The 111,299-nt window shown below is 66.2% G+C and carries 106 protein-coding genes and 2 tRNA genes (1 of these 108 only partly in view); 73 read left to right on the top strand and 35 right to left on the bottom strand.

Annotation, left to right across the window (positions count from 1 at the left end):
- Positions 1-19 precede the first annotated feature (19 nt).
- A complete protein-coding gene (locus QLQ85_RS13300; RefSeq protein WP_282721733.1) occupies positions 20-247 on the top strand; it encodes a LapA family protein in 228 nt (75 codons plus the stop codon).
- Between the two features lie 15 nt (positions 248-262).
- On the opposite strand, the gene QLQ85_RS13295 is transcribed toward QLQ85_RS13300, so the two are convergent.
- Positions 263-1,198, bottom strand: a complete 936-nt coding sequence (locus tag QLQ85_RS13295; RefSeq protein ID WP_282739429.1) for a YihY/virulence factor BrkB family protein — start codon at positions 1,196-1,198, stop codon at positions 263-265.
- Between the two features lie 201 nt (positions 1,199-1,399).
- Between QLQ85_RS13295 and QLQ85_RS13290 the strand changes: the two genes are divergently transcribed.
- The 6 genes from QLQ85_RS13290 to dcd all read left to right on the top strand — a co-directional run bounded on the left by QLQ85_RS13290 (position 1,400) and on the right by dcd (position 6,394).
- On the top strand, positions 1,400-2,074 hold the full coding sequence (locus QLQ85_RS13290) for a spermidine synthase (RefSeq protein WP_282739428.1): 675 nt from the start codon (positions 1,400-1,402) through the stop codon (positions 2,072-2,074).
- 1 nt (position 2,075) lies between these two features.
- A complete protein-coding gene (locus tag QLQ85_RS13285; protein ID WP_282739427.1) occupies positions 2,076-2,678 on the top strand; it encodes a hypothetical protein in 603 nt (200 codons plus the stop codon).
- A gap of 54 nt (positions 2,679-2,732) precedes the next feature.
- On the top strand, positions 2,733-3,494 hold the full coding sequence (locus QLQ85_RS13280; protein ID WP_282739426.1) for an RNA pseudouridine synthase: 762 nt from the start codon (positions 2,733-2,735) through the stop codon (positions 3,492-3,494).
- Between the two features lie 122 nt (positions 3,495-3,616).
- Entirely contained in the window at positions 3,617-4,609 is a 993-nt protein-coding gene (locus tag QLQ85_RS13275) for a coiled-coil domain-containing protein (RefSeq protein ID WP_282739425.1), read from the top strand.
- 149 nt (positions 4,610-4,758) lie between these two features.
- Positions 4,759-5,562, top strand: coding sequence for an iron-sulfur cluster carrier protein ApbC (gene apbC, locus QLQ85_RS13270; protein ID WP_282739505.1), 804 nt, complete (start codon positions 4,759-4,761; stop codon positions 5,560-5,562).
- A gap of 265 nt (positions 5,563-5,827) precedes the next feature.
- Positions 5,828-6,394 (top strand): dCTP deaminase, encoded by a 567-nt coding sequence (gene dcd / locus QLQ85_RS13265; RefSeq protein WP_102628904.1) that lies wholly within the window; start codon positions 5,828-5,830, stop codon positions 6,392-6,394.
- A 233-nt stretch (positions 6,395-6,627) separates the two neighbouring features.
- Here dcd and purN read toward each other — a convergent pair whose 3' ends face one another.
- Together purN and purM are read right to left on the bottom strand one after the other, a co-directional pair.
- Complete coding sequence (purN, locus tag QLQ85_RS13260; RefSeq protein WP_282739424.1) at positions 6,628-7,371, bottom strand: phosphoribosylglycinamide formyltransferase; 744 nt, start codon at positions 7,369-7,371, stop codon at positions 6,628-6,630.
- Complete coding sequence (purM, locus tag QLQ85_RS13255; RefSeq protein ID WP_282739423.1) at positions 7,368-8,432, bottom strand: phosphoribosylformylglycinamidine cyclo-ligase; 1,065 nt, start codon at positions 8,430-8,432, stop codon at positions 7,368-7,370. Before purM ends, purN begins: the two co-directional genes overlap by 4 nt.
- A gap of 181 nt (positions 8,433-8,613) precedes the next feature.
- Here purM and QLQ85_RS13250 point away from each other — a divergent pair, with 181 nt between their 5' ends.
- Positions 8,614-9,693, top strand: a complete 1,080-nt coding sequence (locus tag QLQ85_RS13250; protein WP_282739422.1) for an AI-2E family transporter — start codon at positions 8,614-8,616, stop codon at positions 9,691-9,693.
- The gene (gene hda / locus QLQ85_RS13245) at positions 9,690-10,391 is read left to right on the top strand and encodes a DnaA regulatory inactivator Hda (protein WP_282739421.1); all 702 of its coding nucleotides are present in this window, start codon (positions 9,690-9,692) and stop codon (positions 10,389-10,391) included. Before QLQ85_RS13250 ends, hda begins: the two co-directional genes overlap by 4 nt.
- Positions 10,392-10,395: 4 nt before the next feature.
- Here the strand turns inward: hda and ehuB are convergent, their stop codons facing one another.
- The 4 genes from ehuB to QLQ85_RS13225 form a co-directional block, all read right to left on the bottom strand.
- Positions 10,396-11,265: an ectoine/hydroxyectoine ABC transporter substrate-binding protein EhuB gene (ehuB, locus tag QLQ85_RS13240; protein ID WP_282739420.1), complete on the bottom strand. Its 870-nt coding sequence runs from the start codon at positions 11,263-11,265 to the stop codon at positions 10,396-10,398.
- Between the two features lie 104 nt (positions 11,266-11,369).
- The gene (locus QLQ85_RS13235; RefSeq protein WP_282739419.1) at positions 11,370-11,900 is read right to left on the bottom strand and encodes a carboxypeptidase-like regulatory domain-containing protein; all 531 of its coding nucleotides are present in this window, start codon (positions 11,898-11,900) and stop codon (positions 11,370-11,372) included.
- 143 nt (positions 11,901-12,043) lie between these two features.
- On the bottom strand, positions 12,044-12,412 hold the full coding sequence (locus tag QLQ85_RS13230; RefSeq protein ID WP_282721748.1) for a phasin family protein: 369 nt from the start codon (positions 12,410-12,412) through the stop codon (positions 12,044-12,046).
- A 141-nt stretch (positions 12,413-12,553) separates the two neighbouring features.
- A complete protein-coding gene (locus QLQ85_RS13225) occupies positions 12,554-13,585 on the bottom strand; it encodes an alpha/beta hydrolase (protein WP_282739418.1) in 1,032 nt (343 codons plus the stop codon).
- A gap of 142 nt (positions 13,586-13,727) precedes the next feature.
- On the opposite strand from QLQ85_RS13225, the gene QLQ85_RS13220 reads away from it, so the two are divergent.
- Together QLQ85_RS13220 and QLQ85_RS13215 are read left to right on the top strand one after the other, a co-directional pair.
- The gene (locus tag QLQ85_RS13220; protein ID WP_282739417.1) at positions 13,728-15,107 is read left to right on the top strand and encodes a class II fumarate hydratase; all 1,380 of its coding nucleotides are present in this window, start codon (positions 13,728-13,730) and stop codon (positions 15,105-15,107) included.
- Positions 15,108-15,261: 154 nt separating this feature from the next.
- Positions 15,262-16,017: a helix-turn-helix domain-containing protein gene (locus QLQ85_RS13215; RefSeq protein WP_282739416.1), complete on the top strand. Its 756-nt coding sequence runs from the start codon at positions 15,262-15,264 to the stop codon at positions 16,015-16,017.
- A 1-nt stretch (position 16,018) separates the two neighbouring features.
- On the opposite strand, the gene QLQ85_RS13210 is transcribed toward QLQ85_RS13215, so the two are convergent.
- Complete coding sequence (locus QLQ85_RS13210) at positions 16,019-16,492, bottom strand: hypothetical protein (RefSeq protein WP_282739415.1); 474 nt, start codon at positions 16,490-16,492, stop codon at positions 16,019-16,021.
- A 308-nt stretch (positions 16,493-16,800) separates the two neighbouring features.
- On the opposite strand from QLQ85_RS13210, the gene QLQ85_RS13205 reads away from it, so the two are divergent.
- Positions 16,801-17,484 carry a helix-turn-helix domain-containing protein gene (locus tag QLQ85_RS13205; protein WP_282739414.1) on the top strand — a complete coding sequence of 228 codons (684 nt, stop codon included), beginning with the start codon at positions 16,801-16,803 and terminating at the stop codon, positions 17,482-17,484.
- 45 nt (positions 17,485-17,529) lie between these two features.
- On the opposite strand, the gene QLQ85_RS13200 is transcribed toward QLQ85_RS13205, so the two are convergent.
- The 3 genes from QLQ85_RS13200 to QLQ85_RS13190 form a co-directional block, all read right to left on the bottom strand.
- The gene (locus QLQ85_RS13200; RefSeq protein ID WP_282739413.1) at positions 17,530-18,594 is read right to left on the bottom strand and encodes an endonuclease/exonuclease/phosphatase family protein; all 1,065 of its coding nucleotides are present in this window, start codon (positions 18,592-18,594) and stop codon (positions 17,530-17,532) included.
- Between the two features lie 61 nt (positions 18,595-18,655).
- Positions 18,656-20,158 carry a glycerol-3-phosphate dehydrogenase gene (gene glpD / locus QLQ85_RS13195; RefSeq protein WP_282739412.1) on the bottom strand — a complete coding sequence of 501 codons (1,503 nt, stop codon included), beginning with the start codon at positions 20,156-20,158 and terminating at the stop codon, positions 18,656-18,658.
- 151 nt (positions 20,159-20,309) lie between these two features.
- Positions 20,310-21,068 carry a DeoR/GlpR family transcriptional regulator gene (locus QLQ85_RS13190; RefSeq protein WP_282739411.1) on the bottom strand — a complete coding sequence of 253 codons (759 nt, stop codon included), beginning with the start codon at positions 21,066-21,068 and terminating at the stop codon, positions 20,310-20,312.
- A 152-nt stretch (positions 21,069-21,220) separates the two neighbouring features.
- Between QLQ85_RS13190 and glpK the strand changes: the two genes are divergently transcribed.
- The 3 genes from glpK (at position 21,221) to QLQ85_RS13175 (ending at position 22,986) form a co-directional block, all read left to right on the top strand.
- Positions 21,221-22,708 carry a glycerol kinase GlpK gene (gene glpK, locus QLQ85_RS13185; RefSeq protein ID WP_282739410.1) on the top strand — a complete coding sequence of 496 codons (1,488 nt, stop codon included), beginning with the start codon at positions 21,221-21,223 and terminating at the stop codon, positions 22,706-22,708.
- Between the two features lie 89 nt (positions 22,709-22,797).
- Positions 22,798-22,874: transfer RNA gene (locus tag QLQ85_RS13180), tRNA-Val, on the top strand.
- 35 nt (positions 22,875-22,909) lie between these two features.
- A tRNA-Val gene (locus QLQ85_RS13175) sits at positions 22,910-22,986 on the top strand.
- Positions 22,987-23,027: 41 nt separating this feature from the next.
- Here QLQ85_RS13175 and QLQ85_RS13170 read toward each other — a convergent pair.
- The 4 genes from QLQ85_RS13170 to QLQ85_RS13155 form a co-directional block, all read right to left on the bottom strand.
- The gene (locus QLQ85_RS13170) at positions 23,028-23,486 is read right to left on the bottom strand and encodes a GAF domain-containing protein (RefSeq protein WP_282739409.1); all 459 of its coding nucleotides are present in this window, start codon (positions 23,484-23,486) and stop codon (positions 23,028-23,030) included.
- A 205-nt stretch (positions 23,487-23,691) separates the two neighbouring features.
- Positions 23,692-24,504, bottom strand: coding sequence for a MetQ/NlpA family ABC transporter substrate-binding protein (locus tag QLQ85_RS13165; protein WP_282739408.1), 813 nt, complete (start codon positions 24,502-24,504; stop codon positions 23,692-23,694).
- Positions 24,505-24,696: 192 nt separating this feature from the next.
- Positions 24,697-25,350: a methionine ABC transporter permease gene (locus QLQ85_RS13160; RefSeq protein WP_282739407.1), complete on the bottom strand. Its 654-nt coding sequence runs from the start codon at positions 25,348-25,350 to the stop codon at positions 24,697-24,699.
- On the bottom strand, positions 25,331-26,446 hold the full coding sequence (locus tag QLQ85_RS13155; protein ID WP_282739406.1) for a methionine ABC transporter ATP-binding protein: 1,116 nt from the start codon (positions 26,444-26,446) through the stop codon (positions 25,331-25,333). The genes QLQ85_RS13160 and QLQ85_RS13155 overlap by 20 nt, the downstream gene beginning before the upstream one ends.
- A gap of 421 nt (positions 26,447-26,867) precedes the next feature.
- On the opposite strand from QLQ85_RS13155, the gene QLQ85_RS13150 reads away from it, so the two are divergent.
- From QLQ85_RS13150 to QLQ85_RS13120, 7 genes are all read left to right on the top strand, one after another.
- Positions 26,868-27,497, top strand: coding sequence for a riboflavin synthase subunit alpha (locus QLQ85_RS13150; RefSeq protein ID WP_282739405.1), 630 nt, complete (start codon positions 26,868-26,870; stop codon positions 27,495-27,497).
- 200 nt (positions 27,498-27,697) lie between these two features.
- Positions 27,698-29,002: an NCS2 family permease gene (locus QLQ85_RS13145; protein WP_282739404.1), complete on the top strand. Its 1,305-nt coding sequence runs from the start codon at positions 27,698-27,700 to the stop codon at positions 29,000-29,002.
- A 22-nt stretch (positions 29,003-29,024) separates the two neighbouring features.
- Entirely contained in the window at positions 29,025-29,570 is a 546-nt protein-coding gene (locus QLQ85_RS13140; RefSeq protein WP_282721763.1) for an adenine phosphoribosyltransferase, read from the top strand.
- Positions 29,571-29,580: 10 nt separating this feature from the next.
- Complete coding sequence (gene gpt / locus QLQ85_RS13135; RefSeq protein ID WP_282739403.1) at positions 29,581-30,060, top strand: xanthine phosphoribosyltransferase; 480 nt, start codon at positions 29,581-29,583, stop codon at positions 30,058-30,060.
- A 3-nt stretch (positions 30,061-30,063) separates the two neighbouring features.
- Complete coding sequence (gene ung, locus QLQ85_RS13130) at positions 30,064-30,771, top strand: uracil-DNA glycosylase (RefSeq protein ID WP_282739402.1); 708 nt, start codon at positions 30,064-30,066, stop codon at positions 30,769-30,771.
- A gap of 242 nt (positions 30,772-31,013) precedes the next feature.
- Positions 31,014-31,643, top strand: a complete 630-nt coding sequence (gene upp, locus QLQ85_RS13125; RefSeq protein ID WP_282721766.1) for a uracil phosphoribosyltransferase — start codon at positions 31,014-31,016, stop codon at positions 31,641-31,643.
- 120 nt (positions 31,644-31,763) lie between these two features.
- Positions 31,764-33,008 (top strand): uracil-xanthine permease family protein, encoded by a 1,245-nt coding sequence (locus QLQ85_RS13120; protein ID WP_282739401.1) that lies wholly within the window; start codon positions 31,764-31,766, stop codon positions 33,006-33,008.
- 3 nt (positions 33,009-33,011) lie between these two features.
- Here the strand turns inward: QLQ85_RS13120 and QLQ85_RS13115 are convergent, their stop codons facing one another.
- Positions 33,012-33,593 carry a cupin domain-containing protein gene (locus QLQ85_RS13115; protein WP_282721767.1) on the bottom strand — a complete coding sequence of 194 codons (582 nt, stop codon included), beginning with the start codon at positions 33,591-33,593 and terminating at the stop codon, positions 33,012-33,014.
- Between the two features lie 196 nt (positions 33,594-33,789).
- Between QLQ85_RS13115 and mobA the strand changes: the two genes are divergently transcribed.
- From mobA to QLQ85_RS13080, 7 genes are all read left to right on the top strand, one after another.
- Positions 33,790-34,407, top strand: a complete 618-nt coding sequence (gene mobA / locus QLQ85_RS13110; RefSeq protein ID WP_282739400.1) for a molybdenum cofactor guanylyltransferase MobA — start codon at positions 33,790-33,792, stop codon at positions 34,405-34,407.
- Positions 34,404-34,997 (top strand): molybdopterin-guanine dinucleotide biosynthesis protein B, encoded by a 594-nt coding sequence (gene mobB / locus QLQ85_RS13105; protein ID WP_282739399.1) that lies wholly within the window; start codon positions 34,404-34,406, stop codon positions 34,995-34,997. The genes mobA and mobB overlap by 4 nt, the downstream gene beginning before the upstream one ends.
- Entirely contained in the window at positions 34,994-36,250 is a 1,257-nt protein-coding gene (moeA, locus tag QLQ85_RS13100) for a molybdopterin molybdotransferase MoeA (RefSeq protein ID WP_282739398.1), read from the top strand. Before mobB ends, moeA begins: the two co-directional genes overlap by 4 nt.
- Positions 36,251-36,260: 10 nt before the next feature.
- The gene (gene moaC / locus QLQ85_RS13095) at positions 36,261-37,076 is read left to right on the top strand and encodes a cyclic pyranopterin monophosphate synthase MoaC (protein ID WP_282739397.1); all 816 of its coding nucleotides are present in this window, start codon (positions 36,261-36,263) and stop codon (positions 37,074-37,076) included.
- 2 nt (positions 37,077-37,078) lie between these two features.
- Positions 37,079-37,528, top strand: a complete 450-nt coding sequence (gene moaE / locus QLQ85_RS13090) for a molybdopterin synthase catalytic subunit MoaE (RefSeq protein ID WP_282739396.1) — start codon at positions 37,079-37,081, stop codon at positions 37,526-37,528.
- A 2-nt stretch (positions 37,529-37,530) separates the two neighbouring features.
- Positions 37,531-38,529 (top strand): GTP 3',8-cyclase MoaA, encoded by a 999-nt coding sequence (moaA, locus tag QLQ85_RS13085; RefSeq protein ID WP_282721773.1) that lies wholly within the window; start codon positions 37,531-37,533, stop codon positions 38,527-38,529.
- A 208-nt stretch (positions 38,530-38,737) separates the two neighbouring features.
- Positions 38,738-39,046: an H-NS family histone-like protein gene (locus tag QLQ85_RS13080; protein WP_282721774.1), complete on the top strand. Its 309-nt coding sequence runs from the start codon at positions 38,738-38,740 to the stop codon at positions 39,044-39,046.
- 152 nt (positions 39,047-39,198) lie between these two features.
- On the opposite strand, the gene QLQ85_RS13075 is transcribed toward QLQ85_RS13080, so the two are convergent.
- The gene (locus QLQ85_RS13075) at positions 39,199-40,794 is read right to left on the bottom strand and encodes a ribonuclease J (RefSeq protein ID WP_282739504.1); all 1,596 of its coding nucleotides are present in this window, start codon (positions 40,792-40,794) and stop codon (positions 39,199-39,201) included.
- A gap of 230 nt (positions 40,795-41,024) precedes the next feature.
- On the opposite strand from QLQ85_RS13075, the gene purU reads away from it, so the two are divergent.
- Together purU and QLQ85_RS13065 are read left to right on the top strand one after the other, a co-directional pair.
- Positions 41,025-41,879 (top strand): formyltetrahydrofolate deformylase, encoded by an 855-nt coding sequence (gene purU / locus QLQ85_RS13070; protein WP_282739395.1) that lies wholly within the window; start codon positions 41,025-41,027, stop codon positions 41,877-41,879.
- 12 nt (positions 41,880-41,891) lie between these two features.
- Positions 41,892-42,563, top strand: a complete 672-nt coding sequence (locus QLQ85_RS13065) for an energy-coupling factor ABC transporter permease (RefSeq protein ID WP_282739394.1) — start codon at positions 41,892-41,894, stop codon at positions 42,561-42,563.
- Positions 42,564-42,592: 29 nt separating this feature from the next.
- On the opposite strand, the gene dinB is transcribed toward QLQ85_RS13065, so the two are convergent.
- Together dinB and lexA are read right to left on the bottom strand one after the other, a co-directional pair.
- The gene (gene dinB, locus QLQ85_RS13060; RefSeq protein WP_282739393.1) at positions 42,593-43,660 is read right to left on the bottom strand and encodes a DNA polymerase IV; all 1,068 of its coding nucleotides are present in this window, start codon (positions 43,658-43,660) and stop codon (positions 42,593-42,595) included.
- A complete protein-coding gene (lexA, locus tag QLQ85_RS13055) occupies positions 43,641-44,291 on the bottom strand; it encodes a transcriptional repressor LexA (RefSeq protein ID WP_282739392.1) in 651 nt (216 codons plus the stop codon). The genes dinB and lexA overlap by 20 nt, the downstream gene beginning before the upstream one ends.
- A 214-nt stretch (positions 44,292-44,505) precedes the next feature.
- Here lexA and QLQ85_RS13050 point away from each other — a divergent pair, with 214 nt between their 5' ends.
- From QLQ85_RS13050 to QLQ85_RS13035, 4 genes are all read left to right on the top strand, one after another.
- Positions 44,506-45,171: a TetR/AcrR family transcriptional regulator gene (locus tag QLQ85_RS13050; protein WP_102627980.1), complete on the top strand. Its 666-nt coding sequence runs from the start codon at positions 44,506-44,508 to the stop codon at positions 45,169-45,171.
- Positions 45,171-45,689, top strand: a complete 519-nt coding sequence (locus QLQ85_RS13045) for a L,D-transpeptidase (RefSeq protein ID WP_282739391.1) — start codon at positions 45,171-45,173, stop codon at positions 45,687-45,689. The genes QLQ85_RS13050 and QLQ85_RS13045 overlap by 1 nt, the downstream gene beginning before the upstream one ends.
- A 164-nt stretch (positions 45,690-45,853) precedes the next feature.
- A complete protein-coding gene (nagZ, locus tag QLQ85_RS13040) occupies positions 45,854-46,867 on the top strand; it encodes a beta-N-acetylhexosaminidase (protein WP_282739390.1) in 1,014 nt (337 codons plus the stop codon).
- Positions 46,868-46,932: 65 nt separating this feature from the next.
- Positions 46,933-47,511, top strand: a complete 579-nt coding sequence (locus QLQ85_RS13035) for a hypoxanthine-guanine phosphoribosyltransferase (protein ID WP_282739389.1) — start codon at positions 46,933-46,935, stop codon at positions 47,509-47,511.
- Between the two features lie 258 nt (positions 47,512-47,769).
- Here the strand turns inward: QLQ85_RS13035 and QLQ85_RS13030 are convergent, their stop codons facing one another.
- Together QLQ85_RS13030 and QLQ85_RS13025 are read right to left on the bottom strand one after the other, a co-directional pair.
- Positions 47,770-49,488 (bottom strand): AMP-binding protein, encoded by a 1,719-nt coding sequence (locus tag QLQ85_RS13030; RefSeq protein ID WP_282739388.1) that lies wholly within the window; start codon positions 49,486-49,488, stop codon positions 47,770-47,772.
- A gap of 41 nt (positions 49,489-49,529) precedes the next feature.
- Positions 49,530-49,982 carry a MerR family transcriptional regulator gene (locus QLQ85_RS13025; RefSeq protein ID WP_205738659.1) on the bottom strand — a complete coding sequence of 151 codons (453 nt, stop codon included), beginning with the start codon at positions 49,980-49,982 and terminating at the stop codon, positions 49,530-49,532.
- A 206-nt stretch (positions 49,983-50,188) separates the two neighbouring features.
- Here QLQ85_RS13025 and QLQ85_RS13020 point away from each other — a divergent pair, with 206 nt between their 5' ends.
- The 5 genes from QLQ85_RS13020 to QLQ85_RS13000 all read left to right on the top strand — a co-directional run bounded on the left by QLQ85_RS13020 (position 50,189) and on the right by QLQ85_RS13000 (position 56,154).
- The gene (locus tag QLQ85_RS13020; RefSeq protein WP_282739387.1) at positions 50,189-51,355 is read left to right on the top strand and encodes an acyl-CoA dehydrogenase family protein; all 1,167 of its coding nucleotides are present in this window, start codon (positions 50,189-50,191) and stop codon (positions 51,353-51,355) included.
- 20 nt (positions 51,356-51,375) lie between these two features.
- Positions 51,376-52,530, top strand: a complete 1,155-nt coding sequence (locus tag QLQ85_RS13015) for an enoyl-CoA hydratase/isomerase family protein (protein WP_282739386.1) — start codon at positions 51,376-51,378, stop codon at positions 52,528-52,530.
- A gap of 61 nt (positions 52,531-52,591) precedes the next feature.
- The gene (mmsB, locus tag QLQ85_RS13010) at positions 52,592-53,497 is read left to right on the top strand and encodes a 3-hydroxyisobutyrate dehydrogenase (protein WP_282739385.1); all 906 of its coding nucleotides are present in this window, start codon (positions 52,592-52,594) and stop codon (positions 53,495-53,497) included.
- A 226-nt stretch (positions 53,498-53,723) separates the two neighbouring features.
- Positions 53,724-54,905 carry an acyl-CoA dehydrogenase gene (locus tag QLQ85_RS13005; RefSeq protein WP_282739384.1) on the top strand — a complete coding sequence of 394 codons (1,182 nt, stop codon included), beginning with the start codon at positions 53,724-53,726 and terminating at the stop codon, positions 54,903-54,905.
- A gap of 31 nt (positions 54,906-54,936) precedes the next feature.
- Complete coding sequence (locus QLQ85_RS13000; protein WP_282739383.1) at positions 54,937-56,154, top strand: CaiB/BaiF CoA transferase family protein; 1,218 nt, start codon at positions 54,937-54,939, stop codon at positions 56,152-56,154.
- A gap of 57 nt (positions 56,155-56,211) precedes the next feature.
- On the opposite strand, the gene ppsR is transcribed toward QLQ85_RS13000, so the two are convergent.
- Complete coding sequence (gene ppsR, locus QLQ85_RS12995; RefSeq protein ID WP_282739382.1) at positions 56,212-57,045, bottom strand: posphoenolpyruvate synthetase regulatory kinase/phosphorylase PpsR; 834 nt, start codon at positions 57,043-57,045, stop codon at positions 56,212-56,214.
- Positions 57,046-57,318: 273 nt separating this feature from the next.
- Here ppsR and ppsA point away from each other — a divergent pair, with 273 nt between their 5' ends.
- A complete protein-coding gene (ppsA, locus tag QLQ85_RS12990; RefSeq protein WP_282739381.1) occupies positions 57,319-59,691 on the top strand; it encodes a phosphoenolpyruvate synthase in 2,373 nt (790 codons plus the stop codon).
- A gap of 224 nt (positions 59,692-59,915) precedes the next feature.
- Positions 59,916-61,688: a gamma-glutamyltransferase gene (gene ggt, locus QLQ85_RS12985; RefSeq protein WP_282739503.1), complete on the top strand. Its 1,773-nt coding sequence runs from the start codon at positions 59,916-59,918 to the stop codon at positions 61,686-61,688.
- A gap of 59 nt (positions 61,689-61,747) precedes the next feature.
- Here the strand turns inward: ggt and QLQ85_RS12980 are convergent, their stop codons facing one another.
- Together QLQ85_RS12980 and rraA are read right to left on the bottom strand one after the other, a co-directional pair.
- On the bottom strand, positions 61,748-63,631 hold the full coding sequence (locus QLQ85_RS12980) for a glycerophosphodiester phosphodiesterase family protein (protein ID WP_282739380.1): 1,884 nt from the start codon (positions 63,629-63,631) through the stop codon (positions 61,748-61,750).
- 121 nt (positions 63,632-63,752) lie between these two features.
- Positions 63,753-64,241 (bottom strand): ribonuclease E activity regulator RraA, encoded by a 489-nt coding sequence (gene rraA / locus QLQ85_RS12975; protein ID WP_282739379.1) that lies wholly within the window; start codon positions 64,239-64,241, stop codon positions 63,753-63,755.
- Between the two features lie 232 nt (positions 64,242-64,473).
- On the opposite strand from rraA, the gene QLQ85_RS12970 reads away from it, so the two are divergent.
- Positions 64,474-65,451 (top strand): TAXI family TRAP transporter solute-binding subunit, encoded by a 978-nt coding sequence (locus QLQ85_RS12970; RefSeq protein WP_282739378.1) that lies wholly within the window; start codon positions 64,474-64,476, stop codon positions 65,449-65,451.
- Between the two features lie 88 nt (positions 65,452-65,539).
- Positions 65,540-67,309, top strand: a complete 1,770-nt coding sequence (locus QLQ85_RS12965; protein ID WP_282739377.1) for a TRAP transporter permease — start codon at positions 65,540-65,542, stop codon at positions 67,307-67,309.
- A gap of 6 nt (positions 67,310-67,315) precedes the next feature.
- Here the strand turns inward: QLQ85_RS12965 and QLQ85_RS12960 are convergent, their stop codons facing one another.
- Entirely contained in the window at positions 67,316-67,885 is a 570-nt protein-coding gene (locus QLQ85_RS12960) for a hypothetical protein (RefSeq protein WP_282739376.1), read from the bottom strand.
- Between the two features lie 342 nt (positions 67,886-68,227).
- Here QLQ85_RS12960 and QLQ85_RS12955 point away from each other — a divergent pair, with 342 nt between their 5' ends.
- The 3 genes from QLQ85_RS12955 to QLQ85_RS12945 all read left to right on the top strand — a co-directional run bounded on the left by QLQ85_RS12955 (position 68,228) and on the right by QLQ85_RS12945 (position 71,216).
- A complete protein-coding gene (locus QLQ85_RS12955; protein ID WP_282739375.1) occupies positions 68,228-69,916 on the top strand; it encodes a T6SS phospholipase effector Tle1-like catalytic domain-containing protein in 1,689 nt (562 codons plus the stop codon).
- The gene (locus QLQ85_RS12950; protein ID WP_282739374.1) at positions 69,909-70,505 is read left to right on the top strand and encodes a DUF2931 family protein; all 597 of its coding nucleotides are present in this window, start codon (positions 69,909-69,911) and stop codon (positions 70,503-70,505) included. The genes QLQ85_RS12955 and QLQ85_RS12950 overlap by 8 nt, the downstream gene beginning before the upstream one ends.
- A 105-nt stretch (positions 70,506-70,610) precedes the next feature.
- Positions 70,611-71,216, top strand: a complete 606-nt coding sequence (locus QLQ85_RS12945; protein ID WP_282739373.1) for a DUF2931 family protein — start codon at positions 70,611-70,613, stop codon at positions 71,214-71,216.
- A gap of 77 nt (positions 71,217-71,293) precedes the next feature.
- Here QLQ85_RS12945 and QLQ85_RS12940 read toward each other — a convergent pair whose 3' ends face one another.
- The 6 genes from QLQ85_RS12940 to QLQ85_RS12915 form a co-directional block, all read right to left on the bottom strand.
- Positions 71,294-71,950, bottom strand: a complete 657-nt coding sequence (locus tag QLQ85_RS12940) for a transposase (RefSeq protein ID WP_282739372.1) — start codon at positions 71,948-71,950, stop codon at positions 71,294-71,296.
- A gap of 114 nt (positions 71,951-72,064) precedes the next feature.
- The gene (locus tag QLQ85_RS12935) at positions 72,065-72,838 is read right to left on the bottom strand and encodes a M15 family metallopeptidase (protein ID WP_282739371.1); all 774 of its coding nucleotides are present in this window, start codon (positions 72,836-72,838) and stop codon (positions 72,065-72,067) included.
- 4 nt (positions 72,839-72,842) lie between these two features.
- Complete coding sequence (locus QLQ85_RS12930) at positions 72,843-74,120, bottom strand: TRAP transporter large permease (RefSeq protein ID WP_282739370.1); 1,278 nt, start codon at positions 74,118-74,120, stop codon at positions 72,843-72,845.
- Positions 74,117-74,608 carry a TRAP transporter small permease gene (locus QLQ85_RS12925; protein ID WP_282739369.1) on the bottom strand — a complete coding sequence of 164 codons (492 nt, stop codon included), beginning with the start codon at positions 74,606-74,608 and terminating at the stop codon, positions 74,117-74,119. Before QLQ85_RS12925 ends, QLQ85_RS12930 begins: the two co-directional genes overlap by 4 nt.
- Positions 74,609-74,685: 77 nt before the next feature.
- Positions 74,686-75,723: a TRAP transporter substrate-binding protein gene (locus QLQ85_RS12920; protein ID WP_282739368.1), complete on the bottom strand. Its 1,038-nt coding sequence runs from the start codon at positions 75,721-75,723 to the stop codon at positions 74,686-74,688.
- Positions 75,724-75,874: 151 nt separating this feature from the next.
- Entirely contained in the window at positions 75,875-76,810 is a 936-nt protein-coding gene (locus QLQ85_RS12915) for a LysR family transcriptional regulator (protein ID WP_282739367.1), read from the bottom strand.
- 477 nt (positions 76,811-77,287) lie between these two features.
- On the opposite strand from QLQ85_RS12915, the gene elyC reads away from it, so the two are divergent.
- Complete coding sequence (elyC, locus tag QLQ85_RS12910; protein WP_282739366.1) at positions 77,288-78,058, top strand: envelope biogenesis factor ElyC; 771 nt, start codon at positions 77,288-77,290, stop codon at positions 78,056-78,058.
- 112 nt (positions 78,059-78,170) lie between these two features.
- Here elyC and QLQ85_RS12905 read toward each other — a convergent pair whose 3' ends face one another.
- Together QLQ85_RS12905 and QLQ85_RS12900 are read right to left on the bottom strand one after the other, a co-directional pair.
- Positions 78,171-78,503, bottom strand: a complete 333-nt coding sequence (locus tag QLQ85_RS12905) for a hypothetical protein (protein ID WP_282739365.1) — start codon at positions 78,501-78,503, stop codon at positions 78,171-78,173.
- A gap of 104 nt (positions 78,504-78,607) precedes the next feature.
- Entirely contained in the window at positions 78,608-78,832 is a 225-nt protein-coding gene (locus QLQ85_RS12900) for a hypothetical protein (protein ID WP_282739364.1), read from the bottom strand.
- Between the two features lie 368 nt (positions 78,833-79,200).
- Between QLQ85_RS12900 and QLQ85_RS12895 the strand changes: the two genes are divergently transcribed.
- On the top strand, positions 79,201-80,160 hold the full coding sequence (locus QLQ85_RS12895; protein ID WP_282739363.1) for a polysaccharide biosynthesis protein: 960 nt from the start codon (positions 79,201-79,203) through the stop codon (positions 80,158-80,160).
- Here QLQ85_RS12895 and QLQ85_RS12890 read toward each other — a convergent pair.
- Both QLQ85_RS12890 and QLQ85_RS12885 read right to left on the bottom strand, forming a co-directional pair.
- Positions 80,149-80,736 carry a hypothetical protein gene (locus QLQ85_RS12890; protein ID WP_282739362.1) on the bottom strand — a complete coding sequence of 196 codons (588 nt, stop codon included), beginning with the start codon at positions 80,734-80,736 and terminating at the stop codon, positions 80,149-80,151. The genes QLQ85_RS12895 and QLQ85_RS12890 overlap by 12 nt on opposite strands.
- 245 nt (positions 80,737-80,981) lie before the next feature.
- Positions 80,982-81,884, bottom strand: coding sequence for a LysR substrate-binding domain-containing protein (locus QLQ85_RS12885; protein WP_282739361.1), 903 nt, complete (start codon positions 81,882-81,884; stop codon positions 80,982-80,984).
- 110 nt (positions 81,885-81,994) lie between these two features.
- Between QLQ85_RS12885 and QLQ85_RS12880 the strand changes: the two genes are divergently transcribed.
- The 24 genes from QLQ85_RS12880 to QLQ85_RS12765 form a co-directional block, all read left to right on the top strand.
- Complete coding sequence (locus QLQ85_RS12880) at positions 81,995-82,753, top strand: 5-oxoprolinase subunit PxpA (RefSeq protein WP_282739360.1); 759 nt, start codon at positions 81,995-81,997, stop codon at positions 82,751-82,753.
- Between the two features lie 72 nt (positions 82,754-82,825).
- Positions 82,826-83,071 (top strand): acetyl-CoA carboxylase, encoded by a 246-nt coding sequence (locus tag QLQ85_RS12875; RefSeq protein ID WP_282739359.1) that lies wholly within the window; start codon positions 82,826-82,828, stop codon positions 83,069-83,071.
- Positions 83,071-84,453, top strand: coding sequence for an acetyl-CoA carboxylase biotin carboxylase subunit (locus tag QLQ85_RS12870; protein WP_282739358.1), 1,383 nt, complete (start codon positions 83,071-83,073; stop codon positions 84,451-84,453). Before QLQ85_RS12875 ends, QLQ85_RS12870 begins: the two co-directional genes overlap by 1 nt.
- Positions 84,450-85,346 (top strand): 5-oxoprolinase subunit B family protein, encoded by an 897-nt coding sequence (locus tag QLQ85_RS12865; protein ID WP_282739357.1) that lies wholly within the window; start codon positions 84,450-84,452, stop codon positions 85,344-85,346. The genes QLQ85_RS12870 and QLQ85_RS12865 overlap by 4 nt, the downstream gene beginning before the upstream one ends.
- Positions 85,336-86,307 (top strand): 5-oxoprolinase subunit C family protein, encoded by a 972-nt coding sequence (locus QLQ85_RS12860; RefSeq protein ID WP_282739356.1) that lies wholly within the window; start codon positions 85,336-85,338, stop codon positions 86,305-86,307. The genes QLQ85_RS12865 and QLQ85_RS12860 overlap by 11 nt, the downstream gene beginning before the upstream one ends.
- A gap of 109 nt (positions 86,308-86,416) precedes the next feature.
- Positions 86,417-87,775 (top strand): purine-cytosine permease family protein, encoded by a 1,359-nt coding sequence (locus QLQ85_RS12855; protein WP_282739355.1) that lies wholly within the window; start codon positions 86,417-86,419, stop codon positions 87,773-87,775.
- 260 nt (positions 87,776-88,035) lie between these two features.
- The gene (gene capB, locus QLQ85_RS12850) at positions 88,036-89,781 is read left to right on the top strand and encodes a caprolactamase subunit beta (protein ID WP_282739354.1); all 1,746 of its coding nucleotides are present in this window, start codon (positions 88,036-88,038) and stop codon (positions 89,779-89,781) included.
- A 17-nt stretch (positions 89,782-89,798) separates the two neighbouring features.
- Positions 89,799-91,880, top strand: coding sequence for a caprolactamase subunit alpha (gene capA / locus QLQ85_RS12845; RefSeq protein ID WP_282739353.1), 2,082 nt, complete (start codon positions 89,799-89,801; stop codon positions 91,878-91,880).
- A 98-nt stretch (positions 91,881-91,978) separates the two neighbouring features.
- A complete protein-coding gene (locus QLQ85_RS12840) occupies positions 91,979-92,983 on the top strand; it encodes a helix-turn-helix domain-containing protein (RefSeq protein WP_282739352.1) in 1,005 nt (334 codons plus the stop codon).
- 698 nt (positions 92,984-93,681) lie between these two features.
- Complete coding sequence (locus tag QLQ85_RS12835) at positions 93,682-95,418, top strand: SLC13 family permease (RefSeq protein ID WP_282739502.1); 1,737 nt, start codon at positions 93,682-93,684, stop codon at positions 95,416-95,418.
- Between the two features lie 25 nt (positions 95,419-95,443).
- Positions 95,444-96,292, top strand: coding sequence for a 3'(2'),5'-bisphosphate nucleotidase CysQ (gene cysQ / locus QLQ85_RS12830; protein ID WP_282739351.1), 849 nt, complete (start codon positions 95,444-95,446; stop codon positions 96,290-96,292).
- 834 nt (positions 96,293-97,126) lie between these two features.
- On the top strand, positions 97,127-97,351 hold the full coding sequence (locus QLQ85_RS12825) for a DUF433 domain-containing protein (RefSeq protein ID WP_282739350.1): 225 nt from the start codon (positions 97,127-97,129) through the stop codon (positions 97,349-97,351).
- Positions 97,348-97,698, top strand: a complete 351-nt coding sequence (locus tag QLQ85_RS12820; protein WP_282739349.1) for a DUF5615 family PIN-like protein — start codon at positions 97,348-97,350, stop codon at positions 97,696-97,698. Before QLQ85_RS12825 ends, QLQ85_RS12820 begins: the two co-directional genes overlap by 4 nt.
- Positions 97,699-97,714: 16 nt before the next feature.
- On the top strand, positions 97,715-99,175 hold the full coding sequence (locus tag QLQ85_RS12815) for an MBL fold metallo-hydrolase RNA specificity domain-containing protein (RefSeq protein ID WP_282739348.1): 1,461 nt from the start codon (positions 97,715-97,717) through the stop codon (positions 99,173-99,175).
- A gap of 189 nt (positions 99,176-99,364) precedes the next feature.
- Positions 99,365-99,988, top strand: a complete 624-nt coding sequence (cysC, locus tag QLQ85_RS12810) for an adenylyl-sulfate kinase (protein WP_282739347.1) — start codon at positions 99,365-99,367, stop codon at positions 99,986-99,988.
- Positions 99,988-100,152, top strand: a complete 165-nt coding sequence (locus tag QLQ85_RS12805) for a hypothetical protein (RefSeq protein WP_282739512.1) — start codon at positions 99,988-99,990, stop codon at positions 100,150-100,152. The genes cysC and QLQ85_RS12805 overlap by 1 nt, the downstream gene beginning before the upstream one ends.
- Before the next feature lie 853 nt (positions 100,153-101,005).
- Positions 101,006-102,451, top strand: a complete 1,446-nt coding sequence (locus QLQ85_RS12800) for a mannose-1-phosphate guanylyltransferase/mannose-6-phosphate isomerase (RefSeq protein WP_282739346.1) — start codon at positions 101,006-101,008, stop codon at positions 102,449-102,451.
- A gap of 16 nt (positions 102,452-102,467) precedes the next feature.
- The gene (locus QLQ85_RS12795; RefSeq protein ID WP_282739345.1) at positions 102,468-103,844 is read left to right on the top strand and encodes a phosphohexomutase domain-containing protein; all 1,377 of its coding nucleotides are present in this window, start codon (positions 102,468-102,470) and stop codon (positions 103,842-103,844) included.
- Complete coding sequence (locus tag QLQ85_RS12790; protein ID WP_282739344.1) at positions 103,829-104,623, top strand: ABC transporter permease; 795 nt, start codon at positions 103,829-103,831, stop codon at positions 104,621-104,623. Before QLQ85_RS12795 ends, QLQ85_RS12790 begins: the two co-directional genes overlap by 16 nt.
- Positions 104,620-105,840, top strand: coding sequence for an ABC transporter ATP-binding protein (locus QLQ85_RS12785; RefSeq protein ID WP_282739343.1), 1,221 nt, complete (start codon positions 104,620-104,622; stop codon positions 105,838-105,840). The genes QLQ85_RS12790 and QLQ85_RS12785 overlap by 4 nt, the downstream gene beginning before the upstream one ends.
- Entirely contained in the window at positions 105,837-106,997 is a 1,161-nt protein-coding gene (locus tag QLQ85_RS12780; protein WP_282739342.1) for an FkbM family methyltransferase, read from the top strand. The genes QLQ85_RS12785 and QLQ85_RS12780 overlap by 4 nt, the downstream gene beginning before the upstream one ends.
- Positions 106,997-109,546 carry a glycosyltransferase family 4 protein gene (locus tag QLQ85_RS12775; protein WP_282739341.1) on the top strand — a complete coding sequence of 850 codons (2,550 nt, stop codon included), beginning with the start codon at positions 106,997-106,999 and terminating at the stop codon, positions 109,544-109,546. The genes QLQ85_RS12780 and QLQ85_RS12775 overlap by 1 nt, the downstream gene beginning before the upstream one ends.
- Before the next feature lie 18 nt (positions 109,547-109,564).
- Positions 109,565-110,494 carry a glycosyltransferase family 2 protein gene (locus QLQ85_RS12770; RefSeq protein ID WP_282739340.1) on the top strand — a complete coding sequence of 310 codons (930 nt, stop codon included), beginning with the start codon at positions 109,565-109,567 and terminating at the stop codon, positions 110,492-110,494.
- 24 nt (positions 110,495-110,518) lie between these two features.
- Positions 110,519-111,299, top strand: the 5' portion of a protein-coding gene (locus QLQ85_RS12765) for a Coenzyme F420 hydrogenase/dehydrogenase, beta subunit C-terminal domain (RefSeq protein ID WP_282739339.1). The gene runs 329 nt beyond the window's last position; 781 of the gene's 1,110 nt are visible here — the first part of the coding sequence; it begins with the start codon at positions 110,519-110,521; the stop codon falls past the right edge of the window.

Below are 111,299 nucleotides of genomic sequence, written 5' to 3'. Positions count from 1 at the left end.
TTCGACAGGGAGAGACGGCATGGACAAGCTGCTGCTGGCGGTGAAGGTGGCGATCACGGTGCTGGTGCTCATCCTCTTCGTGCAGAACATCGCCGTGGTGGAGGTGCGCTTCCTGACCTGGAGCCTCACCCTGCCCCTGGCGCTGGTGCTAGTGGTGATCTATCTGCTCGGCATGGTGAGCGGCCGGAGCCTGATGGGATTGATGCGCCGCCTGGGTGCCGATCGCGGCCGGGGGCCGCGGCGCTGACTCGCCGTGCCTGGCTCAGTCCACGTGGGTCACCGCCTGGTGCCTGGAGTCGATATGCCACGCCAGGCCGAGCCGGGCGTTGCGCTCCAGCTCGGCGATCACCTGGGCCCCCAGCAGCAGGATGATGGCGCCCACCTCCAGGCTCAGCAACACCACGATCAGGGTGGCCAGCGAGCCGTAGACCGCGTTGACGAGTGACAGGTTGGCGAAGTAGAACACCAGCAGCAGGCGCACTCCCTCCCACAGCAGCGCGGCGACGAAGCCGCCCACCACCGCCCGCTTCAGCGCGATCGTCACCACCGGCAGCACCTTGTAGATGGCGCTGAACAGCAGGAAGACCCCGAGGAAGCTGGTCAGGTTGAGCATCGGCTCCGAGAGCCCCGCCAGCGGGAGCTCGCGGTCGAACAGCGCGAGCCACAGGGAATTGAGGGAACTGGCCAGGGTCACCAGCAGGGTCAGGGCCAGCAGCCCCGCGCCGAGTACCAGCATGAAGGCATAGGGCATCAGCACCGAGACCCAGACGCTGCGGCCGGCATGGTGGGTGTCGGGGGCATGGAAGATGATCGCCAGGGCGTCTTCCAGCATGCGAAAGGCGAAGGAACTGAACAGCAACAGCACCGGAAAACCGAGAAAGCCGATGACGTCGCGGGAGTCGAGCAGGGCGCGCACGGCCTCGATCAGCACCTCGGCATGGGCCGGCGCCAGGTGGCGTGCCTGAACCGACAGCACGCCGAGCAGGTGCTGCTCGTCCACCACCCGGGCCAGCAGCACCACCAGCAGGGCGAACAGCGGCACGATGGAGAGCAGGATGTTGTAGCCCACGCCGCCGGCGAGCAGGATGCCGCGGTTGCGCAGGAAGGCCTTGAGCACCCGCCACAGGAAGTGGGCCACCCGTGGCAGCAGGGTGAAGGCGAGGTGATGCGAGCGGAGAGGGGGCGGGGAGTCCGTCATGTGCCATGTCGTCCATGCGGCTGTCAGGGCATCATACGCCGGTAGCGACGATCACCGTCAATCATGCCCGCGCCGACCCGTGCATGGCATGTCGCCGGCCGGGACAGCATAATGAGCGCCACCGGCCGTCGTCCGGCACGTCGCCGGTGCGTGGCTCGACCGGTCAGCCGGACATCATCTTCCTTCCGTCAACGAGGCATCATGGCCAAATTCGAAGTGATCGGCACGGCGAGCATCCCCGGCCAGGGCGGCGAGCTGCGCTTGCTGCAGCGCAATGACGAATTCTCCATCCGCATCGCCGGCAAGAGCGGCGAGCTGATGAACACCCGCCTGCATGGTTCCGAGGATGCCCTGGCCGAGCTGGCCTGTGAGCGCATCGCCGAACGCCCCGCGGTGCGGGTGCTGATCGGCGGGCTGGGCATGGGCTTCACCCTGGCCGCGGCGCTGGCGACCCTCGGCGAGGATGCCGAGGTGGTGGTCGCCGAGCTGGTGCCCGGGGTGGTCGAGTGGAATCGTGGTCCGCTCGGCGCCGCCGCCGGGCATCCCCTCGACGACCCCCGGGCCCGCGTCAGCCTCGGTGATGTGGGCGAGCTGCTGCGTCGCGAACCCGGCGGTTTCGATGCCATCATGCTCGACGTCGACAACGGCCCCGAGGGCCTGACGCGCGAGGAGAACGACTGGCTCTATTCGCCCAGGGGGCTGGCCGCCGCCCAGGAAGCGCTGCGCCCGGGCGGCGTGCTGGCGATCTGGTCGGCGGGCCAGGACCCGGCCTTCACCGAGCGCCTGCGGCGAGTCGGCCTGCTGGTCGAGGAGGTCACGGTACGTGCCCATCGCCCCGGCAAGGGGGCGAAGCACCGCATCTGGCTGGCCTACTGAGATGCGATCGGGTGCCGTCGGTTTCCATTTGCCGTGGCTGCTCACCGCACTGCTGCTGGGCGGTTGCGCGGGGCGTATCGTGCCGCCCTCGGCCCCCGTCGACCCGGTCGACGTCTACCTGCTCGACCATGGCCGGCATGCCAGCCTGGTGCTTCCCCGGCGGCAGGGTGGGCTGGTGCGATACAGCTACGGAGAGTGGGGCTGGTATGTCGAGGGCAGGCGGCACCTGCTCGCCGGGGTCTCGGCGATGCTGTGGCCGACGACCGGCGGGCTGGGGCGTGGCGTGCACGAGGAGATCGATTCGCCCCACGACCTCCATCGGCTGGCGCCGGAGGGCCTGGTGGGCGTCTATCCCCTCAGGGCGGAGGCGGCGCGGGTAGCGGCACTCCGGCGCCGGCTCGATGCCCACTTCCAGAAGGGGGGCGTCACACCGACCTACAGTGCCGAGTTCGACCTCGAGTTCGTGCCCTATCCGCGCGCCTACTGGCTGACCCACCAGTCCAATCTCGTCGTCGCCCAGTGGCTGCGGCGGCTGGGCGTCGAGGTCAAGGGGCTGCCCTGGCTCTCCAACTGGCGCATCGAGGCGCCGCCCGAGGCCCCCTGACGGTACCCGAAAGGGGGTACAATCCACCTCCCTGCAGCCCACCCGAGACCCGCCATGACCATGTCCGATACCCCATCCGCCGCCGGTGACGCCCCCGGCGCCGAGGAGCGCCTCTCCAAGCGCCTGGCGCGGCTGCTGCCCTGCTCGCGTCGCGAGGCGGAGCAGTACATCGCCGGTGCCTGGGTGCTGGTCGATGGCCGAATCGTCGAGGAGCCGCAGTTCAAGGTCGGCGACCAGCGCATCGAGCTGGCCCCGGGGGCCCGGGCCGAGGAGATCCCCCCGGCCACGCTGCTGCTCAACTGCCCGTCCGACCATGATGCGACCGATGGCGCCGCCCTGGCCAGGGCGCGGATCACCGCGATCTCGCACTGGGAGCAGGACCCCAGCGGTCGGCGCCCGCTCAAGGCGCACTTCCGTGGCCTGGCCGCGATGTTGCCGCTGATGCCGGGGCAGGGGGGGCTGCTGGTCTTCACCCAGGACCGCGGGGTGGCCAGGCGGCTCGACGAGCAGGTCGCCCGGCTGGAACAGGAGTGGCTGGTCGAGGTGCGTGGCACCCTGGACGAGAAGCAGATGGAGGCGTTGCGGCGTGGCTCGGCGGTCCCGGGGCGGCGGCTGGCCCCCGGCAAGGTGAGCTGGCAGAGCGAGACCCGGTTGCGTATCGCCCTGAAGGGCATGGTCCCGGGCCAGCTCGAGGCGATGTGCACCGGGGTGGGGTTGACCGTGTCGTCGGTCAAGCGGTTGCGCATCGGCGGGGTCTCCCTGGGTCGCGTGCCGACGGGAGAGTGGCGCTACCTGCAGCCCGGCGAGCGCTTCTGAGGCACGGCGCCTCTCGCTTTCCCCGCCTGCACTCGCTATGTATGCTGATCGTGTCGCACCCATGCCGCGCGGCCCAGCCGGTCGGCATCGATTTGTAGCCTGAATCCGAGAGGAGACGTCGCATGTCGGAAACCGCGCAGACTTCATTCTTCAAGGACAATCGTGCCAGGGGGCTGGCCGCCGTGGCGGTGGTGGCCGTCTTCTGGGCACTGTTCGCCCAGTCCAGCGCCAACTCCCACAAGGAGGAACGCGAAGCCCTCGAATCCCGGCTCTCCGCCGTGCAGGGCGAGAACGAGACACTGAGAGGCCGGCTCACCGAACGCGAGGAGACCGAGGCGGACATCGAGAGCCTCGAGGCGCGGCTGGCGGAGCTTCGTGAGGAGCAGGAGGGCGCCGAGAACGAGCTCGAGCGGACGCAGGTCGAGGTCGCCGCCGCCAGGGCCGAGCTCGAGGAGGTGCAGGCCTCGCAAGAGGCGGTGACGGCAGACGCCACGGGGGTGGAGGAGCGTCTGAACGAGGGCCAGGAGGCGCTGGCGGCACTGCAGCAGGAGTACGACGAGACCGACCAGGCACGCCAGGAGGCCGACCAGGCACGCCAGGAGGCGGAAGCCGCACGCCAGGCAGCCGAAGAGGCGCGCCAGGAGGCGGAGGCCGACCGGCAGGCGGCCGAGGAGGCCCGCCGGGAAGCCGAGCAGGCCCACGAGCAGGCCGCCGCCGACCTCGAGGCGCGTCAGGGCGAGATCGAGGAGGCCGAGGGGCGTCTCGCCTCGCTGGCTGACGAGATCGGTGAGCGGGAGTCGCAGCGCGATGCCCTGGCCGACGAGATCGGCGAGCTCGAGCAGCAGCGCGAGACCCTCGAAGGGCAGCTCGAGACCATCCGGCAGGAGCAGGGCGAGGCCGAGGAAGCCCTGCAGCAGCGCCGCAGCGAGCGTGACGACCTGTTGGTGGCCATCGAAATCGGCCGCGAAGAGGTCGAGACCATCGAGGCCGAGATCGAGCGCCGCGAGTCGCAGCTGGAGCGCCTGGAATCACAGCTCGCCGCCTGGCGCACCGAGCTGGCCGAGCTGGAGGCCAACCTGGAGGCCGGCCAGGCCCTGGAGGCCGAGCAGGAGTGACGCGAGCGTTGGGCCGAGGAGTGCGAACGGCGAGCCTGGCTCGCCGTTCGTGGTTTCTACCCATTGCATGGCCCGGGAGCCAGGCGGGTATACTGGTCGGGTGGCCGCCATCGGCGGCCCAGCCCAACAGCATTGAGGAGTGAGTCGTGATCGAAGGGGTCAAGCGTATCGTCGCCGTGGCGTCCGGCAAGGGCGGCGTGGGCAAATCCACCGTCACCGTCAACCTGGCGCTGGCCATGGCCGCCGAGGGTTATCGGGTCGGTATCCTCGATGCCGATATCTACGGGCCGAGCCAGGCCCAGATGCTGGGGGTGGGCGAGGGCGTGCGCCCCCAGGCCGCCGGCGAGAATCGCTTCAGGCCGCTTCAGGCCCACGGCATCCAGGCCATGTCCATGGCCTTCATGGTCGACATCCGCGAGCCCATGGTATGGCGCGGTCCGATGGTGGCCGGTGCCTTCCAGCAGCTGCTTACCCAGACCGCCTGGGACGACCTGGACTATCTGTTCATCGACATGCCCCCGGGGACCGGGGACGTTCAGCTGACCCTGGCCCAGAAGGTGCCCGTGGACGGCGCGGTGATCGTCACCACGCCTCAGGACATCGCCCTGCTCGACGCCCGCAAGGGCATCGAGATGTTCCGCAAGGTGAACGTGCCGGTGCTTGGGGTGGTGGAGAACATGAGCCTGCATGTCTGCTCGAACTGCGGTCACGGCGAGCCGATCTTCGGCGAGGGCGGCGGCGAGCGCATCGCCGCCGAGTACGAGACACGGGTGCTGGGGCAACTGCCGCTGACCCTGGCGATCCGCGAGCAGGTGGACGGCGGGCGACCCACGGTGGTGGCCGAGCCCGACGGCGAGGTGACGGCCACCTTCCGCGACATGGCGCGACAGATCGCGGAACGGTTACAGGATGAATCGTCCGAGGGGCCGGCCATCTCCTTCAGCGACGATTGAGCAGGCCAAAGGCTATCGCCGTTCATTCCCCAGCGTCCCAGAGTCGGGGCTGATCCGGGGGCAGGCCTGCGAGGAGGCGCTGTGAACCCCTCCCTGGGCGCTACTTTTGCCTTCCCTGGCAAAAGACCTCCTCTTCGACCTGCCCCCGGCGCCCCTCTATGCATCCAGCTGCAACTGCCCTGTTGAGCAGGCAGTGACGCTCGCTCCCCGGGCCGCTATCATGGCGGCCCCGGTTCTTTCGTTCCCAACCCAGCAGGATGTCCCGATGAGCATCAAATCCGACAAGTGGATCCGCCGCATGGCCGAGCGGGAAGGCATGATCGAGCCCTTCGAGGCCGACCAGGTGCGCTATGTGAACGATCGTCGGGTGATCTCCTACGGGACCTCCAGCTACGGCTACGACGTGCGCTGTGCCGACGAATTCAAGGTGTTCACCAACATCCACTCGGCGGTGGTGGACCCCAAGGCCTTCGACGACAAGAGCTTCGTCGACATCAAGGGCGACGTCTGCGTCATCCCGCCCAACTCCTTCGCCCTGGCGCGCACTGTGGAGTACTTCCGCATCCCGCGCAGCGTGCTGACCATCTGCCTGGGCAAGTCGACCTATGCCCGCTGCGGGATCATCGTCAACGTCACGCCGCTCGAGCCGGAGTGGGAAGGGCACGTGACCCTGGAATTCTCCAACACCACCAACCTGCCGGCCAAGATCTACGCCAACGAGGGTGTGGCGCAGATGCTGTTCCTCGAGTCCGACGAGGTCTGCGACGTCTCCTACAAGGACCGTGGCGGCAAGTATATGGGGCAGCGGGGGGTGACCCTACCGCGCACCTGAGAAAGCGCCGATTTATTGCTGCGCTCGACATCCTGATCGCCGGCGGTGCTCGGAATCCTCATGTAGCAGGCTACACTCCGGTTGACTCGAAACCTCCGGTTTCTCGCCCCTCCGGGGCCATCCTGCGGATGTTTGTCGCTGCGCTCGGTTCTGTGCTCCGGCGGCGACCAGCCTGTCATCGCTCGCGACATAAATCGTCAGCTTTCTGAACAAGATCATTCCCACGGTACCTATCAGGTGCCGTTGAGATCCTCGTCGAGCTCCTCGGCGGCGTCGGCGTGGGACATGCGCATTCCCTGGGGCGGCAGCGGCAGGCCATCGAAGGTGACGCCCTCGGCGCCGAGCTGCAAACGCCCCTCCAGGAACCACTTCACGGCGATGGGGTAGATCAGGTGTTCGCGGGCGTGAACCTTCTCTTTGAGGCTCGCTTCCGTCTCGTCGTCGGCGAGGGCCACGGCGGCCTGCAGCGCCACCGGGCCGCCGTCGAGCTCCTCGGTGACGAAGTGCACGCTGCAGCCGTGCTCGGTCACGCCGTCGGCCAGCGCCCGGGCATGGGTGTTCAGGCCCTGGTAGGCGGGCAGCAGCGAGGGGTGGATGTTGAGCATGCGCCCCAGGAAGCGCTGCACGAAGCGCGGGGTGAGGATGCGCATGAAGCCCGCCAGCACGATCAGGTCGGGCTCGTGGCGCTCGACCACCTTGATCAGGGCGCCGTCGTAGGCATCCCGGCTCTCGTACTCGCGGTGCGGCAGCACCACGGCGTCGATGCCGGCGTCCCGGGCGCGCTGGAGGCCGTAGGCGTCGGGCTCGTTGGAGATCACCGCGACGATCTCGCCGCCCAGCCTGTCGTGAGCCTGCTCGTCGATCAGCGCCTGGAGGTTGCTGCCGTTGCCGGAGATCAGCACCACCACCCGGCGGGTGTCGGCGGGTTCCGGGGTGAACTCCCTCAGGGTATCGCTCTGGTAGCCGGTGTCGCTCATGCCTCGACGTTCTCCAGCCGCACCGGCTCCTCGTCGCCCCGGCGAGCGGTGATCTCGCCGATGCGGTAGACGGTCTCGCCCTGGGCCTGCAGGTGAGCGCGGGCCTGGTCGGCCTTGTCGGCGGGAACCACGATCACCATGCCGATGCCGCAGTTGAGCACGCGATGCATCTCGTGCTCGTCGACGTTGCCCTGCCGCTGCAGCCAGTCGAACACCGCCGGACGGGGCCAGCTCGAGACGTCGATGCGCGCGGCGAGGCCGTCCGGCAGCACCCGGGGGATGTTCTCGAGCAGCCCGCCGCCGGTGATGTGGGAGAGGGCGTGCACGGCCACGCCGCTCTCCTTGATCAGCGACAGCAGCGGCTTGACGTAGATGCGAGTAGGGGCCAGCAGGGCGTCGCCGAGTGGTTGGCCGTCGATGGCGGTGTCCAGGTCGGCACCGCTGACCTCGAGAATCTTGCGGATCAGCGAGTAGCCGTTGGAGTGCGGACCCGAGGAGGCGACGCCGAGGAGGACGTCGCCCTCGGCGACCTTGCTGCCGTCGAGGATCTCGGATTTCTCCACCACGCCGACACAGAAGCCGGCCAGGTCGTAGTCGCTGCCCTCGTACATGCCGGGCATCTCGGCGGTCTCGCCGCCCACCAGCGCACACCCGGCCCGGGCACAGCCCTCGCCGATACCGGTGACCACGTCGGCGGCGATGTCCACATCGAGCTTGCCCGTGGCATAGTAGTCGAGGAAGAACAGCGGTTCCGCGCCCGCCACCACCAGATCGTTGACGCACATCGCCACCAGGTCGATGCCGATGGTGTCGTGGCGGCCCAGATCCATGGCCAGGCGCAACTTGGTGCCGACCCCGTCGGTGCCTGAGACCAGTACCGGCTCGCGGTAGCCGGCAGGGAGCTGGCACAGGGCACCGAAGCCGCCCAGCCCGCCCATCACCTCGGGGCGGGTGGTGCGCTTGGCCACGCCCTTGATGCGATCGACCAGGGCATTGCCGGCGTCGATGTCGACACCGGCATCCTTGTAGCTGAGTGAGGGGCGGGAAGTGGAATCGGTCATGACCTGTCCTGTGTAAGAATGGCTGTCGGTGCGTCGTCGGCGTCGCGCGTCGGGGGCAGTCATCGGCCGACGCGCAGTGGGCAAGATCGGGGCGTGAATTGTAGCATCATGATGCAGGGCTGGCAGCCGTCGGCTGGCCAGCACAGGGCCAGGGTCAGGCATTCGTCACAGGGAGACAGCGATGCGCAGAGAATGGTGGGTGGTGGCCGGCGTGGCCGCGGTGGGGCTCTGGTTCTTGATCAGCATCGAGCCGGTACTGATGCCGTTCTTCGTCAGCATGGTCCTGGCCTATCTGGGCGACCCCCTGGCCGATCGCCTGGAGGAGGTCGGACTCTCGCGACGCCTGGCCGTCTCCGTGGTCTTCCTGTTGCTGACCCTGATCGTCGTGCTGACCCTGTTGCTGGTGGTCCCGGTGCTGGGCCGCCAGCTCGGTCAGTTGATCGAGTCGGTGCCGGCGATACTCAATTGGATGCAGGGCACCGTGGTGCCGCGTGTCCAGTCGCTGACCGGCATGGATCTGAGTACCGATATCGACCAGATGCGAGAGGCGGTCGTCGACAACTGGAAGGAGACCGGCACCTTCGCGGCCACCCTGCTGACACAGGTTTCGCGGTCGGGACTGGCGCTGGTGGCCTGGATCGGCAACCTGGCCCTGATTCCGGTGGTCACCTTCTATCTGCTGCTCGACTGGGACGTCATCGTCGGGAAGCTGCGCGGCGCCCTGCCGCGCAGTTGGGAGCCTGCCGCGGTGCGTCTTGCCGGCCAGTGCGACGAGGTGCTGTCGGCCTTCCTGCGCGGCCAGCTGATCGTGATGCTCTGCCTGGGGGTGATCTATGCCATCGGCCTGACCCTGCTGGGCGTGCGTTTCGGGATGCTGATCGGCATGCTGGCCGGCCTGGCCAGTATCGTGCCCTATCTCGGTGTGATCGTCGGCATCTCCGTGGCCGGCATCGTGGCCTTCTTCCAGTTCGGCGACTGGCTGAGCCTACTCGGGGTCGCCGCCGTCTTCGGGTTCGGCCAGGCCGTCGAGAGCGTGGTGCTGCAGCCCAAGCTGCTCGGCGACAAGATCGGGCTGCACCCGGTGGCGGTGATCTTCGCCGTGCTGGCCGGGGGCAACCTGTTCGGCTTCACCGGGGTACTGCTGGCGCTGCCGGCGGCGGCGGTGATCATGGTACTCTTGCGGGAACTCAACGATCGCTACAAGAACAGTACCTTGTACGATACCAGACAACCCCGCACCGACGACGAGGAGTCGACATGAGCCGAGCACCCGCGCAACTGCCGCTGGGCGTGGGGCTGCGTGACGATGCCACCTTCGCCAACTTCCTTTCCGGCGCCAACGCCTCCCTGGTCGACCACCTCGTCCATCAGCTCGACAACGACGGCGAACCTTTCCTCTACCTCTGGGGCAAGCCCGGCGTGGGGCGCAGTCACCTGCTGCAGGCGGCCTGTCACGCGGCATCCGACCGGGATCGTCGGGCCCTCTATCTGCCGCTGGAGGAGCTGGGGCATTTCCCGCCACTGATGCTCGAGGAGGTCGAACGCCTGGACCTGGTGGCCATCGACGACCTGGAGCGGGTCATCGGTCGCAAGCGCTGGGAGGAGGCGCTGTTTCATGCCTTCAACCGGCTGCGGGATGCCGGCAAGCGGCTGGTGATCGCCGCCGAGGCCGCCCCCCGGCAGTTGCCGGTGCGTCTCCCCGACCTGGCCTCGCGGCTGACCTGGGGCATGACCTTCCAGGTCCAGGGGCTGGATGATGAGCAGCGGCTGGCGGCGCTGACGCTGCGCGCCCGGGTCCGCGGCATGCAGTTGCCCGACGAGGTCGCCCGCTACATCCTGCATCGCGGGCCCCGGCGGCTGGGCGAACTGTTCGAGGCGCTGGAGGCCCTGGACCGCGCCTCTCTGTCGGCCCAGCGCAAGTTGACCATTCCCTTCGTCAAGCAGGCGCTGGGCTGGTAGGTGGCTAGCCGCTGCAGAGCTGCTCGGTGCGGAAACGGAACGAGTTCAGCACGTCGTCCTGGGTGAAGCCATGGTCGGTGAGGATCTGCTCCCAGGCATTGGTGCGCTTGAAGGCCGTCAGCGCCTCGTTGACCGCGTCGCGGAGTTCCTCGGCATCGGGCCCGAAGGCGAAGCCCCCCCAACTGCGCACCGCCTCGCCTTCGACCACCGGGTCGACGAAGTCGAGGACCACTTCCACGTCGTTGTCGATCTGCTCGAGGGCAGTGACCGTCAGCCCGGTGGCCGCGTAGGCGTCGACCTCGCCGGCGGTGATCGCCCCGATGGCATCCTCGTTGCGCTCGATGGTGACGATCCGGTCATCGGGCACGTCCAGTGCCAGGAGGATCTCGCGCTGGTCGGCACCGGCCATGACGGCGACCTTGACGTCGTTGCGTTGCGCGAAGTCGGTGTAGGAGGTGAGCGCCCCGGGGTTGGTGGCCCTGACCAGCAGGCCTTCGCCATAGGTGGTGTTCGGCTCGGAGTAGAGGATCTGCTCGCAGCGCTCCGGCAGGATGGCCATCTCCGCGGCGGCCATGTCGAAGCGCCCCTCGCGCAGGCCGGGGATCAGGTCGCCGAAGGTGGTCTCGATCCATTCGATCGATTCGATACCCAGCTCGTCCATCAGGTGCAGTGCGACCTCGGGGCCTGCCCCGCGGGGCTCCCCGTGCTCGTCGATATAGCCGTAGGGAACCTCATTGGCCACGGCGATGCGAATGCTGCCGTGTTCGCGAATCTCCTCCAGGGTGGCGGCACTGGTATCGGCACCGGCCAGGCCAAGCAGTAGCGCCGAGATGGCCAGTCGCATCGGCCAGCCGGTTCTGCTGTCGTTGCGCATGAGCTAACGTCCCTCCGTGGGTGGGGGGCCCGAGCAATGTCGCGGGCACCGAGAGCCTCTGGCATCAACATAGGAGACCGGGACGGCTCACGCCAGGCGGTGCCTCAGCGGCTGAGGTTCACTTCCAGGCGCTGGCCATTGCCCAACGACACCTGACGGATGATGACTCGCCGTTGGCCGCTGGCGGGGTCGACGACGCTGCCCGACACGTAGAACTCGCCGGCCGGTATCCCGTTCAGGCTGAAGTGACCCTGGCCATCGGTGCGCGTAGTGTGGGTGTATTCTCGTGCCCGGGGGTCGGCGGGTTCCACGGCACGGCCGGCCAGGGCCTGTTCGGCTGCCTCGGCGGAATAGGTGGTCACCGGGGCCACTGACACGGTTTCGCCGGCGCCGGGGGTGCCGTTGAGGCTCAGGCGACCGCTGATCACGCCGCTGCCGGTCCTCTGCAGGGCGGCGTACTCCGCCTCGGGAAACGCCACCTGCCGTGCCACGCGCCCGGGCGCCGGACGCCCCGTCTCGCGCTCGGTGCCCCTGTCGATCACCTCGATGCGCTCGGTCGGTGCGGGCGCGGGGGGCATGATTTCACAGCCGGCCAGTGCCACGGCCGTCAGCAAGACAGGAATCCAGCGTTGCATGATCTCTCTCCCGGTGATGGATTCTTCGGCCGCAGGAGGTGGCCGCTGAGCCAGGAGAGCTTAACGCAAAAAGGCCGCCGATCGATGATCGGCGGCCCTTCGGGGCGCTGGCCGGCGCGGGGCCGGCCAGTCCTGTCAGCGGCTTACTTGGCGGCCTTGGTGGCAGTCTCTTGAGCCTGCTTGACGTTTTCCTCGGTCAGCTTCTGGCTCTTCTGCACGAAGTCCTGCTGCAGGGAGACGACCTTCTCGGCATCGCCCTTGAAGCGCTCGGTCAGGTCCTTGGCGACCTTCTGCTGGCCTTCCATGTAGGCACGCAGGCCTTCGGCATCCTTGACGTTCATCAGGCTGCGCAGCTGTGCCAGACCGGTGTCGGCATAGGCCTTGCCGGCGTCGAGCTGGGCATTGACCAGCTTCTCGGTGTAGTCGACGGAGAGCGACGCGTAGGCGCGGGCCGGACCGACGAACATGGATTCGAACTGCTCGGTGAATTGCTTGGTATCGAAGTTTTGCATCGTGAAACCCTCCGGGGCTCTATGAAGTATCGGGAAGCCACACGGTGGTGTCGCGTTTCCCTTCCTGTTGCACTGCACAATAGCAGAGTGGTTTGTGCAGTGCAACATCAACTTTTTCTCGCCGCCACGGCGGCGGCGTGATCACCCCTCGCAGAGCCGCGCGCGGGCGGTGGCGTGGTCGGTCTCGTGGCCGGAGGGCAGCGCCGCCCGCGGGTCCAGTAGCCAGGCGGCGATGTCCTCATGGGTGGCGGCGTCGCCGCTGTAGCGGGTCAGCATGTGGAAGCCATCGGGGTAGAGCACCAGCCGGTGGGCCGGTGCGGCAGGCAGGCGGTCGAGGAGTCGACAGATCGGCGGCGATGGGATCACCTGATCCTGCTCGCCATACAGCAACAGGGTCGGCGGGGGCAGGCGTTCGCCGGCTCGGGCGGCGGCGTCCATCAGTCGGCTCAGACCATGGAGGGTGTCGATGCGGGCGCGCCGCTGGATCAGGGGGTCGTCGAGCATGGCGCGCATCACCTCCGGATCGTCGGTGGGGCGGATGCCCAGGCGCCGCGTGATGCGGGAGCTGAGACTCAGGCTCGGGAAGAGGCGCACGGCGAGTCGCAGGCCGAGCCGCTGGTACCAGGGCATGGTCTCGAGTCCCCACACCGCCGGCGAGATCAGCACGGCACCGTCCACCCCGGCAGGCGAGTCGCCGGTGAGGGCGAGCATGGCCACGGCCCCGCCCATGCTCTTGCCGACCAGATAGAGGGGGGGCTCGGGGTAGCGCTGGCGCAGCAGGCGGGTCACCAGGCGAGCGTCGTCGACCAGGCGCCGCTCGCCGTGCCAGAGGCCACGTCCGCTGGTGGTGCCGAAGCCACGCTGATCGATGGCATGCACGGCGATACCCCGGGCGCGCAGCGACAGGGCCAGGGGTTCGAGGCTGCCGGCATGGTCGTTGAAGCCGTGGAGTGCCAGCACGACCGCCTCGGGATCACCCGGCGGCAGCCAGCGGCGCATGGGCAACTGATAGCCGTCACCGGCGATCACCCGGCCGTCTCTCAGTTCGGCGCTGACGCCGGGGGGAGGGTCAAGCGATGCGGGCGCCGTGGCGGCACAGCCGGCCAGCCAGAAGATCACGAGCGCCGGCAGGCGTCGCACGGCACCCGTCCAGCGAGTGAGGCTGCCCGTCATGCCCGGTTCCATCCTGGGTTTCATCACCACGACCATAACGGAGCCCGGGGGGAATTGGCGAGGGTCGCCTTGCAAGCGGCGCTCGGCGGCACCATGGTGAGAGAGGGATTTCCTGCAGCGTCCTGCGACCAAGGAGAAGGCCATGAGCGACCATCGCATCGAGCGTGACAGCATGGGCGAGCTCGAGGTGCCCGCAGAGGCCCTCTACGGTGCCCAGACCCAGCGCGCGGTGAACAACTTTCCGGTCTCCGGCCAGCCCCTGCCGGCGGCCTTCATCCATGCCATCGCGCGCATCAAGCTGGCCGCGGCGAGGGTCAACCGGGAGCTCGGGCTGCTCGACGCTGAACGGGCCGCGGCCATCGTCGCCGCCGCCGAGGCGGTGATCGCCGGCGACCACGACGGCCAGTTCCCGGTGGACGTGTTCCAGACGGGCTCCGGCACCTCGAGCAACATGAACGTCAACGAAGTGCTCGCCCGCCTGGCCAGTCGGGACGGCCTGGCGGTGGGGCCCAACGACCACGTCAACATGGGACAGTCGAGCAACGACGTCATTCCCACCGCCATCCACCTCTCGGCGGCGCTGGAGGTGCAGTCGCGCCTGCGGCCGGCGCTGGTGCACCTGCGCCAGACCATCGATGTCCGTGCCTGCGAACTCGATCACGTGGTCAAGACCGGCAGGACGCATCTGATGGATGCCATGCCGTTGCGCATGAGCCAGGAGCTGGGGGGCTGGTCGAGCCAGGTGGGGCAGGCCATCGAGCGCCTCGACAGCGCCATGGTACGCCTCTGCCGGCTGGCCCAGGGCGGCACCGCGGTGGGCTCCGGCATCAATGCACACCCCGAGTTCGCGGTGCGCATGGCCCGGGACCTGAGCGAGCAGACCGGGCTGGCGCTCGCCCCGAACGACAGCTTCTTCGCCGGCCTGGCCTCCCAGGATGCCGCCGTGGAGTTGTCGGGCCAGCTCAGGGGGCTGGCCTGCGTGGTGATGAAGATCGCCAACGACCTGCGCTGGATGAACTCCGGCCCCCTGGCGGGGCTCGGCGAGATCGAACTCGAGGCCCTGCAGCCGGGCAGTTCGATCATGCCGGGCAAGGTCAATCCGGTGATTCCCGAGTCCGCCGCCCAGGCCGCGGCCCAGGTGATCGGTCTCGATACCGCGGTGACGGTGGCCGGCCAGAGCGGCAATTTCCAGCTCAACGTCATGCTGCCGCTGGTCGCCAACAACCTGCTTACCGCCATCGGGCTGATGGCCAACACCTCGTGGCTGCTGGCCGATCGCGCCATCGCCACGTTCAAGGTGCGCGAGGAGAACCTGCGGCAACCGCTGTCGCGCAACCCCATCCTGGTGACGGCACTCAACTCGGTGATCGGCTACGACGCCGCGGCGGCCATCGCCAAGAAGGCCTATGGGGCAGGGCGGCCGATCGTCGAGGTGGCCGAGGAGGAGACCGACCTCTCCCGCGAGGAGCTCGAGCGGCTGCTCGATCCCGCGGCCCTGACCCGGGGCGGGATTCCCGAGTAGCCAGGCGCCTCTTTCTCGAGCGCACCGGCTGGCCACCGGGACGTCCGTACGGGAGGCAACGGACTTCGACGAAAGCATGACGGCCCTCGCTCTCCCCGGGTCTCATACTCAGGACAATGGAGTGACCCCGAACGAGTTTCGGGAGGGGGAGGCCATGACGAGCCGCAACAAGGTGTTGCACTTCGCCGGCCGGCGCGACGTCGACTGCCTGTCATGCCGGGCGAGTCCCTTCTGTTTCACCGGACGACTGCCGGTCGACGAGGTCCCCGAACTCGGCGACATCATTCGTCGCCGGGCGACGCTCGACAAGGGCGACCTCCTGATCGCGCAAGGCTCGCCCTTCACCAGCCTCTTCCTGGTGCGCTCCGGCAGTCTCAAGCAGGTCACCACGACCGCAAGCGACGAATACCTGGTCACGGCGTTCTTTCTCCCGGGGGAGCTGATCGGCCTCGATGCCATCGGCGCAGGTCGCTACCCGGGCAGTGTCGTGTCACTGGAGACCGCCACGGTATGTGAATTGCCGTTCACGGAGTTCTCCGAGCTCGGCACCCGTGTGCCCGAGTTGCGCCGGCGGTTCCTGTGTCACCTGAGCCAGGAGATGGGGGGCGAGCGCCTGTGGATGCACCTGCTGCTGCGCAGGACCTCCGAGGTGCGACTGGCGCACTTCCTCGTCGCCATGTCCGAGCACTTCCGGCTTCGTGGCTATTCGCCCCACCGCTTCCGGTTGGCGATGTCGCGCGGCGATATCGCCAACTACCTGGGGCTGACGATGGAAACCGTCAGCCGGACCCTGATGCGCTATCGCGAGCAGGAACTGCTCGCCACACGCGGCCAGGAGTTCCATATCCTCGACTTGCCCCGCTTGGAGCGCCTGGCCGAGACCAGTGGACGGCGCAGCAGCGTGGGGTGACCTAGGCTTCGAGCGTCGACTGCGCCAGCCTCTCGCCGAGGACGCGACACTCGGCGCGTTTCTGGGCAACGCAAGCGAGCAGGGGGCGATACAGCTCCGGCGTGGCATTGGTTTCCAGCAGCCATTCGAAGAACCGGCGCGAGGCGTCGGCGCTCTCCAGGGTTTGCTCGAGCGCCTGCCCCTCCAGGGCGACATCGACGCTGACGAGGCGCTGTCGCTTGCCCGACGGCGACGCCTCGGTGTCGTCGATGACAAGGCAGGCGGAAAGTCCCAGGGCCCTGGCCGCGTCCCTCAGGGTCTCGAGTCGCTGTTCGCACTCCCTGCCCAGTTCGGCCATCAGGCGACTCGCTTCGGGAGCGGTGGCCCGGAGCCTGCGTGCGAGGCCCCGATAGCGGTGCCTCTCCTTCGTCTCATGGGCACTGGCCAGTGCGAGCTGTTCCCGGGGCAGGAGGGTGAGGGTGGTCAAGGTGTTCATGGGGCGTCATACCTCCGTGGAAGACACGCATGGCGATGAAGCGAGGTGCTGGGCGTTGGCCGACTGTCAGAGTAGTGAGTGGACTGCGGTAACGACCATGACAGGTATCAACTTCCTGGACGAATGCCCGAATCCTCCGTCCCCGGTGCCGGCGGAAAGCCTGGCCAAGAGTGACAGTTGTCAAGAATGGTGCCGAATGATGCACCGTGAATGCGTGATTTCAGGCATGGTGTCAGGGCTCGGCGCCGAGGCTGCTGCGTGCCGCCGGCCCGAGCCAATGACCGTTCTGGAGATATGTATTCACCGACATGAGCTGCTTGCACCTGCCCCTGGGGCTGCCCCTGGATGAGATCCCCGAACTCCACGATACCGAGACGTTCACACTGCTGAGGAAGGACGAAACCCTCTTCGAGCAGTGCGCACCGTTCACCGGCCTGTTCCTGGTGCGCTCCGGGAGCCTCAAGCAGGTCTCGACGATGAATGGAGGCGACCCCCTGGTCATGGCCTATGCGATGCCGGGCGACCTGGTGGGGCTCGATGCCATTGGACCGGACGTCTACCCGGGGACCGCCGTGGCGCTGGAGACCCTGACGGTGAGCGTGCTGTCGCGGGAGCGGATCGGCGAACTCGGTGCCCAGGCGCCGGAGCTGCGGCAGCAGTTGTGTCGCAACCTGAGCCAGGAGGTGCACAACGAGCGGCTGATGCTCAGGTCGTTGCTGCACAGGACCGCCGTCGGGCGACTGGCGTATTTCTTCGTCGCCATGTCGGCGCGCTTCCGGCGCCGTGGCTACTCGCCCACCCAGTTTCGCCTGGCGCTGTCGCGCAGCGACATCGGCAGCTACCTGGGCCTGACGGTGGAAACCGTCAGCCGCACCCTGGCGCGCTTCCACCAGCAGGAACTGCTCAAGGCCAGCGGGCGCGACTTCCATATTCTCGACCTCGACGGCCTCATCCGCCTGGCCGAGTCGAGCGGTCGGCGGGAAAGAGGGTAGCCGCGGACCCGGCAATAGGCGGCTGGACTCGCGGCGGGATCCCCGTCAGTCCGGTTGGTCGCGGGCCCGGGCCTCGCGGATCGTATCCCGGGCGTCGCGCCGTTCCTCGTGATCGGCCGCGGGGGCGTCGTGCTCGTCGGCCCGCGAGGGGCGGAAGCAGAGGGTGGCGAGGATGGGGAAGTGGTCGGAGCCGAAGCCGGGCAGGCGCGACATGGCCACGAGGGTGAAGTGCTCGCTGACGAAGATATGATCCAGCGGCCAGCGCAGGAAGGGGTAATCGGCATGGAAGGTACTGAACATGCCGCGTCCCTGCCGTGGGTCGAGCATGCCGCTGACACGACAGAAGAGTCGCGTGGTGCGTGACCAGGCCACGTCGTTGAGGTCCCCCACCACCAGCGTCGGCATGGGAGTCTCGTGGATTCGCTTGCCCACCAGCAGCAACTCTGCATCGCGCCACAGGGACTCCTCGCTCTCGTTGGGCGCCGGCGGCCGGGGGTGCAGGGCGTGCAGCCTGATGATGTCGCCGCTGTTCAGCGCAATATCGGTGTGTATCGAGGGAATGTCCTCCTGGATCAGCCATTCGACCCGGGGAGCCAGCAGGGGCAACCGGGAGTAGAGGTGCATGCCGTACAGGTTGTCGAGCGGGACCTTGACGCCATGCGACCAGCCCGCACCCAGGGCCGCATCGAGCCGTTGCTGCCACCAGTCGTCCGACTCGAGGGTCACTATCACGTCCGGGTCGTAGCGCTGGATCAGGCCGACGAGCCTGTCGGCATTCCGGTTGGGGGTAAGCACGTTGGCCACCAACACGGTCAGGCATCGCGACTCCTGACCGGGCTCGGCCGCCTGGACCTGCACCGGCCACAGGCGGGTCCAGGGCAGGATGCGAGGGACTTGCAGCGCCAGGGTCGCGAGGCTCGCCGCCAGGCATGCCCAGGACCAGGGTGGCCCGGCGAGCGGCGAGAGCGCCGCCGTGACCAGGGCAAGCACGGCCAGCTGCAGACGCGGGAATTCGCAGGCGCGTATCCACCACCAGCGCACCGGCAGTCTGGCGATGAGCGTGGTGCCGAGCAGCAGCATGGCCAGGCCGGTCAGCGTGGGGGCGAGCATGCGTTGAGTCTCTGTCGTAGGGGTGGCAGCCATCCTTATCACAGCCTGCCCCGCGAGAGAATCATGCCGCCAGCCCGTGGCGATGCGCCGTCACGTGTCGCGACACTGCCTGCACCTGTGCCGGGGTCAGGCGCAGGCCGAGCTTGGTGCGCCGCCAGAGGATGTCCTCGGCGCTGCGTGCCCATTCGTGGTCGACCAGGTAATCCACCTCGGCGGCGGTGAGCCCTGCGCCGAACGCTTCGCCCAGAGCCTCTTCACTGGTGGCCCCGTGCAGAAAACGCAGGCAGAGGCTGCCGTAGCTGCGGGCGAAGCGCCGTGCCCTGGCGTCGCCGAGGAAGGGGTAATCGGCGAGCAGGCGGGCGGTGAAGTCGTGATGATCGCCGATGTCACCGCCGGGCAGCAGGGCCGCCGCCGTCCAGGGGCCCTCCATGCCGGGAAAGTGGGGCCGCAGCGCATGCAGGGCCGCCTCGGCGAGCTTGCGATAGGTGGTGATCTTGCCGCCGAACACCGACAGCAGGGGCGCGCCGTCGCTGTCCAGGTCGAGGGTGTAGTCGCGGGTCATCGCCGATGGATCGGCGGACTCGTCGTCGCACAGCGGGCGCACGCCGGCGAAGGTGGCGATGACGTCCTCTCTCCCCAACTGGCGGCGGAAGTGGCCATTGACCACCTCGAGCAGGTAGCCGATCTCCTCATCGCTGGCCGTCACCCGGGCAGGGTCGCCGTCGTGGCGTCGGTCGGTGGTGCCGATCAGGCTGAACGACTCCTCGTAGGGCAGCACGAAGACGATACGCCGGTCGCTGTTCTGCAGGATATAGGCGCGGTCGTCGCGGTTGAGACGGGGCACGATCAGGTGGCTGCCGCGGATCATGCGAATGGCGTAGCGGGACGTTCGCCCGGCCTGGTCGCGCACCACGCTCTCCACCCACGGGCCGGCGGCATTGACCAGCACCCGTGCCCGGCGCTCGAAGCGGGTGCCGCTCTCGACGTCCTCCAGGCAAATGACCCAGTGCCCGGCCTCCTGTCGTGTCGCGACGCAGCGGGTGCGGACCAGGATCTCGGCACCATGCTCCCTGGCCTGGAGGGCGTTGAGCACCACCAGGCGCGCGTCATCGACCCAGCAGTCGGAGTACTCGAAGCCGCGGGTGATGCCGGGGCTGAGCCCGTCCTCCTCGGCGAAGGTCACCCCTCGCGATCCGGCCAGGCGCTGCCGCCGCCCCAGGTGGTCGTAGAGGAAGAGGCCCGCGCGCAGCACCCAGGCCGGCCGCAGGTGAGGGCGGTGGGGCAGGACGAACCGCAGCGGCCAGATGATATGGGGGGCCTTGGCCAGCAGTACCTCGCGTTCGCGCAGGGCCTCGTGCACCAGGCGAAACTCGCGATGCTCCAGATAGCGCAGGCCGCCATGGATCAACTTGCTGCTGGCCGAGGAGGTGGCGCTGGCCAGGTCGGCCTGCTCGCACAGCGCCACCCGGAGGCCGCGTCCGGCGGCATCGACGGCGATGCCGGCGCCGTTGATGCCGCCCCCGATGACGAAGAGATCGATCACCTCACTTGCCTTGCCGCCCATGGATGTCTCCTGCGTGACTGATACGGGTCGCCGCCGTCATGATGGATGTTAGAAACCGAAAATAGATGAATCAAAACCGAACATCAAGAGGCGAGGCGAATTTCTCCCGCCGTGGCGGGGCGATCGCGGGAGGGGGGGCTGAAGGGATCGGTCAGGCGATATGCAGGGCCACGTCGTGCGCCTCCAGCAGGCGCAGGATGGCCTCCGGCGGGCGACGGTCGGTGAACAGGGCGTCGAGCTGGCCGAGATTTCCCTGGCGAACGACCGGGTTGCGGTGGAACTTGGAGTGATCGGCGGCCAGGAACACCTGGCGTGAATTGCGGATGATCGCCTGGGCGACGCGTACCTCCTGATAGTCGAACTCGAGCAGCGAGCCATCCTCGTCGATGCCGCTGATGCCGATGATGCCGTAGTCGACCTTGAACTGGTTGATGAAGTCGATGGTGGCTTCGCCGATGATGCCGCCGTCACGCGGGCGCACCTGGCCGCCGGCGATGATCACGTTGAAGTCCTCCTTGTGCTGGAGAATGGCCGCCACCTTGAGGTTGTTGGTGATCACCTCCAGGCCCTGGTGCTCGAGCAGGGCCTCGGCGACCACTTCGTTGCTGGTGCCGATGTTGATGAACAGCGAGGCGTGGTCGGGGATATGCCGGGCCAGCAGGGCGGCGATGCGTTGCTTGGCCTCCAGGTTCAGGGTCTTGCGGGTGTTGTAGGAGGTATTGACCGTGCTCGACTCGAGTCCGGCACCGCCATGGACCCGGCGGATCAGGCCCTCGCCGGCCAGGGCATTGAGGTCGCGCCGAATGGTCTGCGGGGTGACCGTGAAATGGTCGGTGAGCTGCTCGATGCTGGCATAGCCCTGGCGGCGGACCAGGTCGACGATGGCGTCCTGTCGTTGCTGCTGGTTCATGTCGGCTCCTTGTCAATCGCCCCATTGTAGGCCATCCCGGGAGGAGGGAGCAGACCGCAGGAGGGCATCGTTCGACAAAAGTCGTAAAGCAATACGAACACACTGCAGTACTCTTGATGATCACAAACGAACATCCACCGACAGGAACCACCATGGCCGACTACCTGCTTGCCATCGACCAGGGCACCACCAGCTCCCGTGCCATTCTCTTCGATCGCGAAGGTCGCAATCGGGCCATGGCCCAGCGCGAGTTCGCTCAGCACTTCCCGGCGGACGGCTGGGTCGAGCACGACCCGGAGGCGATCTGGGAAACGGTGCTCGCCACCTGCCGCGAGGTGATCGAGCGCTCCGGTGTCGGGCTCGAGGAGATCGTCGGCATCGGCATCACCAACCAGCGCGAGACCACGCTGCTGTGGGACAGGGTGACCGGCGAGCCGCTGCACAATGCCATCGTCTGGCAGGACAGGCGTACGGCGGATGCCTGCCGGCGGCTGCGCGAGGCGGGGCATACCGAGGCGGTGCAGGCGAGCACCGGGCTGCTGATCGACCCCTACTTCTCGGCCACCAAGCTCGCCTGGCTGCTGGAGCACGTCGAGGGGGCCCGGGCGCGGGCCGAGCGCGGCGAACTGGCCTTCGGCACGGTCGACAGCTTCCTGATCTGGCGACTCACCGGCGGCCGGGTGCATGCCACCGATGCCACCAACGCCTCGCGCACGGCGCTGTTCAACATCCATGAGCAGCGCTGGGACCCGGCACTGCTCGCGCTCTTCGAGATCCCCGCGAGCCTGCTGCCCGAGGTGAAGGACTCCAGCGACGACTTCGGCACCGTCGAGGCGCGCTGGCTGGGTGGCGAGTTGCCCATCGCCGGTGTCGCCGGTGACCAGCAGGCGGCGCTGTTCGGCCAGGCCTGTTTCGAGCCGGGCATGGGCAAGAGCACCTACGGCACCGGTTGCTTCATGATCGTCAACACCGGTGAAGCCGCCGAAACCTCCCGCAACCGCCTGCTGACCACCATCGGCTATCGCCTCCATGGCAAGCCCACCTACGCCATGGAGGGCAGCATCTTCGTGGCCGGCGCCACGGTGCAGTGGCTGCGCGACGGCCTGCGGTTGTTCGCCGACGCCGCCGAGACCGAGGCCCTGGCGCGACAGACCCGCAGCGGCCATAGCGTCTACCTGGTGCCGGCCTTCACCGGGCTGGGGGCGCCGCACTGGGACCCGAAGGCCCGTGGCGCGATCCTCGGCCTGACCCGCGATACCGGCATCGCCGAGATCGTCGCCGCCGGTCTGCAGGCGGTCTGCTACCAGACCCGCGACCTGCAGGTCTGCATGAGCGACGACATGGCGGCCACGCCGAGCACCCTGCGGGTGGATGGCGGCATGGTCAGCAACAACTGGGTGATGCAGTTCCTCGCCGACATGCTCGGCGTCCAGGTCGACCGTCCCACGGTGCTCGAGACCACCGCCCTCGGAGCGGCCTATCTCGCCGGGCTGCGACTCGGCTGGTACCGCGACCTGGACGAGATCGCCGGGCTCTGGCAGTGCGAGCGCAGCTTCGTGCCGAAGATGGAGGAGGGCGAACGCGAACGGCTCTACCAGGGCTGGCAGGAGGCGGTGGAAAGGGTCAAAAGCGCTCGTTGAGGGCTTGCAAATGCCAGCAGTTTCGGTAATATACGCATCCGTTGCCGCGGCGCCGAGAGCGTCGCGCAGCCGACAGGATGAGCCGATGCAGGACCATAGCTCAGTTGGTTAGAGCGCCACGTTGACATCGTGGAGGTCGGCGGTTCAAATCCGCCTGGTCCTACCATTTTCTGGCGGCTGCGATCCTGGCAACAGCGTGACAGGACCATAGCTCAGTTGGTTAGAGCGCCACGTTGACATCGTGGAGGTCAGCGGTTCAAATCCGCTTGGTCCTACCAGCTCCCGAGACGCCCCCGCAGCCCTGCTGCGGGGGCGTCTCTCATTCCAGATCCGTTCGTTCGACGAAGACGGCCATCAGGGCCTCGATGCCGGCCTGGTCGGCGGCCGTGAAGCGGCCGCGCAGCGGGCTGTCCAGATCCAGGACGCCCCACAGGCGGTCTCCGGTCACGATGGGCACCACCAGCTCGGCGTTGGAGGCGGCGTCGCAGGCGATATGGTCGGCGATGGCGTGTACGTCATCGATGCGCTGGGTCTGCCGCGTGCGCGCCGCGGCACCGCAGACCCCCTTGTCGAAGGGGATCGGGTGGCAGGCCGGCTTGCCCTGGAAGGGGCCCAGCGAGAGCATTTCCGGCTCACGCTGCAGGTAGAAACCGGCCCAGTTGAGCGCGGGGATCTCCTGCCTCAGGAAGGCGCAGGCCTGGGCGCTGTTGGTCAGCCAGTCGCGGGTGTCGAGCAGCGCCGCGAGCTGGCGGGCCAGCAGGGCGTAGTCCGGTGTCATGGTGGCTCCTTCAACGACAGGGGCCGGCGCAGTGGCCGACCCTGTAGGCATCTCGAATTGTGGTGTCGCTCGGGGCTGATCCGTCGGCAAGCCTGCGAGGAGGCGCTGTGAACCCCTCCATGGGCGCTACCGACGCCATCCCTGGCGTAGGACCTCCTCTTCGGCTTGCCCCCGGCGCCCCTCGCTGCAGGTAATTGAGCTGCCCTTACTTCCAGCCGGGAACCGCCTGGGGCCCGAACAGCTCCTCGGCCTTGGCCTCGACCTCGTCGGTCTGGTAGGCCTCGACCAGCTGGCGGATCGCCTCGCGCTCCTCGTCGCCGGCGCGCACGGCGATCAGGTTGACGTAGGGTGACTCCGGGCCCTCCTTGATCAGGGCGTCGTCCAGGCTCAGGCCGGCAGGCTGGGCGAAGGTGTTGTTGATGAAGGCCATGTCGACGTCGGGCAGCACGCGCGGCAGCTGAGCGGCCTCGATCTCGCGAAACTCGTAGTCGTGGGGGTTGTCGACGATGTCCAGCGGCGTGGCCTCCAGGTTCTCCGGGTCGGCGAGTTCGATGAGCTCAAGATTGTGCATCAGGATCAACGCGCGGCCCTCGTTGGAGGGGTCGTTGGGCAGGGCGATGATGGCCTCGTCCGGCAGCTCCTCGATGCTGTCGTACTTCTCGGAGTAGGCGCCGATGGGGTAGACGAAGGTGTAGCCGGCCACGGCGAAGTCGTAGCCGCGGTCCTCCACCATGCTCTGCATGTAGGGCTCGTGCTGGTAGGCGTTGGCGTCCAGGCTGCCATCGGCCAGTGCCGCGTTGGGCGAGACATAGTCGGTGAACTCGACGATCTCCACCTCGAGGCCGAATTCCTCCCGGGCGATGCCGGCAGCGACTTCCATCACCTCGGTCTCCGGGCCGGCCACGGTGCCGATCTTGATGGTGCGGCTCACGTCGGCATCGTCGCTGCCGCAGCCGGCCACCAGGGCCGCGCCGGCCAGGGTGGCGGCACCGAGCAGGCGGGTCAGGGTCACTTGCATGTCGTCATTCTCCTTTGCGTGCCAAATGGCTGCGCGGGCGAATCGCTGCGTTGCGCGGTGCTCGGAATCCTCATGTAGCAGGCTACACTCCGGTTCCTGCGCTCCGTGCGCCTTGCGCTTCATCCCGCTCGCCTATTTGGCTTGTTCAGCGGTTCCTTGGGTGGCGTCCGCGGTTATTCTGCCTTGATGAAGTTACTTGTGATCGGTGCGCCGTACCAGGCGGTCGCCGAGCATCTGGAAACCCTGCACCATCACCACCAGGATCACCACCGTGATCAGCATCACCGTGGGATCGAAGCGGTTGTAGCCGTACCGGATGCCCAGGTCGCCGAGGCCGCCGCCGCCCACGGCGCCGGCCATGGCCGAATAGCTGATCAGGGTCACCACGGTGATGGTCAGTCCGGTGATGATGCCGCCCCTGGCCTCCGGCAGCAGCACCTTGAGGATGATCTGCCGGGGCGTGGCCCCCATGGACTGGGCGGCCTCCACCAGTCCGGGCGGCACCTCGTTGAGGGCGCCCTCCACCAGTCGTGCCACGAAGGGAATGGCGGCAATGGTCAGCGGCACGATGGCGGCGTTGGTACCGATGGAGGTGCCGACGAGCATCCGCGTGAAGGGGATGATCGCCACCATCAGGATGATGAAGGGCACCGAGCGGCCGACGTTGGTCACGGCGCCGAGCACCTGGCTGGCCAGGGGGTGGGCCAGCACCTGGCCCGGGCGGGTGACGTAGAGCAGCACGCCGAGGGGGACGCCGAGCAGTGCCGAGATCAGCCCCGAGACGCCTACCATGTAGAGGGTGTCGAGGGTGGCCCTGATGATGAGGTCAATCATCGCGCCGGACATGGCCGAGCACCTCCACGTGAAGATCATGGGTTTCGAGATAGTCGATGGCGCGGGCGGTTTCGCGCGTCGCGCCGATCAGTTCGGCGATCATCAGCCCCAGGGTGCGCTCCTGGATCGACTCCACCTTGGCCTGCAGGATGCTCACGTCGACGCCGCACTCCCGGGCCAGCCGCGAGATCAGCGGGGTCGACACGGCGTCGCCGGAGAAGGCCAGGCGTACCACCGGATGGGTATGGTCGCCGGGTGTCTCCTCGAGGCGTTCTATCAGCGCCCGGGGTGGCTCGAGCTGCAGGAAGTCGTTGAGGAACTCACGCCCCAGCCGGGTGCGCGGGGCGGTGAAGAAATCCCCGACGTCGGCCTCCTCGACCAGCTTGCCGTCGGAGATCAGGCTGACCCGGTGACAGATCGACTTGACCACCTCCATCTCGTGGGTGATCAGCAGGATGGTCAGGCCGAGCTTGTGGTTGATGTCGCGCAGCAGCGCCAGGATCGCGCCGGTGGTCTGGGGGTCGAGTGCCGAGGTGGCCTCGTCGCACAGTAGTACCCGCGGGCGGCTGGCGAGCGCCCGGGCGATGGCGACCCGCTGCTTCTGGCCGCCGGAGAGCCGGGCGGGGTACTGGTCGGCCTTGTCGGCCAGGCCGACGAGCTCCAGCAGCGGCGTGACCCGCTCGCGGATCGCGGCGCGCTTCATGCCCATCAGTTCCAGCGGCAGCGACACGTTGTCGAAGACGTTGCGGTTGGTCAGCAGGTTGAAGTGCTGGAAGATCATGCCGATCCGATGGCGTGCCCGGTGGAGGGCGCCATTGGCGAGCCCGGTGAGCTCCTGGCCGTCGACGAAGACGGAGCCGGCGGTGGGGCGTTCGAGCAGGTTGACGCAGCGGATCAGCGTCGACTTGCCGGCCCCGGACAGGCCGATGACGCCGTGGATCTGCCCCTGGGGGACGTGCAGGTCGACATTCTTCAGGGCCTCGACGACCCTGGGCTCGGCATCTCGCCCGGGTGAGGCATCGGAACGCCCCTTGCCACGGCTCTTGAGGCCGCCCTTGAGGCCGCCTTTGAGATAGTAGGTCTTGGAAACGTTGTGCAGTCGGATCATGGAAGCCTCCGCGGGGGAGGGCGCCCGGGCGGCGCGGGCCATGCAGCGGGGGCAAAAAAAAAGGCCACCCTGGCGGGTGGCCATCAACGCTGGACACACCCTTTTAGCTGCACTTCACACCACGGTCGCCTGGAGGGCGATCGCGGCGCTGGCGCCCGCAATCCGGGTACAAATCGGCGCCATCAAAATGTGGGGCGAAGACTAAGACCAAAGCCAAAAACTGTCAAGCATGGCGGTTCATGATCCGGCTATTCGGGTGCTTTTGTAGAGAATCGTTCTGCAATATGGGGTAAGAAGGAATTATTTTCTGATATCGCCGGACCGATGAGGTGTCGGTGCATGGACGCCGGGCCCGGGAATTCCCTACACTATCTGGCTTTCCGGTATCCCGCGGCCGATGCCGCGACAGCGAGGAGCTCCCATGTTTACAGGCATCGTGCAGGGCACGGCGGAAGTGGTCGCCATCGAGGAGGCCGAGGCCTTTCGCACCCATGTGGTCGCGCTGCCCGAGGCCCTGCGCCACGGGCTCGAGATCGGCGCCTCGGTGGCCCACAACGGTGTCTGTCTCACGGCCACCGCGATCGACGGCGAGCGGATCAGCTTCGACCTGATGCGCGAGACCCTCAGGCTGACCAACCTCGGGGCGTTGCGGGTGGGGGACCGCGTCAATATCGAGCGGGCGGCGCGTTTCGGCGACGAGATCGGCGGCCATGCCATGTCCGGCCACGTGATGGCCATGGCCGAGCTGGTGGAGCTCGACGAGGCCCCCAACAACCGGCGTCTGTGGTTCGAGCTGCCCCATGCCCTGGGTCGCTTTCTGTTCGACAAGGGCTACATCGGGGTGGACGGCATCAGCCTGACCATCGGCGAGGTCAAGCCCGCCACGGCGACCCGGGGGCCACGCTTCTGCGTCAATCTGATTCCCGAGACCCTGGCGCGCACCGTCCTGGTCGATCGAGTGCCCGGCGATGTCGTCAACATCGAGATCGATCCCCAGACCCAGGCGATCGTCGAGACCGTGGAGCGGGTACTGGCCGCACGCGGGGCCTGAACGCGGTATCGGGTTGACCATTCCGTCAAGCCTGCGTTGGAGGATCGGCTGGCGCATGGCCCGTTGGTTGCTTATATAAGGCGGATGGAGCCGCCCCATGGCGTTGCCCGCCGTCTCGCATCCCGACAGGGCATTGGGTACCATGAGCGGCTTTTCTCGCACCCCGGACGACGCTACTGTCCCCGCGCAGGAAGACAACGATGCTGAAACGCCTCATCGACGACCATTTCAAGCTGGCCGAGCACAACACCGACGTGAAGACCGAGGTCATTGCCGGGATCACCACCTTCCTGACCATGGCCTACATCATCTTCGTCAACCCCAGCATTCTCTCCGAGGCGGGCATGGACTATGGCGCGGTCTTCGTCGCCACCTGCCTGGCCGCGGCCGTGGGCTGTCTGATCATGGGCGTGTGGGCCAACTACCCGATCGCCCAGGCGCCCGGCATGGGCCTCAACGCCTTCTTCACCTACGGCGTGGTGCTGGGCATGGGCTACACCTGGGAGGCCGCGCTGGGGGCGGTGTTCTTCTCCGGTTTCTGCTTCTTCCTGCTCAGTGTCTTCAAGATCAGGGAGTGGATCATCAACTCGATCCCGCTCTCCCTGCGGCTGGGGATCGCCGCGGGGATTGGCCTGTTCCTGGCGATGATCGCCCTGAAGAACGCGGGCATCGTGGTCGCCAACCCGGCCACCTACGTGGCGCTCGGCGACCTGTCGCAGCCGCCGGCGATCTACGCGCTGCTGGGCTTCTTCGTGATCACGGCGCTGGCCTATCTGAAAGTCACCGGGGCGGTGATGATCGGCATCCTGGGGATCACCGTGCTGGCGATGCTCCTGGGCCACAATGAGTTCGGCGGCCTGATGTCCATGCCGCCCTCCATCGCCCCGACCTTCATGGCGCTCGACCTGGCGGGGGCGCTGGACGTGGCCATGCTCAGCGTGATCTTCGCCTTCCTGTTCGTCGACCTGTTCGACACCTCGGGCACCCTGGTGGGCGTGGCGCACAAGGGCGGCCTGCTCGACAAGGACGGCAAGCTGCCCCGGCTCGGGCGCGCCATGATGGCCGACAGCGGCGCCTCCATGGCCGGTGCCGTGCTCGGCACCTCGACCACCACCAGCTACATCGAATCCACCGCGGGCATCGTCTCGGGCGGGCGTACCGGGCTGACCGCGGTGGTAGTGGCCGTGCTCTTCCTGGTCAGCCTGTTCTTCGCCCCCCTGGCGGGCTCCATCCCGGCCTACGCCACTGCCGGCGCGCTGCTCTACGTGGCGGTGCTGATGGCCGGCAGCCTGGCCCACGCCAACTGGGACGATCCCACCGACGCCGCCCCGGTGCTGATCGCCGCCCTGGCCATGCCGCTGACCTTCTCGATCGCCGAGGGCATCGCCCTGGGGTTCATCAGCTATGCCGCCATCAAGACGCTGTCCGGGCGGTTCAAGGATCTCAATCCGGCGGTGATCGTGCTGGCGCTACTCTTTGTATTGAAGTTCCTGTTCCTCGACTGACATCCACCTACCGAGATTCGCGATGAGTATCTATGGCGACTACATCAAGTCCGTGATCCGCACCGTCCCCGACTGGCCGCAGCCGGGGGTCAACTTCCGCGACATCACGCCGCTACTGCAGAACAGCGCGGCCTTTCGCAAGCTGATCGACAGTTTCGTGCACCGTTACCAGGAGATGGATCTCGACGCCATCGCCGCCATCGACGCTCGCGGCTTCATCGTCGGCGCGCCACTGGCCTACGAACTGGGCTGCAGCTTCGTCCCGGTGCGCAAGAAGGGCAAGTTGCCGTTCAAGACCATCAGCGAGACCTACACCCTGGAGTACGGCGAGGCCGAGGTCGAGCTGCACTCCGACGCCTTCCGCCAGGGCGATCGCATCCTGATCGTCGACGACCTCATCGCCACCGGCGGCACCATGCTGGCCGCCGCCAAGCTGATCACCCGCAGCGGCGGGCAGGTGGTCGAGACCGCCACCATCGTCGACCTGCCGGATCTCGGCGGGGCACAGCGCATCCGCGAGGCCGGCTTCGGGGTCTTCGCGGTCTGTTCCTTCACCGAGGATGAGTGAGTCTCCCGCCATGAGCAGCCATCGCTATCATCAGCATTTCACCGTCTCCTGGGACCAGCTCCATCGCGACGTGCGCGAGCTCTGCCACCGATTGATCGAGCGTGATTTCAAGGGCATCGTCGCCATCACCCGGGGCGGGTTGATCCCCGCCGCGCTGATCGCCCGCGAACTCAACGTGCGGTTGATCGATACCGTCTGCATCAAGAGCTACGATCACATGGACCAGGGCGGGCTCGATGTGATGAAGGGCGTCGATCACGACGGCGAAGGCTGGTTGCTGGTCGACGACCTGGTCGATACCGGCAAGACCGCGCGCAAGGTGCGCGAGATGCTGCCCAAGGCGCACTTCGTCACCGTCTATGCCAAGCCCGAGGGGCGACCCCTGGTCGACCAGTACCTCACCGAGGTGGCCCAGGACTGCTGGATCCAGTTTCCCTGGGACATGGGCATCGCCTATGTCGAGCCGCTGGTCGATCAGGTGAAGCGCTGACCCATGACCTGTCCTCTTCCCGACAGCTGGCAGCGGTGGCTGGGCGCCGAGTTCGAGGCCCCCTACATGCAGGCCCTGCGCGACTTCCTGGCCGCCGAGAAGGCGGCCAGGAAGGTCATCTATCCGCACTCCTCGAACTGGTTCCGGGCCTTCGAGCTCACGCCGCTCGATCGGGTGCGCGTGGTGATCCTGGGGCAGGACCCCTACCACGGGCCCGACCAGGCCCATGGCCTCTGCTTCTCGGTGCGCCCCGGGGTTCCCGTGCCGCCCTCGCTGGTCAATATCTACAAGGAACTGGCTGCGGATGTCGGCTTCCGGCCGGTGAACCACGGCTGCCTCGAGCACTGGGCGCGCCAGGGGGTGCTGCTGCTGAATACCTCGTTGACGGTGGAGCAGGGCAATGCCGGCTCGCACCGCGGCAAGGGATGGGAGGCCTTCACCGACCGCGCCATCGCCACGGTCAACGAGCACGCCGAGCCCTCGGTATTCCTGCTGTGGGGCAGCCATGCCCGGCAGAAGAAGGCGCTGGTCGACACCTCTCGTCACCTGGTGCTGGAGTCGCCGCACCCCTCGCCGCTCTCGGCGCACCGTGGCTTCTTCGGCAACCACCACTTCTCCCGGGCCAATGCCTACCTGGTCGAGCGCGGCCGCACGCCGATCGACTGGCAGCTGCCTGAAGGTTCCGACGAGGGCCAAGGTAATCGCAGCTGAACATGATAAGGGGCGCCGGGGACAGGTCGTAGAGGAGGTCCTTCGCCATGGATGGCGAAGGTAGCGCCCAGGGAGGGGTTCATAGCGCCTCCTCGTAGACCTGTCGACGGATCAGCCCCGAGCGACGAGAGCGATGCGCCTTAACCTCACGGAGCGATACGGGTAAAATGACGCGCAATTTGTCGGTGCCGTCCCTCCGACGAAGGTCGCCCCCGATCCATTGCCGCCAAGAGGTTCCTGCCATGAGCGTTCACGCCATCCACCATCCGCTGGTCCAGCACAAGTTGGGCCTGATGCGCGAGGCCGGCATCAGTACCAAGAGCTTCCGCGAGCTGGCGGGCGAGCTGGCCAAGCTGCTCACCTACGAAGCGACCCAGGACCTGGAGCTCGAGACCCAGGAGATCGATGGCTGGAGCGGGCAGCCCATTCCGGTGCAGCTGCTCAAGGGCAAGAAGGTCACCATCGTGCCGATCCTGCGTGCCGGGCTCGGCATGCTCGACGGCGTCACCGACCTGATCCCCAGCGCCCGGGTCAGCGTGGTGGGCCTCTACCGTGACGAGGAGACCCTGGAGCCGGTGCCCTATTTCGCCAAGTTCGCGAACGATCTCGACGAGCGCCTGGCGATCGTCATCGACCCGATGCTGGCGACCGGTGGCACCATGGTCGCGACCCTGGACATGCTGCGCGATCGCGGCTGCCAGCAGATGAAGGTGATCGTGCTGGTGGCGGCCCCGGAAGGCATCAAGCGGGTGCAGGAGGCCTACCCGGAGATCGAGATCTACACCGCCGCGGTGGACGACCACCTCGACGAGCACGGCTATATCGTGCCGGGGCTCGGCGATGCGGGTGACAAGATCTTCGGCACCCGCTGATTCCTGGCAGGAACCTGGCTGCGCCAGCCGACGCCCCCGAGATTGCCGATCCGGGGGCGTTCTCTTTGTCATCTCATCCATCGCTTGCGACATCACTGGCGACAATACGGAGAATTCCGCATGACGGATTCAAGCGCGGCGGCCCGGGTGCCGGTCGACTCCCCGCTCAAGACCCTGCTGACCGGGGCCCAGATGCTCTTCGTGGCCTTCGGCGCCCTGGTGCTGGTGCCGCTGCTCACCGGTCTCGACCCCAGCGTGGCGCTGTTCACCGCCGGCATCGGCACGCTGCTCTTCCACGGCGTGACCCGGGTCACGGTGCCGGTGTTCCTGGCCTCGTCGTTCGCCTTCATCGCGCCGATCCAGGGCTCGGTGGCGAGCTTCGGGGTCTCCGCCACCCTCGGCGGGCTCTTCGCCGCCGGCCTGGTCTACGTGGCGATCTCCCAGGCGGTGCGCCTCAAGGGGACCGTCTGGCTGCACCGGCTGCTGCCACCGGTGGTGGTGGGGCCGGTGATCATGGTGATCGGCCTGGCGCTGGCGCCGGTGGCGGTGAGCATGGCCACCGGCGAGACCAGCGAGCATATCGGCTATGGCCCGGCGATCTTCCTCTCCATGGCCAGCCTGCTGGTGACCCTGGTGCTGGCGGTATTCGGCCGTGGCCTGCTGCGACTCATCCCGATCATGGGCGGGATCGCCACCGGCTACGCGCTGGCGCTTGCCATGGGCGTGGTGGACTTCACGTCGGTCGACGAGGCCGCCTGGGTATCGATCCCCGAGTTCACCGCGCCTAGCTTCCACTGGGCGGCGATCCTGTTCATGATCCCGGTGGCCATCGCCCCGGCGGTGGAGCATATCGGCGACATGGTCGCCATCGGCTCGGTGACCCGTCGCAACTACCTGGAGACGCCCGGCCTGCACCGCACCCTGCTGGGCGACGGCCTGGCCACCTCCGCCGCGGCGCTGTTCGGCGGCCCGCCCAACACCACCTACTCCGAGGTCACCGGGGCGGTGACCCTGACCCGGGCCTTCAACCCGAAGATCATGGTGGTGGCGGCCTGCATCGCCATCGGCCTGGCCTTCGTCGCCAAGCTCGGCGCGCTGCTGCAGACCATCCCCGGCCCGGTGATGGGTGGCATCATGACGCTGCTGTTCGGCTCCATCGCCGTGGTCGGCATGAACACCCTGGTGCGCGCCGGCCACTCGCTGACCGCGCCGCGCAACCTGGTGGTGGTCTCGCTGATCCTGGTGTTCGGTATCGGCGGCATGCAGTTCGGTGGCGGCCAGTTCACCCTGCAGGGGGTCAGCCTCGCCGCCCTGGTGGGCATCGTGCTCAACTGGGTCCTGCCCGGCGCCGACGAGGACGAATGACCCTCAGGCGTGATGCAGCTCCTGCCCGCCGTCCGAGAAGGTCGGCGGGGTGTTGGCGCTGACGATCACGCACTCCGTCTCGCCCACGTTGCGGAAGCGGTGGGGCAGGCGGGAGTCGAAGTAGTAGGCATCGCCCGCGCCGAGCACCGCGGCTTCGCCGTTCACGGTGATCTCGACGGTCCCCGAGATCACCACCCCGCCTTCCTCGCCCTCGTGCTCGAGCATCTCCTCGCCGGTGTCGGCACCGGGGGGGTAGCGCTCATGGATGATCGACATGCTGCGGTCGGGGCGCCTGGCCGCCACCAGCCGCCAGGAGAGATGGCCGTCGCCGATCTCGGTGAGCTCGTCGGCCGGATAGAAGGGGCGCGGCTGGCTCAGCTCGTCGCCGGCGAAGAAGGCGCTGATCGATACCGGCAGGGCATCGAGAATCTTCTTCAGCGAGCTCACCGAGGGGCTGACGCTGTTCTGCTCGACCAGTGAGATGGTGCTGTTGGTGACGCCGGCTCGCTTGGCCAGTTCGCGCTGGGAGAGGCCGCGGGCGTTGCGCAGCTGGCGCAGGCGAGACCCCACATCGAATCCTTGCATCGGCTGTCCTGTCGTCTGGGGAGCTATGATCGTTGAAGATCCTTGACACCATGATACCCGCTCGGCCGGCCGGCGATAAGCCGACGTCTTGATCGGCATCAGGAGCGGCGCCCGGTGACATGGCACCACCCGCCCGGCTCAGGCATCATGGGGGATTGCAACACTCGATAACGAATCCGGGAGAGCAGGAGAGCCCATGATCACGCAAGGCGAACTCAGCGGCATGATCCTGGCCGGCGGCCAGGGGCGCCGCATGGGCGGGCGCGACAAGGGGCTCGAGCCCTTCGCCGGGCGCCCGCTGGTCGCCCATGTCATCGAGCGCCTGGAGGGGCGGGTGGCCGAGGTAATGATCAACGCCAACCGCCATCTCGATGCCTACCGGGCGCTGGCCGATCGGGTGATCATCGATGCCGAGGACGGTTTCCAGGGGCCGCTGATGGGCATCTACAGTGGCCTGCGTGCCGCTACCACACCCTGGCTGGTGGTGGCGCCCTGCGACAGCCCGGCACTGCCCGGCGACCTGGTCGCGCGGCTGGTGGCGGGTGTCGGAGGGGCCGATATCGCCGTGGCCCACGACGGCGAGCGGCTGCACCCGGTGGTGGCGTTGCTGCGCACCGCCCTGGCCGACGACCTGGCCGCGGCCCTGGCCGCCGGCGAGCGCAAGATCGACCGCTGGTACGCCCGCCATGCCTGGTGCGAGGTGGACTTCTCCGACTGTCCCGGGGCCTTCGCCAACCTCAACACCGACGACGAGAAGCGGCGCCTGGAGCAGGTCGTGTCGCACCGGGCGCACAAGGAGTCCCCGACCTCATGAGCCAGACCCGTCATCAGAGGCTGAACCTCGACGAGCGCCTGCCGCTGCTGGGCATCGCCGCCTGGAGCGGTACCGGCAAGACGACCCTGCTCGAGCGGCTGCTGCCGCGGCTCGGCGAACGCGGGCTGCGCGTCGCGGTGATCAAGCACGCCCACCATGGCTTCGACGTCGACCAGCCCGGCAAGGACAGCTACCGCCTGCGCCAGGCGGGGGCGGCGCCGATGCTGGTGGCCTCCCGGGCGCGGCTGGCGTTGATGATGGAGACCCCGGGCCGCGACGAACCCGACCTGGGGCAACTGGTCGAGATGGTGCGACTCCAGGCGCCGGACCTGGTGCTGGTGGAGGGCTTCAAGGCCTGGCCGTTGCCCAAGCTGGAGCTCTATCGTCCCGAGGTCGGCAAGTCGCTGCGGGTGGCCGAGGATCCCTGGGTCAAGGCGGTGGCGAGCGACTCGCCGCTGGCGCTGCCCGAAGGCGTCGAGGCGCTGGACCTCAACGATCTCGAAGCCATCACCGCCTGGATCGCCGCCTGGCCGTCGCGCTGGCCGGGGGAGCGGTTCCCGCGCGAGACCGCGGCGGAGACGACGAGATGACGCTCTCCTGCTTCGATCTCGGCGAACGGATGCTCTCGGTGGAGGAGGCCGGCGCGGCGCTGGCCGAACTGGTCGCCGGGCCGCTGCCGGCCGAGTCGGTGGCGCTGGACGCGCTGCACGGCCGGGTCCTCGCCGAGGCGATCACCTCGCCCCTCGACGTGCCCCAGAGCACCAACGCCGCCATGGACGGCATCGCCCTGGCCTGGCCGGCGTCGGGCCCCCGGCCCGAGAGCTGGCGGCGGGTCGGCCGGCTGTTCGCCGGGCGGCGCCACGCGACCCCGCTGGCGCCGGGCGAGTGCCTGGGCATCACCACCGGGGCGCCGCTGCCGCCGGGCGCCGATACCGTGATCATGCAGGAGCAGCTCGCGGTGCTGGACGATGAGCGGGTGGTCGTCGAGCACCCCGAGCGCGTCCGGCGTGGCCAGAACGTGCGCCGGGCCGGCGAGGACATCGCCCGCGGGGCGCCGGCGCTGGCCGCCGGTACCCGGCTGTCGGCGGCGGAGCTCGGCCTGCTGGCCTCCCTGGGGTTGGCCGAGGCGAGGGTGATTCGCCGGCCACGGGTGGCGATCTTCTCCACCGGTGACGAAGTCACCGCGCCGGGTGAGCCACTGCCCCCGGCCGGCATCTACGATGCCAACCGCTTCACCCTCCGGGCCCTGGTGGCGGAACAGGGCGGCGAGGTCCTCGATCTCGGCATCCTGCCCGATGACCGGGCCGCCCTGGTCGCCGCCCTGGACAGCGCCGCGAACCAGGCCGATCTGGTGATCACCAGCGGCGGCGTCTCGGTGGGCGAAGCCGATTTCACCCGAGCGGCCCTCGCCGAGATCGGTGAACTCGGCTTCTGGCGCATCGCCATCCGGCCGGGGCGTCCCCTGGCCTGCGGTCGCCTGGGCGAGCGCGGCGTGCCCTTCCTGGGGTTGCCCGGCAACCCGGTGGCGGTGATGGTCACCTTCCTGCGGTTCGTGGCACCCTTGATGGCCCGCCTGCTGGGGCGTGACGCCTGGCAACCGGCGACCCTCACCGCGCTGGCCGAGCATGAGCTCAAGAGCCGCGTCGGGCGCGTCGACTATCTGCGCGGCATCTACCGCTGCGACGGCCGGGGGCGACTCACGGTCGCCAGCACCGGCGCCCAGGGATCGGGCATCCTCTCTTCCATGGTCAAGGCCAACTGTCTGATCGAGCTCGCCGCCGACCGCGAGGTCGCCGCGCCCGGCGAGGCAGTCACCGTCCATCCTCTTCATCGACTTCCATGAGGCGCTTTCCATGTCACTGACCCATCTCAACGCCCGCGGCGAAGCCCATATGGTCGACGTCGCCGACAAGCCGGAGAGCCGGCGCGAGGCGAGTGCCTCGGGACGCATCCAGATGCAGCCGGCGACCCTGGCGCTGCTCGCCGAGGGCGGCCTGCCCAAGGGTGACGTGCTGGCCACCGCGCGCATCGCCGGCATCCAGGCCGCCAAGCGGACCCACGAGCTGATCCCGCTCTGCCATGCCCTGGCGCTGTCGAAGGTGGCCATCGACTTCCGCCTCGACGAGGCCGCCTCCTGTGTCGAGGTCACCGCGACCTGCCGCCTCAACGGCCGTACCGGCGTCGAGATGGAGGCGCTGACCGCGGTCTCCGTGGCCTGCCTGACCCTGTACGACATGTGCAAGGCGGTGGACAAGGAGATGGAGATCGGCGGCATCCACCTCGACACCAAGAGCGGCGGACGCTCGGGGGACTATCGCCGTGGCGACGCCGCCGTCGCACCGGTCGCCCCCATCGTCACCGGCGAAGGCAGTGCCGGCGAGGTCTCGGTGGGCAACCGTTGCGACACCGCCTCGCCCTGTGTGCGGGTCAAGTGCCTGGCCGAGTTGCGTGAGCGGCTCGGTGTCGGCGATCTTTCGGTGCCGTTCGACAGCCTGCCGAGTGCCGATGTGGCAGGCCTCAAGGCGGCACTGAAGGCGCTCGATTCCCGCTACTCCCTGCTCGACGAGGGGCGAGTACTGTGTGCGGTCAATCAGGTGATGTCCGCCGACGATACGCCGATCACCAACGAGGACGAGGTCGCCTTCTTTCCCCCGGTGACCGGAGGCTGAACATGATTCGTGTCCAGGAGGCGCCCTTCGACGCGGGCGTCGAACAGCAGGCGCTGCTGGCCGGGCGCACCGATATCGGTGCCGTGGTCAGCTTCACCGGACTGGTACGTGACTTCAACGAACGGCCCGAGGTCACGGCCTTGACCCTCGAGCATTACCCCGGCATGACAGAAGCGGCCCTCGACGATATCGTGACGGAAGCCGAGGCGCGATGGTCGCTCGATGGGGTGCGCGTGATCCATCGGGTTGGACGGCTCGCCCCCGGAGACCCTATCGTGTTGGTGGTGGTCGCCAGTGCCCATCGGCGTGCCGCCTTCGAAGCCTGCGACTTCATCATGGATTATCTCAAGACCCGCGCCCCGTTCTGGAAGAAGGAACACGCCACCGACGGCGATTACTGGGTTGCCGAGCGTGATTCGGATCACGCGGATGCCCACCGCTGGGAGACATGACGATGGCACTACCCGATGAGCTGATCGACGACTTCGGCAGGCGGGTGCGCTACGTGCGCATCTCGGTCACCGATCGCTGTGATTTTCGTTGCGTCTACTGCATGAGCGAGGAGATGACCTTCCTGCCCCGCGCCCAGGTGCTGACCCTGGAGGAGCTGGCGCTGGTGGCGCGGGCCTTCATCGAACTCGGGGTGGAGAAGGTGCGCCTGACCGGCGGCGAGCCCCTGGTGCGTCGCGATATCGACCGCCTGGTCGAGGACATCGGCGCGTTGCCGGGACTCCGGGATTTCGCCATGACCACCAACGGTGCGGGCCTTGGCAAGTATGCCCATCGTCTCCGCCGGGCCGGGCTCGAGCGGCTCAACATCAGCCTCGATTCGCTGGATCCCGAACGCTTCCGTCGCCTGACCCGTACCGGTGAGCTGGCCAAGGTGATCGAGGGAATCCACGCCGCTCAGGACGCCGGCTTCGAGCGTATCAAGCTCAATGCGGTGGTCCTCAAGGGGCGCAACGACGACGAGGTGATCGATCTGGTCGACTTCGCCCGCCGGGAAGGGCTCGACATCAGCTTCATCGAGGAGATGCCGTTGGGGGACGTCTCGGACCATAGTCGAGGCGAGACCTACTGCTCCAGCGACGACGTGCAGGCACTCATCGAGACGCGCCACGAGTTGATCCCCACCACCGAGACCACCCTGGGCCCGTCGCGCTATTTCCGCATGCCCGACAGCGACACCCGCGTCGGCTTCATTTCACCCCACAGCCACAATTTCTGCGCCACCTGCAATCGGGTCAGGGTGACCGTGGAAGGGCGCCTGCTGCTCTGTCTCGGCAACGAGCACTCGGTGGACCTGCGCGAGGTGCTGCGGCGTCATCCGGGCGATATCGAGATCCTCAAGGAACGCATCGTCGCGGCCATGGCACTCAAGCCGGAGCGCCATCACTTCACCACCGACGGCGATGTCCAGGTGGTGCGCTTCATGAACATGACCGGTGGCTGAACGTCGAATTCATTCGCTTCCCCTATCGAGACGGCGCCAGGTTGGCGCCGTCTTCGTGTCGGGATCCTGTCGAGGACTGACAACCATTGTCCGGCAGTTCGACGAAAATAATTGCACGTATTTTCTTGCCAAGACCCGAAGTGTGCATATACTTTTGACGTACAGTGTCATGAGTAACCTTTTCGTTAATTCGGCATGGAGGGGGCCAATGTCCAGCGAATCCCTGGAGCGCATCGCTCGCAACAAGAACGTGGCTCGCGCCGCGGCACGCCAGTTGAGCATGGAACAGCTCCATAAGCTGGCAGAGGTGATCGGTGAGGTCATCGAGCAGAAGAAGGATGAAGAGTTGCACCGTCAGGAAGAGGAAGCGCAGAAGGAGCGCAAGCTGGCCGAGATTCGCGAGGCGATCAACGACGCCGGCCTTTCGCTCGACGACCTGGTGTCCGAACAGCCGCGCCGCAAGCGCGGTCGTCCACCCAAGAACGCCAGCAAGGCCGGCAAGACCAGCAAGGCTTGAGACTGGCATAAGAGATGTCGTAAGCGACATCACCTCGATCGGCAAGGGTTGAGGGAACACGCCGGCAAGAGAAGCAGGACCAAGAGAGGCGAACCTTCGGGTTCGCCTCTCGGCATTTCAGGGCGTCAGGTGGGGACCGGGCGTCGGCACGCTCAGTCGAGGTCGCTCAGGCTGGGGGCCTCCACCGCCAGGATCTGCAGGTGAATTGCCGGGACGCGGCGCAGGTGATCGGCGAACCAGGCCAGCAGTTTCGGCTGCAGTGCCAGGCGCAGCTCGGCCAGGGTCTCGGCATGCAGCTCCAGCAGTTGCATGTCGAGCCAGTCGGTGAAGGCGTCCTCATCGAGGTGGCCGGTTTCGCTCGCATCGAGCATCAGTCGGCCGATGCGTGTCCAGCCGCGCGCTTCGGTGGCGGTGACCGAAAGTGCCAGGTAGAGGCTGCCATGGCGTGCGCGATTCGTCTCGCCGGCCAGGCCGGCTAGCGGCGTCACCGCGTCCTGACTGACGATGCAGGGCGGCTGCGGGTGGCGGGCCTCCAGGATCAGGCCGTCGCCATCCAGGCGAATCAGGTCGCCGTTGGCCGGGATCAAGGGCGCGCGGATGCCCAGCGTCTCGGCCAGTGCCTGGTGGGCCTGCTGGTGGCGGGGCTCGCCATGCACCGGCAGCAGGTGCCCGGGCTTCACCCAGCCGTAGAAGGTGCGCAGTTCGTCCTGGGCCGGGTGTCCGGAGGCGTGCAGTTCGGGGTGATTGAATTCGTCGAGCAGCGCGACGCCGAGGTGCTCGAGGCCCGCCTTGAGCCGCTGGATCAGCAGCTCGTTGCCGGGGATCGCCTTGGCCGAGAAGATCACGCTGTCGCCGTGGCCCAGCTCGAAGGTCGGATGGCGCCCCCGGGCCAGGCGATGCAGCGCGGCGCGGGGCTCGCCCTGGCTGCCGGTGGCGATCACCAGCACCTCCTGCGCCGGCAGATAGCCCAGGTCGCTCACCGGCACCAGCGGCGGGAAGTCGTCGAGGTAGCCGAGCCCGCGGGCCACCCCCACCATGCGCTCCATGGCACGTCCCATCAGGCTGACCCGCCGGCCACAGCGCTGGGCGGCGCGGCCGATGGCCAGCACCCGGGCCAGGTTGCTGGCGAAGCAGGAGACCACCACGCGTCCCTCGCAACGGGCGATGGCGCGTTCCAGGGCCACGGCGACCTCGCCCTCGCTGCGCGAATGGCCGGGCAGCGGTGCATTGGTCGAGTCGCCCACCACCAGGTCCACCGGCGCGATGGCCCGGAAGGTCGAGGCGGACACCGGTGCGCCGATCAGCGGCTCGGGATCGAGCTTCCAGTCGCCGGTGTGCAGCACCCGGTGGTCGCCGGTGGCGACCAGCAGTGCGCAGCTCTCGGGAATCGAGTGGGTCAGCGGCAGGTAGCGCAGGGTAAAGGGGCCGCACTCCAGGGCCTCGCCCGGCTCGATGACCCGGATGGCATCGGTGGCGAGGCCACGCGCGGCGAACTTGAGGCGCAGCAGGCCCGCGGCCAGTGGGGTGGCGTGGATCGGGCATCCCCAGGTCGGCCATAGCCAGGCGGCCGCACCGATATGGTCCTCGTGCCCATGGGTGATGATCAGCGCCTTGGGGGTGATGCCGAGCCTCACCAGGGTGTCCAGGTTGGGAACCTGCAGCGGGCTGTCGGGCAGGTCCTGGCGGATCATCATGCCGCAGTCCACCGCGATCCAGTGCGACTCGACGCCATAGAGGCTCAGGTTCATGCCGATCTCGCCGCAGCCGCCGAGGGGCAGGAAGTGCAGGGGAGGGCGGCGGCGAGGGCGAATCTGGACACGAGGCTGGGGCATCGGGAGGGTGCAAACCGTGGAAAGTATGCACTTCACTATACGGGATCGCCGCCAGGGGTCACAACGAAGGGGCCGTGCCGGCGGCCGCCGCTTTCGTTACAATGCCGTCCTCTTCCCGATTGTGTTCAGCCAGCGACGGTCATTCGATGTCACACTATTATCGCCTGGTGGTTTCCTGCCCCGACCGCGTGGGGATCGTCTCCCGGGTCTCCGGCTTCATCGCCGGTCACGGCGGCTCGATCACCGAGGCCAGCCAGCACTCCGACCTGCAGGCCGGCCGTTTCTTCATGCGCTACGAGATCCTCGCCGACTCCATCGGGATGGACGCGGCGGCCCTGCGCGAGGCGTTCGCCCCGGTGGCACGAGAGTTCGAGATGCAGTGGGCCCTGACCGATACCCGGCGCCGGCCGCGGGTGGTGCTGATGGTCTCCCGGGAGTCCCACTGCCTGGTGGACCTGCTCTACCGCTGGACGGCCGGCGAACTCGACTGCGACATCCCCTGCGTGATCTCCAATCACGAGGATCAGCGCGGCCTGGTGGAGTGGCACGGCATCCCCTACCACCACGTGCCGGTGCCCCCCGGTGACAAGACCGGCGCCTTCGCCGAGGTGCAGCGCCGGGTCGAGGAGGCGAGTGCCGACAGCGTGGTGCTGGCCCGCTACATGCAGATCCTGCCGCCGGCGCTCTGTGAGCGCTATGCCGGCCGGGTGATCAACATCCACCACAGCTTCCTGCCCTCCTTCGCCGGGGCCAAGCCGTATCACCAGGCCCATGAGCGCGGCGTCAAGCTGATCGGTGCCACCTGCCACTACGTCACCGAGGAACTGGACGCCGGCCCGATCATCGAGCAGGACATCCACCGGGTCAGCCACTGCCACACGCCGGGTGACCTGGTGCGCTTCGGCCGCGACGTGGAGAAGGCGGTGCTCGCGCGCGGGCTGCGCTGGCACCTGGAGGACCGGGTACTGATACACGGCAACAAGACGGTGGTGTTCGCCTGACGGAGGGCCGCGATGACATTCGCAGCACTCGTGATTTCGCCCTGGCTGCTGCTGGTCGCCTCCCTGGTGGCGCTGGGGGTGGTCGGCCTGGCGCTGGCCCAGCGCCCCTGGCGGGCCCTGCTCGCCGACCACGCCCTGCAGCATCGCTGGCTGGCGGCCACCGTGGCCGTCACGCTGTTGTGGCAGCTGCGCGCCCAGGCGGTGGACTGGCTGACCCTGCACCTGATGTTCACGGCCCTGCTGACCCTGGTGTTCAAGGCACCGCTGGCGCTGCTCTCCTGTCTGCTGGTCAACCTGGCGATGGTCGTGCTGGGCCGGGTCGCCTGGCCATTGCTCGGCGTCAACCTGCTGGTCACCGGGGTGGTCCCGGCGCTGGTGATGGTGCTGGTCTGGCGGCTCGTCGACCGGCGGCTGCCGGACCACCTGATGGTCTTCCTGTTCGTCTGCGGCTTCTTCGGCACCGCGCTCGCCACCTTGGCGGCGGGGCTCTCGGCGGTGGGCCTGATGGCCCTGGGGGCCAATGACCCCGAGGTCATGCATCAGGCGCTCGAGTATGCCCGCTTCCTGCCGCTGCTGATGCCCTCCGAGGCCTTCATCACCGGGATGCTGCTGAGCATCCTGCTGGTCTACCACCCCGACTGGGTGGCGACCTTCAACGACCACCGCTATATCGATACCAAGTAGCCTGGGTCGGCGCCAGTTTCCCCAGGGGCTCACTCGATGGGCAGGACCAGCTGGCGCCGCTGGGCCTCGGGCACCAGGCGGGCGCCGACGCCGAGCAGCCGCACCGGGCGGTGGCCCCTGGCCCAGGCCTGCTCGAGCAGGCGGGCATAGCTCTCCGGCGTGGGCAACAGGCCGCGGTGCTCCAGGGTGGTGAGACTGAAGTCGTCGAAGCGCACCTTGACGAAGATCCCCGCCAGCGGTGGGTGGCCGTGGCGGGCCAGGCGCGCCTCGAGGCGTTCGCACAGCGATGCCAGGGCGGACCGGCAGCTCGCCAGGTCCGGCAGGTCGCGCTCGAAGGTGGTCTCCGCGCTGATCGACTTGCGCTCCCGTTCGACGCGCACCTCGCGCTCGTCGATACCGCGGGAGAGTTCGAACAGCCGCCGCCCGAACTTGCCGAACTCCTCGAGCAGGCGCTCCAGCGGTAGCTCGCGCAGCTCCTCGCAGGTGGCGATGCCCAGGGCATCGAGCCGCGCCCCGGTGGCCGGCCCGACGCCGTGCAGCTTCTTGACCGGCAGGGACCTGACGAAGTCGTCGACCCGCGCCGGCGGGATCACCGTGAGGCCGTCGGGCTTGTCCCAGTCGCTGGCGATCTTGGCCAGGAACTTCGAGGGTGCCGCGCCCACCGAGACGGTGATGCCGGTGCGGGCCAGGCACTCCTGCTTGAGCCAGCGGGCCATCCAGGTGGCGCTGCCGGAGAAGCGCTCGACCGCGGTGACGTCGAGGAAGGCCTCGTCCAGCGAGAGCGGCTCCACCAGGGGCGTGAGCTCGTGGAAGATCGCCTGGATCCGGCGCGAGACCTCGCGGTAACGCTCGAAGTCGCCGGGCAGCAGGGTCAGCTGCGGACAGAGCCGCAGCGCCCGGGCGGTGGGCATCGCCGAATGGATGCCGAACGCCCGGGCCGGGTAGTTGCAGGTGGCGATCACCCCGCGCTTCTCGCGGCTACCGCCGATCGCCAGCGGGATGTCGCGCAGGCTCGGATCGTCGCGCATCTCCACCGCGGCGTAGAAGCAGTCGCAGTCGGCGTGCAGGATCTTGCGCTCAGCCGAGGGCCTGGCCATTACCACCGCGGATCACCCCAACCCCGATACCCTCGATCTCCAGCTCATGCTGGCGCAGGTCGACCACGATGGGGGCGAAGTCGGCGTTCTCGGCCGCGAGCGTGACCCGATGGCCGTGACGGTGGAAGCGCTTCACCGTCACCTCGTCCTCGAGGCGTGCGACTACGATCTGGCCGTCGCGTACCCGGTCGGTGCGGTGCACGGCGAGCAGATCGCCCTCGAGGATGCCCACGTCCTTCATCGACAGGCCGCGCACCTTGAGCAGATAGTCGGCGCGGGGAGTGAAGAACTCCGGAGGCAGCGGGCAGTAACGATCGATATGCTCGGCGGCCAGGATCGGACTACCCGCGGCCACCTCGCCGATGATCGGCAACCCCTGGGGGGCGGTCGTGTCACCTTCGGGGGCCTCGGGCTCCTGGGCGGGCAGGCGGATGCCACGGGAGGTGCCGGGAATCATGCGGATCACCCCCTTGCGCTCCAGGGCCCGCAGGTGCTCCTCGGCGGCGTTGGGGGAGCGGAAGCCCAAGGCCCGGGCGATCTCGGCACGGGTCGGCGGGTAGCCCAGCTCGCTGATGGTCTTGACGATGAAGTCGTGGACGTTCTGCTGGCGCGGGGTCAGGGGGCGTGTCATACGGCCTCCGGGTGGCGGTGGGGGGCGATCGGGAGTCCGGATCATCCTGGCATTGGTCAAGTATACAGCATGGAAGTTCATCCAGTAAAAGGCCGGCAATCCCGGGATGCGTTTGAAACACCGCTGGTCGGTTTAGCGTTGAGGGGGAGGGCTTGGCTGACGTACAATCCTGTTACGTTTAAAACAACTGTTTCCAATCAGGATGTCATCGCTCATGGCCCAGACCGATACCGTCACGCGGATCCTCGATACGGCCGAGGTGCTGTTCGCTGAGCGCGGCTTCGCCGAAACGTCGCTGCGCAACATCACCAGCAAGGCCAGGGTCAACCTGGCGGCTGTCAACTACCATTTCGGCTCCAAGAAGTCGTTGATCCAGGCCGTCTTCTCCCGTTATCTGGACCCCTTCACCGAGCGCTTCCACCTCGCCCTGGACGAGCTCGAGGCCCACTATGCGGGGCAGGTGATCCCCCTCGAGGTGCTGCTCGAGACCATGGCCCGCACCGTGCTCGAGGTGCCGGCCGAGCGCAACAGCCTCAAGGTGTTCATGCGGCTGCTCGGGCTCGCCTACAGCCAGGCCCAGGGCCACCTGCGCCGCCATATCCAGGAGGAGTACGGCAGCGTCTTCACCCGCTTCAGCGAGCTGGTGCGCCTGGCCACCCCGGACCTGCCCGATGTCGAACGCTTCTGGCGGCTGCACTTCGTGCTGGGTACCGTCATCTTCACCCTCTCGGGGCTCGATGCGCTGCGCGATATCGCCGAGAAGGACTACGGCGAGCATACCTCGGTGCGTGATCTGATCCGTCGCCTGCGTCCCGTGGTGGTGGCGGCGATGAACGCGCCGCTGCCCGAGCCCGCCCAGCCCAGGGCCGAGGCGAGCTGATGCGCACCCCGCGGCTCGACGATCTGCCTCCCGCGCGGGGCCACTGGCTCGAGATCGATACCACCGCTCAGCGGCTGGTGGTGTGGCGCGAGCGCGAGCCACTGGCCGACTACCCGGTCTCCACCGGGGCCGCCGGCACCGGGCAGCGCGAGGGCAGCGGCCAGACCCCACTGGGCTGGCACTACGTGCGCGCCGCCATCGGAGCCGGCGAGCCGCCCGGCGCCGTGTTCCGCGGTCGTCGTCCCACCGGCGAGGTGTTCTCGCCGGCGCTGGCCGCCGGCCACCCGGGGCGCGACTGGATCCTGACCCGTATCCTCTGGCTGTGCGGCCTCGAGCCCGGCCACAACCGCGGGGGTGACGTCGACTCCCAGCGCCGCTATATCTATCTGCACGGCACACCGCCCGACCAGCCCATGGGCGAGGCCCGCTCCCACGGCTGCATCCGCCTGCGCGATGCCGACCTGCTGGCCGTCTTCGCGCTGGCCGTCCCCGGCACGCCGGTGTGGCTGCACGATTGAGCGGAGCCTCCAGGACAATCGCAGTTGGACTTGACGAGGGGCGCCGGGTACAGGTCGATGAGGAGGGCGGCCTGCAATACCCTTGGCTGAGCCACCCGCCGCGGCTGTCCCGGCGGGTGACTTTGGTCTAGAATCTGCCCCCTTCCACGCCAAGGAGCACGACCATGACCCAGACCCTCGGCCCGGTGATGCTGGATCTGGAAGGGCCTCGCCTGACACGCGACGAGCGCGAACTGCTCGCGCGCCCGGAGGTCGGCGGCGTGATCCTGTTCGCCCGCAACACCGAGTCGGCTGACCAGGTCCGCGCGCTGTGCAGCGAGATCCGCCGGGTCCGTCCCGAACTGCTGCTGGCGATCGACCAGGAGGGGGGGCGGGTGCAGCGCCTGCGCGACGGGGTCACCCGTCTGCCCGCCATGGGGCGGCTGGGGCGCGACTTCCCCGCGCTGCCGGAGGTGACCGTTCGCCTCTGCCAGGACACCGGCTGGTTGCTCGGCATGGAGATGGCGGCCTGTGGCCTCGATCTCAGTTTCGCTCCGGTGCTGGACGTCGACGGCGGGCTCTCCACGGTGATCGGCGATCGCAGCTTCTCCGCCGATCCCCAGGCCGTGGCGGCGATGGGGGGCGCCTTCGTCGCGGGGTTGCACGAGGCCGGCATGGTGGCGGTGGCCAAGCACTTCCCGGGCCACGGCGGGGTGGCGGCCGACTCCCACCACGCGCTGCCGGTGGACGAGCGACCGCTCGACGAGCTGCGCCGCCACGACCTGGTGCCCTTCGCCGCGCTGGCCTCACGCCTCGACGCGGTGATGCCGGCCCATGTGGTCTATTCCGCCTTCGATCCTCGCCCGGCCGGTTTCTCCCGGGCCTGGCTGGGGATGCTGCGCGAGAGCCTGGGGTTCAAGGGCGTGATCTTCTCCGACGACCTGAGCATGGCCGGTGCCCATACGGCCGGATCCCCCGCCGAGCGCGCCCAGGCGGCCCTGGCCGCCGGCTGCGACATGCTGCTGGTGTGCAACGACCGCGCCGCGGCGCTGGAAGTGCTCGATGCCTGCCAGGGGAGAGTCTCCCGGCGCCTGCTCAAGCTGCGCTACGGCCGCGCCCGGCCCGACCTCGCCGCCCTGGGGGCGCTCTCCCGCTGGCGCCGCGTGCATGCCCGCCTGGAAGCCATGGCGGCCCACTGAGGCCAGGCGCCCTGGTGGCTCCCCGACAGTTCTACCTCCACACGCCGACCGCGAGCCGATATCCGATGCCCAAACTCGACGCCGATGTTCACCAGTCGCTCTCCGACATGCGCGACATCATGGACAATGCCGACTGCCTGATCTCCCAGGACGAGGTCGAGCGTGCCCTGGACCGCATGGCCGACGAGATCACCCGCGACCTCGGCGACAAGCTGCCGGTCTTCTACTGCGTGATGAACGGCGGCCTGATCACCACCGGCCACCTGTTGACCCGGCTCGGCTTCCCGCTCGAGGTCGACTACCTGCACGCCACCCGCTACCGCGGCGGCCTGCGCGGCGGCGAGCTGTTCTGGCGCGTCTCGCCGGAGATCCCCATGGCGGGTCGGCACGTGGTGATCGTCGACGACATCCTCGACGAGGGCGCGACGCTCGCCGCCATCCTCGACTACTGCCGCGAGGCCGGGGCGGCGAGCATCGCCACCGCGGTGCTGGTCGACAAGCAGCACGCGCGCAAGGCGGTGCCCGGGCTCAAGGCCGACTACTGCAGCCTGGAGGTGGTCGACCGCTACGTCTTCGGTTTCGGCATGGACTACAAGGGCTACTGGCGCAACGCCCCGGGGATCTTCGCGCCGAAGGGGTTGTAGGCGGGGGAGCAGGGCACAGGGCGACAGCCGCCCGGGTCGGGGTGATTCCCTCTCAGGGGGCAGATCCCAGAGCGGCCGCCGCCAGCGCTGGGAGGCCCTAGGGGGTCAGACCCCGGCGGTGTCGAATCCGCTCGCCACGTGCACGATGGCAAGCCTGGCAACTCGGCTGGGGTCTGACCCCCTAGGGGCGGGCCTCGGCGCCTTTATTCGGCGAATGTGCCGCCATCATCGAGAAATTCGTGGGGAGACCCCATTGCGTCAGGCCAGCCCCAGCTCGTGGGTGGCTTCCTCGCGCATCTTGAACTTCTGGATCTTGCCGGTGACGGTCATCGGGAACTCGTCGACGAACTTCACGTAGCGCGGGACCTTGTAGTGGGCGATCTTGCCCTTGCAGAAGTCCTTGAGCTCGTCGGCGGTGAGGGACTCGCCCTCGCTCAGCTTGACCCAGGCCATCACCTCCTCGCCGTACTTCTCGTCGGGCACGCCGATCACCTGGACGTCGGAGATCGCCGGGTGGGTGTAGAGGAAGTCCTCGATCTCGCGCGGATAGATGTTCTCGCCGCCGCGAATGATCATGTCCTTGATGCGGCCGACGATGGCCACATAGCCCTCCTCGTCCATGGTGGCGAGATCGCCGGTATGCATCCAGCCGGCGCCGTCGATGGACCTGGCGGTGGCCTCCTCGTTTTCCCAGTAGCCGAGCATCACGCTGTAGCCGCGGGTGCACAGCTCGCCGGTCTCGCCGCGGGGCACTACGGCGCCGGTCTCGGGGCTGACCAGCTTGACCTCCAGGTGGGGGTGGATGGTGCCCACCGTGGTCACGCGCTTCTCCAGCGGGGCATCGGTCTGGGTCTGGAAGCTCACCGGGCTGGTCTCGGTCATGCCGTAGCAGATGGTGACGTCCTGCATGTGCATGCGTTCGATCACCTTGCGCATCACCTCGATGGGGCAGATCGAGCCGGCCATGATGCCGGTGCGCAGGCTGGAGAGGTCGTAGCTCTCGAAGTCGGGGTGCTCGAGCTCGGCGATGAACATGGTCGGCACGCCGTAGAGGGCGGTGGCCTGCTCCTCGGCCACGGCGCGCAGGGTCGCTTCCGGGTCGAAACCGTCACCGGGATAGATCATGGTGGCGCCGTGGGTCATGCAGCCGAGGTTGCCCATCACCATGCCGAAGCAGTGGTAGAGCGGCACCGGGATCACCAGCCGGTCCTGTTCGCTGAAGCCCATGGTACGGGCGACGAAGAAGCCGTTGTTGAGGATGTTGTGGTGCGACAGCGTCGCGCCCTTGGGGGCGCCGGTGGTGCCGGAGGTGTACTGGATGTTGATCGGGTCGTCGAACTGCAGGCTGGCCTGGACATCGGCCAGGTGGTCGGCGGCGACCTCGTCGGCGTGGGCCAGCAGCCCCTGCCAGCTGAACATGCCGGGAAGCGCGCGGTCGGCGTCGAGGCAGACCACCCGCTTGAGCTCCGGCAGCATGGCACAGGAGAGGGTGCCCGGGGCCAGCTCGCTCTTGAGCTCCGGGGCCAGCTCGTTCTTGAGCTCCGGGGCCAGCTCTGCCAGCGTGGCCACATAGTCGGAGGTCTTGAAGGCGCCCTGCAGGATCAGCGTCGAGGCGCCGGACTGCTTGAGGGCATACTCCAGTTCGTGGGTACGGTAGCTGGGGTTGATGTTGACCAGGATGGCGCCGATCTTCGCGGTGGCGAACTGGGTGATGGCCCACTCGGCGCAGTTGGGCGACCAGATACCGACCCGCTCCCCCTTGCTCACGCCCACCGCCAGCAGGGCGCGGGCCGCCCGATCCACCGCCAGCTGCAGCTCGGCCCAGGTGTAGCGCAGCCCCTGGTGAAGGCTGAGCAGGGCGTCGCGGTCGGGGAAGCGGGCGACGGTGTCGTCGAAGCAGTCGCCGATGGTCTGGCCCTTCAGGGGGGTGTCGCTGATGCCACTGACGTAGCTGGTCGGAGTGTATTGGCGTGTCATGTTTTCCCGTCTCTTGTTGTTGCAATAGTGGTGCAAGAGCGTCAGCTGCCGGTCGACTCCGTCTCCAGGCTGGCCAGGACATCGCGGGCGCGGCTCTCCACATCGTCGAGCTCGCGGTGCATCAGGCGAATGTCCTCCAGCTGGCGCTCCAGGTTGGCCCGCTTGTCGGCGAGGATCTCGAGCAGGCGCTTGAGCTGACGCGCATTGCCGTCGGGCATGGCGTCGTACATCTCCACCACCTCGCGGATCTCGGCCAGCGAGAACCCCAGCCGCTTGCCGCGCAGCGTCAACTTGAGGCGTACCCGATCCTTCTCGTGGTAGATGCGGGTCTGGCCGCGGCGTTCCGGCGCCAGCAGGCCTTCCTGCTCGTAGAAGCGGATGGTCCGTGGCGTCACCTCGAACAGCCGGGCCAGTTCGCCGATCGTATAGGTACGACGCTGTCGGGTCAGGCCGCCGTTGGGCGGCTCCATAGCGTCCGCTGTGCGCTTGCTCATGGGTGTTTTCCTTTATATTGGCGGGCAGGGGCGCCGCCGCCGCCATATACCCGCTACACTAGCCGAGGTTTACGTTAACGTAAAGTGCTTGTCGACCATGGGGTGATGTGTGATAAACCTAGCAAGTGCTAGGTTGGTTGCTAGGCCGGCACGCAACGATGACGACGCACGCCACCCCCCCACACTGCCGAGACGAGGATACCTTCATGGACTTTTCCCTGACCGATGATCAGAAGGCGTTGAGCCAGGCGGCCGCCGACTTCGCCAGGGTCGAGTTGGCCGATCATGCCGCCGAGTGGGACGCGACCTCGCATTTTCCAGTCGACGTCATTCGCCGAGCCGGGGAGGCCGGGTTCCTCGGCATCTACATTCCCGAAGAGCGCGGTGGCCTGGGGCTCTCGCGCCTGGATGCCTCGCTGATCTTCGAGCAACTCTCCCAGGGCTGCATCTCGACCACCGCCTATCTTACCATCCACAACATGGTCGCCTGGATGGTCGCCAGCTGGGGCAGCGAGGCGCTGCGCGAGCAGTGGGTCGATCGCCTGATCAGTGGCGAGTGTCTGGGCTGCTACTGTCTCACCGAGCCGGGCGCGGGCTCCGACGCCGCCAGCCTCAGGACCCGGGCGGTGAGGGAGGGGGATGACTATGTGATCAGCGGCTCGAAGATGTTCATCTCCGGTGCCGGTGCCAACGACGTGCTGGTGGTCATGGCGCGCACCGGCGAGCCCGACAGTGGGGCGGGGGGTATCTCGGCGATCCTGGTGCCGGCCGATGCCGAGGGCATCGGCTACGGCAAGAACGAGGAGAAGATGGGCTGGAAGAGCCAGCCGACCCGCCTGGTCAGTTTCGATGGCGTGCGCGTGCCGGTGGGCAATCGCCTGGGCGCCGAGGGCGAGGGCTTCAAGCTGGCCATGAAGGGGCTCGACGGTGGCCGCCTCAACATCGCCAGCTGCTCCCTGGGCGCGGCCCAGCACGCCCTCACCCTGGCCCGCAACTACCTCGGCGAGCGCAAGCAGTTCGGCCGTGAGCTGTCGAGCTTCCAGGCGCTGCAGTTCAAGCTCGCCGACATGGCCACCGAACTCGTCGCGGCGCGGCTGATGGTGCGTCAGGCCGCCTGGCGGCTCGACCAGGGCGATCCCGAGGCCACGGCTCACTGTGCCATGGCCAAGCGCTTCGCCACCGACATGGGCTTCACCGTCTGCAACGAGGCCCTGCAGCTCCACGGCGGCTACGGTTACCTCAAGGAGTTTCCCCTGGAACGCATGGTGCGCGACACCCGGGTGCACCAGATCCTCGAGGGAACCAACGAGATCATGCGCGTGATCGTCGCCCGCCGGCTGCTGGCCGACGGCGTCGTCGAGTCGCTTCAATAGCCAACAGGAGAACAACGGAAATGTCGGATCTTGCAGTGATCTTCGACGAGCTGCCGACCCGTGACGGCGGGCGCATCGGAGTCGCCACCCTCAACGCCGCGAAGTCGCTCAATGCCCTGTCGCTGGAGATGATCCGCCAGCTCGAGGCCAAGCTCGAGGCCTGGGCGGTGGATCGCAGCGTGGTGGCGGTATGGCTCGAGGGCGCCGGCGACAAGGCGTTCTGTGCCGGCGGCGACGTCGTGGCGCTCTACCGCTCGATGACCGAGGAGGGCGAGAACCGCGGCGCCGGCCGCGACAGTGTCTTCGCCGAGACCTACTTCAGCGCCGAGTATCAACTCGACTACCGCATCCATACCTACCCCAAGCCGCTGCTGGTGTGGGGCGACGGCATCGTCATGGGCGGCGGGCTCGGCCTGATGGCGGGCGGCTTCCACCGCCTGGTCACCGAGACCACCCGCATCGCCATGCCCGAGATCACCATCGGCCTCTATCCCGACATCGGCGCCAGTTGGTTCCTGGGCCGCATGCCGCGCGGCGTGGGGGCCTACCTGGGGCTCACCGGTGCCCAGCTCAATGCCCGCGACGCCCTCGACCTGGGCATGGCCGACCGCTTCGTCCCCCGCGTGCGCCGCGAGGCGCTGCTCGGCGCCCTGGAGGAGGCCGACTACGGCCAGCGCACGCCCCGCGACCTGCGCGCCGGCGTCCAGGCGGTGCTCAACGACATGGAGGATCGCTCCCAGGCCCCCGCCGGCCAGGTATGGCCGCATCTCGATCATCTCCAGTCGCTGGTCGGGCATGTGGATGCCGCCACCGCCGTCAGGCGCATCCTGCGCGACGAGACCGACGACGCCTGGCTGGCCGCCAACCGGGCGCGACTCGAGGCCGGCTGTCCGATGAGCGCCCAACTGGTGTGGCGCATGCTCGAGCGCCACGCCCACACCAGTCTGGCCGACGCCTTCCGCGACGAGCTGAGCCTCTCGGTGCAGTGCTGCCGCCGGGGCGAGCTGGTCGAGGGCGTGCGCGCCCTGCTGATCGACAAGGACAAGGCCCCTCGCTGGCGGCATGCCGACGCGGCCAGCGTCCCCGAAGAAGACATCCTGGCGCTGATGACGCCGCTGTGGTCCGACGCGGCGCATCCGCTGCGCGACCTCGGCACGGGACATCGCATCGGCTGACGCGCGGCCGGACCCCTACACTTCATAACGAACACGCCACAATGAACTCGGGAGCAACGCCATGAACATCGCCTTTATCGGCCTCGGCAACATGGGCGCGCCCATGGCCACCAACCTGGTCAAGGCCGGCCACCGGGTCTGTGTCTTCGACCTGGTCGAGAGCGCCATCCAGGCCCTGGAAGCCGAGGGCGCGACACGCGCCGAGAGCGCCGCGGCCGCCACCCGTGGCGTCGAGGTGGTCATCTCCATGCTGCCGGCCGGCGCCCATGTTCGCGGGCTCTACCTGGGCCGTGACGGGGCGCCGGGGCTGCTCGACGCCCTGCTGGGCAAGCCGCTGATCATCGACGCCTCGACCATCTCGCCCGAGGACGCCCGCATCGTCGGGGCCGCCGCCGCCGAGCGTGGCCTGACCTATCTCGACGCCCCGGTCTCCGGCGGGGTGGGGGGCGCCAAGGCCGGCACCCTGACCTTTATCGTCGGTGGGTCGGTGGAGGGGTACGCGCAAGCGAAGCCGGTGCTCGAGACCATGGGCAAGAACATCTTCCATGCCGGCGAGACCGGCGCGGGGCAGGTGGCCAAGATCTGCAACAACATGCTGCTCGGCATCCTGATGAGCGGCACCGCCGAGGCGCTGGCGCTGGGCGTCAAGAACGGCCTGGACCCCGCGGTGCTCTCCGAGATCATGAAGCAGAGCAGCGGCGGCAACTGGGCGCTCAACGTCTACAACCCCTGGCCCGGGGTGATGGAGGGGTCGGCGGCCTCCCGCGACTACCAGGGCGGCTTCCTCACCGACCTGATGGCCAAGGACCTCGGCCTGGCCTGGGAACTGGCACTGGGCTCGAAGTCCACCGTGCCCATGGGCTCCCAGGCACGCAACCTCTTCGCCCTGCACAGCGCCCAGGGCAACGGCGGCCTGGACTTCTCCAGCATCCAGACCCTCTACCGCGCCGGCGAGGATAAATCCTAACCCCGCCTTGGGGTCAGACCCCAAAATCCGCTTAGGGGTCTGACCCCAAAATCGGCTTTGCCCTGGCCTTTGGCAGGGCGCCGCGAAACGGGCACCCTCGGGTGCCCGTTTACGTTGGTGTCCTGTCCAGGGGGTTGTCATTGTCGTTGCTTTAATCTACATTTGATGAAAACGTTGACATTTTGGTCGACGACTCACATCACGCCCTCACTGCCCGGAGACCCCCATGAGCCAGATCACCCCCGTTACCTGGGAAGACCCCCTCCGCCTGGTCGACCAGCTCAGCGAAGACGAGCGCATGGTCCACCAGACCGCTTACGACTACTGCCAGGAGAAGCTCCTGCCGCGCGTGCTCGAGGCCAACCGCCACGAGCACTTCGACCGCGAGATCATGAGCGAGATGGGCGAACTGGGGCTGCTCGGCGCCACCATCGACGGCTACGGCTGTGCCGGCCTGAATTACGTCAGCTACGGTCTGATCGCCCGCGAGGTCGAGCGCGTCGACTCCGGCTACCGCAGCGCCATGAGCGTGCAGTCGAGCCTGGTGATGTACCCGATCCACGCCTTCGGCAGCGACGCCCAGCGCGAGAAGTACCTGCCCAAGCTGGCCACCGGCGAGTGGGTGGGCTGCTTCGGGCTCACCGAGCCGGACCACGGCTCCGACCCGGGCGGCATGAGCACCCGCGCCACCCGCACCGAGAGCGGCTGGCGCCTCAACGGCACCAAGACCTGGATCACCAACTCGCCCATCGCCGACGTCTTCGTGGTCTGGGCCCGCGACGACGAGGGCGTCATCCGCGGCTTCATCCTCGAGAAGGGCATGGCCGGGCTTTCCGCACCCAAGATCGAGGGCAAGTTCAGCCTGCGTGCCTCGATCACCGGGCAGATCGCCATCCAGGACGTGGAGGTCGGAGACGAGCAGCGCCTGCCCGGCGTCCAGGGCCTCAAGGGGCCGTTCTCGTGCCTCAACCGGGCGCGCTACGGCATTGCCTGGGGCAGCATGGGCGCCGCCGAGGCGTGCTGGCACGCGGCCCGCCAGTACACCCTGGACCGCAAGCAGTTCGGTCGTCCGCTGGCCGCCAACCAGCTGATCCAGAAGAAGCTCGCCGACATGCAGACCGAGATCGCCCTGGGGCTGCAGGCCAGTCTGCGGGTCGGCCGCATGATCGACGACGGCCAGCTGGTGCCCGAGGCGATCTCGCTGATCAAGCGCAACAACTGCGGCAAGGCGCTGGACATCGCCCGCGTGGCCCGCGACATGCACGGCGGCAACGGCATCAGTGACGAGTACCACGTGATCCGCCACATGATGAACCTGGAAGCCGTGAACACCTACGAGGGCACCCACGACGTGCACGCCCTGATCCTGGGGCGGGCCCAGACCGGCATCCAGGCCTTCGCCAATTGAGCCCCGCGGCGCATCGATCAGGAGCGACACCATGAGTGGACCCCTGTCGGGCGTGGTGGTGCTGGATCTCTCGCGGGTGCTGGCCGGGCCCTGGGCCGGCCAACTGCTTGCCGACCTGGGCGCCCGGGTGATCAAGATCGAGCACCCCGAGCGCGGCGACGACACCCGCGGCTGGGGCCCCCCCTGGCTGGCCGAAGACCTCGCGCGGGGCGGCGATGCCGAGCGGGTGGCGGCCTACTTCCTGTGCGCCAACCGCGGCAAGCGGTCGCTGGCCGTGGATATCGCCACGGAAGAGGGGCAGCGGCTGGTCCGCCAGCTGGCGAAGGGCGCCGATATCCTGCTGGAGAACTTCAAGGTCGGCGGCCTGGCCAAGTACGGGCTCGACTACGCCAGCCTGCACGCGCTCAACCCGCGGCTGATCGGCTGCTCGATCACCGGCTTCGGCCAGGACGGCCCCTACGCCCACCGCGCCGGCTACGACTTCATGATCCAGGCCATGGGCGGGCTGATGAGCCTCTCCGGGGAGCCCGACGGCATGCCGATGAAGACCGGCGTGGCGATCACCGACGTCATGACCGGCCTCTACGCCGCGGTGGGCGTGCTCGCGGCACTGCACGAGCGCGGGCGCACCGGCGTCGGCCGCCATATCGACGTGGCGCTGCTCGACGTCCAGGTGGCCACCCTCGCCAACCAGGCGCTCAACGCCCTGGTCAGCGGTGTCTCGCCGCAGCGCCACGGCAACGCCCACCCCAACATCGTGCCCTACCAGGCCTTCGCCTGTGCCGACGGCCACCTGGTGGTCACCGTGGGCAACGACACCCAGTTCGCCCGCTTCGCCAGCCTGCTCGGCCACCCGGAATGGGCCGAGGACCCGGCCTATGCCACCAACGCCGCCCGGGTCGGCAACCGCGAGGTGCTGACGGGAATGATCCAGGCGATCCTCGCGACCCGCGGGCGCGACGACTGGCTCGCCGAGCTCGAGGCCCGCGGCATTCCCGCCGGTCCGATCAATACCCTCAGCGAGGTGTTCGACGACCCCCAGGTGCGCCATCGCGGCCTGCGGCGCACCCTGCAGCGCGGCGAACTCGGGGTGCCCCAGGTCGCCAACCCGCTGCGCTTCGACGGCGAGCCCGCCACCAGCGAGGTCGCCCCACCGCGGCTCGGCCAGGACAGCGACGCCATCCTGGCCGAGATGGGCCTCAGCGCGGACGACATCGCCCGGCTGAGAGGGGCTGGCGTCGTGCGCTAAGCAAATTTTGGGGTCAGACCCCTAAGCGGATTTTGGGGTCTGACCCCTCAGGGGGCTTCAGCGTGGCGAGAAGCGCCTCGTGAGCCCCATCTCGGCGATCATCCGGGTGGAGATCTCCTCCACCGAGAAGCGCGTGGTGTCGATGTAGGGGATGTGCATCTGGCGGTAGAGCCCCTCGGCCTGGCCGACCTCCTGCACGCACTGGTCCATGGAGCTGTAGCGGCTGTTGGGGCGGCGCTCGTGGCGGATCGCCGCCAGCCGCCTGGGGTCGATGGTCAGCCCGAACAGCTTGTGGCGATGGGCCGCCAGGGCGCGGGGCAGCTTGAGGGAGCCGTCCTCGTCGAGGTCGTCCTCGGTGAGCGGGTAGTTGGCCGCGCGGATGCCGAACTGCAGCGCCAGGTAGAGCGAGGTCGGCGTCTTGCCGCAGCGCGAGACGCCGATCAGGATCACGTCGGCCTTGCCGTACTGGTGGGTGCGGGCGCCATCGTCGTTGTCCAGTGCGAAGTGCACCGAGTGGATGCGGTCCATATAGACCTCATCCTTGCCGATGGAGTGGGTGCGGCCCACGGTGTAGCTGGAGTGGGTGGCCAGCTCCTGCTCCAGGGGCGCGAGGAAGGTCGAGAAGATGTCGACCTTGAACCCGGTGGCGCCGCGGATCACCTCGCGGATACTCTCGTCGACGATGGTATCGATGATGATCGGCTGCTCCCCGTCGTTGACGGCCGTGGCCTCGATCACCTCCGCCAGGGCACGGGCCTTCTCTACCGAGTCGATATAGGGCTTGGTGAGCATGCGGATCTCGACGTTCTCGAACTGGGCCAGCAGGCTGCGGCCCAGGCTCTCGGCGGTGATGCCGGTGCCGTCGGAGATGAAGAAGGCGGTACGGGTCATGGTCGGTCCAGTCGCTCGGGCGGAAGTGGTGGCCCATTGTCGATGCTGGCCGGGTCGTGGACAAGCGGCAGAACATTTCGCGCCATCGGCCCTTGCCACTACAGGAATCCGGCAAATCCCCCGATTGTTGTAAAAATCCTCCAGTGACTTCGATGTTAGACCAATGGCGAATATGGCCGGCCGCTGTTAGAGTCGCGACCATCCATTCATGCCCGTGTCTCGACCAGAACATCCGGCATGAATCATCAAGTCGTCGATAGCCAAGGGGGTCACGTGGACGATTACATTCTGTGGTTCGATCAGTTGGGCATGGACGACGTCGAACGGGTCGGGGGCAAGAATGCTTCTCTAGGGGAGATGATCTCCAACCTCGCCGGTGCCGGTGTCACCGTGCCCGGCGGTTTCGCCACCACGGCCCACGCCTACCGTGAATTCCTCTCCCACGAGGGGCTCAACGAGCGCATCAACGGGCGGCTCGCCACCCTGGACGTGGATGACGTCACCGCGCTGGCCAAGGCCGGTGCCGAGATCCGCCAGTGGGTGATCGACACCCCGCTGCCGCCGACCTTCGAGGAGCACCTGCGCACCGCCTACGACAAGCTCGTCACCCAGCACCCCGACCTCAAGGCCGCGGTGCGCAGCTCGGCCACCGCCGAGGACCTGCCGGACGCCTCCTTCGCCGGCCAGCAGGAGACCTTCCTCAACATCGAGGGCTTCGACAACATCAAGCGAGCCGTGCACGAGGTGTTCGCCTCGCTGTTCAACGACCGCGCCATCTCCTACCGCGTGCACCGCGGCTACGCCCACGAGAACGTAGCGCTCTCCGCCGGCATCCAGAAGATGGTGCGTTCCGAGACCGGGGCCTCCGGCGTCATGTTCACCCTCGACACCGAGTCCGGCTACCGCGATGCGGTCTTCGTCACCGCCTCCTGGGGGCTCGGCGAGACAGTGGTGCAGGGGGCGGTGAACCCCGACGAGTTCTACGTGCACAAGCCGACCCTGGCCGCCGGCCGCCCGGCGGTGCTGCGCCGCAACCTGGGTTCCAAGCTGATCAAGATGGTCTATACCGACGACGCCAGTGCCGGCAAGTCGGTGGCCACCGTGGAGGTGCCGCTCAAGGAGCGCGGTCGCTTCTGCATCGACGACGACCAGGTGATGGCCCTGGCCCGTCAGGCGGTGACCATCGAGCAGCACTACGGCCGTCCCATGGATATCGAATGGGCGCTGGACGGCGACGACGGCCAGCTCTACATCGTCCAGGCGCGTCCCGAGACGGTGGTCTCCCAGCAGGAGGGCGGCAAGCTCGAGCGCTTCCAGCTCAAGGAGAAGGGGCGCACCCTGGTGGCCGGCCGGGCCATCGGCCAGCGCATCGGCAGCGGCACCGTGAAGGTCGTCTTCTCGCCGGACGACATGGACAAGGTCAAGCCCGGCGACGTGCTGGTCACCGACATGACCGACCCGGACTGGGAACCGATCATGAAGCGCGCCTCGGCGATCGTCACCAACCGTGGTGGGCGCACCTGCCACGCGGCGATCATCGCCCGCGAGCTGGGTATTCCCGCCGTGGTCGGCTGTGGCGACGCCACCCAGGAGCTCCCCGAGGGCCGTGACGTCACCGTCTCCTGCGCCGAGGGCGACACCGGCCACGTCTACGAGGGGCTGCTCGAGTTCGACCGTCGGGTGACCAGCGTCGACGCGATGCCCGAGATTCCGTTCAAGATCATGATGAACGTGGGCAACCCGGATCGCGCCTTCGGCTTCGCCGGCCTGCCCAATGCCGGCGTCGGCCTGGCACGCCTCGAGTTCATCATCAACCGCATGATCGGCGTGCACCCCAAGGCGCTGCTCGAGTACGACACCCTGCCGGCCGACCTGCAGCAGACCATCGACCTGCGTACCGCGGGCTACACCGACCCGGTCGGCTTCTACGTCGACAAGCTGGTCGAGGGCATCTCCACCCTGGCCGCCGCCTTCCACCCCCAGCCGGTCATCGTGCGGCTGTCGGACTTCAAGTCCAACGAGTACGAGAACCTGATCGGCGGCAAGCTCTACGAGCCGGGCGAAGAGAACCCCATGCTCGGCTTCCGTGGCGCCGCGCGCTACATCTCCGACTCCTTCCGCCCCTGCTTCGAGCTGGAGTGTCGGGCGCTCAAGCGGGTGCGCGAGGAGATGGGCCTGGACAACATCCAGATCATGGTGCCCTTCGTGCGCACCACCGACGAGGCCCGCGAAGTGGTCGAGCTGCTCGCCGCCAACGGCCTGGCCCGCGGCGACAACGGGCTCAAGGTGATCATGATGTGCGAGCTGCCGGCCAATGCCCTGCTCGCCGACGAGTTCCTCGAGCACTTCGACGGCTTCTCCATCGGCTCCAACGACCTGACCCAGCTCACCCTGGGCCTCGACCGGGACTCCGGCATCGTCGCCCACCTGTTCGACGAGCGGAACCCGGCGGTCAAGAAGCTGCTGGCCATGGCGATCCAGGCGTGCAAGGCCCAGGGCAAGTACATCGGCATCTGCGGCCAGGGCCCGTCGGACCACCCGGATCTCGCCAAGTGGCTGATGGAGCAGGGCATCGACTCGGTCTCGCTCAACCCCGACGCGGTGCTCGAGACCTGGTTCATGCTGGCGGGGGAAACCCTCGGCTAAGTCCCCTGTGGGGTCAGACCCCAAAATTGACTTTGGGGTCTGACCCCGATTCAGGACCACGCCCGGCCGACGAGAGTCTGCCGGGCGTCTTGTATGCGTTTTCGCCTATGCTGTAACTCTCCCCACTCGCACGACTACAAGGAGAGTTGCCCATGACGCCCCTCGCCATGCCCTTCCGCCGCCCCTTCCGCCGCCATGTGCTGGTGCCGGTCACCGCGGCGCTGATGATCGGTCTGCCGCTGTCGGCCCAGGCCGAGACCGAGGAGACCTTCGAGTACGACATCCCGGCCATCGCCCCTGAGGTGGCCTCCGAGACCGAGGAGAAGCCCGGCTGGGCGACCCAGCGCTTCGCGGTGGCGGCGGCCAACCCGCTGGCCACCGATGCCGGCTACCAGGTGCTCAAGGCGGGGGGCAGCGCCATCGATGCGGCCATCGCCGTGCAGATGGTGCTGAACCTGGTGGAGCCCCAGTCCAGCGGCATCGGCGGCGGGGCCTTCCTGGTGCATTTCGACGGCGAGGAGGTCACCGCCTTCGACGGTCGCGAGATGGCGCCGGGCGCGGTGGACGAAAGCCTCTTCCTCGACGAGGAAGGTGAACCGCTGGAGTTCCTGGATGCCGCCGCCAGTGGCCTCTCGGTGGGGGTGCCCGGCACGGTGCGCATGCTCGAGTTGGCTCACAAGGAGCACGGCGAGCTGCCCTGGGCCGAGCTCTTCGCCCCCGCCATCCAGCTGGCGGAGGATGGCTTCGCGGTCAGTCCGCGGCTTGCCACCAGCCTGGCCGGCGAGGAGCGCCTGCGCCAGGACTCCCAGGCCGGCGCCTTCTACTACCCGGGCGGCGCGCCCCTGGAGGCCGGCGAGACCCTGCGCAACCCGGCGCTGGCCGCGATCCTGCGCGAGATCGCCGAGCACGGCAGCAGGGCTCTGCACACCGGCAACATCGCCAACGACCTGGTAACCCGGGTCCAGGGGCACCAGGAGCGCGGCGGCGCGCTCTCCCTGGAGGACCTGGCGAGCTACGAGGCCAAGCAGCGCGAAGCGCTGTGTACCGACTGGCAGGCCTACAGAGTCTGTGGCTTTCCCCCGCCGTCGTCCGGCCACCTGACCGTGATGCAGATCCTGGGTATCCTCGAGCACCTGCCGGCCGTGGAGGAGCCGCTGGTGGACGGCCTGCCCGGCGAGGCCTGGCTGCACCAGTTCCTCGACGCCTCGCGGCTGGCCTTCGCCGATCGCGGCAAGTACATCGCCGACCCGGCCTTCGTCGACGCCCCCGGGGGTGACTGGTCGAGCATGCTCGACCCCGAGTACCTGGCCAAGCGCGCCGACCTGGTCGGCGACCAGAGCCTGGGCGACGGTGGGGCCGAACCGGGCAACCCCGGGACGCTGTCCACCGCCTGGGGCCTGCATCCCGCCCAGCCGGAATACGGCACCAGCCATATCAGCATCATCGACGAGCAGGGCAACGCCATCGCCATGACCACCACCATCGAGCAGGCCTTCGGTTCGCGGATCATGGCCGACGGCGGCACCGGGCTGGCGGGTGGCTACCTGCTCAACAACGAGCTCACCGACTTCTCCTTCGAGCCCGAGGACGAGCAGGGCAATCCCATCGCCAACCGCGTCGAGCCGCGCAAGCGGCCGCGCTCGAGCATGAGCCCGACCCTGGTGTTCGACCGCGACAGCGGCGAGCTGGTGGCGAGCCTCGGTTCGCCGGGCGGCGCGGCGATCATCCACTACACCGCCAAGTCGCTGGTGGCGATGCTCGACTGGGGCCTCGATGCCCAGGAGGCGCTCGACCTGCCCCATGCCATCACCCTGGGCGGGCCGGCGTTCCTCGAGGAGGGGCGCTTCCCCGCGTCGACCCTCGAGGCGCTGAACGCCCGCGGCCATGAGGCCAGCGAGCGCGAACTGGTCAGCGGCCTGCAGGCGCTGCAGGTCACCGACGAGGGCTTCTTCGGCGGTGCCGACCCGCGCCGCGAAGGGGTGGTGATGGGGGACTGAAGGCACGGCACCGCAGGCGCCCCGGCGGCCAACACCGAGGCATCCGGCGGTGCCCTCTGTCAGTTCCTCAGCCAGTTGCGCAGCTTGACCAGCAGCAGGGCGCCGTCGCTGAGTTCGCGACGGTCGTCGATCAGCTCGCCGAGCAGCTCCGGGCGGTCGGTGATGATGGCGTCCACGCCGAGGTCGATCAGCTGCGACATCCGCGCTCGGCCGTTGATGGTCCAGGCGTGTATCTCGTAGCCATGGGTGCGGGCGAGACGGATCTCGTTCTCGGTGATGCGGTTGTGGCGCAACCCCAGGGCATCGAAACTGCGGCGGTCCAGGGTGCCGGGCAGGATCAGCTGGGCCAGCAGGGTGGTCTTGAGGGCGGGCTCCCGCGCCTTGATCTCCGGTACCAGCGACGGCGACATGGTGGCCAGGCGCGTCTCGCCGATCACGTCCGGGTCGCCGCACATCGAGGCCTCGATGGCATCATGGGCGGCATCCAGGCAGGCGGTACGCGCCTCGGCTTCCCGGTGCAGGGCCTCGATCACCGCCTCGACCAGGGCCACCTCGCGGCCCTGGTCGGGCTTCATGTCGATCATCAGGCGGCTGCGGCCGCGCACCATCGCCAGCGCCTCGTCGAGGCCGGGAATCCGCTCGCCGACGTAGGCATCTCCGAACCAGCTGCCCACGTCGAAGGCACCCAGTTCCTCGCGATCCAGATCGCGCAGGTCGCGGGGGTCGCCGGTGAGCCGGGTGAGGCTGCGGTCGTGGTAGAGCACCGCCTGCCCATCGGCGGTGAGCCGGACATCGATCTCCACGTAATCGGCGCCATCCGCCACGGCGCGATCCACCGCCGCCAGGGTGTTCTCCGGCGCGACCAGGGAACTGCCGCGATGGGCGATGTTGGTGACCCGGTCGCGAAGCTCGAAGCTGTTGACGATCAGCCAGGCCTGGAAGAGGGCGAAGGCGATCACGCCGAGCTCCACCCCCCACGCCAGCCGGCCCGGGTGGGCGTCCGCCGGTGGCGGGGCAGGGCGCGGCTCGCGGTGGGCCAGGCGCAGGTAGAGGCAGGCACCGAGCAGGGCGTTGGCGGCGATGCCGACGAAGGTGATGGCGAGCGTCACCAGCACATAGGCGGTGAGATAGCCGAACATGGCCGGGATGAGCACCGCGTTGCGCTCCGGCAGCCACCACAGCATCGGCGTGAAGATCCGGTCGAACAGGCTGGTGGCCAGGAACGGTAGGGCGATGATCACTACCAGCAGGGCGATCACCGCCACGGCGATGTGGTGGCGGCGGCTGCGGGTCAGGTGATGGCTGCGTGTCAGCGCCTTCAGCGGCGAGAGGTTCTCGAGGACGACCAGCGGCAGGGCGAGGATCCAGCGGAAGTAGAGGGTCGCGGCCAGCGCCACCCAGATCACCAGCAGCGGGCTGGCGACGGCGAGGAACTGCCACATCGCCGGCGGTCTCACGCGCTGCACGTAGTAGGGGTCCAGGCCACCGAGAAAGCCCCCGTAGAGCCAGGTCACGGCGAAGGCCACCGGGATCAGCAGCAACAGATGGGTGCCGACCTGAACCACCACCAGGCCCGCCAGCGCGGGCAGCCGGCGCAGGGTCGCCCAGAGTGCCTCGAAGGCGAGCCAGTAGTGATTGTCCCGTGGGCGAATCGCCACCAGGATCATCCCGGCCTGCTGCAGGTAGAGCACCAGGAAGGTCAGGCCGATGGCCGCCAGCAGCCAGAGCACGCCGCCGGTGCTCATCAGGATGTCGATCAGCTCGGCGTTGGTCAGCACCGGTCGGCCGAACTGGCCGAGCAGGCGCCTGAGCGTCCAGGCCACCGCGGGGAGTACCAGGCTCGAGGCCAGTATCGTGAAGAACAGGTGGTAGGCCACGAGAGGACGCAGATGCTCGCGCAGGCTGCGTTGCACCGCGTGACTCAGCTGTGGCAGGGACAGCATGGGCAGCGTGTCATGGTGGGTCGCATGCCATCAGGGTGGCACCAGCAGGATAAGCCCAGCAAGTCGAGAGCGTCGGGGTCAGACCCTTAAATTCGCTTAGGGGTCTGACCCCAAGGCATGCTTAGCCTTCCAGCGGCAGCCGCTCGTCGGCGACGAGGATGCCGTTGTTGTCGGCGTAGAGCCACTGGCCCGGGGCCATGGTCACGCCGGCGAAGGTCACCGGGATGTCCCGCTGCCCTTCGCCATGCTTCTCGCTCTTGCGCGGGTGGGCGCCGAGCGCCTGGACGCCGAGCTCGGTCTCGGCCAGCACGTCGACGTCGCGCACGCAGCCGTACATCACCACGCCGGCCCAGCCGTTCTCCAGCGCCTGTTCGGCCAGCATGTCGCCGAGCATCGCACAGCGCTGGGAGCCGCCGGCATCCACCACCAGCACCGCGCCCTCGCCGGGTTCGCCGACGGCCTGCTTGACCAGCGAGTTGTCCTCGAAGCACTTGACGGTGCGGATCGGGCCGCAGAAGGCCTCGCGGCCGCCGAAGTTGACGAAGAGCGGATCGAGGACCCGCACCTCGGGGTGGGCGTCGCAGATGTCCGGGGTGATGATATGGCTCATGGTGGCTCCTGGCTCGAGTGGTCGACGCCTCGATGATGCCATAGTCATGGCCGGCCGGGTGTCGCCATCGACGAAGGGAGGGGCGGGTATTTCCTCGATGTCTAATGCGGGAAGCAATGGCATGTTATAGGCTTTGGCACGATGGCCAGCAGCCATCGCACGCTTGCTCATCACACTCGATCATAACAACAGGCATCGCCCGTGATGCCGGTCACGCAAGAGGACGTCATCCATGCGCCATTTCACTCGCCCGTTCGCCCGGACCCTGCTGGCGTCGGCCACCGCCGTGCTGATCGGCGCGACCGCACTGTCCGCCCAGGCCGAGACCCGCGTCACCTACAAGTCCGCCTCGGCGGGGACCGCCTACTACCAGATGGGCGTCGAGCTCTCCGAAGCGATCCGCCGGGGAACCGACGGCGATATCGTCCTGACCCTCGAGGAGAGCCAGGGGTCGGTGCAGAACGTCATGGAAGTGATGGCGCGCCAGGGCAACTATGTCTTCACCACACCCCCCGGGCTGGTGGACAGCGCCATGGCCGGCGAGGGCCCCTTCGCCGAACGCCAGAACCCGCGCTTCCAGGAGATCCGCGGCCTCTTCCCGATTCCCGCGATCACCATGCACTTCGTGGTGGCCGGTGACGAGGGCGTCATCTCGCTGGACGACCTGGAAGACAAGCACATCCTGATCGGCCGCGGCACCTTCGGCGCCCGCGAGGCCGAGCGTTACCTGGCGCTGTTCGGGCTGATGGACAAGGTGCAGGTGGCCAACGCCGAGATCGGCAGCGGCCCGGATGCGCTGAAGAACGGCCAGATCGACGCCTTCGTCACCGCCAGCTCCTTCCCCACGCCCAACGTGATCGAAACCGCCGCCAGCATGCCGATCAGCCTGGTCAGCCTGACCGACGAGCAGATCGAGCAGACCGGGGCGGCGCGCCAGACCATCCCGGGGGGCACCTATGCGGGCATCGAGGCCGATGTGCAGACCACCTCGCTGCCGGTGATCGCCTACACCACCAGCGACATGGACGACGACACCGCCTATACCCTGACCCGCACCTTCTGGGAGCGCCGCGAGGCGATGGCCGAGGAGTCCCCCTGGTGGGGCAGCATCACCCCCGACATGATCGGCAACATCGCCGGCAGCCTGCATCCCGGCGCGGTGCGCTACTACGACGAAGCCGGCATCGACCTCCCCGATCACCTGCGTTAACTCCCCTTTGGGGTCAGACCCCTCAGCGGACTTTGGGGTCTGACCCCAAGGTGTGCTGAGGGCCGCCCCCGGCTGGCAAGGCTTTCTCATGCTCGAACCCGTTTCCCGCCTGCACCCGGCCTGGGTGGCGCTGGGCACCGTGACCGTGGTCTTTCACCTCGGGCTGATCTTCTACGGCCTGACCCCGGCGCTGGTCAGCCGGCCGATCCATATGGCGTTGGCGCTGCCGTGGATCCTGATCTTCGCCGCCCGCACGCCTGTCGAGCGTGCCAGCGGCTGGCTGTTGACCGGGCTCGGTATCGCCGCCTGCGGCTACATCGCCTTCAACGAGGAGGCGCTTTCGCAGCAGTACGGTTTCATCGATACCCACCTGCAGATGGTCATCGGTGTCTTCCTGATCGGGCTGGCGCTCGAGACGGCGCGCCGGGCGATCGGCTGGCCGCTGCCGCTGGTGGCCTTGACGGCGCTGCTCTACGGGGTGTTCGGCGCCCATGTGCCCGGCCAGTTCGGTCACCCGGGGATGCCGCTGCAGAGCTTCGTCGGCACCCTGACCATCGCCGAGGGCGGGCTATGGGGCAAGCTGACCGGGGTGAGCGTGGGCGTGGTGGCGGTGTTCGTCATCTTCGGCGCGGTGCTCAACGCCGGCGAGGCGGGGCGCGGCTTCATGAACATGGCCAGCGTCGTCGCCGGGCGGCTCACCGGCGGGGCGGCCAAGGTCGCGGTGATCTCGTCGGCGCTGATGGGCTCGATCTCGGGCTCGGCCTCGGCCAACGTGGCGTCCACCGGCGCCATCACCATTCCCACCATGGTGCGCCTGGGCTATCCGCGCTCGCTGGCCGGGGCGGTGGAGGCGGTGGCCTCGTCCGGCGGGCAGATCATGCCGCCGCTGATGGGCGCCGGCGCCTTCGTGATGGTCGAGCTCACCGGCACGCCCTATCCCCTGATCATGGCCGCGGCGCTGCTGCCGGCGATCCTCTACTTCGCCACGGTGTGGGTAGGCATCAACGCCTACGCCACCCGCCACGACCTGCGGCCCATGGCCGCCAGCGAGCAGCCGGCGCCCAAGGAGGTGTTGATCACCTCGCTGTTCTTCGCCGTGCCCTTCGTCATCCTGCTCGAGCGCATCTTCCTGGGCGGCGTCACGCCCCAGTACGCGGCGAGCATCGCCATCTTCGCCGGCATGGCGCTGCTGTGCTTCGATGTCACCCTGACCTTCTCGCTGCGTGACTTCGCCGGGCGCATGGCCGAGGCCATGGTGATCGCCGGGCGCCAGGTGGCGGTGATCGGTGCCATCATCATCTGCGCCTCGCTGGTGATCGGGGTGCTCGCGCTGACCGGGCTGGGGGTGAAGATCACCACGGGGATCCTCTCGCTGTCGGGCGAGATGCTCTGGCCGGCGCTGCTGCTCACCGCGCTCGCCTGCCTGGTGCTGGGCATGGAGGTGCCGACCACGGCGGCCTACGTGATCTGCGTCTCGGTAGCCGGTCCGGCGCTCACCGCCCTGGGCCTCGAGCCGCTGCTGGCGCACCTGTTCGTGTTCTGGTTCGCGCTGCTCTCGACCATCACCCCACCGGTGTGCGGCGGGGTCTTCATCGCCGCCGGCATGGTGGGCGAGAACTGGCTCAAGGTCGCCATGAAGGCCATGGCGCTCGGCATCGGGCTCTACATCATCCCGCTGGCCATGGTCGCCAACCCGGATGTCATCCGCCTGGCGTTCGACCCCGCCGGCGCCGTCATCGACGCGGTGAAGATCGCCGTCGGCCTCACCGGCGTCTCCTACGGCGTCATCGCCCGCCGCGCGTGGTGGCTGCGGCTGGTGCTGGTGGCTGCCGGGGCCGCGGTGATCTTCGCGTTCTGAGCTCGCTCAGCGCGTCGGCTGACTCGGGGCCGGGGCGCAGAGGATCAGTTCGCCCGCCAGACGCTCGCGACCGAACAATACCCAGGTATCCAGGGCCGGGCCGAGGTCCTCGACCAGGCGCAGGGCGTCGGGGTGGGCATCGAGCACCTCCCGGGCACAGAGCCCGGCCTCGAAGCGTCCGTCCAGCAGGCCGTTGGCCACGTCGACGGTGGTCGGCGCCTCGATCTGCTCGGGGTAGGCGGAGAGGTCGGCATAGTGGCGGGTGGCCGGCTGCAGCCCCAGGCGCCGCGGCTCGGCCACCTCGCGGCGGGCGAGGATCGCCAGCGGCTTGCTCGGCGCGATGAAGGCGTCTACCGGGAAGGCGCGGTGCATGGTGCGGCCGACCCACTCCCCGTGGCTGGGGTGGGCCGTGCACTGCAGCAGGTAGTCCACCTCGCCGGCCAGCAGGGCGGGAAAGGCTGCATCGAAGCTCTCGAAGGGGCGGATCTCGGCGTCCTCCAGGCCACGGGCGGCCAGGTAGCGTTCGAGTACCAGCAGATGGTTGTTGCCGGCAGGGCCAAGGGTGGCGAAGCGCATCGCGGGCTCCTAAGTTTCCTGTGGGGTCAGACCCCTAAGCGCATTTTGGGGTCTGACCCCAAAGGTGAGTTTGGCCGTCTCCATCATCGCCGCTGTCGGGGTGGTGGGCAAATCTCCAGCAACAGGGGCGCATCCAGGCGGCATCGCACGATTCTCTCACTGCCTGTATGGGCACTTTCGTATGGCAATGTAAGCGATCGGCTATGGCACCGGTGCTCGATATCCGTAATCTGGGCGATGGGGTAACCGACAAGGCTCGCCACTGGGAGCGCCGGAAGGCTCCCCGAGGATAGCCCGGCAAGCCCCTTTCTCATCGGAACGAGCGCAGCGCAAGGGAAATGCATGAAGCTCACGTCACCTTTCCGTGTACGCGATGTCGACCTGCCCTATGTCGAATCACCATACTGGGCCCAGGAGCAGATCGAGCGGCGGGCCCAAGCCCCGGGTGGCCATCTCTGGTCGCTCGGTGCCAACTTGAACCTCTCGACATCCGAAGGACAGCGTGGCTATCGACGGCTGCTGGAGCAGGTCGGGGACGGCAGCCTGGTCCTGATCGATGATCACCCCCGTTCGCCGATCGTCGAGTGGGATGGCAGCCGATGGGTGAAGGCCGCCGGGGCCTTGCCGCGCTACTACCAGAGCCTTGTCGGTGAGCGTCTTGCCCGGCTCAACGCGCGTGGCCTGACCCCGGGGGACGTCGCTCAGGCCCGGTATCCCGCCTGGGCGGTGTCACGCCCCTCATCCCCACCCGAACCGCGGCGCGAGCCCGCACCGCCGCCACCGCCACCGCCGGCTCCCGAGCCAGTGAGGCAGCGCATCCTCGAAATCGGGGTGTTCTTCGACGGTACCGGCAATAACCGGGAGAACGACCGCCAGCGGACGGATCGCGATATCACCAATGTGGCCAAGCTCTTTGATCTGTATCTGGCAGACGAAGACCAGGGATATTACCGGGTCTATGCGCATGGTATTGGTACCGTCACGGGCCAGGAGGGTGAGAACTGGCTCGGGGAGTGGCGCAATCGCTCGGGGCTGGCCTTTGGCGTCGGCCCGGAGGGTGGCCATGCGCGAATCGAACTGGCCTTGAACCAGCTCCGCCCGATCCTGCAGGCGAACGAAGACGCGCTGGTCATCTTCGATGTGTTCGGCTTCAGCCGTGGCGCGGCCCTGGCCCGGCACTTCGTCAATCTGATCCATCGCTGGCCGGAAACGCTGCTGGTGCCGGACTTTCGCCCCAGGCTGCCGACCCCCGAGACGCCGATCCGTCGCATCAAGGCCTTTCCGCCGGCTCCCATTCCCTTTCCCCAGGTGCGCTTCGTGGGGCTGTTCGATACCGTGGGCAGCTTCTATCTGCCCGGCAACGCTCGCAATCTCGACTTCAACCTGCACCTGGCGCCGGGCAGCGCCATGCGCGTCGTGCAGTTCACCGCCCACCACGAGATTCGCCGCAACTTTCCCCTCAGCAGCCTGGCCGACCCCCAGGGCAACCTGCCCGGAAACTTCAGCGAGATCGCGTTGCCGGGAGCACATTCGGATGTGGGCGGGGGCTACGAGAATCCCGAGGTGGATTTCGCCAACCACGAGGAGCTGCTGGTGCGCCGCCGGGCGGGGCTGGGCAGCAACGGGCGAACCATACGCCTGGCGCAGGAGGAAGCCGCGGCACGGGGGCTGGAACTACGCGTGGAGCCGCCCGATGTGCTCGAGATAGAGCGGCGTGCCACCCGCAAGGAGCTGGCAATCCATGCACTGCACCAGATGCATCAACTGGCACACCAGAGTGGTGTGCCATTGGACGAGTTGAGAAACGACTCAGACCATACCATTCCAGACGAACTGCAAGGCGCCCTCGATGCCTGGAAGAAAGCCGGCGCCCGCCTGGAGGACGCCCGCCGCTACCTGCACGGCTATATCCATACCTCCCATCGGCGGGAGAGCCTGGCCTATGCGCCCGAGGCGTCCGGCGTTCGCCGGGTCTTTGCCAACCGTCCCGGGAGCGTATTCAACGACGCAAGGGAGGCCCAGGATGCCTGATTTGCTGCGCCTGGCGCGAGCCGTGCTGTTACTGGCACTGGCATGGGGACTCACCGCCTGTGAGGCTGAACCGGAACGCTACGAGTTTTCCGTGCAGCCGGTAGGCGGGCCTCGTGGCTGGCCGGTGTGGGTGGAGGAATTGACCTTCGATCACTCGTGGGGATCGCCAGCAGGCAACTTGAGTGCTGGTTTCGAGCATCGACCTCCTCGTAGCGGGTCGGTCGTTACATTGCCAGGCCCCATGCCAGCTCCGTCGTCACTGCAGGCCCGCTGGTTCTCCTATCGTACCCAGACCTTTTACGAGATCGATCTGACGCTGCCTGAGACGGATGTCCTGTTACGCCAGTGGTATCGCGACTACCCGGCGTCCCGGTATCTCCATTACCTGGTGGCCGGCTTCTCCGGAAAGGGGGAGGTGATCGTCTGGTGGCGTGCCTGGTGCCGCGACTGCGGCAATGACCGCAGCCAGGACTTCCATGCACCGATCATCGAGTCGGCCTTTGCGGAAGAAGTCGAGGGTGATCCGAGTACCTTTCGTAGCCAGACTGAACGCCGGGTGGAGGAGGGGGTTATTTCCTCGCCCTGGTAGGCGCTGGGGCAGCTCGAGCTCCTAAGTTTTCTGTGGGGTCAGGCCCCTAAGCAAATTTTGGGGTCTGACCTCAAAGGGGAGTTGGTGTATCACGGGAGGCCCAGGGTGCCTGATTTGCTGCGCCTGGCGCGGGCCATGCTGTCTCTGACGCTGTTATGGGGACTAATAACGGCCTGCTCGGTGGAATCCGAGCCGCCTCGATACGAGTTCGCAGTAAAGAGCAACGGCGGCCCCTCAGGGTGGCCGGTGTGGGTGGAGGAACTGACGTTCGATGATGCGTGGCGCGCACCTGCGGGAAGCTTGAGCGGAGGCTTCGATATTCGACCGCCGAGGGGAAGAAAGACGGTAACGTTGTCTCGCCCCATGCCAGCTCCGTCGTCGCTGCAGGCCCGCTGGTTCTCCTATCGTACCCAGACCTTCTACGAGATCGATCTGGAGTTGCCCGAGACAGGTAAGCTGTTGCGTCAGTGGTATCGCGACTACCCCGCATCCCGCTATCTCCATAGCTTGATTGCCGGTTTCTCCGGCCAAGGAGAGGTCTTTGTCTGGTGGCATGCCTGGTGCCGCGACTGCGGCAATGACCGCAGCCAGGATCTTCACGCTCCGATCGTCGAGTCGGCCCATGCGAATGAAGCCCAAGGGGAGCCGGCTTGGTACTACGAACAAACGCAACAGTATATAGATGAGGACGTGATCCCCTCGCCCTGGTAGGCACTGGGGGCATCGCGAGATCCTAAGTTTTCTGTGGGGTCAGACCCCTAAGCGAATTTTGGGGTCTGACCCCAAAGCTAGGAGGCCGAGTCCAGGCGGCGGGCGACGGCCTGCTGGAAGGCTTCGCTGCCCAGTGCACGACCCCGGCGGGTCTGCTGGCGAATCTCGTCGAGCAGGTGGGGCGGTAGGTCGCCATGGAAGAGCTCGCGGTAGCGGCGTTGGCGTTTATCCGGGGTGGCGCCCAGTCCGGTGTAGACATCATGGGGCTGCACGATGGGATCGTCGCGGCCCAGCGCGTTGGCGCGATGACTCGACCACTCGTAATCGGCCGGACCGGCCACCATGCCGGCGCGCACCGGATTGAGCTCGATATAGCGGTAGCAGGCGAAGAGGTAGGGCTCTTCCGCCACCAGGCAGGAGCGGTAGCGGCCTTCGAACAGGCCGCCGGTGCGCTGGTGGCGGCGGTTGAAGTACTGGGCGTAGCGCTGCCCGAGCTCCTTCATCATCTGGATCACGCCCTCGGGCTCTGCCCGCGGGGTGGCCAGCAGGTGCACGTGGTTGGTCATCAGCACATAGGCGTGCAGGGCGACCCGATATAGCTGCTGCACCTCGCCCAGCAGCTCCAGGTAGCGCAGCGCATCCTTGCGATGGACGAAGCAGGCACCGCGGTTGTTGCCGCGCTGAATCAGGTGGAGTGGGGTATCGGGAAGCAACAGCCGAGCCGGACGCGCCATGTCGCACTTCCTTGTGCCGTGGACGGTACAAGGCTCAGTATAGCCCTCAATTTGCTTAGTAGACTTTGGGGTCAGACCCCTAAGGGAATTTTGGGGTCTGACCCCACAGGGGGGTTAGCCGAGCTGGCGTCGCCAGCGGTTCTCGATGGTGTCGAGTTCGGCGGGGCCGTAGATGGCGCGGTCGTGGCCGCCGTAGCGGGCCCAGAGCTGGTCGCCGAGGTCGTAGTGCCACCACTCGCTGGGCAGGTTGGTGAAGCCCTGGTCGAGCATCACGCTGTAGAGCAGCCGGCGGTGGTCGCGGGCGCGTTGCTGGCGGGCGTCGAGTTCGCCGAGCCGCTCGAGGTGGTCGGTGTGCGAGGCGGGCACGGCCTCGTCGAACAGGGTGCCCATGTCCAGCGCCAGGCCGTCGCCGTCGCACAGGGTGACGTCCACGGCGCCGCCGGTGAGGTGCGGGCTGGGGGCGAGGGGGTCGCGGCTGGGCACCGAGATGAACTCCCGTGTGCGGGTGAGCAGCTCGGCCTCGCCGGCCTCGGGGTGGTGGGCACGTAGCGCCTCGCTGAGGGTGTCGAAGAGGTACTGCTGGACCCGCCAGGGCCGCCAGCCGTCGAGCACCACCAGGCCGAAGCCGTCGGGCAGGGCGCGGGCCGCGGCGAGCAGGCGCCGGTAGACCCCCTCGCGCACGAAGCACTCGGGCACGGCGCCGGGAATGCCCAGCCGGGCGTAGGCCGGGTAGACCCGGATCGGCCAGGGGGCGAGGCTCATGGGCACCAGCGGTTCGCCGCAGTCGGCGATCGGTATCCGGTTCACCCGGGCCCAGTCGGGCTCGGCGCGGTGGGTGATCGCCGGGCAGGCGTTGAGCGAGCGGTGAGGGAGAGCGGAGTTCGACATCGGGTCATCCAAGGGTGGCCGGTAGCCAGAGCGTCAGCGAAGGGAACAGGATCAGCAACAACAGCACGGCGATCGCCGTCAACACGAAGGGCCAGATGGTCTTGAACAGCGAGACGATCTCCAGCCGGCTCACCGCCGCGGCGACGAACACGCAGGCGCCCATGGGCGGGGTGATCAGCGCGATGGTGATGTTCAGCGTGATGATGATGCCGAGGTGCACCGGGTCGATGCCGGCCATCATCGCTACCGGGACGAAGATGGGGGTCAGCAGCATCAGCGCCGAGACCTCCTCCATGAACATCCCGGTCACGAAGGTGATCGCGCTGAGCAGCAGCAGGATCAGCACGGCGTTGTCGATGTAGGGCGAGAGCAACGAGACGAACTGCGCCGGCACCTGGGCGTAGGAGAGCAGCCAGCTGATGGTGGCCGAGGCCGCCATGATCAAGAAGATCGCCGCGGTGAGCCGGGCGGTGTCGACCAGCGCCCGCCAGAACTCGGTCAGCCGCAGCCCGCCCAGGCAGAGCCCGCACAGCGCCACGTAGAGCGCCGTGAGCGCGCCGGACTCGGTGGGCGTGACGAAGCCCATCACGATGCCTGCGACGATGATGAAGGGGGCGATCAGCGCGGGTAGGGCGCCGAGGGCGGCTACCGCCAGCTCTCCCGCCCCGGGCCAGCCGCCGCGCTTCGGCAGCCCCCGGCGCCAGGCGTGCCAGGCGTTCATGCCCATGAAGGCCGCCCCCAGCAGCAGCCCCGGCACCACCCCGGCGAGGAACAGGTCGCCCACTGAGGTGTTGGTCAGCGAGGCGTAGAGGATCATGAAGATGCTCGGCGGAATGATCGGCCCGATCAGCGAGCTGCCGGCGGTGAGGCCGGCGGCGAAGGCCCGCGAGTAGCCCTCCTTGTGCATCGCCGGCACCAGCAGCGAGCCCAGCGCCGAGGTGTCGGCCACCGCCGAGCCGTTCACCCCGGCGAAGAACACGCTGGAGACCACGTTGACGTGGCCCATGCCGCCGCGCAGGTGGCCCACCAGCAGCCGGGCCAGGCCCATCAGGCGCTCGGTCAGCCCGCTGACGTTCATCAGGTTGCCGGCCAGGATGAACAGCGGGATCGCCATCAGCGAGAAGACGTTGATCCCGCCGAAGAACTGCTGCGGCATCATGCGCGGCAGCATGGCCGGGTCGACGAACAGGAAGCCGACCACGGCGGTGGTCAGCAGCGCCAGGAACAGCGGCAGGCCCAGCAGCACGTGCCCGAGGAAGACCAGCAGCATGGTCAGGATCATGCGGCGTCCTCCTCGACCGTGCGGAGCGGCGCCGGGCCGTACCAGAGCACGTGCCAGGCAAGCAGGGCGAAGCCCAGCGGCAGCGACATCAGCGGCACGGTGCGGCTGATCCCGAGCCCCGAGGTGGTGAACATGCCTACCGACTGGGCGTAGCGATAGCTCACCAGGGTGCCGGCCACGGCCAGCGCCAGGGTCAGCAGCCACTGGTAGAGATTGAGCAGCCGCGACAGCGGGCGCGGCAGCAGTCGCTCGATCAGCGCGACGCGCATGTGGCCGCCCTCGACCCAGACGGCGCCGGCGGCGAGCATCACGCTGCCGATGATCAGGAAGCGGGCCAGCTCGTCGGTCCAGATCGGCGCTCCGCCGGCCAGGTAGCGCATGAAGACGCCGTACAGGATCACGGCCAGGTCGAGCAACAGCAGGGCGCCGGCCAGGGTCAGCGACACGGGGCGGCTGACCGCCAGCACCCGGGAACGAAGCGAGGTCATGGTAAGGGTCCAGCAGGGGATCGAAGCGGGCAGGGGGCCTCCCTGCCCGGGGCGTTAAGGCGTGGCGGCGGGCCGGATCAGTCGATCAGCCCGGTCATGCCGGCATCCTGCAGGGCCATCTCGATCCAGCGCCGCTCGATCCCCTGCTCGGCGAGCCACTCCAGGTAGGCCGGCTGGCCGATCTCGCGGAAGGCGGCCAGGTCCTCGTCGGAGGGGCGGATCACCTCCATGCCCTGCTCCTCGAGGTAGGCGATGCGCTCGTCGACCTGGGCCTCGTTATGCTCGCGGGCCATGGTGTTGGCTTCGGCGACGGCCTCGCGGAAGGCCTCGCGAACCTCCTCGTCCCAGCCCTCGATCATCGCGCCGTTGCCGACCAGGAACTGGTTGGAGTACTGGATGTTGGCCAGGGTCAGGTAGTCCTGCACCTCGTAGAGGCTACCGAGGATGATGTACATCGGCGGGTTCATCTGGCCGTCGGCCACCCCGGTGCGCAGCGCCATGTAGACCTCGGTCCAGGGGATTGGCGTGCCGGAGGCGCCGAACGACTCGTAGAGCGCCACCTGGCTCGGGTCCATGGCGCGGAAGCGCAGGCCCTCGAAGTCGTCGGGGTGCGAGATGGGCTTCTCGTCGTTGGTGAAGGCCAGGAAGCCGCCTTCCTCCACCACCGCCAGCATCTCGATGCCGGTACGCTCGCGCAGGGCGTTCGCCACCTCCTGCCAGTACTCGCCCTCGTCGAAGAAGGTGCGGGCGGCCGCGAAGTCGTCGAACAGGAAGGGAATGGCGCTGACGAAGAGCTCCTCGACCAGCGGCGACACACCGGCGAACGACGCCACGTTGAGGCTGGGCGTGCTCATGGTCTGCTCCATGCGGTCCTCTTCCTCGCCGAGCATGCTGTTGGGGTAGAGCTCGAGCTCGATCTCGCCGCCGGTCTTCTCCTCCACCAGCTCCTTGAGGTTGGTGGCGAACACATGCACCGCGTTCTTCTCGGGGTCCGGGGCGCCGTTGTAGCTCAGGTTGACCTGGGTGGCCGCGAGGGCGTGTCCAGAGAGCAGCGCGGCACCGAGCAGGCAGGCCGACGCCAGGGCGGTGCGCGGGAAACGGGGGGTGCGGGACATTCGGTGTCTCCTTGTCTTGTTGTTCCTGAGGTCTTGTTCGGTAAGGGAATCGCCGGGAGCGGGGGCCTTGGCGCCCGGCACATTAGCAGCCTAGATATTGCCGCGTTGACTATGCAATACCTGAAGTGTTGACAAATATGCAACGCGGCCGTCAGCCCGGCCGGCGGGCGAGTCGCGGCGCATCGGCATGGAAGAAGCGCATGCCCCGGTGCAGGTGCGCCACGCAGGTCCTGGCGGCGACCGTCAGCTCCCGGCCCCGGCGGCTGACGATCTGGGCCCGGGCATCGCTCATCACCGGATAGGCCAGGGGCAGGGCGTGGATCTCGCCGCGTTCGATCTCATCGATCACGGTCAGCTCCGGCATGAAGGTGACGCCGATGCCCGAACGCACGAAATTCTTGAGCACCGCCACCGAGTTGGTGTGCAGCCGCGCCTCGAGGTGTACCCGCTCCTGCTGGGCCACCAGGTTGACCATCTGGCGCATGCCGAAGGGGTTGTCCATCAGCCCCAGGGGCCAGGACTCGAGGTCGCGCAGGGTCACCGGGTGCGACAGGTCGAGCAGCGGATGCCCGGGCGGCACGATCAGGTCCAGCGGCTGGCGGGTCTCGACATGGCAGTGGAGCGTGGGGTCCACCGGCGGGGCGTAGAGCAGCGCCAGGTCCACCTCCATGTCCTTGACCAGCGAGATCGCCTCGTTGACCCCGGCCATGCGGATCTCGATATCGATCCCCTCGAAGGCGTTCATGAAGGCATCGAGCGGCGCCGAGATCAGGTCGGCGATGAACCCCTCGCCCACGGCGATGCGGACCTCGCCCCGGGCCAGCCCCTGGAGCGCCATCAACTGCGACAGCACCGCCTCCTCCGCCGAGCGCTGGGCGTGGTAGTGCTGCACCAGCAGGTGCCCCGCCTGGGTGGCGCGCATCCCCCCGCCATGGCGCTCGCACAGCGCCACCCCCAGTTCCTCCTCGAGCGCCTTCAGCTGCCGGCTGATCGCCGAGGCATCCACGTCCAGCTGCGCCGCCGCCCGCCGCAGCGACCCGCGCCGAACTACCTCGTTGAGATACGCAAGCGCCCGCTGGCTCAGCATGATCACTCCTTCTTCGAATTCCACTTGGGGGTCAGACCCCAAAATTCACTTTGGGGTCTGACCCCAAAGCATACCGGTGTTGCCTATCCTATCGTGCTCTACACTGGCGAACGTCGCTGTCATCGAGGAATAGATGAAGCCTTGTCGTGCTGGCCGACCCGCGGGGAACCCGGTGGAGCCTCCGGGGTCACAGCTCGGGATGTCGAGATCGCCTTGGGAGCCCCGGGTGTCGGCTCGAGCGGATACGGAGCCAGTACCCAGTACCCACGAAAGCGCGGTCTCGACGACGGGAGCGACGGACCGCGACCGGCGGTGTCGATTGACGGTGATTTTCCCGACGCGATATACCCAAGCCAAGCACCCGGTAGGGGTCGTCCCTGTCGGGTGTTTTTGCATTCGGGGCCTGTCGCGCCGGCACGCTGATCGAGATGGGGCTTTACGGCAGCCGATGTGGATGCACTTAGTAGGGAGAATGCCATGTACGAAACCCTGAAAGGCCTGGCCGCGCAGGTGCTGATGCCGTTGCCGATGATGATGGTAGCCGTGGTGGTCGGCCTGGCGCTGCGGCAATTCGGCCTGCGCCGCCTGGGGGGAGGGCTGTGCGTCATGGCGGTGGGCCTGCTGGTGCTGGTGAGCTGGGCACCGGTGTCCGATCGCCTGCTCGAGCCCCTGGAGCAGCGCTATCCGGCCATGCTGAAGCCACCCGATGCGCCGGTCGAGGCCATCGTGGTGCTGGGGGGCGGCTGGCATCCGACACCGGAGTGGCCCGTCACCGCGCAGCTCTCCGAGACCTCGCTGCCGCGCCTGATGGAGGGCCTGCGGCTGTGGCACGCACAGCCCGAGGCCCTGCTGATCGTCAGCGGCGGCAGCAGCGAGCCGTCGGAGCCGGGCGTCGCGGAGGGGTACGCCCGGGCCGCGCAGGCGCTCGGGGTTCCCGAAGCAAGCCTGGTCGTGCTGGATACCGCCCTGGATACCGGTGAAGAGGCCCGTGCCATTGTCGACCGCCTGGGCGAGGGTGGGCGCATCGTGCTGGTGACCTCGGCATCGCACATGCCCCGCGCCAAGCGGCACTTCGAGGCCGTGGGGCTGCGTCCGCTGCCGGCGCCGACCCACTACCTGACGGGCCGGCAGAGCCGCGGCTGGCGATACTGGCTGCCGGGGGCAGAGCACCTGGCCAAGACCGAACGCGCCCTCTACGAATGGCTGGGACGCCTGGCCGTGAAGTGGGAGCACGAAACGCCGTCATGAGCCTGGCGCCCCGGCGGGCTGTCTCCTAAGTTGATTGAGGGGTCTGACCCCAAAGCGGGGTTAAGGGTCAGACCCCAAAGCGGGGTTCCAAGGTTGGCTCGCCCCCTCAGCGCTAATCCACCACCCTGACGTCCCGCAGCATCACGCCGTGTTTCAGGGCCACGCTGGCGACCTCGCCACGGCTGGCCTGTTCGGCGATAAGGGCGATGGCCAGGCGGCGCGGCAGGAACAGGAGTTCGACCACGGCCCAACTGAGCGGGTAAACCGGCAGCCACCACCACCACGCCGGGCTGACGGCGTCGATCTGGTAGAGGATGCCCAGCACGAGAGCGCTCACCCACAGGCCGTGCAGCGCCTGGTGCAGGCCAAGGAAGCGGTTGGCGGTCAGCAGTTCGCAGCGGTGGCGGCGTGGGGATCTCGCAACGAGCGGGGCATCAGCGGGCATGAGGGTTTGCCGTAACGGAATTGACGTCAACAGCATAGCGACTGTGCCGTTTCGGTTATCCCGCTAATAGCCGTGGTTAACGCCCGCTTTTCGATGCGCTCCTGTCAGCTGTCGGCTGGATCGAGGGTGGCGATGCCGGCTTCCGGGGCCGGGTGACGAAGGCGTGTGCGGGTGTGGCACACCCGGCAGGTCACCTCGGCCAGCCCATTGTCGAGTGGGGCGACCCGAAAGGCCGACCAGACGAGGCCTCGACCGATTTCCGTGGCGCCGCACTGGCACGTCATGATGCGGATGCCCTGGGTATCGATATCGAGAGCGATCTTGTGCATTGTCGAGCATCCATCCGTGGTTCAGTCGTTCATTATGTTCTGCATGGCCCCATCAAGTGGTGCGATTTCGCCGACCGCCGGTGTAAGCCTTTACCGACAATGTCCTGATTTTCACTCCCCTGTTCATGCTGGAGCTTGAATTGCCAGGTGGCGCCATTTATTGTCGCTGCCAGCATGGTAACAAAATGTTTCATGATGCGAGCAGCTTGTGCCTAAACGGCGCTAAGGTGAGCATCATCTGCGCGCCGGACTACCTTCGCTGCAACATTAACCAAGGGTGAAGGTGGCTCGCCATGGCGTTGATGCGAAGGGACGTTTTTCCTGGCCAAGGCAGGGGTGTGGTCAGGTCTCATGGATGGGGGACACTGATGCGAGCCAGTCTCTGCGGCAAGGTGGTGATGGTAACGGGAGCCGGTGGCGTCATCGGCCGGGAGCTGTGTCGTCAGGTGCTTCTGCAGCAACCCCAGGCGCTGATCCTGCTCGACATCGCCGTTCATCGGCTAGTCAAGCTCGAGCAGGAGTTGATGGTGTTTTCCGGCCACAAGGGGCTGAGAGTGCCGGTCATGGCCTTGGTCGGTACTGTGCAGAACCGAGCCCATTTGCAAGAGATAATAATGCGCTTCGGTGTACAGACGATCTTCCATTCCGCAATCCATTCTGACGAACGAATGGTCGAGCGTAACGTGGTTGAAGGGCTGCGCAACAACGTGCTGGGGACGGAGGTGTGCGCGCGGGCGGCGAGGGCAGCGGAAGTCGAGACTCTCGTGCTGGTGTCTACCGACGGGGCCGCACGGCCGATCAATGTGATGCAGGCCAGCATGCGGCTGGCGGAGCTGGTCTGCGAGACGCTCGCCGCCGAGAGGCAGCCAACGCGGTTCTCGGTGGTTCGCCTGAGCCGGTCACCGGGGCCAGCAGCGGGTGGCGGGGCATTCGATACTGACGAGTGCAGGCATGACCCGCTGCTTCCGGTCGCGGCGCAGCGGGTGATCCACGCCGGTGCGACGGCGCCCGCTGATCCCCCCCGGGCACACGACATCGGCGAGTGCGAGGTGGCGCTGGACTGGCCGCAACTGCGCGAACTGCTCGATTGCCTGAAGATTGCCTGCAGGAAATTCGACTTCGCGGCCATTCAGGCAATCCTGGAGGAGGCGCCGATCGGCTACCGACCCGTGCGAGAGAGTGTCGATCTGCTCCATGGCGCCCGTCGGGACGATAGCGTCGACCGGCCCGACACGGTTTCTCCCGCGCCGGCGCCGGCCGACAAAGTAGTGGCGCTCCACCCAAAGCAGAATTTGGGGTCAGACCCCTCAGCAGACTTAGGGGTCTGACCCCTCAGGGGGCTTTGGGGGCGTGCCCCAGGTACCGTCATCCCGCCAGCCCTTGTCCTTCGTGTGGCGGCGGGCCCGGGCCTGGTGGATGGCATCGTGGCTATCGGCGGTGGGCTCTTCCAGGGCATCGCCGGGGCGGAATTCGACGGTCGCTGGCGTGATGGTGGCAGGAACGATGCTGTCGCTGATGGTGGAGACATCCTCGCTGCTGACCAGGCCCGATTGATTGCCGAGGGGGTCGAGGTGGGCGATCAGGCGTCCTTCGTGATGCCAGCAGCGCTGTGGCACTCGGGAGATCTGCCAGGTTCGGCCCTGCCAGAGGGCGAGCCGTTCGTGCTCGAGGGTGAGCGCCTCCAGCGGGATCAGGGCGGCGAAGAGCCGGCTGTTGAGGACCACGCCGGTCCTGCCGATGCGCACACCGCCTCGGTAGTCTCCCCGTTCCAGCGCCTCGATCACGGCCTTGCGCTTCTGTTCGGTTTGCGGGGTGCCGATGCCGCAAAGGTGCAGGACATCTTCATCGATCTGCTTGATGACCCAGATCTCGACCGATGTTCTTTGCAGCAGCTTGCGGATCATTGCGGATTGTCCCCGGCCGTGAGGCGGGGACTGCTGGGTGGTGGAATCCGTGCCATCGTGTCGCGCTCCTTGCCTGGTGATGGGCGGGCTGGTTCTCGCCCGGGCGTTTTGTTGTGGCCGGTTGTATCCCTGGCTTCGCCTGGCACCGTGGTCACGGGTTCATGCAATGGTCACGATAGGCAATAATGGCCTCGCAATCAATGCTGTAGCGGGTGTGCGGGCGGCCTCAGCGCTGAGTCACCTGCTCATGGCGTGAACGACATGGCCAGGTCCGCGAACGCCCTGGCCGGGCCCGAGAGCCGGGTGTGCTTGGCCCAGGCCAGCCCGACTTCCATGGTGGGGATGGGGTCGGCCAGGTCGATGTGCTCGATTCGCCGGCCCTCCAGCGACCAGGGGCGGTAGACCATGTCGGACAGGATGCTGATGCCGGTGCCGTTGGCCACCATGCTGCGCACGGCCTCCACCGAGGAGGTGTGGAACAGGACGCTCGGGCTGAGCCCGCTGGGCTGCCAGTACTTCAACGCCGTCTGGTCGGCCTCGTCCACCGTCAGCATGATGTAGGGGTAGGCCACCACCTCCTGCAGGCTCACCGCCTCCCGGGAGAGCAGTGGATGATGGCTGCTGACCCAGAGCCGGCGCGGGGAACGGATCAGTGGCTGGCGGTCCAGCGGCGACCCCCGGTCGATGTTGGAGGTCAGCACGATCGCCAGGTCGAAGACCCCCGATAGCAGCCCCGCCTGGATGTCGGGCCGCGAGGCCTCGTGCAGGCGCACCTGTACCCCGGGATAGCGGCGCTGGAACCTGGCCAGCAGCGGGGGCATGAAATAGCCCGCGACGGTATAGCTCATGGCGAGTTCCAGCGTGCCGGTGAGCGAGCCGGAGGTGTCCTGCAGGCTGTCGAAGGCCTCGTCCACGGCCTGGAAGACATGGCGCACCTGGTGCAGGAACCGGGTCCCCTCCTGGGTCAGCACCATGCCCTGGGCGCTGCGCCGGAACAGCACCACCCCCAGTTGTTCCTCGATCTCCCGCACGCCGGTGGTGATGGAGGATTGCGAGACGTTCAGGTCGACGGCGGCCTGGGTCACCTTGCCGCTCTCTGCCACGGCGAGAAAGTAGCGCAGCTTGCGCAGCGAAGGGTCGCGGGACATGGAGGCGTCTCGTCAGGCATTCGGATTTCTTGAAAGTGTAAAACAAGAATTAATAATTCCACAGGGTGCATGGCGTGTCTTTAATGGGGAGGCCACTCAGGAGACACACCATGACAACCACGATTGACCTGAATGCGGACATGGGAGAGAGCTTCGGCGCCTGGACCCTCGGCGATGGCGTCGATCCGCAGATCATGCCCCTGATCAGTTCCGCCAACATCGCCGCCGGGTTCCATGCCGGGGACCCGACCACCATGGTGGAAAACCTGCGTTGCGCCGCCGAGCACGGGGTCGCCGTGGGGGTCCATCCGGGGTTCGACGACCTGGTCGGCTTCGGCAGGCGGCATATCCATGCCTCGGTCGAAGAACTGGTCAACGACTCCCTCTATCAGTTGGGTGCCCTGCGGGAGCTGGCCGCTCGGGAGGGCCTGGCGCTGCACCACTTCAAGCTGCATGGCGCCCTGTTCATGCATGCGGCACGCGACGAGGCGTTTGCCCGGGGGCTCTGCCGGGCGCTCGAGCGCGTCGCCCCCGAGCTGCCCATCTACTGCCTCGCCGACACCGCCCTCGATCGCGCCGCCCGCGAGGCGGGCCTGCCCCGCGTGCACGAGTTCTATGCCGACCGCGATTACGACGATGACGGCGGTATCGTCTTCGTGCGCCGGGTCGACCGCCTGGACCCCGAGCGGGTGGCCCGCAAGGTGCTCCGGGCATGCCGCGAAGGCGTCGTGGAAGCGGTCAGCGGGAGGCTCGTCCCGGTCGGGTTCCGGTCGATCTGCATCCATAGCGATACCCCCGGCGCCCTGGCGCTGGTGCAGGCCGTGAGGGGGGCGCTCGACGAGGCGGGGATCGCGATCAAGGCGCCATAAGCATCCTCACCAGGAGCATGACAAGCGCCATCGCAAGGGCCAACACAAGGACAATCACAAGGAGACAGCATCATGTCGCAGCAGGATATCCAGGCACCCTTTCCGGGGGTGTTCTATCGCCGGCCGGCCCCTGACCAGCCGGCCTTCGTCGAGCCGGGCCAGGCCGTGGAGCCCGGCACGGTGATCGGGCTGATCGAGGTCATGAAGCAGTACTTCGAGCTCAAGGCCGAGGCGGCGGGCACGCTCACGGCCTTCCGGGCGGGGGACGAAACCGTCGTCGAGGCCGGCGACACCATCGCGGCACTGGAGGTGGGGTAATGATACGTCGACTGTTGATCGTCAACCGTGGGGAGATCGCCCTGCGCGTGGTCAGGGCGGCACGTGAGCTGGGCATGGTCAGCATCGTGGCGCACAGCGAGGCCGATGCGGACAGCCTGGCCGTGGAGCAGGCCGACGAGGCGGTATGCATCGGGCCGGCCCAGGCCGCCAGGAGCTACCTGAACAGCGAGGCGGTACTCGCGGCCGCCAAGGCGGTGGGCGCCGATGCGGTGCATCCGGGCTATGGCTTTCTTTCCGAGAATGCGGACTTCGCCCGCGCCGTGGCCGCGGCCGGCCTGGTGTTCGTCGGCCCCGACGCCGGGATCATCGAGCGCATGGGCGACAAGGCCATGGCCCGCCAGACCGCCATCGAGGCGGGGGTGCCGGTCGTGCCCGGGTCGCCCAGGGCGGTGAACGACACCCGGGAGGCGCTGGCGGTGGCCGAGGGTGTCGGCTTTCCGCTGCTGATCAAGGCCGCGGCGGGCGGCGGCGGCCGCGGCATTCGCGTGGCCGAGAACGCCGCTGCCCTGCAGTCGCAGTTGCCCATGGCCCAGGCCGAGGCGCGCTCGGCCTTCGGCGATGACCGGGTCTATCTCGAACGCTTCATCGCCCGGGCTCGCCATATAGAGGTACAGGTGCTGGGCGATGGCCAGCGCGCGATCCATCTGTTCGAGCGCGAGTGCTCCCTCCAGCGCCGGCGCCAGAAGGTCTTCGAGGAGAGCCCGTCGCCGGCCCTCGACGCGCCGACCCGGGAGGCCCTGTGCCGTTCGGCCGTCGCCCTGGCGGAGCACGTCGGCTATTTCGGGGCCGGCACGCTCGAGTATCTCTACGACGACAGGACCGGCGAGTTCTTCTTCATCGAGATGAACACGCGGATCCAGGTCGAGCATCCGATCACCGAGGCGGTGACCGGCATCGACCTGGTGCGCGAGATGCTGCGCCTGGCCAGGGGCGAGCCCCTGCGGCATGCCCAGGACGATATCGTCGGGCGCGGCTGGGCCATCGAGATGCGCATCAATGCCGAGGACCCGGACAACGGCTTCTTTCCCTCGCCCGGCCGGGTCGAGCGGCTGGTATGGCCGGCGGGGCCGGGGGTGCGCATCGATAGCGGCCTCTACGAGGGGTACCGCATGCCACCGTTCTACGACTCCCTGGTGGCCAAGCTGATCGTCTGGGACGAGTGCCGGGAGAGTGCGCTGGCGCGTGCCGCGCGAGCCCTCGACGAGTTCCAGCTCGCGGGCTTCGCCACCACGGCCCGGCTGCACCGGCAACTGGTCGAGGACCCCTGTGTGCGCCGCGGCGAGGTGGATACCGGCTTCCTCGAGCGCTGGCTGGCGCACCGGCCGGCATCGAACCCCACCGAGGAGGAGGTCGTGTCATGAGCACCCCCATGGCGACAAGTGCACGCTACAGCCACGCCGGCGACGAGTTCCTGTTCGTCGAGCTGAGCGAGGAGATGACCCTCGAGGCCTTCTTCCGCTCCATTTCCATCACCCAGCGCCTCAAGGCGCTCGCGCTGCCGGGCGTCGTGGAGATCTGCCCCGCCAATGCCTCCTACCAGGTGCGCCATGACCCGGATCGGCTGCCGGCCCATGCCCTGCAGGAAACCCTCGAGGCGCTCGATCGCGAGGTCTCGGCGCAGCGGGTGCGCACGATCGAGACCCGGGTGATCGAGGTGCCGGTGCTCTACAACGACCCCTGGACCCACGAGACGCTGATGCGCTTCCGGGACCGGCACCAGGATCCCTCCGGTACCGATCTCGAGTATGCCGCACGGATCAACGGCTATGACGGCGTGGAGGCCTTCATCGAGGCGCACAGCGGCAGCCCCTGGTTCGTCTCCATGGTGGGCTTCGTGGCGGGATTGCCGTTCATGTACCAGATGGTGCCGCGCGAACGCCAGATCCAGGTGCCCAAGTACCTGCGCCCGAGAACCGACACGCCCCGGCAGACGGTGGGCTACGGCGGCTGCTTCAGCTGCATCTACTCGGTGCGCGGGGCCGGGGGCTACCAGATGTTCGGCGTCACGCCGATGCCGATCTACGACCCCGCCGGCGAGCAGCCGCACATCGATGACTCCATGATCTTCTTCCGGCCCGGCGACATCGTGAAGCACCGTGCCATCGGGCGCGAGGAGTACGACCGCCTGCTGGCCGATGCCGAGGCCGGACGCTTCGTCCCCCGGGTCGTGCCCTTCACCTTCGATCTGGACGACTTCGACCGCGACCCCGACGGTTATGCCAACCGCGTCAAGGAGGTGCTCCATGACCATTGAAGTGCTCAAGCCGGGGCTCGCGACCTCGGTGCAGGACACGGGCCGCCAGGGGTATTACCACCTGGGGATTCCGCCCTCGGGCGGCATGGACCAGCGCTCGCTGCGTGCGGCCAACCTGTTGCTGGGCAATCCGGAAGGCGCCGCGGTGCTGGAGTGCGCCCTGATGGGGCCGGAGCTGCGTTTCCAGCAAGCCCGGAGCGTGGCCGCCTGCGGCGCACAGATGACCCCCCGGGTAAATGGCGAGCCGCAGCCCCTCAACGAGGTCTTTCGCGTGCCGGCCGGCGCCACCCTCAGCTTCGATTTCGTCAAGGCCGGCGCCAGGCTGTATCTGGCCATCGAGGGGGGAATCGACGTGCCGGAGCGGCTGGGCAGCCGCAGCACCTATGCGCTCGGCGGGCTCGGTGGCCTGCAGGGCAGGCCGCTGCGGCCCGGTGACACCCTGGCGGTGCTGCCGTCGCCGGGCGTGGCCCGCGAAGGGCGGCGCCTGCCGGAGGCGCTGGTGCCGGCGTTCGCCAAGCACTACCTGCTGCGGGTCGTGCCCGGCCTCTACGCGCACCGTCTCACCGATGAGAGTCGCGAGCGCTTCTACGAGGAGGACTGGACGGTCGCCTCCGAAGCCGATCGCATCGGCTATCGCATGAAGGGCGGCACCCGGCTCGCCTTCCTCGAGCGCGAGCCGCCGTTCGGCGCCGGCGACGACCCCTCGAATATCGTCGATGCCTGCTATCCGATCGGCTCGATCCAGGTCCCCAGCGGCAGCGAGCCGATCATCCTGCACCGCGACGCGGTGTCCGGCGGTGGCTACGCCATGATCGGCACCGTGATCAGTGCCGACATGGACTGGGTCGGCCAGATCCAGCCGCACCAGAGAGTGCGTTTCGTGGCGGTGAGCCTGGACGAGGCACTGGCGGCCAGGCAGCAGTACCAACGGTGCCTGGCGGCCCTGCGGCAGCTGCCGTGAGGCGCGCCTCGCCCGGTGCACGCCAGGGAAAGTCATGGTGCACCGGGTGACAAACCGCCGCTCCCGATAGGGATTAAGGTGAACAATCACAACAACAAGGGTGATAGAGATGACCAAGCACACGACGTCCGCGGAGGCGACCGACCTCGACTTCTCCGAACAGCCGGTACCGCCGGAGGGGAGGATGCCCCGCACCAACCTGATGATGGCCTGGTGGGCCGTCTGCAGTGCCATCTTCTACATGGTGGTCGCCGCCGCGATGGCGCGCAGCTACGGCACCACCAATGCCCTGATCGGCATCGTGCTGACGGTGATCGCCTACGGCGTCATCAACGGGGTCATCAGCCGCTACTCGATGAGGACCGGGCTGACCGTGGCGCTCTTCTCCAAGGTGCTGTTCGGCCACGTGGGGGCGGTGGTCGCGACCCTGATCTTCTTCGCCACGGCGCTCTACTATGCGGTCTTCGAGGGCTATGTGATGGCCCTGGTGCTCTCGGAATGGAGCGGCAGCTGGCCGATGGCCGTGACCACCGCCGTCGTGGCGATCCTCGGCGTGGCGCTGATCTTCGGCAGCGTCCAGCACTGGCTCGACAAGTTCAACGGCGTGCTGCTGCCGGTCTACGTGATCGGCATGCTGATCGCCGTGGGCATGGCCGTGGCCGAGTTCGGCTACCCCGGCGACTGGCTGACCCGGGTGCCGGAAGGCGGGGCCTCGCCCTGGGGGTGGATGCACACCTTCGCCTACTACATGGGCGTCTGGGTGCTGATGATGTTCACCTTCGACTATGCCCGCTTCGGCAAGCAGGAGGATGCCGGCTTCCATGCGCGGATCACCTTCGGGATCCCGTTCTACGCCATGACCTTCCTGTTCAGCGGGGTCGTGGGCATTCTGCTCGACTCCATGATCCCCATCGACGGCCTGTCCGAGGCGTCCATCGTGCTGGGGCTGCTGGAGCTGATGGGGGTGGGGGGCCTGCTGCTGGTGTGGGTCACGCAGAGCCGCATCAACACCGCGAACTTCTACCTCGCCACCGTCAACTTCGAGGCCCTCATCCGCAAGGTCACCGGGGTCAAGCTCTCCAAGGTGGTCGCGGGCTGCATCATCGGCGTGATGGCCTATGTGCTGATGATGGCCGATGTCTTCGCCTACATCCTGCAGGCCCTCGCCTACCAGGGCGTCTTCGTGGTGGCCTGGGTCGGTGTCGCCCTGGCCCATATCCTCTCGCGGACCTACCGGCAGCGCTTCCAGGGGCATGTCGAGCTCGATAACGCCTATATCCCGGCCTACAACCCCTGTGGCCTGGTGGCCTGGTGCGGGGCGGCCCTGATCGGCATGGTCGTCATGCAGCTGCCGGCGGTGGCCGGCTTCTCGGCGCCGGCGACCTTCGTCGTCGCCTATGGGCTCTACGAGATGGGGCTCAAGCGCGCTCGCGCCGACTGGTACATCGCCAGCCTGCAGAAGCCCTGACGCTTCCATCCCCCCTCCACACGCGACGGTGTCGGGCCTCCCCGGCACCGTTTTCGTGTCGGCACCGCCGCCCGGCGAGTGCACTGAGCGTCAAGACACCACGCGCTGAAGCGCAATCCTGACACCGGCGGCGGCGTTACTGTCGGGTTCATGGCAACGCCATGCGCCATCCACGCGGCGACGGGTGGATGGCATACACCGCAAGGTTCACCACGACGTTCATAAAGACGTTCACAACGACAAGAGAACCGGAGTCCATCATGTCGACTGTCGATCCCATCACGCTGGCCGTGGTCAGGGGGGCGCTGGAAACCGCCCAGCGCGAGATGACGCTCACCCTGGAGAAGACCGGGCGCTCGAGCGTCTTCAACCTGGCCCACGACTACTCCAATGCCCTGTTCGACCATGTCCCGGAAATGATCCTCCAGGGCCAGGACATCCCGATCCACCTGGGCTCGTTGATCCCGGCCATGAAGGCCGTCGCCGGCTTCTACGGCGACGACATCGCGGAAGGCGATGTGATCTATCACAACGATCCGGCCTACAAGGGCAGTCATATCATCGACTGCTGCATGTACAAGCCGGTGTTCCACCGGGGCGAGCTGGTGTTCTGGACGGTGTGCAAGGGGCACCTGACCGATATCGGCGGGCCGGTGCCGGCCGGCTACAACCCCGATGCCAAGGAGATCTACGCCGAGGGGCTGCGCATTCCACCGGTGAAGCTCTGGGAGAAGGGCAAGCGCCGCGAGGACGTGATCAACCTGCTGCTGACCAACATGCGCGCCCGGGAGCACCAGGAGGGCGACCTCAATGCCCAGTACGGCGCCTGCCGGGTGGGCGAGCGCCACCTGCTGGCGCTGGTGGAGCGCTATGGCGTCGAGACGGTGCGCGCCGCCATCGCCGAACTCAAGGCCATGGCCGACCGGCACATGCGGGCGCTGATCCGCGAGGTCGCGGATGGCGACTATACCGGCACCGCCGTGCTGGAGGATTCCGGCCACGGGCTCGGCGACCTGGCGATCACCGCCCATGTCAGCGTCAAGGGCGAGGAGGTGGCGATCCGCATCGAGAGCCCGCCCCAGGTGCCCTACTTCATCAACTCCTACGAAGGCAACTCCATGTCCGGCGTGCTGCTCGGGCTGATGATGTTCGCCCAGGTGCCGCCCCCCTACAACGAAGGGCTCTACCGCTGCGTCAGCGTGGACATGGGGCCGCCCGGCACGCTGTGCAACGCGAGCGAACCGGCGCCCCATGCCAACTGCACCACCACGCCGATGGAGACCCTGACCGACGCCGTGCGCCTGGCCCTCGAGCAGGCCGCGCCCGACCGGGTGAGCGCCTCCTGGGGGCACGCCAGCGGCATCAACATCGCCGGGCACGACCCCCGCCGCCACCACGACCAGTACGTGACCATGGTGCTGGCCTCGATCATCTCCGGCGCCGGCGCCACGCAGACCATGGACGGCTGGCACTCCCGGGGGCCGCTGTGCTGCTTCGGCGCGCTGATGTCCGGCGACATCGAGCTGCTCGAGTACTCCTATCCGATCCTCATCCATCGCTACGGCCTGATGACCGACAGCGGCGGTGCCGGCGAGCGGCGGGGCGGTTCGGGCACCTGGCTGGAGCTGGAGCCGCTGGACCACACCATGACCGCGGTGGCCTTCGGCGAGGGGCGCCAGTACCCCACGGCGGGGGCGGCCGGCGCCCGCAACGTGCTGATCGAGTCCAAGCTGGGGCGGCTGGTGCATCGTCGCGCCGATGGCCGCGAGGAGGCCTATGACCAGAACGCGATGCTGGAGATCGCCCCCGGCGAGCGTGTCATCAACATCAATCCCGGCGGCGGTGGCTTCGGCGACCCCTTCACCCGCCCGCTCGAGGACGTCGTCGACGACGTCAGGAATGGCCTCGTCTCGCTGGAGGGGGCCCGCCTCGAGTACGGCGTGGTGATCGACGCCAGCGGCGAAATCGACCACGACGCCACCCGCCAGCAACGCCGTGCCGGCTGAACCAGGAGACCACGACCATGAAACAGGATTATCGACTGGGCATTGATGCCGGCGGGACCTTCACCGACTTCATCATTGCCGACCGTCACGGCGGCGTGCAGCTGTTCAAGAGCCCCTCCACCCCCGAGGATGGCACCCGCGCCATCCGCGCCGGCCTCGGCCAGATCGCCGATGCCCTGGGCAGGCCGGCCTCGGAGATCGTCGCCAACGCCGACCTCTGCATCAATGGCACCACGGTGGCGCTGAACGCCCTGATCGAGAAGAAGGGCGCCCGGGTCGGCCTGCTGTGCACCCGGGGCCATGAGGACAGCATCGAGATCCGGCTGGGGCACAAGGAGGACGGCTACCGCTACGACCCCGAGTACCCGCCGGCCTTCATGCTGGTGCCGCGTTACCTCCGCCTGCCCGTCGCCGGCCGCATCCTGGCCGACGGCAGCGAGCGCGAGCCCCTCGACGAGGCGGCCGTGCGCGACGCCGTGGAAACCTTTCGCCGCGAGGGGGTCGAGGCCGTGGCGATCTCCTTCCTGTGGTCGGTCGCCAACCCGGCCCACGAGGCGCGGGCCGCCGCGATCGTCAGGGAACTGATGCCCGAGGCGTTCGTGTGCACCGGCAGCGAGGTCTATCCCCAGGTGCGGGAATACACCCGCACCTCGACCACGGTGGTCAATGCCTACCTGAGCCCCGTCATGCAGCGCTATGTCTCGCGCATCGATGCGCTGTTCGAGGACCTCGGCGCCCGCCAGCCGGTGCAGTACTTCCAGTCCAACGGCGGCCTGGCGCTGGGCAAGATGATGTGCGAGCGCGCCGTGAGCGCCATCAACTCGGGGCCGGCCTCGGCGCCCCAGGCGGGGCGCTACGTGGCGCGCCCGTTCGGCATCGACAACGTCATCACCGTCGACATGGGCGGCACCTCGTTCGACATCACCCTGACCCGCGGCGGCCAGACCAACTTCAGCAAGAACGTCGACTTCCTGCGCTACCGCATCGGGGTGCCGATGATCCAGGTCGAGACCCTGGGGGCCGGGGGCGGCTCCATCGCCCACCTCAATGAGTTCGGCATGCTGCAGGTGGGGCCGAGGAGTGCCGGCGCCACCCCGGGGCCGGTCTGCTACGGCAAGGGCGGCAGCGAGCCCACGGTCACCGACGCCAACCTGGTGCTGGGCTACCTCAACCCCGAGGCGGTGCTCGGGGGCACCGTGCGCCTGAACCGCGAGGCCGCCATCGCCGCGATTCGCGACCGCATCGCCGAGCCGCTGGGGATCAGCGTCGAGCATGCCGCCTACGGCATCGCCACCCTGGTCAACCTGAACATGGTCAACGGCATTCGCCGGGTCTCGGTGGAGCAGGGCCATGATCCGCGCGACTTCGCCCTGGTCGGTGCCGGCGGGGCGGCCGGCATGCACCTGGTGCGGCTGGCCGAGGAGATGGGCATCGATCGCATCCTGGTGCCCAAGGTGGCCTCGGGGCTGTGCGCCTTCGGCCAGATCATCTCCAACGTGCAGCATGAACGGCTCTCCTCCCTGCCGCTGCCCATCGATGACGACGACGCGAACCGGCGGCGTCTGAACGGGCGGCTGGCCGAGCTGCGCGAGGAGGGCATCCGCCAGTTGCTGGCCGACGGCTTCGAGCGTCGGGAGATCGAGTGCCAGTATCGCTTCGAGATTCGCTACCTGGGCCAGATCCACGAATGCACCGTGGAGATGGAGCGTGACGAGCTGGATGTGGCGGGGTGGCAGGCCCTCCGCGCGTCCTTCCATGCGCGCCACGAGGCGCTCTACTCCTACTGCGAGCCGCACAGTGCCATCGAGCTGGTCAATCTCGAGTGCTCGGTGATCGGCAGGGTGTCCCGTCCCGAGTTGCCGGAGCTTGCGCCGGCGGAGTCGGGGCCGGATGATGCGCTTGTCGGCCACCGTGACATGCTCTTCAACGACCAGGGGGCGTGGACCCGGTCGCCGGTGTACCGCGGGGAGGCGCTGGGGGCGGAGCACCGCATCGCGGGGCCCGCGGTGATCGAGGAGGCGACCACCAACATCGTGGTGCCCCCCGGCTGGCAGGCGACTCTGACCCGGTCGGCCACCTACCTGCTGGCGCCGGCATGACATCGAGGGAGTGATACCCGAGGGGGTGCCGAGCGCCCCCTCACGTCGTCGCGACGCACATGACAACAACACGACAACAATAGCCACGAGGTGACCCCATGACGCGACACGAAGGGGCCATGCCCCATGACGACCCCCGGGAGCGCTGGACCCGGATGATCACCAACACCTATTTTCCGCTGACCCTGAAGTACGCCGACGACGCCGGCGGGTTTCGCGGTGCGCTCAAGGTATGGAAGGCCGACGATGGCAGCTTCTCGCTGTCGCGGCTGATCTCCGACCGCCTCGAGTACTCCCGGGCGGAATCCCAGATCGCCAGCGACCGCGAGGCCTCCTTCTTGGTGACGATTCCCCAGCGCACCAGCGTGTTCTTCGAGCAGCATGGCCGCCAGCTCAGCTGCCGGCCCGGGCACTTCATCGTCGAGCAGGGCGATGCGCCGTACCGTTTCGGCTACGAGGACCGCAACGCCATGTGGGTGTTCAAGGTACCCGGCGACGCCATGAAGAACCGCGTCCGCGGCCCCGAGCGCTACTGCCAGCACTGCTTCGGCGCCGAACGGGGCATCGGCCGCGCCTTCGTCGAGTTCCTGATGGTGTGCGCCGAACGCTACGGGGAGTGCACGCCGTCGGACCAGAAGCGCCTGTTCGAGCAGGCCCTGGGGATGCTGTCGCTGGTCCTGGAGCAGGACGAGCGGGTGCTGAACAGCGACCAGTCGCACCTCAAGACCGCGCACCTGATGCGCATCGAACGCTTCATCGAGGGCCATCTCGGCTATCCCGACCTCGGGCCCGCCATGATCGCCGCCGGCTGCGGGATCTCGCTGCGCTACCTGCACAAGCTCTTCTCCGAGACCGGGCACACGGTCAACGAGTGGGTCAGGAACAAGCGGCTCGAGGCGGCCCGGCGCGATCTCTGCGACAGTGCCTGCGGGGTCACCATCGGCGAGATCGCCTACCGCTGGGGCTTCTCCGACCAGGCCCAGTTCTGCCGCGCCTTCCGCCGCCACTTCGACTGCTCGGCCAGCGACATGCGGGCGAGATCGCAGCAACTCGAGCGCCCCAGGGGCCGTGCCCCGGCACCTGAACCCGCCTCCGGGGCCTGACCCCCGGAATGCGAGCATCGGCGCTTGAACCCGTCTCCGGGGTCTGACCCCCGGGATGCGGGCATCGGCACTTGAACCCGCCTCCGGGGTCTGACCCCCGGGATGTCGAGGTTGCCACTGGGTTCCCATGCCGCTGACGCCTATCGGGCACGGGGTCAGACCCCAAGGAAGCGCCCTCGGCGCCTGCGGAGACGCTCATGCCGTCTACGTCCACCTTCCCCATCGTCCGATACGCTTTCAACTATCCGCCTGATACACCACGAATTTCCCCCTTCTTCCCGCGTTGACCTGGCGGCTCGCTGCTGTATGCTGCCAACCCCAAGAAAACTTAGCCACGCGCTCAAGCCAAACAGCGCCGCGGGCGCTCGGCCATGGAGCGCAGCCGCGTGGTGGCGTAGAATAGCGCGATCATTTACAACGATATCGCAGGGGGCGCCGAGCCGAGGCTTGGCAAGGGACGATGAAGGGGGCGGAGAGGAGCCGCCACCCCGGCATGAAAGCACTCATGCTTGCCTGTCATGGCGCTTCATGGCTTACCTTGTCCTCGCGGCGTGCTCACCCACGGTATCCAGGCTGGAAACAGGGCATGGGAATGCGTCCGGTACAATCCCCGGGCGGTAGCGTGCCTGCGTGGCCATCAACCGACACGACACCACTTGACCGATACGCTGCCGATAACCGCCTGGCTGACCCTGGGCATGGTGCTGGCCGTGCTGGGCACGCTGGCCCTCACGCGCATTGCCCCCGATGTGATCCTGATGGCCGCCATGGCCTTTCTGGTGATCAGTGGCATCCTCACTCCCGGCGAGGCCCTGGCGGGTTTCTCCAACCCCGGTGTGATGACCATCGCCACGCTCTACGTGGTGGCCGCCGGGCTGAAGGAAACGGGGGCCGTCCAGTGGCTGGCGCACCGTCTTCTCGGTCAGCCACAGCGCCTGCGTCAGGCCCAGCTGCGGGTACTGTTGCCGGCCTCTGGCCTGAGTGCCTTCATGAACAACACCACCGTGGTGGCGATGTTCATTCCCGCCGTGCAGGAGTGGGCGGGGCGACTCAGGCTGCCCCCTTCAAAGCTGCTGCTGCCGCTGAGCTATGCGGCCATCCTCGGCGGCACCTGCACGCTGATCGGCACCAGCACCAACCTGGTGGTGGATGGCCTGCTGCAGAGCGAGCAGGGCATCGGGCTCAGCATGTTCTCGCTGGCCTGGGTCGGCGTGCCGCTGGTGGTGGTGGGCGGCGGCTTCCTCTATCTGTTCGCCGACCGGCTGCTGCCGAACCGCCAGGGCGTATTGGAGCAGCTCGAACAGGCTCGGGAATATGCCGTCGAGGTGATGGTGGATGACAAGGGCCCGCTGGTCGGCAAGACCATCGCCGATGCCGGGCTGCGCCATCTCAGCCACGGCTATCTGGCCGACATCGAGCGCCACGGCCGGCTGCTGGCCGCGGTGCCGCCGGACACCGAACTGCTGGCCGGTGACATCCTGGTGTTCATCGGCGCCCCCGAGTGCGCCCGTGAGTTGCGCCGCATCCATGGCCTGAAGCCCGCCAGCGGCGACGTGCACAAGCTCGATATCGCCCACCACCACCGCTGCCTGGTCGAGGCGGTGATCGGCCCCGACTTCGGCGGCCTGAACCAGACGGTCAGCGAATCGCGCTTTCGTTCCCGCTACCAGGCGGTGATCCTGTCGATCTCCCGACACGGCAAGCGACTATCCGGCAAGCTCGGCGACATTCGCTTTCAGATAGGCGATACCCTGCTGCTCGAGTCCGCCCAGGACTTCGTCGACCAGTACCGCTACCGCAAGGACTTCCTGCTGGTCAGCGGCTTGCACGACTCCACGCCGCCGGACTTCCGCAAGGCGCCCGTGGCACTGGCGATTCTGGGCGCCATGGTCACCGTCAGCGCCCTGGGGCTGCTGAGCATTCTGGAAGCCGCCTTGCTGGCCGGTGGCGGCATGCTGGTCACGCGCTGCGTGCCGGCCAGCAAGGCGCGGCGTTATGTGGACCTCTCGGTGCTGATCGTCATCGCCGCTTCCTTTGCCCTGGGGGCCGCCATGACCAAGACCGGCGCCGCGGCACAGATCGCCCAGTGGTTGCTGCTGATCGACGACCTGGCGCCCTGGGCGGCCCTGGCACTGGTCTACCTGATGACGGTGGCCTTCACCGAGCTGATCACCAACAACGCCGCGGCGGTGCTGATGTTCCCCATCGCCATCGCCGTGGCCGAGCAACTGGGCGTCAACTTCCTGCCGTTCGTCATCGCCATCATGTTCGCCGCCTCGGCCAGCTTCATGACCCCGCTCGGCTACCAGACGAACCTGATGGTGCTCGGCCCCGGCGGCTATCGCTTCACCGACTATGTGAGGCTGGGCGCCCCGCTGAGCCTGATCGTCGGCGCCACCGCGGTGGGGCTGATACCGCTGGTGTGGGGGTTTTAACCCAAGCTATTGATAAGGATCTTCTGTGACTGCTTTCGTAACGAACGAGCTGCGCGCCCGCCTGGTCGAGGGCGTTCATACCGCGGGGCACGAGGTCCTGGCGATCTACGAGAGTGACTTCGCGGTGGAAACCAAGGACGACAAGAGCCCGCTGACCGAGGCGGACATGGCCTCCCACCATGCGCTGGTGGCGCTGCTCGAACGGTGGGCGCCGGGCGTGCCGGTGCTCTCCGAGGAATCCGGCGAGATTCCCTTCGAGACGCGCCAGGGCTGGGAGCGCTACTGGCTGATCGACCCGCTGGACGGCACCAAGGAGTTCATCAACAAGAACGGCGAGTTCACCCTCAACGTGGCGCTGGTCGAGCAGGGCGTGCCGGTGTTCGGCATCGTGCATGCCCCCGTGCTGCGCACCACCTGGGTCGGACTGGTGGGTGGGGAGGCCTTCAAGGTGAAGAGTGGCATCTACTCCCAGGTGCGGGTGCGCGACCTGCCCGACCCCGCTGCCGCGCCCTGGAAGGTGGTCGGTAGTCGGCGCCACGGCGCCGCCGAATTCGAGGCCTTCTGCGCCGAGCTGCCGAATCACGAGCGCGTCTCCATGGGCAGCTCGATCAAGCTCTGCCTGGTCGCCGAGGGCGCGGCCGACCTCTACCCGCGCCTCGCGCCCACCTGCGAATGGGACACCGCCGCCGCCCAGGCCGTGGTCACCGCCGCCGGCGGCGAAGTGCTCGACGCCAACACCCTCGAGCCGCTGCGCTGCAACCAGCAGGACAGCGTGCTCAATCCCTGGTTCATCGTCTGCGGCCAGCGGGATGAGCGGTGGGAGAGGGCGCTGCGCGCCAGTACCGGGCTACGGGCCTCGAGCTCCGAGCAATAAGTCATGGTGCTAGCCTCGGCACCGGAATCCGCCCCCGGGGTCTGACCCCCGGGATATCGAGGTCACCGCGGGGAGCCTATCTCGCCGAGGCGCATCGAGCACGGGGTCTGACCCCCGGGATGTCGAGGTCACCGCGGGGAGCCTATCTCGCCGAAGCGCATCGAGCACGGGGTCAGACCCCAAGGAAGCGAGCCTCGGCACCGGAATCCGCCTCCGGGGTCTGACCCCCGGGATATCGAGGTCAGCGCGGGGAGCCTATCTCGCCGAGGCGCATCGAGCACGGGGTCAGACCCCAAGGACGCCAGCCTCGGCGCCGGAATCCGCCTCCGGGGTCTGACCCCCGGGATATCGAGGTCAGCGCGGGGAGCCTATCTCGCCGAGGCGCATCGAGCACGGGGTCAGACCCCAAGGATGCGAGCCTCGGCACCGGAATCCGCCTCCGGGGTCTGACCCCTGGGATGTCGAGGTCACCGCGGGGAGCCTATCTCGCCGAGGCGCATCGGGCACGGGGTCAGACCCCAAGGATGTAACCTCGACGTCTTCATCTCGTGGAGTGGTATCGCGGGTTCAAGGCCCTAGGGGGTCAGACCCCGGCGGTGTCGAATCCGCTCGCCACGTGCACCATGACAAGCCTGGCAACTTGGCTGGGGTCTGACCCCATAGGGGCGGGCCTCGGCGCCTTGACTCGGCGAACATGCCGCCATCATCGAGAAATTCGTGGGGATCCCTCGGGTCAGACCCCAAGGATGTAGCCTCGACGTCTTCATCTCGTGGAGTGGTATCGCGGGTTCAATAACGTCTAATCTTGTGGATGTGCCCCGTCAGGAGGTAATCATGCGCAACCTTCAATCAAGAATTACGATTAACCCCGACCAGTGCGGCGGTCGGCCCTGCATTCGCGGGATGCGAATTCGGGTAGTAGATGTGCTTGATCTGCTGGCACAGGGTTTGACTACCGAGCAGATCCTGGAGGAAATGCCCGACCTTGAGCAGGATGATATCTATGCCGTGCTCCAGTTTGCGGCGCGCCGCCTTGATCATCCCGTGCTAGCTGCATGACGATCTGGATCGACGCCCAGCTTTCACCGCATCTCGCTCCTTGGCTGACTGAACACTGTGGCGTCGAAGCTTATTCTGTGCGCTACCTGGGTTATCGGGATGCAACGGATGAGGCGATCTTCGCAGCGGCACGTCAGGCAAATGCCATCGTGTTGACGAAGGACAGGGACTTTCCGGATCTGCTGGATCGCTACGGGCCTCCCCCCAGGATCATATGGTTGACCCTGGGTAATACCTCCAATGCCCATATGCGGGAGGTGTTGGGTCGCTTGCTACCTACAGCACTGAGCTTGCTCGAACGCGGTGAGACCCTAGTCGAACTCAGTGAAAAGGCATCGGGTTCCTAGTGCCAGGTTCTTCCTCTTGAAAATCCTCCACCACGGCGGCGGTGCGGGCGTCACCGGCAGCTGCCACCGCCTGCAGATCGCCCCGGGCCGGGCCCTGCTCGTCGACTGCGGCATCTTCCAGGGGCAGGACGCCGAGCACCTCGATAGCCTCGAGCAGCACCAGGTGCGCTTCCCGGTGGAAGACGTGCTGGCGCTGGTGGTCACCCACGTGCATATCGACCATATCGGCCGGCTGCCCTACCTGCTGGCGGCGGGCTACCAGGGGCCGATCCTCTGCTCGGTGCCCTCGGCACGGCTGCTGCCATTGGTCATCGAAGACGCCCTGAAAGTCGGCTTCACCCGCGACCGCGCCCTGATCGAACGCTTCCTGGCCGAAGTACAGGGGCGGCTTGTGGCGCTGGACTACCAGCGCTGGCATACCGTGCTCGACGACGACCACCACCGCCTTCGCGTCAAGCTGCAGCGCGCCGGGCATATCCTCGGCTCCGCCTACGTGGAAGTGGATACCCTGGACAAGGCCAGCGGGCAACGCCAGCGCACCGTGTTCTCCGGCGACCTGGGCGCGCCCTACGCACCGCTGCTGCCCGCGCCCAAGCCGCCGTACCGGGCCGACGTGCTGGTGCTGGAGAGCACCTACGGTGACCGCCAGCACGAAGACAGGCGCCACCGCCGCGACAGGCTCAAGGCCGCCATCGATAGAGCGTTGGAGAACGGCGGCACCGTGGTGATCCCCGCCTTCAGCGTGGGTCGCACCCAGGAGCTGCTCTACGAGCTGGAAGGGCTGATACACAACGGCCGTGACGAGCGCTGGCGCGAGCTCGAGATCATCGTCGACTCGCCCCTGGCCGCCCGCTTCACCGAGGTGTACCGCGAGCTCAAGCCCTGGTGGGACGCCGAAGCGCACCAGACGCTGCGCCGTGGCCGCCACCCGCTCAGCTTCGAGAACCTCTACACCGTGGACGGCCACCAAGCCCACGAGCGCACCGTGGCCTACCTGGCCGAGAGCGGCCGGCCCGCGGTGGTGATCGCCGCCAGCGGCATGGTCAGCGGGGGCAGAGTGGTGAATTACCTCAAGCGCATGCTGAATGATCCACGCCACTGCGTGCGCTTCACCGGCTACCAGGCCGCCGGCACCCCGGGCCGCGACATCCAGCGCCATGGCCCCAATGGCGGCTGGGTGATGCTGGATGGCCAGCGCATCGACATTCGCGCCCGAGTGGAAACCGTGAACGGCTACTCGGCCCATGCCGACCAGCATGACCTGCTCAACTTCGTGCGCCGCATGCGCCACCCACCGCGGGAAGTGCGCCTGGTACACGGCGACCCCCATGCCCAGGCCGCGCTCAAGGCCAAGCTGCTGGAGTGGGCCGAAGGGGCAGGGCACTCGCTTGAGGTGACCCTGGGCGGGGGTTTCCTGGCGGAAGACACGATTCGCAGTAGAGCCGATCAGGCGCTGGCATCCCCAATGGCCCGATGAAACGCGCAATCCGGCCGCAGCGCTGGAAGCAGGACGGTGGGAGAGGGCGCTACGCACCGTTGCTGGGCTACGGACTGCAAGCTCCGAGCAATAAGTCATCGATGGCTAGCCTTCACTAGCATGAAGAAGAGACTGTTACATGCCTTTTCGTCCTGGTGACGACTGGCCAATTTCACTATGGGTACCGGCATGATCCACCAGAACAGCGAGCTGCCCTACGAATTCCGCGAGCACGACAGCAAGGCCAACGTGGTGTGGAATCGCACCAGCGTGACCCAGGCCATGCGCGAGCAGCTCAACGGCCACGCCGGCAAGTGTATGTGGTTCACCGGCTTCTCCGGTGCAGGGAAATCCTCGCTGGCCAACGCCCTGGAAGTCGAGCTGAACCGCCGCGGCTACCACACCATGCTGCTCGACGGTGACAACATCCGCCACGGCCTGTGCCGGGATCTCGGCATGAGCGAGGCGGACCGCGCCGAGAACATCCGCCGGGTGGGCGGGGTGGCCCGGCTGTTCGCCGAGGCCGGCATCATCGTGATCACCGCCTTCATCTCACCGTTCCGCGCCGACCGAGATGCCACCCGGGAGCTGTTCGCCGCGGGCGACTTCATCGAGGTGCACGTCGACACACCGCTGGATGTGTGCGAGCGACGCGACCCCAAGGGGCTCTACCAGAAGGCCCGCGAAGGCAAGATCAAGGACTTCACCGGCATCAACAGCCCCTACGAGGTGCCCAAGGCAGCGGAGGTGACCGTCAACACCGATGAACTAGGGCAGCAGGAAATCATCAGCCGGTTGCTCAAGGAACTGTAATGTGCGGAATCGTCGGCGCAGACAGCTTGCGCAATGTCACCCCCATCCTTCTCGAAGGGCTGAAGCAACTGGAATACCGCGGCTACGACTCTGCCGGTATCGCCTGCGCGCAGCGCGATGAGCGGTGGGAGGCGGCACTGCGGGCCAGCCTACCAGGCGGCTGAGGAAAGGCGGGTAGGGGGCGGGTTACCGACGCTGGCACTGCCTCCGGGGTCAGAACCTAGGGATGCGAGCCTCGGCAACGGAATCTGCCTCCGGGGTCTGACCCCTGGGATGTCGAGGTCAACGCGGGGAGCCTATCTCGCCGAGGCTCATCGGGCACGGGGTCAGACCCCAATGATGCGAGCTCGACGCCTTCATCTTCGAACATGCTTCCACCGTCGAGAAAATGCAGGCGATTTCCCCTGGTCCTGGCTGCCATGCCCCCGCCAACGCATGCGCCCATCACCCAGCCCTGAAGGAGCCAGGCTCCGCCGGGCGATCGGCGCCGCAGGCGCCCCTGCGGTGATCCTCTCCCCCGTATGCTCTCATCACCACTCCCCCCGAGTACCTCGAGTATCCCCCTGTTTCCCTGCCTGTTTTGCCGTTGACCAGCATCCCTTGTGCTGTATTCTCCCAACCCCAAGCAGATTTAGCCCATCACGCAAGCCCAACAGCGCCCCCGGCGCGCAGCCATGGAGCACGGCCGCGTGGTGACGTAGAATAGCGCGACCATTAAAACGATACCGCAGGGGTGCCGAGCCACGGCTTGGCAAGGGACGATGAAGGGGGCAGAGGAACCGCCACCTCGGCATGAATTTGTTCATGCCATGCCTACCATGGCGCTTCATGGCTCCCCTTGTTCTCACCGCTCGCTCACCCAAGGTATCCAGGCTTGATACAGGGCATGGGAATGCGCCCGGGACAATCCCCGGGCGGTAGCGTGCCCGAATGTCGGCATCGTTACTCCCTCTCCAGGTGGGGGCGCTACATCTCCCCTTGGCTAGGTGCTTCTTCAATCGGATCTGAGAGAACGTCATGAATTTCGTACCCGTCATCATGTCAGGGGGGGTGGGAAGCCGCCTCTGGCCGGTTTCCCGTGAGACCCATCCCAAGCCTTTCATGGCGCTTCCGGATGGTCAGAACCTGATCCAGAAGACCTTCCTGCGTGCCAGTGGCCTGGATGATGTCAGCGAGGTATTGACGGTCACCAATCGTGAACTGTTCTTTAAGACGGAAGACGAGTACCGCAAGGTCGACAGTGAGCACACCAAGCTGCGCTACGTGCTGGAACCCTTCGGTCGCAACACCTCGGCGGCCGTGGCCGCGGCAGCACTACAGCTCAACGAAGCCTATGGCCCCGACGCGTTGATGCTGGTCTTGGCGGCCGATCACCTGATCCAAGACGAAACGGCGTTCTCGGAAGCCGTCAACAAGGCCAAGCAGATCGCCTCGCAGGGCTGGCTGGTGACCTTCGGCATCGAGCCGCAGTACCCGGAAACCGGGTTCGGTTACATCGAGGCCGACAAGGCGAGCACCCTGGGTAGCGGCTATCGGGTTGCTCGCTTCGTCGAGAAACCGAATCTCGAGACGGCGAAAGAATACCTCGAGGCCGGGCGCTACTACTGGAACTCCGGCATGTTCTGTTTCCCGGTGGGGCTGGCTATCGAGGAACTGCGCGAACATGCGCCGGACGTTATGGAAAGCGTGGCAGCCACCCTGGCAGCATCGCGCGAAAGCAAGGGAGACGGTTATCAGAGTCTGGCGCTCGACCCTGAGCAGTTTGCCGACGTACCGGATATCTCCATCGACTATGCCTTGATGGAGCGTTCCTCCAGGGTGGCCGTGGTGCCATGCGATATCGGCTGGAGCGACATCGGCTCCTGGAATGCCTTGAGCGAATTGACCGAAGCCGATGCCAACGGCAACCGTTGCGAGGGTGAGGTACTGGTACACGAAGCCCGCAACAACTACGTCTATAGCCCCGAGCGATTGACCGCCCTGGTCGGGATCGAAGACCTGCTGGTGGTCGACACCCCCGATGCCGTACTGGTCGCACACAAGGATCATGCCCAGGACGTCAAGCAGATCGTCAAGCAGCTCAAGGCGAACAAGCACGATGCGCACCTGTTGCACCGTACCGTGCATCGCCCCTGGGGGACCTACACCACGCTGGAGCAGGGTGAACGCTTCAAGATGAAGCGTATCGAAGTCAAGCCCGGCGCATCGCTCTCGTTGCAGATGCACCATCACCGTAGCGAACACTGGATCGTCGTCAGCGGCATGGCCCGCGTCACGAATGGGGATCAGGAATTCTACCTGGATACCAACGAATCGACCTTCATCCGTGCCGGCCACAATCATCGCCTGGCCAATCCCGGCGTGATTCCGCTGGTGCTGATCGAGGTGCAGAGCGGTGATTATCTCGGCGAAGACGATATCGTGCGCTTCGAGGACACCTACGGCCGTGTCGATGAACAGTGATCAGGGGCCGGAAAGGATGAAACCGATCACGACTCAGTGCTTCAAGGCCTACGATATTCGTGGCCAGGTACCCGAGCAGCTCAACGCCGACCTGGCCTACCGCATTGGCCGGGCCCTGGTGGCCGAGCTGCATGCCGAGAGTGTGGTGGTGGGCCGCGACATGCGCCTCGAAAGCCCCTGGTTGGCCGAAGCGCTGATCGATGGCATCACTGTTGCCGGGGCCGATGTCATCGATATCGGCCTGTGCGGTACCGAGGAAGTCTACTTCGCCACCAGCCACTACCGGGCCGACGCCGGCGTGATGGTCACCGCCAGCCACAACCCCAAGGGCTACAATGGCATGAAGCTGGTGCGTGCCCAATCTCGCCCGATCAGTGGCGACACCGGCTTGAAGGGCATCAAGGCTCGCGTCGAGAGTGCGGATCTCGGCCATGCGGCCGCTACCCATGGCCGCATCGAACAGCGCGTCGACAAGTCGGCATACCTGGCAAGGTTACTCGAGTATGTGGACCTCTCCGAACTCAAGCCGCTGAAGATTCTGGCCGACCCCGGCAACGGCGCGGCCGGGCCGGTGATCCAGGCGCTGGGCGAGCGGTTGCCCTTCGAGTGGGTATTGATCAACGAAACCCCCGACGGCCATTTCCCCAACGGCGTGCCCAACCCCTTGCTGCCGGAGAATCGCGAGCAGACTCGCCAGGCGCTGCTGCAGCATGGTTGCGATCTGGGCATCGCCTGGGATGGCGACTTCGACCGCTGCTTCTTCTTCGATGCCAACGGTCGCTTCATCGAGGGGTACTACCTGGTTGGTCTGCTGGCCGAGATGCTGCTCGCCGACAACCCCGGCGAGAAGATCATCCATGACCCGCGCCTGACCTGGAACACGCTCGATCAGGTACGACACGCGAAAGGGGTGACGGTGCAGTCGAAGACCGGCCATGCCTTCATCAAGGAGCGCATGCGCGAGGAAAACGCGATCTACGGCGGTGAGATGAGCGCTCACCATTACTTTCGTGATTTCGCCTACTGCGATAGCGGGATGGTCCCCTGGTTGCTTGTTACGGCGCTGATGTCGCGCATGGGAAAAACGCTGGCCGAACTGGTCGACCAGCGTATGGCCGCCTATCCGTGCAGCGGCGAGCGCAACTATCGCGTCAACGACGTGCAGGACACCCTGGTGCGTTTCGAACAGCACTATCGGGGCCAGGCGCAGCGGTTCGACACCACCGACGGCATCAGCCTGGAGTTCGACGACTGGCGGTTCAACGTGCGTGGCTCCAATACCGAGCCGCTGCTGCGCCTGAACGTGGAAAGCCGTGGCGATGCCGATCTGGTCAACGCCAAGGTTGCCGAACTGGAAGCCCGTTTGCAGGAGTGGCAATGTCTGACATGTTGAAGGGCTTGTGGGCCTATCGCGGCTTCGTGCTCAGTTCGATCAAGAACGAGTTCGTCACCCGCTTCGCGCGCAGCAAGCTGGGCGGGTTCTGGATGATCCTGCAGCCACTGGCTCAGGTGCTGATCTATGCGTTGATCCTCTCCGCCGTGCTCTCGGCCAAGCTGCCCGGGATCGACAGCCAGTACGCCTATGCGATCTACCTGACCGCAGGCTTCCTGGGCTGGATGCTGTTCTCCGAGATCATTAACCGTTGCCTCAACCTGTTTATCGAGCAGGGCAACTTGATGAAGAAGATGAAGTTTCCCAAGATCACCCTGCCCACCATCGTGGTCGGTACGGCGCTGCTTAACAACGTGATGCTCCTGTTGGCGATCCTGGGCGTGTTCGCGGTGCTGGGGCACTTCCCAACCGTTCAGATACTGTGGTTACCGGTGCTGACCCTGGCGATGGTCTCGCTGGCGCTCGGTGTGGGCCTGGTGCTCGGCATTCTCAATGTGTTCATTCGCGATATCGGCCAGGCGGTGCCGATCCTGCTGCAGGTGGCGTTCTGGTTCACGCCGATCGTCTACCCGATCAACATCATTCCGGAACGCTTGCAGCAGCTGCTGGTGCTGAACCCCATCTACCCGATCATCCGCGGGTACCACGATGTGCTGGTGTACGGCCAGGCGCCGCACCTAGGAGAGGTGATCCTCATCATGACCGTCGGCTTCCTGATCCTGGCCTTCGGCCTGTTCCTGTTTCGCCGTGCCAGCGCCGAATTGGTAGATGCCCTATGAGCCTGATGATCGTAGACAACCTGGGCAAGGCCTACCGCACCTACAAGACCGAATGGCACCGCATCGGGCGCTGGATGGGGATCCCGTGTCAACCCAATGAAGAACATTGGGTACTGCGCCATCTGAGTTTCGAGATCCAGCCCGGCGAGGCCATCGGCATCGTGGGCCAGAACGGGGCAGGGAAGAGCACCCTGCTCAAGATGATCACCGGCACCCTGCAACCCACCGAAGGGTCTATTCAGGTCAATGGTCGCATCGCTGCCATCCTCGAACTGGGCATGGGGTTCAACCCGGAACTCTCGGGGCGGGAAAATGTCTTCCATGCCGCCGGCCTGATGGGCTTCTCGACCCCGCAGATACAAGATGCCATGCCGGATATCGAAGCCTTCGCCGAAATCGGCGAGTACTTCGATCAGCCGGTGCGTACCTACTCGAGTGGCATGCAGATGCGCGTGGCCTTCGCTGTGGCCACGGCGTACCGACCAGAAATCCTGATCGTCGATGAAGCCCTGTCGGTGGGCGACAGCTACTTCCAGCACAAGAGCTTCAACCGCATCCGCGAGTTTCAGGAGCAGGGCACCACGCTAATGATCGTCTCGCACGACCGTAGCGCGATCCAGAGTCTGTGCGATCGGGCCATCCTGCTGGAACAGGGCTGTATTCTCAAGGATGGCAACCCTGAAGAGATCTTTGATTATTACAATGCCATCATCGCCGAAAAAGAGCAGAGCACTGTCGAGGTCAAGTGCCTGGATAATGGCAAGGTACAAACCAGTTCCGGCACCGGCGAGGCGCGGGTCCAGGACATCGGGCTTTACAACAGCAAGGGCGAAAAAACGGACCATGTTGCAGTGGGCGAAGCAGTAGAGTTGAGGGTCAGGGTCAAGGTATTCGAAGATATTGAAAGCTTGGTGATAGGTTACGGGATCAAGGATCGGCTAGGTCAAGTCATGTACGGTACCAATACGTGGCATACAGAACAAATCATCAAAGCCCCAAAGAAAAATGAGATAATTGATTTTATTTTTGCGTTCCCGGCTAATCTAGGGGTGGGTTCACATTCTGTGCAAATTGCATTGGTGAGTAGTCATACTCATCTGGAAAGCAACTACGAGTGGCGGGATTTGGCATTAGTATTTGATGTTGTGAATATTAATTCAATTCAGTTTTCTGGATGCTGTTGGATTGAGCCCATTATTAAGGTTGAGAAACAATGAGCTTTATTTCATATGCTCAAAATTTTGAAGACGTTATTCTATGGCGTGCCCTTCAACATGTTGAGCAAGGGTTTTATATTGACGTTGGGGCAAATGATCCATTAATAGAATCTGTTACTAAAGCATTTTATGAGCGTGGATGGCATGGCATCAATATAGAGCCTTTGCTGACGCATCATGCTGATTTAGAGCGCGATAGGCCGCGAGATATAAATCTGCAATGTGCGGCTGGCGAATTGAATGGTGAAATTGAAATTTGGGAATGTGATGTTCGAGGTTGGGCCACGGCATCAGAAGATGTTGTCGCCCAGTACTCATCTAGTGGTCACTCAGGTGAGTTTCATAAAGTTCAAGTTTATAGACTTGCGGATATATGTGAAAAGTATGTAATCGGTGAAATCCATTTTTTGAAAATTGATGTTGAAGGCTTTGAAAAATCAGTGATTTGCGGGATGGATTTCTCACGCTTTCGTCCGTGGGTAATGGTGATCGAAGCAACACGGCCGAATTCGACCGTCGAAAGTTACGCTGAATGGGAAAATGATGTTCGTGCTGCTGGTTATGATTTCGTCTATCATGATGGCCTAAATCGATTCTATGTAGCAAAAGAGCATGTTGAATTAGTAAATTCATTTCGCTACCCGCCAAATGTGTTTGATAAGTTTATTCGATATGAGCAATTGAATTCTGGACTGAAGGCTCAGCAAGCTGAAGCTACAGCTAAGTTAGCAGAGTCAAGAGTCCAGAAAGTGGTAGTTGAGTTGCAGGAAGTTTATAGTAGCCGTTCTTGGCGTATTACTGCTCCGCTTCGTTGGCTTCTGCAACAGGTGCGGCTCCTGCGAGATTGTGGATTAAAATCTAGGTTAAGAGTTGCAGGTGAAAAAGTAGCATATAAATGCAAGGCAGTGGTCAGGAGTTATCTCGAGTCCAATAATGCCGTAAAGCATAAAATAATTGTAGTGGTAGATCGGTTAGGCTTTTATCCAGTGTTGAGCTCAATCTATAGACGCTTCATCAAAGGTGCTTCCAAGGGTGTATCATCTGGTTGCTATGGTGGGTTGTTACAACCCAGTAGTCTTGATGAGCTCCCGCCAAGGGCAAAGCAATTATATTTTGAACTTAAGTCCAGCTCTAGTCAGCAGCAGGAAAGCCACTGATGCGTATTGTCATTGATCTTCAGGGCGCGCAAACAGAAAGCCGCTATCGTGGAATCGGCCGTTATAGCCTTTCACTAGCAAAAGCCATCGTGCGCAACAGTGGCGAACACGATATTATAATTGTGCTGAGTGGATTGCTGCCAGATACGATTGAGCCTATCCGTGCATCCTTTGATGGGTTGTTACCGCAAGATAATATCCGTGTATGGGATGCACCTATACCCTGTAGAGAAATTGAGCCAGGGAACGCATGGAGACGTGAAGCCGCAGAATATATTCGTGTAGCCTTCATTGAATGCCTTGAGCCTGATGTCATTTATGTTTCCAGCTTGATCGAAGGGTATGTTGATGATGCTGTGACATCCGTAAAGAAATCGGGCTCCCGCATACCTACGGTTGTGACTCTTTATGACTTGATTCCATTCGTAAATCCAGAGAAATATCTGGATCGTGACAAGTCATATAAAGATTTTTATTCAAGAAAAATTGAATCGTTGCGGCAGGCTGATGGCTGGCTGGCTATTTCAGAAGCAACGCTTCAGGAAGGTATAAAGTTTCTTTCCTTGGATAGAGATAATATCGTCAATATATCGACGGCATGTGACTCCGTTTTTCATGCAGCCATACGAGAGGGTGATGAGAAAGCGAAATTGCAGTCGATGCATACAATTGGACGCTCCTTTATTTTGTATTCCGGCGGTGCGGATGAAAGAAAGAACCTGCATCGGCTGATTAGAGCATTTGCAAAGCTTCCATCAGCGATAAAAGAAAAATACCAGCTGGTAATGGCGGGTAAGATGCCTGCTGCTGAAATCTCTCTGCTTGAAGGGACGGCAAAGAAAAGTGGTCTGTCGAAAAATGATATGGTCTTCACTGGATATGTGACCGATCATGACCTTTCAATTCTCTACTCTACTTGCGATTTGTTTGTCTTCCCTAGCTGGCATGAGGGGTTTGGCCTACCTGCTCTAGAAGCCATGTCATGTGGAGCGCCTGTTATCGGGTCTAGGGCAACAAGCATTCCTGAAGTGATTGGTCGAGATGATGCGCTATTTGATCCTTATGATGAAAGCTCTATTAGCGAAAAAATTCAGGAAGTGATCAGTAATGACGAATTCCGAGGTGAATTATCCAGGTGGGGCATCAGTCGAGCCAAAGAGTTCTCGTGGGATTACTCTGCTAAACAAGCGATTCGTTTCTTTGAAAAAGCAGTGCTGCAAAGCCAACGTACAAGCAAGATTGTAAATACTGATCATGTGGAAGCCTTGAAAAAAAGCATAAAGGCAATAAGAGCTTCCAAACCTACTGATAGCGATCTTTTTCGAGCAGCCTATTCAATTTCAATTAACCATCCAGTCAAGAAAGAAAAGCAGCTATTCATCGACATATCGGAGCTGGTAAACAGGGACGCTAGAACGGGAGTGCAGCGAGTTACACGTAGTTTGCTCTCTGAGCTGTTGCGGAACCCACCAGTAGAATACAACGTCTGCCCTGTGTATGCCGATACAACCACTTGTGGCTATCGTTACGCGAATCAATTCGTCAATCATTTTTTAAGTCGCGATGACCAAGATGCAGAAGATTATGTAATTGAATTCAAAGCGGGCGATTTATTTTTGGGGCTTGATTTGCAGCATCATGTGGTAGAGGCACAAAAAAATTATTTATTAGCGTTGCGCCAGCGCGGGGTGAAAATTTTTTTTGTTGTTTATGATTTGCTTCCTATTATGCTGCCAGCGAGTTTTCCTGTTGGATCTAAGGAAGGGCATGAGCGCTGGTTGAGGGTGCTGTCGCAATACGATGGAGCTTTCTGCATTTCAAAGTCCGTGGCCGACGAACTGTCCGGATGGATGAGTGCAAATGTCATCGATAGACAACGACCATTCTCGATCAACTGGTTTCACTTGGGAGCGGATATCAAGAGCTCGATTCCCTCCAAGGGCTTGGATGACAACTCTGAAAGGATAATTGAACAACTCAAAAGCTCTGATTCGTTCTTGATGGTGGGAACCGTTGAGCCTCGTAAGGGGCAAGACCAGGTGTTAGATGCTTTTGACGTACTATGGTCCCAAGGGCACAGCATTAATCTTGTAATCGTGGGAAAGCAGGGGTGGATGGTAGATGCTCTGGCTGAACGGTTGCGCCAACATCCACAACAAGATAAGCACTTATTCTGGCTTGAGGCAGTCAGTGATGAGTACTTGGAAAAGCTCTATGAGGCCTCAAGTTGTTTGATAGCGGCGTCGAGAGGCGAAGGTTTTGGTTTGCCGCTTATAGAAGCGGCGCAGTATAAATTACCAATTATTGCTCGTGACATCCAGGTATTCCGCGAGGTGGCGGGCGAGTATGCTTTCTATTTTAACTCACTTGACTCTCACGGTTTAGCCAAAGAAATCAATGCATGGCTAGAGCTCTATAAAGCAGGAGAGCACGCTAAACCTGATGAGATGCCGTGGCTCACATGGGAGCAGAGTGCTGAACATCTCAAGGAAGCTTTATTAGGGTGTAAGCCAATCAAGGTTCACTCTGAAGGCAAATCGACAGTTTGATAAGATTAGGAATCCGGTTTGAAACTGATCATACAAATACCTTGTTATAATGAAGAGGCAACTCTTGCCATTGCACTTGATGCGTTGCCGCGAGAGGTTCCAGGCTTCGACAAGGTTGAGTGGCTCATTATTGATGATGGCAGCGAAGATGAGACCATTAGAGTTGCACAAGAGAATGGCGTCGATCATATCGTGCGGCATACTCGCAATGAGGGTCTGGCCAAAGGGTTCATGAACGGGTTGGATGCCTGCTTGCGCCTGGGTGCCGATGTCATTGTCAATACTGATGCGGACAATCAGTATAATGCAGAGGATATTCCTGCCCTGACCAAACCGATCACTGACGGTGAAGCGGATCTGGTGGTTGGGGCAAGGCCAATCGCGACGATCGAGCATTTTTCTCCTGTAAAAAAGATATTGCAGAAGCTGGGTAGCTGGGTCGTGCGTGTTGCGAGTCGAACCGATATTCCCGATGCACCCAGCGGCTTCCGTGCCATGTCTCGAAAAGCCGCTCAGCGGATGATGGTATTCAACGAGTACACCTATACATTGGAAACCATCATTCAAGCTGGCCAGAAGAATATGGCGATAACATCCGTGCCGGTTCGAGTGAATGAGGATCTTCGGCCGTCAAGGTTGTTCAAGAGCATTCCTTCTTACATTCGACGTTCTGTCGTTACCATTATCAGAATATTCGTTGTTTATCGGCCGTTTCGTTTTTTCGGCATTATTGGTGCAACCCTGTTTAGTATTGGCTTTCTGATTGGATTGCGCTTTCTATGGCATTATCTCAATGGTGAAGGTGCAGGCCATATTCAATCCTTGATCCTTGCTGGCGTCATGCTGGGGGCAGGTTTTCAGACGATTTTAGTGGCATTTCTTGCGGACCTATTGGCAGCAAATCGCAAGATGCTTGAAGATATACGCTTCCGGATTCGTGAAGACTGAAGCGCGGAAGCAGGGGGATGGTTGATGCTTGGTAATATTGTTGACCGGCTAGTAAAAAAGGAATGGACAGATGACGATGTAAAACAATATGTGGGGGATTATCAATCCGCATATCTTACGTATGCCAACAATCCAGAGACACGGTCAGTAGCCGCCTCTGGCGGCACTACCAGTGCATTGCTGATCAATGGTCTCGAGAATGGCGACTATGAAGGTGTGGTTGTCTGCAACACGGTGATAGTTGATGGAAAGGTAAGGCCAAAATTTATTATTGCGACGACCCCTGAAGAGATTCTTGCAGCGCGTGGAAGTAAGTACGTAGAAACACCTTTCTTACGTGAGGTGTTGCCTCTAATTCGAGGGTTTCAGGGGCGAGTCGCCGTTGTCGGTTTGCCATGTGATCTTTCAGGTCTGAAGCGTAGAGCCGCTAAGGACCCTGAATTTGGTAATAAAATAGCATTAACCGTTGCGCTGGTATGTGGGCATAATTCTCGGCATGCTCTCATTGATGAAACGACAAAGCGGCTAGAACGTGAAGCGGGAAAGAAGCTGGCTGATTATCGGTTTCGTGTCGGTCATTGGCGGGGGCAGCTGGAGGCCGAATTCGAGGACGGGTCAGTTATTTCCAAACCGACAAAATACTTCAACGACTACCAGAACCTCTTTTTCTTTAGTGAAAGAAAATGCATGGCGTGTCATGATCACTATGGCTATGATGCGGACATCACTGTGGGGGATGTTTGGTTATTTCGACTTAAGAGAAATCCAATAAAACATACCGGCGTGATTACAAGGACCGACAAAG

Source organism: Halomonas kalidii, assembly GCF_030010475.1.
Lineage (GTDB): Bacteria > Pseudomonadota > Gammaproteobacteria > Pseudomonadales > Halomonadaceae > Halomonas > Halomonas heilongjiangensis.
This window is presented reverse-complemented; position numbering and strand designations above follow the sequence as displayed.

Excerpts from the sequence above, each read along its gene's own strand:
- capB (WP_282739354.1), top strand. The coding sequence starts at position 88,036 with ATGTCGACTGTCGATCCCATCACGCTGGCCGTGGTCAGGGGGGCGCTG.
- QLQ85_RS12950 (WP_282739374.1), top strand. The coding sequence starts at position 69,909 with ATGCCTGATTTGCTGCGCCTGGCGCGAGCCGTGCTGTTACTGGCACTG.
- QLQ85_RS12855 (WP_282739355.1), top strand. The coding sequence starts at position 86,417 with ATGACCAAGCACACGACGTCCGCGGAGGCGACCGACCTCGACTTCTCC.
- QLQ85_RS12820 (WP_282739349.1), top strand. The coding sequence starts at position 97,348 with ATGACGATCTGGATCGACGCCCAGCTTTCACCGCATCTCGCTCCTTGG.
- QLQ85_RS13020 (WP_282739387.1), top strand. The coding sequence starts at position 50,189 with ATGGACTTTTCCCTGACCGATGATCAGAAGGCGTTGAGCCAGGCGGCC.
- QLQ85_RS13165 (WP_282739408.1), bottom strand. The coding sequence starts at position 24,504 with ATGCAAGTGACCCTGACCCGCCTGCTCGGTGCCGCCACCCTGGCCGGC.
- gpt (WP_282739403.1), top strand. The coding sequence starts at position 29,581 with ATGAGCAGCCATCGCTATCATCAGCATTTCACCGTCTCCTGGGACCAG.
- QLQ85_RS12920 (WP_282739368.1), bottom strand. The coding sequence starts at position 75,723 with ATGTCCCGCACCCCCCGTTTCCCGCGCACCGCCCTGGCGTCGGCCTGC.
- QLQ85_RS13150 (WP_282739405.1), top strand. The coding sequence starts at position 26,868 with ATGTTTACAGGCATCGTGCAGGGCACGGCGGAAGTGGTCGCCATCGAG.
- QLQ85_RS13120 (WP_282739401.1), top strand. The coding sequence starts at position 31,764 with ATGACGGATTCAAGCGCGGCGGCCCGGGTGCCGGTCGACTCCCCGCTC.
- QLQ85_RS12785 (WP_282739343.1), top strand. The coding sequence starts at position 104,620 with ATGAGCCTGATGATCGTAGACAACCTGGGCAAGGCCTACCGCACCTAC.
- purU (WP_282739395.1), top strand. The coding sequence starts at position 41,025 with ATGTCACACTATTATCGCCTGGTGGTTTCCTGCCCCGACCGCGTGGGG.
- QLQ85_RS13190 (WP_282739411.1), bottom strand. The coding sequence starts at position 21,068 with ATGAACCAGCAGCAACGACAGGACGCCATCGTCGACCTGGTCCGCCGC.
- QLQ85_RS13075 (WP_282739504.1), bottom strand. The coding sequence starts at position 40,794 with ATGAACCTGAGCCTCTATGGCGTCGAGTCGCACTGGATCGCGGTGGAC.
- capA (WP_282739353.1), top strand. The coding sequence starts at position 89,799 with ATGAAACAGGATTATCGACTGGGCATTGATGCCGGCGGGACCTTCACC.
- QLQ85_RS12915 (WP_282739367.1), bottom strand. The coding sequence starts at position 76,810 with ATGCTGAGCCAGCGGGCGCTTGCGTATCTCAACGAGGTAGTTCGGCGC.
- ggt (WP_282739503.1), top strand. The coding sequence starts at position 59,916 with ATGATCGGTCTGCCGCTGTCGGCCCAGGCCGAGACCGAGGAGACCTTC.
- QLQ85_RS13065 (WP_282739394.1), top strand. The coding sequence starts at position 41,892 with ATGACATTCGCAGCACTCGTGATTTCGCCCTGGCTGCTGCTGGTCGCC.
- QLQ85_RS12795 (WP_282739345.1), top strand. The coding sequence starts at position 102,468 with ATGAAACCGATCACGACTCAGTGCTTCAAGGCCTACGATATTCGTGGC.
- QLQ85_RS12935 (WP_282739371.1), bottom strand. The coding sequence starts at position 72,838 with ATGTCGAACTCCGCTCTCCCTCACCGCTCGCTCAACGCCTGCCCGGCG.
- QLQ85_RS13115 (WP_282721767.1), bottom strand. The coding sequence starts at position 33,593 with ATGCAAGGATTCGATGTGGGGTCTCGCCTGCGCCAGCTGCGCAACGCC.
- QLQ85_RS13205 (WP_282739414.1), top strand. The coding sequence starts at position 16,801 with ATGAGCTGCTTGCACCTGCCCCTGGGGCTGCCCCTGGATGAGATCCCC.
- QLQ85_RS12800 (WP_282739346.1), top strand. The coding sequence starts at position 101,006 with ATGAATTTCGTACCCGTCATCATGTCAGGGGGGGTGGGAAGCCGCCTC.
- QLQ85_RS13280 (WP_282739426.1), top strand. The coding sequence starts at position 2,733 with ATGACCATGTCCGATACCCCATCCGCCGCCGGTGACGCCCCCGGCGCC.
- QLQ85_RS13035 (WP_282739389.1), top strand. The coding sequence starts at position 46,933 with ATGCCCAAACTCGACGCCGATGTTCACCAGTCGCTCTCCGACATGCGC.
- QLQ85_RS12865 (WP_282739357.1), top strand. The coding sequence starts at position 84,450 with ATGAGCACCCCCATGGCGACAAGTGCACGCTACAGCCACGCCGGCGAC.
- lexA (WP_282739392.1), bottom strand. The coding sequence starts at position 44,291 with ATGACACGCCCCCTGACCCCGCGCCAGCAGAACGTCCACGACTTCATC.
- mmsB (WP_282739385.1), top strand. The coding sequence starts at position 52,592 with ATGAACATCGCCTTTATCGGCCTCGGCAACATGGGCGCGCCCATGGCC.
- ppsR (WP_282739382.1), bottom strand. The coding sequence starts at position 57,045 with ATGACCCGTACCGCCTTCTTCATCTCCGACGGCACCGGCATCACCGCC.
- QLQ85_RS13140 (WP_282721763.1), top strand. The coding sequence starts at position 29,025 with ATGAGTATCTATGGCGACTACATCAAGTCCGTGATCCGCACCGTCCCC.
- dinB (WP_282739393.1), bottom strand. The coding sequence starts at position 43,660 with ATGGCCAGGCCCTCGGCTGAGCGCAAGATCCTGCACGCCGACTGCGAC.
- QLQ85_RS13050 (WP_102627980.1), top strand. The coding sequence starts at position 44,506 with ATGGCCCAGACCGATACCGTCACGCGGATCCTCGATACGGCCGAGGTG.
- QLQ85_RS12940 (WP_282739372.1), bottom strand. The coding sequence starts at position 71,950 with ATGGCGCGTCCGGCTCGGCTGTTGCTTCCCGATACCCCACTCCACCTG.
- glpD (WP_282739412.1), bottom strand. The coding sequence starts at position 20,158 with ATGGGCGGCAAGGCAAGTGAGGTGATCGATCTCTTCGTCATCGGGGGC.
- upp (WP_282721766.1), top strand. The coding sequence starts at position 31,014 with ATGAGCGTTCACGCCATCCACCATCCGCTGGTCCAGCACAAGTTGGGC.
- QLQ85_RS13235 (WP_282739419.1), bottom strand. The coding sequence starts at position 11,900 with ATGCAACGCTGGATTCCTGTCTTGCTGACGGCCGTGGCACTGGCCGGC.
- QLQ85_RS12860 (WP_282739356.1), top strand. The coding sequence starts at position 85,336 with ATGACCATTGAAGTGCTCAAGCCGGGGCTCGCGACCTCGGTGCAGGAC.
- QLQ85_RS12870 (WP_282739358.1), top strand. The coding sequence starts at position 83,071 with ATGATACGTCGACTGTTGATCGTCAACCGTGGGGAGATCGCCCTGCGC.
- QLQ85_RS13030 (WP_282739388.1), bottom strand. The coding sequence starts at position 49,488 with ATGACACGCCAATACACTCCGACCAGCTACGTCAGTGGCATCAGCGAC.
- QLQ85_RS12980 (WP_282739380.1), bottom strand. The coding sequence starts at position 63,631 with ATGCTGTCCCTGCCACAGCTGAGTCACGCGGTGCAACGCAGCCTGCGC.
- ehuB (WP_282739420.1), bottom strand. The coding sequence starts at position 11,265 with ATGCGCAACGACAGCAGAACCGGCTGGCCGATGCGACTGGCCATCTCG.
- hda (WP_282739421.1), top strand. The coding sequence starts at position 9,690 with ATGAGCCGAGCACCCGCGCAACTGCCGCTGGGCGTGGGGCTGCGTGAC.
- QLQ85_RS13170 (WP_282739409.1), bottom strand. The coding sequence starts at position 23,486 with ATGACACCGGACTACGCCCTGCTGGCCCGCCAGCTCGCGGCGCTGCTC.
- QLQ85_RS13210 (WP_282739415.1), bottom strand. The coding sequence starts at position 16,492 with ATGAACACCTTGACCACCCTCACCCTCCTGCCCCGGGAACAGCTCGCA.
- QLQ85_RS13045 (WP_282739391.1), top strand. The coding sequence starts at position 45,171 with ATGCGCACCCCGCGGCTCGACGATCTGCCTCCCGCGCGGGGCCACTGG.
- QLQ85_RS13275 (WP_282739425.1), top strand. The coding sequence starts at position 3,617 with ATGTCGGAAACCGCGCAGACTTCATTCTTCAAGGACAATCGTGCCAGG.
- QLQ85_RS12965 (WP_282739377.1), top strand. The coding sequence starts at position 65,540 with ATGCTCGAACCCGTTTCCCGCCTGCACCCGGCCTGGGTGGCGCTGGGC.
- QLQ85_RS12960 (WP_282739376.1), bottom strand. The coding sequence starts at position 67,885 with ATGCGCTTCGCCACCCTTGGCCCTGCCGGCAACAACCATCTGCTGGTA.
- QLQ85_RS12825 (WP_282739350.1), top strand. The coding sequence starts at position 97,127 with ATGCGCAACCTTCAATCAAGAATTACGATTAACCCCGACCAGTGCGGC.
- QLQ85_RS13200 (WP_282739413.1), bottom strand. The coding sequence starts at position 18,594 with ATGCTCGCCCCCACGCTGACCGGCCTGGCCATGCTGCTGCTCGGCACC.
- QLQ85_RS12925 (WP_282739369.1), bottom strand. The coding sequence starts at position 74,608 with ATGACCTCGCTTCGTTCCCGGGTGCTGGCGGTCAGCCGCCCCGTGTCG.
- mobB (WP_282739399.1), top strand. The coding sequence starts at position 34,404 with ATGAGCCAGACCCGTCATCAGAGGCTGAACCTCGACGAGCGCCTGCCG.
- mobA (WP_282739400.1), top strand. The coding sequence starts at position 33,790 with ATGATCACGCAAGGCGAACTCAGCGGCATGATCCTGGCCGGCGGCCAG.
- QLQ85_RS13300 (WP_282721733.1), top strand. The coding sequence starts at position 20 with ATGGACAAGCTGCTGCTGGCGGTGAAGGTGGCGATCACGGTGCTGGTG.
- QLQ85_RS12970 (WP_282739378.1), top strand. The coding sequence starts at position 64,474 with ATGCGCCATTTCACTCGCCCGTTCGCCCGGACCCTGCTGGCGTCGGCC.
- QLQ85_RS12955 (WP_282739375.1), top strand. The coding sequence starts at position 68,228 with ATGAAGCTCACGTCACCTTTCCGTGTACGCGATGTCGACCTGCCCTAT.
- ung (WP_282739402.1), top strand. The coding sequence starts at position 30,064 with ATGACCTGTCCTCTTCCCGACAGCTGGCAGCGGTGGCTGGGCGCCGAG.
- moeA (WP_282739398.1), top strand. The coding sequence starts at position 34,994 with ATGACGCTCTCCTGCTTCGATCTCGGCGAACGGATGCTCTCGGTGGAG.
- QLQ85_RS13290 (WP_282739428.1), top strand. The coding sequence starts at position 1,400 with ATGGCCAAATTCGAAGTGATCGGCACGGCGAGCATCCCCGGCCAGGGC.
- elyC (WP_282739366.1), top strand. The coding sequence starts at position 77,288 with ATGTACGAAACCCTGAAAGGCCTGGCCGCGCAGGTGCTGATGCCGTTG.
- QLQ85_RS12840 (WP_282739352.1), top strand. The coding sequence starts at position 91,979 with ATGACGCGACACGAAGGGGCCATGCCCCATGACGACCCCCGGGAGCGC.
- QLQ85_RS12890 (WP_282739362.1), bottom strand. The coding sequence starts at position 80,736 with ATGATCCGCAAGCTGCTGCAAAGAACATCGGTCGAGATCTGGGTCATC.
- QLQ85_RS13025 (WP_205738659.1), bottom strand. The coding sequence starts at position 49,982 with ATGAGCAAGCGCACAGCGGACGCTATGGAGCCGCCCAACGGCGGCCTG.
- QLQ85_RS13160 (WP_282739407.1), bottom strand. The coding sequence starts at position 25,350 with ATGTCCGGCGCGATGATTGACCTCATCATCAGGGCCACCCTCGACACC.
- purN (WP_282739424.1), bottom strand. The coding sequence starts at position 7,371 with ATGAGCGACACCGGCTACCAGAGCGATACCCTGAGGGAGTTCACCCCG.
- QLQ85_RS13155 (WP_282739406.1), bottom strand. The coding sequence starts at position 26,446 with ATGATCCGACTGCACAACGTTTCCAAGACCTACTATCTCAAAGGCGGC.
- QLQ85_RS13220 (WP_282739417.1), top strand. The coding sequence starts at position 13,728 with ATGAGCGACCATCGCATCGAGCGTGACAGCATGGGCGAGCTCGAGGTG.
- QLQ85_RS13080 (WP_282721774.1), top strand. The coding sequence starts at position 38,738 with ATGTCCAGCGAATCCCTGGAGCGCATCGCTCGCAACAAGAACGTGGCT.
- QLQ85_RS12880 (WP_282739360.1), top strand. The coding sequence starts at position 81,995 with ATGACAACCACGATTGACCTGAATGCGGACATGGGAGAGAGCTTCGGC.
- QLQ85_RS12805 (WP_282739512.1), top strand. The coding sequence starts at position 99,988 with ATGTGCGGAATCGTCGGCGCAGACAGCTTGCGCAATGTCACCCCCATC.
- cysC (WP_282739347.1), top strand. The coding sequence starts at position 99,365 with ATGATCCACCAGAACAGCGAGCTGCCCTACGAATTCCGCGAGCACGAC.
- QLQ85_RS13250 (WP_282739422.1), top strand. The coding sequence starts at position 8,614 with ATGCGCAGAGAATGGTGGGTGGTGGCCGGCGTGGCCGCGGTGGGGCTC.
- QLQ85_RS13000 (WP_282739383.1), top strand. The coding sequence starts at position 54,937 with ATGAGTGGACCCCTGTCGGGCGTGGTGGTGCTGGATCTCTCGCGGGTG.
- QLQ85_RS13145 (WP_282739404.1), top strand. The coding sequence starts at position 27,698 with ATGCTGAAACGCCTCATCGACGACCATTTCAAGCTGGCCGAGCACAAC.
- QLQ85_RS12780 (WP_282739342.1), top strand. The coding sequence starts at position 105,837 with ATGAGCTTTATTTCATATGCTCAAAATTTTGAAGACGTTATTCTATGG.
- purM (WP_282739423.1), bottom strand. The coding sequence starts at position 8,432 with ATGACCGATTCCACTTCCCGCCCCTCACTCAGCTACAAGGATGCCGGT.
- glpK (WP_282739410.1), top strand. The coding sequence starts at position 21,221 with ATGGCCGACTACCTGCTTGCCATCGACCAGGGCACCACCAGCTCCCGT.
- QLQ85_RS12885 (WP_282739361.1), bottom strand. The coding sequence starts at position 81,884 with ATGTCCCGCGACCCTTCGCTGCGCAAGCTGCGCTACTTTCTCGCCGTG.
- QLQ85_RS13295 (WP_282739429.1), bottom strand. The coding sequence starts at position 1,198 with ATGACGGACTCCCCGCCCCCTCTCCGCTCGCATCACCTCGCCTTCACC.
- QLQ85_RS13015 (WP_282739386.1), top strand. The coding sequence starts at position 51,376 with ATGTCGGATCTTGCAGTGATCTTCGACGAGCTGCCGACCCGTGACGGC.
- QLQ85_RS13225 (WP_282739418.1), bottom strand. The coding sequence starts at position 13,585 with ATGACGGGCAGCCTCACTCGCTGGACGGGTGCCGTGCGACGCCTGCCG.
- QLQ85_RS13230 (WP_282721748.1), bottom strand. The coding sequence starts at position 12,412 with ATGCAAAACTTCGATACCAAGCAATTCACCGAGCAGTTCGAATCCATG.
- rraA (WP_282739379.1), bottom strand. The coding sequence starts at position 64,241 with ATGAGCCATATCATCACCCCGGACATCTGCGACGCCCACCCCGAGGTG.
- QLQ85_RS12905 (WP_282739365.1), bottom strand. The coding sequence starts at position 78,503 with ATGCCCGCTGATGCCCCGCTCGTTGCGAGATCCCCACGCCGCCACCGC.
- QLQ85_RS12895 (WP_282739363.1), top strand. The coding sequence starts at position 79,201 with ATGCGAGCCAGTCTCTGCGGCAAGGTGGTGATGGTAACGGGAGCCGGT.
- QLQ85_RS13285 (WP_282739427.1), top strand. The coding sequence starts at position 2,076 with ATGCGATCGGGTGCCGTCGGTTTCCATTTGCCGTGGCTGCTCACCGCA.
- QLQ85_RS12900 (WP_282739364.1), bottom strand. The coding sequence starts at position 78,832 with ATGCACAAGATCGCTCTCGATATCGATACCCAGGGCATCCGCATCATG.
- dcd (WP_102628904.1), top strand. The coding sequence starts at position 5,828 with ATGAGCATCAAATCCGACAAGTGGATCCGCCGCATGGCCGAGCGGGAA.
- QLQ85_RS13215 (WP_282739416.1), top strand. The coding sequence starts at position 15,262 with ATGACGAGCCGCAACAAGGTGTTGCACTTCGCCGGCCGGCGCGACGTC.
- moaE (WP_282739396.1), top strand. The coding sequence starts at position 37,079 with ATGATTCGTGTCCAGGAGGCGCCCTTCGACGCGGGCGTCGAACAGCAG.
- QLQ85_RS12875 (WP_282739359.1), top strand. The coding sequence starts at position 82,826 with ATGTCGCAGCAGGATATCCAGGCACCCTTTCCGGGGGTGTTCTATCGC.
- QLQ85_RS12835 (WP_282739502.1), top strand. The coding sequence starts at position 93,682 with ATGGTGCTGGCCGTGCTGGGCACGCTGGCCCTCACGCGCATTGCCCCC.
- QLQ85_RS12790 (WP_282739344.1), top strand. The coding sequence starts at position 103,829 with ATGTCTGACATGTTGAAGGGCTTGTGGGCCTATCGCGGCTTCGTGCTC.
- nagZ (WP_282739390.1), top strand. The coding sequence starts at position 45,854 with ATGACCCAGACCCTCGGCCCGGTGATGCTGGATCTGGAAGGGCCTCGC.
- QLQ85_RS12775 (WP_282739341.1), top strand. The coding sequence starts at position 106,997 with ATGCGTATTGTCATTGATCTTCAGGGCGCGCAAACAGAAAGCCGCTAT.
- QLQ85_RS13005 (WP_282739384.1), top strand. The coding sequence starts at position 53,724 with ATGAGCCAGATCACCCCCGTTACCTGGGAAGACCCCCTCCGCCTGGTC.
- QLQ85_RS12930 (WP_282739370.1), bottom strand. The coding sequence starts at position 74,120 with ATGATCCTGACCATGCTGCTGGTCTTCCTCGGGCACGTGCTGCTGGGC.
- moaA (WP_282721773.1), top strand. The coding sequence starts at position 37,531 with ATGGCACTACCCGATGAGCTGATCGACGACTTCGGCAGGCGGGTGCGC.
- moaC (WP_282739397.1), top strand. The coding sequence starts at position 36,261 with ATGTCACTGACCCATCTCAACGCCCGCGGCGAAGCCCATATGGTCGAC.